The following is a 115,343-nucleotide window of genomic DNA, read 5'->3' as shown; positions in this document are numbered from 1 at the left end:
ATGGCTGATTGCTCTTTATGTTGCGTATGAGTTAAGCTACGACAGGTATCATACAAAGTCGCAACGGATTTACCGGCTTGCTTCGCACGGGCGCTGGGGCGATCAGAAATTCGATATCACCGGTACGTCGGGGTTTTCGGCAGAGGCGTTTAAGCGTGATTTTCCCGAAGTGGAAAATGCCCTGCGCATAGATGCTGAAGGTGGTGGCGTAGTTAGTTATAATGACAAAAGAATAAAAGACGATGCTATCTTTTTTTCAGATCCGTCTTTCTTTACCGTATTCTCTTATAATTTCCTGTCGGGCAATGCGCATGCATTGGAAAAACTCAACAGCATCGTACTTACCAAAACACTTGCTGCGAAACTGTTTACCAATCCTGCTGAAGCGCTGAATAAAACGGTGTACATCGACAAAACTGCGGCCATTGTATCCGGCGTTATTGAGGATGTTCCCGCAAACTCGCATTTTACTTTTAATGCCGTACGTTCTTTTCGTGAAGATTATAAAGGCGATTGGGGACGACTTGATGTATTCACCTATGTTCTGCTGAAAAAGAATGCCGATATAAACCGCCTGCGGGCAAAGATGCCGGCTTTTGTTATAAAATACCTTACCATAAATGCCGAAAACATACATTTTACTTTAGAACTACAGCCATTAACATCTATCCATTTACATTCCCATCTTGGCTACGAATTGGGCGAAAACGGGAATATGAAATATGTGTATGTATTATGTGTTGTAGCATTGCTTGTATTCCTTATTGCTTTGATCAATTATATCAATATTACTACAGCACGCGCCTCGGTTCGTTTGCGTGAAGTAGCCGTTCGAAAAATAATCGGTTCAGGCCGCAACATGCTTATCGGCCTTTTTCTTACTGAATCATTCATCACCATACTGGCTGCTGCGTGCATCAGCATCGTACTGGTTGCTATTGGTATGCCTTTGTTCAATCAGGTAACCGGCAGGCAATTCTCTGTTTGGCAATTTGGCATCGTGAATACCCTTATGAGCATGCTGGCTTTCATAATCGTTGCGGGATTTATTGGCGGGGGGTATCCTGCTCTTTTCTTATCGAAACGTAAAACCATACCGGCTTTAAAAAATCAGTTAGGTGATGTAAAAACACAAACGCTTTTCAGAAAATCGCTGGTGCTGTTTCAGTTTGCGGTAACGGTTGTTATGATAACGGCTTCGCTGGTTATTTATCTTCAGTTGAATTATATGCTGAACACCGATCTTGGTTTTAATAAAAAACAAATGCTTACGTTTCACTTGGATTCAAGACCGTTGAGGCAAAATGTGCCTGCACTGCGTGCAGCTTTATTGCAAAGCCCCATGGTGAAGGCGGTTGGCTCGGCCGGCAACCCGATCGGTAATAATGATATTGGTATGATGGATTACAGCGTGGAAATAAATGGCGTGCTGGATGAGCATACCAACCTTTCGCATAGCTTAATCATCGATGCCGATTTTATTCCTGCCATGCAGATAAAATTGCTCGAAGGGCGCAATTTCTCGAAAGACATTCCATCAGACCTTAATGATGTAATGGTCAATGAAGCTTTTATTAAACGTCATGGTTGGGCTTCTGGAATGGGCAGGCGTATATCAAGGGGAGCCGATTCAACCGGTAAAATACATTTCGCAAATGTTATTGGGGTGGTAAAAGATTTTCATATTTTCTCATTGCAGCATAAGATCGAACCATTGATCATGCAGCTTCCCAGGCAGGCTGAAGACCGCGATAATATATATGTGCGATTAGATGAGAAGAACAGTTCCCGGGCGATCGCTTTTGTTGCGCAAACATTCAGAAGGTTTGATGCCGCTTCGCCGTTTATTTATCATTTTCTTGATCAGAATTTTGCAGCCCAATACGCGGCAGAACAAAAACAGGGGCAGGTACTGCTTGTATTTACTATACTTACCATTCTCATTGCCTGTTTGGGTTTGTTCGGACTGATCACTTTCACCGTGGCACAACGGGTAAAAGAAATTGGTATTCGAAAAGTGCTGGGCGCCAGTGTTGGCAGCATGGTTTCACTGTTAACAGAAAGCCTGCTGAAGGTAGTGTTCATTTCCATGCTGGCGGCTGTTCCGCTTTCGTGGCTGGTGATGAATAAATGGCTGCAGGATTTTGCCTACCGCATACAACTGGAGTGGTGGATATTTGTGCTGGCAGGAATCGCTTCACTGATCATTGCCGTAATTACGTTAAGCTTTCAGGCCATAAAAGCAGCGATTGCCAATCCCGTAAAAAGTTTGAGAACTGAGTAAGTATAGTATTATTATCTTACCAATATAAAATTTCCTTTTTTGGTAATTACCTTGCCCGTGTAGTCAACTGCCTGCACCATATATACGAAGTTGTCGGTCGACTGCTGTGTGCTGCCCAGCACGCCATTCCAGCCTTTACCGGGTTCATTGGTGCTGAATACCAGCTGTCCCCAGCGGTTGTATATTTTGAAAAAGTTCAGCTGTTTTATGCCGGCCATAACGGGGCGTATTACATCATTATTGCCATCGCCATTGGGGCTGAACGCGTTGGGCATAAAAATATCGGCGCCTGTTTTAAAGATCTTTACCGTAATCAAATCTGTACCGGTGCAGCCGGGCGGTGTTTTGGCTGTTACTGTATACGTAATCGAAGCAGGTGCATTCATGTCATAAATTCCCACGGGGTTGGGTATACTGGTACTGTTTAAACCGGTTACCGGTGACCAGCTCCAGCTATTGACAGTAGAATCATTTACCGTGGCATTGAATTGCATGGGCTGATTCACTACAACCGCCGTATCATTTCCGGCAGATACAATAATCGGCTTCGATACTTCTATATGAAATGTATCGATAAGCGCATTGGGGCATCCTGCATTATACACCGTAAACACTACGTTCGAAGTAACCAAAGGCGTTGCGGTTGCGCTGGTGGTATAAGGTAAACCGGTAACAACGCCATTGCCCGCAGGTGTTACAGGCACATTGTTGCTCCAGGTATAGCTGGTTCCGGTAGTTATAGTGGCATTCAGCAGGGCCGATTTGCCATAGCAGATGAATGTTGAATCAGGGTCTATGGATGCAGCAGGAAATGGTACGTTGATGTATCGGAGGGTGGCTATGCTGCTGGTATCGGCAGGACAAACTCCGCTTTTCACAATCGTTCGGTAATACATGGTGGTAGTTACGAGGCCTGCGTTGTAGCTGTCGGTTTGATTGGCAGGCGCAGCATTATTCCAGCTCACATTGTTGTTCGATAGCTGCCAGTTTATCACCGATCCTGTATAGTTGCTTAGTATAAGCGTTGGCGTAATGGTTTGCCCGGCGCAAACGTTTACTTCAGATGGGTCAATGACACCACCAACCGATTTGGGATCAACCGTAATAATGGCTGCGGCGCTTGTGTCGATGTTGCAGGCTGCTCCGTTTTGTACCAGCGCCCTGTATTGGGTAGTGGTACTCAGATTTTGCGCCGTATAGCTATCAGTAGTAACACTTATGTCGCGCCAGTTAATGCCGTCTGTTGATGACAGCCATTTTAAAATATTGCCCGTTTCACCCGAAATGGTTAACGGGCTGCTGTTGATGCCCGCGCAAATAGTGGTATCGCTGTTTACCCGGCCGGCCACTGTGGGTGGGGTAGTGGTTACTGCAATGGTATCTTTCAGGTCGGCGCAGCCATTCACTTCGTGGTTAATTACATCTCCGCCGGTGCTTCCCACAATTACGTCTATTATATTTGTATTGGCGCCCGATACGATCGTCCAGCCTGCAGGCACCGTCCAGTTATAGGTAGCGCCGGCGAGGGCCGGTACCGAATATTCAATTGTTGAGTTGGTACAGGCAACCGTTTTTCCACTGATCTCTAATCCGGCGCAGGTATTTCGCAAGGCCACATAGGCATAGGCAAAATGCGCTCCCGGGTGGCAATTGTCTGACTCAAACGTAAGAGTAACCTGATGTCCGCGATAGGGCGAAAGGTCAAAGGTAACTTCGGTCCATCCTTTGGTCCATACATCCTGCAGCAGGGTGCCGGCGTTGTTGCCGTTTCCTGAATGCGATAAAAATAGCACCGGACTGTTGGTAAATCCGTTGGCCAGGGCTGTAGCTGTGTCGAGTGTGGCCCCTGTACCGGAACCGCCACCACTTCCCCCTCCGGCATTATTAAAAGTGGGCAGATAATATTGGGGCGAAGCGCAGGTTATAATGCTGTCGGCGGTACTTAGGGTGGCTTTGAACAGGGGTTGTTCATTTGAATTATGCGTTCCGTTTTCCAGTACCATCGCATAGGCATAGGTCATGGTGTAAGGAACTGTTGGAGACCCGTTCGGTACAGTGATCACATAGGTAATGGCCCTCGTAAAACCACCCGGGTTGCGGGTATTGGTGTGCAAATCGTACGAAGTGGCCGTTGAACCTAACATCACCGAATAATTGTATGCATAACCATTTATAGTAGGAATGGTGGAAAAACCGCCAAAAGGATCATTTGAAGAAGTTGTTATTACATCGATGCCGGTGGTGTTGATAGTGTATTCCGGAATATTGGTAACGCCTGAGTTGGGCGCCGGATAAGTTTGCGTGCCCCCGGCTATTAACCCGGTAACGGCAGACCAGTTCGACAGATCCCTTGCATTAAAATTGATATTCGTAGGGCAGGTCTGCATTTGTGAATAGCCTGAAGCTGCCGCAAAAAGGGCGGTCGCACAAAGCCAGTATTTTATCCAGGTTTTTATAGGGAGCACAAATAAAATCTTGTTATCTCTTGTACGAATAATAAATACCTATGGTTGGCCTTTGGCCATTCATTTTCAGGAAAATGCCTTCAATTGAATAAGGTCGGGGGCATTCCGGGCCGGTTTTGTATTTTCAAAAGGAAAGGCGATGCGGCGTATGCCGTCGATGTTAAATGTATTACTTAAGGAAAACGTTGTTGCCTTATTATCGATGACCGGGTTGAAATAACCGACGAATGGGGTAATAGAAAACACAAAGCCTCCCGACAGGTCGGAAGGCTTTGTGTTGAGTTGCGCTGCAGATTGTTTGCAGGCGGCAAATATTATTGATACTGTATGTAAATCGGCTGTGGTTTTTCGGCCAGCACTTCGGCAGGCGTTAACATGTGGCTGTTCTTTTTGCGGATATCATTTTTATAAAACAGCTTGAAACCGCTGAACTGAACGGGTTCTTTCCATACATAAGCTTTGTAGCTGTCGTGTTTAAGAGATGGTTCTCCCCATCCGTCCATATCAACCAGCAGCTGTACTTCGGGTCGGGTTTTGATATTTTTATAATTGGTAACCATGTTTTGGGTGAACCGGTGAACCACCAGTATTTTGGGCGGAAGGTTATTGGCTTTAACCAGCTTGCTCAGGTATTCCGATACAAAATTCACATCGGTGGCATCCATGGTGCCGATCACTGAACCCGGTCTTTTACCGGTTTTCATCGAAAACTCGGGGTCGATGCCGAGATGCACATGCGGCATTTTCAGGTATTGTTCAAGCAGGGGAATTTCGGCCTGCACGTTGCTGAAGCCAACCTGAACATCAAGGAACACCAGTGCATTGATGCGGGCTGCCAAACCCAAAATCGAATCGATTTGTTTGAAGGGCATGCGCAAGCGGTATTTACCGTCTTTGCCGGGGCTGCCCTGGGCGGTTACAGCAATATAATGAAGGGCGGGTTGCACGGGGGTTGACTTATCGGCATCCTCCCACTTTTTCACTTCGTCTTTCAGCCTTCGCAGCATTTCGTCAGGCGGATATTCACCCAGTACGCCCATATTTTTTGAATACAGGTTTCCGTAATAAGCTACTATCCGTTTAAAAGGAAGAACGGCGCCTGCCAGCGGGTAGGGCGCTTTTACCGGCCAGCGGCCGCTTGAATCGCCATTGGCCAGTTGTACCAATTTTTTGTTATAAGCTGCTGTGTCGAGCGGGGTAACGGCGGCTGCTGTCTGTGCCGGAGCCGCTTTTTCGGCTGCAGCGGAGTCCTTTACTGCAACTGTTGGTTTGTTTTTGGATGTATTGGCCTCTCCATTTGAGCAGGCATTCAGCGTGAGCGCTACACCGGCAGCCATTGCGAGGCGGGCCGGAAGTGTTGACCAGATATTCAATGTTGTTTTTTCTGTAATCATTTTATGAGTTTTTATCATAGGTTGAAACGGTGCGCGAAAATAAGTTAAAACCAGCGTTCAAAATCGGGTGGTAAAATTTTTCGGAATACTTTACCAGCTTATTATGGCTCATTACATATAAACCTTTAACGCATTTTATGGCTTCGGCAGTATTTCATATCTTCCGCGAATACTTTTTCAGCCAAAAATAAATCTCTTATGAAATATTCAATCGAAGATGGTTTTCCCTTCTATATTGAATTAACAGGCAATAATGATTACCGGCAGTTGATTTTGTCGAAAGAAAACCTGCAGTTGCTTAAATCGTTTACTGAAGAGAAGGCCGGTTACCGGTATGCGCCCGGCAAATGGAGCATCAAACAAATCATTGGTCATATGACCGATCATGAAAGAATAATGACCTATCGCGCCCTGCGGTTCAGCAGGAATGATAAAACGCCTTTGCCCGGGTACGACCAGAATTTGTTTGTTGATAACAGCCGCTTCGATGAGCAAAATGTAAGTGCACTTATCAATGATTTTGAAAATGTGCGCAATGCTACTATAAGTTTTATGAATTCATTATCACCTGAGCAGTTGTTACTTACAGGCAAAGCCTGGAAATATGAATTAACGGTAGAAGAGTTTTTGAAGGCAACCATCGGGCACGAACTGCATCATATAGATGTGATCAAACAGAAATACCTGCCATAATAAAATATGCAACCGGTTACGCCATTGTTTAATTCGATACCAGTGTGGTTACGCTTTGTGCCGGAAGATTAATGCCAAAGCTACTGCCGGAGATCGTAAAACTATCGGCAGCCAGATTGGCTGCGCTGGTAGTCCGGTACCGGCTGAAGCCTGCAACGGTTACGCCACTTATACTGAACGGCTGATAGGTGACGTCTGTATTTTGGTTAACAGCCACCACTACTATTTTCGAACCGCTTTTATAGGCGGTTACATATACACCTGAAGTGGGATTAGCCGTGCAGGATATCTTATTATATCCGGGCCGTACATACCGGGCCCATTGCGACATAACATAACCGCGTTTGGTGATATTGCTGCTTTCATCTATTAAACCATAACTTCTTCTGATATACCACCATACATACATGTTGTAGCCGGCATTCATACAATCGTGAATTTCTTTGGCAACACCCATGGCGCTGCTCCAGTCGTTGGCGTCGGTTGAATTGGTAAAGTGTTCGGTCATCCAAACTTCTTTGCCCGGCGAATAAACATAAGGTGTTTTGCCGTAAATGTGACCACAAACATAACCTGTTTTTGACTTTGCAGTTGCATTGCTCAGGTAGGTATCCATATAAGTTTGGTCCATGTTGAATGTTTCGGGAGCCATGATGGGAGCGCCGCAATTACTGCCCTGTGCAGCCACAAAGGCAGCTACTTCCGATGCTGTTAAACTCATTGACTCGTAGGTGACCGCAATGTTTGGTTCGTTGGTAGGACTGATAGCCGACACTCCGCCAACTGTTGAGCAGAAATTGCTCAGGTGAGCGGCATAAGCGGCATATGAACCGGTGTTCAGTTTTCCTCCTATAAGGCTGTTGTTGTCTTTCATCGAGGCCGGGGCCGTCCAGGCCGAGGCAATTACCGATGCCCCATACGATTTAGCAGCATCAATAGTAGCTTTTTCTGCTGCAAAATCCGAGCTGTTGGGCGAAACGCGAACCCGCAGTACGCTTATTCCAATACCACTGCTGGCCGAAAAAGCTTTGGTTCGCTGGTCGCTGGTTAAATCGGCGATCCAGCCCCGGATGCTGGCTCCGCCAAATCCCCGGATGTATTGCTGAACCGTACCAGCATCGATGACGGCTGTAGCTTCTTCCCTGGCCTGGCGGGTGGTGTCAGCAGCTTTTTCCTGTTGTTTTTTGCAACCTGATAGCAAAAAGAGGCCTGCTCCCAAACCAATTAAAATTTTTTTCATAGCATAGTTCTTTAATCGTTAGTTAATAAGATTTTATGGCATTGTAACCGATTGCATTAATAAATTTATATTTTTCTGGTTAATAAGCCATAATAATCCATAAAATAAGGCTGAAATTAAATTGTAACCGATTTCAATAGTACTTGATAAAAAAAATGGAAATTCGCATAAAATAATAGCAGTTTTCGTTTAATAAAAGACCCCTCCGTGCTTGCAGGTATGATAAATTCGATCTATATTGTAATTATATTTAATAATAAATACCTACTGCTATGATAACCCGATTGCTCTCGTTACTCTTAATTACCGCAGCCCTGCCCGCATTTGCGCAGCAGCGCACGAACAACAGCACTACAACAACCACTAACGCAAATACCAGCGCTACAACCGTTGCTTATGCGCCTCCTGCACCTGCAGTTTTTTTGCAGCTGAAAACACGTGTCGATTCTATCGTAGAGAATACCGATACGTTGAAATTCATCGATAAATCGGCTTTTAACGGCAAGGCGAGAATAGGAAGGTACCGGGTTGAATGTTATTACAATAAGCCCACTAAGGAAATGCTCAGAATGAACTTTCTGTTCATTACCGACTCGCTGAACTTCAGCAAGGATTATTATTTCCATGCAAATTCAGTGATTAAGATCAATGATAATAATACAGCTACTTATTATCAGGTGGGTGATCATATGTTTACTGAACAGGGTCAGGGCGCTCCTCCTGCAATAGCACGAATTTTAACGAGCGTTATTTCTGATACCTTTCAGAGCATCTATGGCGCTTTGTTTCCATAATGGTATAGCTGGAAAAATTTTAAATTAAAAAGGTAAGGGCTGAGAAAAGTTACATTTTCTCAGCCCTTTGTCTTTATTTCTGATTTTGGGATTTAGAGATTTCCTGATTTCTTCTGCTTTATAATTGCCATTAAATCTCAAAGTACCGAAATCTCAAAATCGCAAAATCCCTAATTGGTGATAACTTCTTTGCGCGGGCAGTTAAAGCTGCCGGCCATCAAAACCGGCTTTTTCCTTTCTTAACCAGCTTTACAAATTTTTCAAAAGACTCGTCTATAGAAATGAAAAATGTTAAATGAAAAATGTTAAATGAAAAAGTAGGAAAACTGCTTCAAGGGTTCACTTTCTAATTCTTTATTTCTTATTTCTAATTTTTCATTTAAAACCGGCTTTTTCCTTTCTTAACCAACTTTACAAATTTTTCAAAAGACTCGTCGCCCCTGATGTCGAGGCGTTGAATCAGCAGGGGATTTTTCAGCGGTACATTATTTAACCGGTTACCTATTCTAAAGGCAAGGGCGATTTTATTGTCGGCCAAAGTATTGAACAATTTGCGCAGCTTTACCGGATTGCGTTTGGGAAAAGCGCCGTACGGATAGGCCAGGCAGGGCTGAAAGGGAATATTCATGGTTATCAGCATTGCCTTGCTTTTAACAATGTCTTTGTCGACTTCTTCGGCTGTAAGTGTTTTGTAGCTTTTATGGTCATACGAATGCAGGCCAAATTCAACCAGTTGTTTGTCCATGGCATTGATATCGCTTAGCTGCAGATATTGTTCGTCCGAACCATTTTCGGGCTGCTGTTCCTGTTGTAAAAATGTGGGTACTAAAAAAATATTGGCTTTAATGCCATACTTTTTCAGCAAAGGGTACATAACCGTATAGTTATCGCGGTACCCGTCGTCGAAAGTTATTACAACCGGTTTGGGCGGTAACGGTTTTCCCGAACGAACATACTTAAGCAACTCGCTCAGCAAAACAGGGGAGTACCCTTCTTTGAGAAGATAAGTAAACTGCGCTTCGAGCTGGTTTACAGGAATGGTGAGGTAATCTTTGTGTTCGTTGTCGCTTACTTTGTGATACATTAACACACGTAACGGAGGCCGGGTACGAAATGAAAAATATTTGAGAACGATCCATACCACAATACCCGTTACGATAAAAATATATACGTAATATAATCCGGATTGCATAGGATTGAATGCTGCTATAGCTGCACTTTTTGATGCAGTTCTTTTATTTTTAAATATTTGGCAAAATGATAATAGGCCGATAGCACCGACCAGTACAAACCTTTGGTGCCGTTCAGGAAGTTTCTTTCCAGAATATAGTATTTGAAAAAATTATACGGTATGGCAAATAACAGGGCTGCCATCGATTTTTTCTTTCCTTTTTTAAAAGCCATTTCGGCCGAATAGCTTGAATAGCGGTTCAACTTTTCGAGATATTGGTTGATGCTTGAGTAGCTGTAATGCTGTACCAGGTGGCGCATTTTTTTGATGGGGCCGTTTAACTGAATGCCTTCATGCACTTTATCACTGGTAAAACCGCCTTTTTGCCTGTTGAATAAACGCAAAAAGTAACGGCCGCTTTCCCGGCCATAGGTAAACTCCTTGTTCAGGAAAACCATGTTCATCGGAAATGAAAAGCCGGCATAAGGCGTTTCTTTTTCGGTTGCTGCCATGATTTCCTGCATCAGTTCAACGGATAATACTTCATCTGCATCGAGGCATAGGATCCAGTCGTTCTTTGCCATCGATACAGCATACTGCTTTTGCGAACCGTATCCATCAAAACGTCTTGAAAAGATTTTACAATTGAATTGCTCACAAATCGCAATCGTATTGTCGGTACTGAAACTATCTACAATGATAATTTCATCGCACCAGTTCAATCTTGATAAGGTTTTTTGAATAATACGTTCTTCATTAAGCGTAATAATAACAGCGCTTACTTTCAGGCGGCCGGTGTTAGCAATCTTCTTAACAGGCATAGGGATGATCCTGTTAAACGCAGGGGCTTCTGCTAAAATCATAAGTTAGTATCTATTATGGTAAAGGTTAACCAGGAATAATGACTGAATATTGGATTCAATAAATAGCACGATGCTTATATAAAACAGTGAAAGAAAAAACACCCCTACGTTTCCCCCGGGGAAAATTTTTCTAGAAAAGATGTGATAAGGGAATGAGGAAACAAAGCTGCAAGGCGCAGAAAAGGCACAAGAAACAAGGAACAAGGTACAAGAAAAGAAGGCACAAAAAAACAGGGCACAAGAAAGCTTTAGGGAGGAATCCTGCTTCTCAGAGACTTGTGCCTTGAGCCTTGTACCTTGAAACTTGAGCCTTGTACCTTGAAACTTGAACTTTGTGCCTTGAAACTTGTTATCTTAATTCATCGAAATAATAGATCTTCTCGCGTTTGGCCGAACCGCCAAAGATGCCTAAGCCCTTTTGGATGTTACCCGATGGAGAAATAAGCTGGTTGGTAGGAACAGAACCGAAATCGGTTTTATATTTTTCATATAATTTCAGATAGCTATATAATTCCTTGCTGACCGATTTCAATTGTAAACGCACCCGCCCTTTTTGCTTTGTATCAACAAAAAATTGCTTATCGATATACACCCGGGTGGTGTATTCTTTTCCATTAAATGACTGATCGGTAAAAAAGATGCGGCGGAAGGGGTTGGTTAAATTATCGATGCGGGCATTTTCTGAATTAACATCTTCTGTATACAGGTTCAGCCTCACAAATTTGTTTAAGCCTACAGTATCTGAATAAATCTTTACGCCGCCGGGATTATTTTGTATCTGGCCATACAATTCTTTTCCCGCCTGGGTGTCATAATTGTACCGTTTTCCCTGGTAAAAAAAATAATGGGCCACCTTTACCAGTTCTTTCAGCGCTTCGATAATATACAATTCCTCCTTGTCGGCCGAATCCTTCCAGGTAATATTAGCCGCCAGTACATCTTTATCGTTGAACAGCGCCGATGCCGTGTCGACCGAAATTAACCGGGGTAAGGCCGGAATAAACGTGGTGGCTTTTACAATACCAAGGGTAGGATGGTTGATCTCGATAGTATAGGAGGTGTTGGCTTTAAAACGTTTATGGTTGGTAAATACCGATGTTGGGTTATTGGCGTATTGGGGCGAATAGTTCGGTTGCAATACCCAGCTTAAATTATTGGCTTCGGTGAGCGTAACGGTGGCGTCGTTTACCTTTTCGAACCGTATTAAACTGCCGTTGTCGATTTTTATGGTTTTGCCAATCGGAATTTTCATCGTATCATAAGCCGTGATCTCGGCCAGCACTACCAGCTTGTCATCTTCAAACTGGTCGCTTGTAAAGTTCTTTTTGCACGATGCAACACACACCACCAGCACAAATATCCATACGTATTTGTACCGGCCGTGCAAAAAATAGTATGGCCGAATGCGGGATCTCATTTATTTAAAAACTCACTGAATACGAAATATAGGGTGTAATTTGAAAAAACTGGTATTTGGTTGTAACAACCAGCGACCGTTTTCCTAATGTGCCTTCAAGATCGTATACATATTGACTTGGTGAACCATAAATATTATAAACGCCTGCGGTGAAGCGCGAATTCAGTTTTTGGGTCAGTTGCTGACTGTAGCTGGCCGACACATCGAGCCGGTGATAGGGCAGTGTGCGGTACCGGTTTACAGTGCTCGAATTATAAATCAGCCGGTACTCTTTGGGCGCCAGCGGATCGCTGATTTGCTGGGCATCGTCAAAATCAGGATATATCTGGTTGGGCAGGCTGTATACATCGCCCGTAGCAAACATCCACATTGAGGAAAAAGTCCAGTGTTTGTTATACCGGTAAGTGGCGGCTGCATTGATCTCGTGCCGGCGGTCGTATTTGAAAGGAAACTTTTCGCCGTTGTTAATTTCATTAAACCGGCGCCAGTTCCATGATAAAGTATAACTGAAGTGTAAATACCATTTATCAGTAACTTTTTCGGCTTTTGTTTCAAGTCCGTAACACCAGCCTTTTCCCAGTTGTACGTTGTCGCTCCAGTCGGCCGTATTTAAAAAAAGATTTTTGCCTTCGGCATAGTTGGTCACATTTTTTAACTGCTTATAGTATACATCGGCTTTAATGAGCAGCTTTTTGCTGTCGCGCCAGGTATAACCGAAGTTGATCATGTCGCTTTCTTCGGGGTTCAGGTCTTCCGTGCTGGGCACCCATGCATCGCTGTTGATACCCATGTAGGGATTGGTTACCAGGTGCAGGTATTGCGTCATGTGGTTATACGATATTTCTAACTGGTTGTGCTGATCGGGTTTGTATATCGCCAGTAATCGGGGCTGCCACGATGTATAGTGAAAATCGTTGTGCCGGTAAAGTGATACATGAATGCCGGGTCTGAAAAAGAATTGTTTGTCGGGCCTTATTTCATTTTCATAAAAAAACGCTACTTCATTAAACGACAGAGGTGGAAAGGCGCTGAAATCGCCGGGTTTGTCGATAAAGTCTGATGATATGTTTGAATCGAAAGGATGTATGCGTGTATATGAGGCTTTGCCGCCAACATTAATCTTAACATTGTTGGAAGCCGATATTTCAAGTGCGGTACGCATGTTGTATTGGCGTATGGAAGAATAGGTATTGTATACCCTGTTCTGCACCATTCGGCCCGAACTGTCGTACAGGTTATACCTGAAACCGGCAATGTTATCGTAATTGCTGATGTTGAATGATGAGTTTACGAAAGCACGCGGACTAAGCAACCGGTTCCATGCAAGCGATATGGCTTTGTTGCCCCACTGCTGCTGGTTGTTGCTGTAATTTTGATGCAGCTGCAACTGGTCGTGACCGGCATAGGCGTTGAGCATCAGTTTATCTTTTTTACCGATCCATTGCGTGAATTTCAGGTGCAGATCGAAAAAGTTTACACCAATACCCGAATGCAGCATGCGCAGTATGGGATTGATCCAGCTTTGGCGAAAAGAAACCATTATCGAAGAACGGTCTTTTTTCACCGGTCCTTCAAGAGTAAATGAGCCTGCCAGCAAACCGGCATTCGCTTCGCCTTTCCATTGTTGCATGTTACCGTCTTTCGTCATTACATCAATAACCGACGACAGTCCACCTCCGTACCTCGACGGGAAATTACTTTTGTACAGGTGCATCGATTTTACCGATGTTTTATTAACAATGGAAAGTGTGCCCAGCAAATGGGTGGGATTGAAGATGGGGTTTCCATCCAGCAAAAAAATATTCTGGTCGGGGCTTCCTCCGCGCACCAACATACCATTGGTTATTTCGGGTATATTTTTAACGCCCGGGTCCATATAAAATGAACGCAGCATATCCGATTCGCCCAGGATGATATCATACGAGTTGGCTTCTTTGGAAGCTTTATTTTCGTCGCTTTCGTTGATTTTGGGTGCTGAAACAACTGTTACTTCTTCAATGTCGCTTTTGGGCGTCAGAAAAACATCTGCGCGGGTGCTTCCTTTTACATCAATTTCAACTCTTTGGTTGTTGTAACCGGCGTAGGATATTAAAAGAATATTCCTGCCTTCGGGAAGTAATAAAGTATAATAACCGTAATTGTTCGAATAGCTGCCGCGTTGGCGAAGGGGTTGCCAAACGGTGGCATCTGCCAGCGGTTCACCACTTACCACTTCTTTGATCATGCCATACACCGAGTAATACGATACAAAAAAATCATCAGGAAGCGGGGAGTCGGAGGGGGTAAAAATGAGCTTATTGTTTCTTTCAAGGATGTTTATTTTCTGGTCCTGTAAAACCTGCTGCAATACGGCCCCGATGGTAGCAGGCGACCCGGTCAAATGAACAATTTTGCCGGTATCGATGTAGTTGGCGCTGTATTCAATAATAACGGAACCATGCAGATTTATATCGCTGAGGAAATCGCGAATGGACCCTTTTTCGAATGATGGAGTATAGGAATACGAAAACAAATTAACCCTTTGTGCCCGGGTTAATTGCATACTAAACATAAGCAGAACCAATATACAGATGCATTTTTTCATGCTATAACACATGCTATAGCCCGTGATTCACTTTAGGGAACTATATAACTCCAAAATTTACAAAGAACTATCTTATTTTCGACAAAATATAATTTTATCTGCTGCTTTTTTAGTGTTTAAGCCGGTGATAAGTTTGATTTCTTCAAGGGCCTGCTCTAAAGGCTGATTTTCAAACCGAACTGTTATGGTTAAATCGCGGGTGGCTGCTTCGTCGGCCGGATCAACGATTACAGGAATATCGTAATAATTTGATATATCATGAAGCACTTTCTGAAGAGACGTGTTTTTGAAATTCAGCAAACCTGTTTGCCAGGCCAAAAAGTTTGAATCGGTAACCTCGTTTTGATAAAAATGGTCGTTCTGAAGCAAAACGCGTTGACCGGGTGTAAGTATTACTGCGTTGTTATCGCGGTTTTTATCTTTTACGTTCACAGTGCCGGTTACCACCACTATTTCATCCTCAGCCTCTTTTGAATTAACGAGAAAGGAAGTGCCCAGCACTTTTACCTCAGCATTTCGTGTTGCAATTAAAAAGGGCTGGTTCTCATTGTGTTGTACCTGAAAAAACGCCTCCCCGGTCAATTGAACCAAACGCTGTTTTTTATTGAAAGTGGTAGGAAAATGAAGGGTGCTACCTTTGCGTAATAAAACAACAGAATGATCGGGGAGGGTGATTGACTGGTTATTATTGGTTGCTAATATACTTTGCCATTGTGAGCGTGAGTACCACCAATATGCGGCAATCGCCATTGCTGTTACAAGTACAACGGCTATGGCGATGCGTTTAGCGGTGAACATAAAAGAAATAACCGAACCGTAATGCATTTTTCTGACAGGCGAGATCTTTTCATCGAGCTTTAGCCAGGCAGCTTGGGCATTAAATTCCGGTTCAGCCAGTAAGGGGCCGCTTTTTTGCCAAATAACAGCCATTTCATCATATTCCTGTTGATGTACGGGGTTGGCATTCAGCCAAAGCTGAAGTTGTTCCTTTTCTTCGGCAGTTGCCATGCCCTGCAGCTGTTTGGCAATAAGGTTTATTATATTATCATTTTCACTCATACAGGTTGTCCTGTTATAAAAACATAAAATTGTTACATACCCCTATAGTCACCGGAAAAAAAACTGATTCCGGTTTCCCGGTACGCGGCTGACCCCCTGTTACCAGGTTCCCGTTTCCCGGTGCCCGGCTGCCCCCTGTTACCGGTTACCAGGTTCAGGTTTCCGGTTTCCCGCAACAGGCAACTGGTAACTGGTATCTGGTATCCGGTAACTGGCAACTGGTACCAGTTAATTCTGGGTTCATTTACAGCTCAACCATACGAAAACGAGGCTGGCTATTGTATACAGCCCCTGCCTTTCCCTCACATAGGCCCTTAGAATTTTAAGCGCCTTACCCATTTGATTTTCAACAGTTTTTATGGAAATTCCCAGTGAATCGCTGATTTGTTTGTAGGTTAGCCCGCTCACCCGGCTCAATTCAAATACTTCGCGGCATTTGGGTGGTAAATTGGCGAGGGCATTTTTTAATAATGTATCAAAATCGGTTTCTTTCGCATTTGCCAGTGGCCGGTCGTATGGTATTTCAGTTATTTCGGTACTATTTACATCGCCCAGTACGGTCTTTTGCCTTTTTTCCAGAAAACTCAAACAGTTATTGCGGATGGCGGTATAAAGGTACCAGGTGAGCTCCTCGGAACCAATGAGGTTTTGCTTTTTTTCCCAAACACGAAGAAAGGTTTCCTGAACAATGTCTTCACAGCTGTGCGGCTCCTTTACAAGTGTTAAGGCGTACCGGCAAAGCGGTTCGTAATATTTTAAAAAAATCTCCTGGTATAACCGGTATAATTGTTCGGTCTCAGCCATAACCGTTTTCGGGAATCAGATAAAGTATACTAATTCGATAAATGTACTAAAAAACAGCAAGTTAGCAAGCAGGAAGTCTGAAGTCGGATGTCGGAGGTCTGAAGTCTGAAGCAAGAAGTTTGAAGTAAGAAGTAGGAACTAAGAGGGTTGATTAAAAAACACGGGTTCTTCTGACTTCTGACTTCTGACATCTGACCTCTGACCTCTGACTTCTTTTTTGAATTGCAGTAAAGGTGTTTTTCATAAATGGTGTTACTATATGTTGGTTGGGTGTTGCTAAAAAAAAATCACTTATTGTTTACCGTTAAATTATATTTTCGTTCCACTATCTTAGCAGACTGAACGAAAACAGGTTATAATAATATCCTGTAAAAAAGAATAGGGGTGCCTGTTGGGGCAGCATATGAAATATTTATAATGTTGACGTTGATGCATTTTTTTGCAAACTTTTTTTGGACATTAGTTTTAATATTCGATATTCGCCCGTTATACCGCGAGCGGGTATTATGGCTGCCTGATGAACAGCTGACTTTGGATGTATAATTGCGAATATAGGTGATGGTTAAGGTAATACACGGTTGAACATAACCAAGCTATAACAAAAGCCTAATAAATACAAAACCCCCTGCTGCCGGGGACGGGGTAACAAGCATTTTGAGGAATGAAACATCATTTTCAGGATAAATCTCTTTTACAGGAATTTAAGAGAGGGAATTCACATGCGTTCAGAGCTGTGTACGATATGTTTTTTCCCAGTTTGTGTTTTTTTGCAAAACGATTGGTCGATAACGATGCAGAAGGAGAAGACATTGCCGCCGACAGTTTTATAAAATTGTTAAACCGGCATGAATCGTTTGAAACGCTGCCGAATATAAAAGCGTTTTTATACGTGACTACCCGTAATGCCTGTTTAAATTACCTGCGCTTTTCGCAACGCCAGACTGCTTCAAAAAATGATCTGGCCTGGATTCAGGATACAACCGATGATCATGTGCTTAGTCATATGGTGCATGCCGAAGTGTTGCGCGAGGTTGAATATGAAATTGAACAGTTACCGCAACGGTGTAAAGAAATATTTAAACTTATCTACTACGAACGGCGTTCTGCCGATGAAATAGCCCAACTGCTCGGTATTTCAATCAATACCGTTTGGGTACAACGGGCCAAAGCCATTCAGTTAATTCGCACCAACTTATTAAAAAAAGGAATGCTTTCGGTGCTGTTATGCTTTCTGGTGATGACCGATAATACCCTCAAAATGTAGCTAAGCGCTAAAAGAGAAAAGAAAAAAAGAGAGCAGGTCAGATATGAGAAAATATCTGCTTGCATCCGTACCACCTTCCTGCGAAATCACCGGGAATTTTTCCCGATTGCGTAAAGGAAAAGCAACCCAAAATTGTTTCTATAGTTATATCAGGCAATTGCTACATGGAAACTGAATTACAATTATTGAACACTACTGAAGCGGATGAGTTAACAGCATTGCTGTTGAAACAATTAAGGCAGGAAATTACAGAAAGCGAAACCCGGCAATTGAATGATCTGGTAGCAAAGCACCCTTCGTACAAACGTGTGTATGAGCACATTAATAGTGAAGAGCGTCTGCTTGCCGATCTGTTGCTGATGAAACAGGTAGATAAGCAGGGCTGGTGGCAAAAAATAAGTGAGCAAACGGTGGCCAGGGTAAAGCCACGTCCTTTTTTTCGCCGGTGGAGTTTTTATGTGGCGGCTGCCGTTATGCTCATTATCGCAGCACTCACTTACCTGATCGTGATCGCAGACCAGTTACAGAAAGGGGCAAACGAAAAACACCTGCCGGCAAAAATCAATATTCCGCCCGGTGGAAACAAGGCAACCCTTACGCTTGCCAACGGTTCTGTTATTAATCTCGACTATGCATCAACCGGTACGGTTGCCGAAGAAAATAATACCCGGATTGTTAAATTAAAAAACGGCGAATTGAAATACGAATCGTCAACCGGTATTGAACAATCCGGCAATCAATCGCTGAATAACTGGAATATATTAAGCACGCCTGTTGGCGGACAATATCGCCTCGTATTACCCGATGGCAGCAAAGTATGGTTAAACGCCGCCTCATCGATAAAATACCCAACACATTTTTCCGGTAACGTAAGAAGGGTAGCCATAACCGGTGAAGCTTATTTTGAGGTAAGTCCTGTAAAGGGAGCGCATGTTCCCTTTGTGGTGTCGATCAATTCGCCTTCGGGTGGCCGTGCGGTTGAAGTAGAGGTGCTGGGAACTGAGTTCAACATCAACGCGTATCACGATGAAGATGCCATCAAAACCACATTGCTGAAAGGTAAAATAAAAGTGTTTGTATTTGATGATGCTTCTGCAGGTTCTTTTTTGCCCGATGCCGAAGCCAGCCGTACAAAACAATTAACCGCGGGGCAACAGGCGCAAATACCTGTAGTAACAAAAGAGTTGACCAGCGATTCGATAAAAGTAGTTGATGGCGTTGATACTGAAATAGCCATTGCGTGGAAAAATGGTTTACACTCATTTAAAAATGCAGATATAAAAACGATCATGCGAATGCTTGGCCGCTGGTATAATATCGAAATTGGCTATGAGGGAAAAATTCCTGATTATAAGTTTACCGGCTCCATCCCGAGAACTGAAAATTTTTCTGCTGTTTTAAATATGCTTGAATATGCCGGCATTCATTTCAGAATTGAGGAAAAGAAGATTGTAGTGATGCCGTGATGAAAGCAGGCAATAGGCAATAGGCAAAAAGCAATAGGCAATACGCCAGGTGCAGGAACTTGTTTTTTGCTTCGTTTTCGATTTCCGCCTCCTGTGAATTTCCATAGTTATTTATTTCCTTTATCCGTACCCTTTGCCTCTTTTGACGCCCATGATCTGTATGATTTTTTTAAAAAACTGTCGCTCATTTTTTAGCTGCCGCCAAAAAATAGTTTATTTTAAGAAATCATTCGATCTTATCTTATATGACCACCCTGCACCCCAACCTGCTTTGTCAATCGCTCGATGCCCGAAATGAACAACCCGTTGTTTGGCGTAAGCAACTGAATTTGCAACATGCCATCAGCTTACGACCGGTTTCAACTCACTCCAATTGCGATATCGACGCCATTCACGGCTGGCTTACCGACGGGTATCCCGCAAAATTGCCGGTTGATCAGCTGCGCGTTTTTTTCATACTGTTAGGCGAAAGCACCTATGCACAGGCATTTATGATTTTGCTGAACGATACCATTCCGATTGGGCAAATCGAAGTGTACCGCATGCTCGAAGAAGAGCAGAATAAACCGTTGTACCCCACAGAAGGCGATTTCAGAATATACGTACCGGTTATGCCAATAGTAGCATCGCATCCTGCAGTAACCGTACAAATCATGCAGGCCTGCATCGCTTATTTTTTGTCATTTGCCGAAGTAAAAAGATTATTCTGGGTTGTCCCCAAAAAAGATATAGAACGGAATGGCATTGCCGAAGAAGCCGGCTTTCAATGGATGCCTTCTTTTCAGGATATTATTATCGATGGCGATCAGCAGGCGAACATCTTCCAAATTACATCAGATCCGTTATGAGGTTATGTCAATTGCAGACCCATCATCGGGGCCTGTTTTTCTTCTTACAAAGTTCCATACGGCCAGTTCTGCATCACAAAAAAGGATGAAAATTATACTGCCAGTTTAGCACCCTGCGCATGCACATGGCTTGATAATTAAATATTAAAATATTCTCTTAAAAATATGATTTCCAACTAATGTGTGGGTAAAGGGTTACCCATTTTGGGGTTGTGCGATCAGTCTGGGGAATATATAATGGAATTTTATCAAGTATCTATAAGCTAAAACTAACTTAACGCCGTATGAATTGCCTGTCAAAAATCGGAACGTTGTTTGAAAGACTGTATAGAATCATTATACAGTCCGAGGTTAATAATGCAGGTCGATGTAAGTTGTTTTGTCAGTCGGCATCCCTAACCGAAAACGACCTGTTTTTCAAAAACGTATTTAACGATTAAAACTCCTGATTATGGCGCGCTCAAAACCCGGTAAAACTTCTTCTGCCCGTCAAAGTGCTTCACAGCCCATTAAGTCTGCAAATGGCAAACAGGCGCCTCCGAAAAAGAAACAACCAATATTGAATGGCGATGATGGGGAGGCTTCGCATCTACGCCATTTATCGGGAATTTTGGATACCCGCGAGTTGTTGCATGTATTGACCCAGGTAAAAAACGGAAATTTTAGTGTACGCATGCCTATTGATCAGGTAGGTATCAGCGGAAAAATATGCGATACGCTGAATGAGATCATTTCGTTAAACGAAAAAATGATGATGGAGTTTACCCGTGCCGGTAATACCATCGGTAAACAGGGTAAGCTGAACCAGCGTATTGAATTGCCAAATGCACGCGGCGCCTGGCGTACAGGCGTTGAGTCGCTCAATATACTCATCAGTGACCTGGTGCATCCTACCATCGAAATCGCCGATGTAATTAGTTCGGTGGCCAAAGGTAATTTGTCGAAAGAAATGCCGCTCGAGATCGGCGGCCATGTGCTGCAGGGCGAATTTGCCACCATTGCCAAAGAGGTGAACGACATGGTGAAACAGCTGAACCTGTTTTCGATGGAGGTAACACGTGTGGCCCGTGAAGTAGGGTCCGAAGGTAAGCTCGGCGGCCAGGCAAAAGTAAAAGGCGTAGGCGGCGTATGGAAAGATCTTACCGACTCGGTAAACCAGATGGCCAGCAACCTTACCGGCCAGGTGCGCAACATTGCCGAGGTGACCACAGCGGTGGCAAAAGGCGACTTGTCGAAAAAGATCACGGTAGATGTAAAGGGAGAAATTCTTGAGTTGAAGAATACGATCAATACGATGGTTGACCAATTGAACTCGTTTTCTTCGGAAGTAACGCGTGTGGCGCTTGAAGTAGGTACCGAAGGAAAGCTCGGCGGTCAGGCACAGGTAAAAGGCGTTGCCGGAACCTGGAAAGATTTGACCGACTCGGTAAACCAGATGGCGAGTAACCTTACGGGGCAGGTGCGTAACATTGCCGAGGTAACTACAGCCGTGGCAAAGGGTGACCTTAGCCGTAAGATCACCGTGGATGTAAAAGGAGAAATATCGGAGTTGAAAAATACCATCAATACCATGGTTGACCAGCTCAACTCATTCTCGGCCGAAGTAACGCGCGTGGCGCGTGAAGTGGGGTCAGAAGGAAAGCTGGGCGGCCAGGCAAAAGTAAAAGGGGTTGGGGGTGTGTGGAAAGATCTTACCGACTCGGTAAACCAGATGGCCAGCAACCTTACCGGTCAGGTGCGCAACATCGCCGAAGTAACCACGGCCGTAGCAAAGGGTGACCTTAGCCGTAAGATCACCGTGGATGTAAGAGGCGAAATTCTTGAGTTGAAGAACACCATCAATACCATGGTTGACCAGCTGAACTCATTTTCTTCGGAAGTGACGCGTGTGGCGCTCGAAGTAGGTACCGAAGGAAAACTCGGCGGACAGGCACAGGTAAAAGGCGTTGCCGGAACCTGGAAGGATTTGACCGACTCGGTAAACGGTATGGCCAGTAATCTTACCGGGCAGGTGCGAAACATTGCCGAAGTAACAACGGCCGTGGCAAAGGGTGACCTTAGCCGTAAGATCACCGTGGATGTAAAAGGAGAAATTCTTGAATTGAAAAATACCATCAACACGATGGTTGACCAGCTGAACTCGTTTGGTTCGGAAGTAACGCGTGTGGCGCGTGAAGTAGGATCGGAGGGTAAGCTGGGCGGACAGGCCGACGTACCGGGCGTTGGCGGAACCTGGAAAGACTTAACAGATAGTGTAAATAAAATGGCCAGTAACCTTACCTCGCAGGTGCGCAACATTGCCGAGGTAACCACAGCGGTGGCCAATGGCGACCTTAGCCGCAAGATCGATGTGGATGTAAAAGGCGAGATCCTTGAATTGAAAAACACCATCAATACCATGGTGGATCAGTTGCGCGGCTTTGCATCGGAAGTAACGCGTGTGGCGCGTGAAGTGGGATCGGAAGGTAAACTGGGCGGACAGGCGGAAGTACGCGGTGTTGCCGGAACCTGGAAGGACCTTACCGACTCGGTAAACATGATGGCCAGCAACCTTACCAACCAGGTGCGTAATATTGCCGAGGTAACCACTGCCGTGGCAAAGGGTGACCTTAGCCGTAAGATCACCGTGGATGTGCGCGGAGAAATTCTTGAGCTGAAAAACACCATCAACACCATGGTGGATCAGCTGAATGGCTTTGCCTCGGAAGTAACGCGCGTGGCGCGTGAAGTGGGATCGGAAGGTAAGCTGGGCGGTCAGGCCGATGTACCGGGCGTTGCCGGAACCTGGAAAGACCTGAACGATAGCGTAAATAAAATGGCCAGTAACCTTACCTCACAGGTGCGCAACATTGCCGAGGTAACAACGGCGGTGGCCAATGGCGACTTAAGCCGCAAGATCGATGTGAACGTAAAAGGAGAAATTCTTGAATTGAAAAATACCATCAACACCATGGTTGACCAGTTACGCGGTTTTGCTTCGGAAGTAACGCGTGTGGCGCGTGAAGTAGGTACCGAAGGTAAACTGGGCGGACAGGCGAACGTACCGGGTGTTGCGGGAACCTGGAAAGATTTGACCGACTCGGTAAACCAGATGGCCGGTAACCTTACTGTTCAGGTGCGTAACATTGCCGAAGTGGCCATTGCAGTGGCCAATGGCGACATGTCGAAAAAAATTACGGTTGATGTTCGGGGTGAGATCCTGCAGTTGAAAGAAACGCTGAACACGATGGTTGACCAGCTGCGTGCCTTTGCATCGGAAGTAACGCGCGTGGCCCGTGAAGTAGGTACCGATGGTAAACTCGGCGGACAGGCGTTTGTGCCGGGTGTTGCCGGAACCTGGAAAGACCTTACCGATTCGGTGAACCAGATGACCGGTAACCTTACTGCACAGGTGCGTAACATTGCCGAAGTAACCAAGGCCGTGGCCAGCGGCGACCTGTCGAAAACAGTAGCCATTGACGTTAAAGGCGAGATCCTGGATCTGAAAAATACCATCAACACCATGGTGGACCAGTTACGCGGCTTCGCATCTGAAGTAACGCGTGTGGCGCGTGAAGTAGGTACCGAAGGTAAACTCGGCGGACAGGCCGAAGTAAGAGGGGTGGCCGGAACCTGGAAAGACTTAACCGATAGTGTGAACATGATGGCCAGTAACCTTACCAACCAGGTGCGCGGTATTGCCAAAGTGGTAACTGCCGTGGCAACCGGTAACCTGAAACAAAAACTTACCATTGTATCGCGCGGCGAAGTGTCGCAGCTGATCGATACCATCAACGAAATGATCGATACCCTCGCCACCTTTGCCGATCAGGTAACGACCGTGGCCCGTGAAGTAGGGGTTGAAGGCCGGCTGGGCGGACAGGCCAGTGTGCCGGGCGCGAGCGGTATATGGAAGAACCTTACCGAAAACGTGAACCAGCTGGCGCAGAACCTGACCACACAGGTGCGCTCTATTTCGGAAGTGGCCTCGGCCGTAACCAAAGGCGACCTTACGCGAACCATTCGGGTTGAAGCAAAAGGTGAGGTGGAAGCGTTGAAAGATACCATCAACCAGATGATCACCAACCTGCGCGAAACCACGCTGCGTAACCAGGAACAGGACTGGCTGAAATCGAACCTGGCCAAATTTGGTCAGATGCTGCAGGGCCAGCGCGATCTGAAAACAGTTACACAAAAAATATTATCTGAGCTGGCGCGTGTGGTAAGCGCTCACTTCGGCGCCTTTTATATTCTTAAACAGGATGAGGATACGCAAAATGTAAAACTGAACCTGTTTGCCGCCTACGGATACAAATCAGATAAAAACTTTCAAACCGAATTCAGCATCGGCGAAGGTTTGGTAGGGCAGGTGGCCTTTGAAAAAGAACGTATCATTTTAACCAATGTACCGGCCAACTACATACGAATCAGTTCGGCGCTGGGTAAAGCAAAACCCGCCAATGTGATCATTTTGCCGGTATTGTTCGAAAACAACGTAAAAGCGGTTATTGAACTGGCTTCGCTCGATACGTTCAGTCAAACCCACCTCGACTTCTTAAGTCAGCTTACCGAAAGTATCGGTATTGTGTTGAACACCATCGAGGCCAATACACGTACCGAAGAACTGCTGGCGCAATCGCAGTCGCTGGCCAGTGAGCTGAAGATACAGCAGGAAGAATTGCGCAGAACGAACGACGAATTGCAGGATAAAGCCTTGCTGCTGGTAAAACAAAAAAATGAAGTGGAAGCCAAGAACAAGGAAGTGGAAGAAGCCCGCAAGTCGCTCGAAGAAAAAGCCGAACAGTTAACATTGACCTCAAAGTATAAATCAGAATTTTTGGCCAACATGTCGCACGAGTTGCGTACGCCGCTGAACAGCCTGCTTATTCTTGCGCAACAGTTGTACGAAAATGCCGAAGGCAATTTGTCGGAAAAACAAATACGGTATGCCAAAACCATTCACTCCTGCGGCGACGACCTTATACAGCTGATCAATGATATTCTTGATCTGTCGAAGATCGAATCGGGATTTATTACCGCCAATATTTCGCCGGTGCGCTTTTATGAAATCACCTCCTTTGTTGAAACTACATTTAAACCGATTTCAGAAGCCCGCCATCTGCGCTTTACCATTGAAACAGATACAAGGTTGCCCGAAACCATGGAAACCGATATTCAGCGACTGAACCAGATATTAAAGAACCTGTTGTCGAACTCGTTCAAGTTTACCGAAAAAGGTGAAGTGAAACTCAAGATATATGAAGCCCATAAAAACTGGAAACCCGGTAATGCAAGTCTCGACAATGCCCAACGCGTGGTGGCATTTGCTATCAGTGATACTGGTATTGGTATTCCGCTCGAAAAACAAAGTATCATCTTCGAAGCCTTTCAACAGGCCGAAGGAAGTACCAGCCGTAAATATGGTGGAACCGGTTTGGGATTATCAATCAGTCGTGGTTTGACCGAACTGCTGGGAGGAACCATCGAGCTCGAAAGCCAGCCAACGCAGGGTAGTATCTTCACATTGTTCCTGCCTATAGATAATGTATCGGGTGTTGTAACCCGCGAAGCGCCTGCCAGTCTTTCGGAATTTCAGTATCAGCTGGGTACCGATAGCGGCGAAATTGATACGTTATTGAATGCCATCAGGGTATCGTCGGGCGATGCGAATGAAACAGCAGGCTTGCATATTGTAAACGAAATGATCAACGATACGGGTGATGACCGCAACAATATACAGCCCAACGAAAAATCGATACTGATCGTTGAAGATGATATCAGGTTTGGAAAGATCATCATCGAAAAAGCGCACCAGTACGGATTAAAGGCAATTGTGGCCACCAATTACATTGAAGTGTTTGATTTTATAAACCGGTTCATGCCGATTGCTATAACGCTCGATGTAAAGTTGCCCGATACCAGCGGATGGAAAGTAATGGAGTTGTTGCGCAACGACCTCAGCTACCGGCATATTCCTGTTCATCTGATCTCGGGCGAAGAGAACCGCAGCCTGGCTCTCAAGCGCGGCGCCCGCAGCTTCCGCTTAAAACCACTCGATAATGAATCACTGAGCGACCTGTTCGATGATATTATTTCATTCAGCAAAAAAGATGTGAAACGAATACTCGTGGTAGAAGATAACGAAGTTGATTCATCGCAGATTGTAAAAATGCTGAGCAGCGACAATATGGAAGTAACGCTGGCCGAAACAGGCGAGAAAGCCATGCATGAAATAAACAGTAAAGATTTTGATTGCATTATACTGGATTATACATTACCCGATTTGCAGGGACAGGAACTGGTGAACCAGGTTTCGGAGAAAAAGCCCAGGCTAACGCCGGTGATCGTTTATTCGGCCCGTGATTTCAGTAAAAAAGAATTGCAGCAATTGAATAATGTATCGAGTAAAATTCTTTTAAAAGGGGTAAATTCACTTGAGCATTTGCTTGAGGAAACAGTATTGCACCTGCATATCAATCACAGGGACCTGCCGGCTGAAAAACGAAAACTGATTGAAAATATCAGGAAGAAAGAGGATATTTTAACCGGCAAAAACATACTGGTGGTAGACGATGATGTGCGTAACCTGTTTGCGCTGACCACGGTGTTTGAACGGTATAATATGAATGTGATTACGGCCGAAAGTGGTAAAGATGCCATCAATATTATACGGGAAGACACACCCAGGATAGATATGGTGCTGATGGATATTATGATGCCCGAAATGGATGGGTACGAAACCACGCAAAAGATCAGGCGTGAGCATAAGAACAGTTTGCTACCCATTATTGCTGTAACAGCCAAAGCCATGAAAGGCGACCGGCAAAAATGCATCGAGGCCGGCGCATCGGATTACATTACCAAACCGTTGAAAATCGATCAACTTTTGTCATTAATGCGGGTTTGGTTCTATAAGTAAGTTGTAAGTAATAAGTTATATGTAAATGCGAAACGCAAAACGCGGAACGCTTAACGCTGTCCTTGCGGGGCTATGGCGTTAAGCGTTAGGCCTTAAGCGTTAAGCGTAACGCTAAACCGTAACGAGAATGCGTCCAAAAATTCTTTTGGTAGATGACAGGGAAGATAACCTAATGTCTATGGAAGCCATCCTGGCTCCCGATGACTATCTTTTTGCAAAAGCAAATTCGGGCCGTCAGGCATTGAAGATATTGCTGACTGAAATAGACTTTGCGCTTATTTTGATGGATGTGAAAATGCCTAACCTGAATGGTTTTGAAACCGCCGCCCTGATTTATGAAAGAGAGAAGCTGAAACATATTCCGATCATCTTCATCACCGCCAATAATTATGGTGAAGAAAACATTTATAAAGGCTACAGCATGGGGGCGGTAGATTACATTTATAAACCCGTAAATCCCGATCTGCTGCGTGCCAAAGTAGGGGTGCTGGTTGACCTATACCGCAAAAATCATCGCCTGATAGAACAGGAAAAACGGTTGAAGGTGATCAACAAGAACCTTGAAATGGAAATCAACGACCGCAAAGCTTCGGAAGAGCGGGTGAAAGAGCTGAACCGCCAGTTGCTTGAAAATATTGCCCTGCTCGAATCGGCCAACCGCGATCTTGACCGTTTTGCTTTCATGGCTTCACACGACCTGCAGGAACCACTGCGAAAGATCCGCACGTTCAGCGACCTGTTGTTTGTAAAGTATCAGGAATCGCTCGATTCGGCTGCCGTAAATTATATTACCCGCATACAAAATGCGGCCGTTCGCATGCAAACGCTCATCAGCGACATACTGGCCTTTTCGCGCATCAATAACGAAAAAGATACTTTTATTAACTTCAACCTGAACCTTATAGTGCAGGAAGTGCTTGATGAGCTGGATGCTACCATTCAAATCAAAAAAGCGCGCATTGAAGTGCAGGAGCTGCCTTTTATTGATGTTAATCCCGGTTTGATGCGGCCGCTTTTTGAAAACCTGATCAGTAATGCGCTTAAATACTGTAAAAAAGACGATCCCCCGGTAATCAATATCCGCTCTGAAATTATTTCTGCCACCACTTCGAATAAAGAACCGATAAAATACTGCCGCATTTATGTGCAGGATAATGGCATAGGCTTCGACCAGGTTTATGCCGAACAAATATTTGACATGTTCAGGCGCCTGCATGTGCATAGTGAATTTGAAGGCACCGGCATTGGTCTTACCCTTTGTAAAAAGATCGTTGAAAAACACAACGGTTTTATTTCGGTGCAAAGCAAAGTGAACAAGGGATCAACCTTCATTATTTCATTGCCCGTACATCAACCCACTGTCGAAACGTTGCCCGAGACGGGCAATACTGCTACAATGCCGGAGACTGTGAAAAAATAGGAAGTGTTTCGGGTTTGTAGTTTTATTGTGGGTTTAATACGAATGACGAACGAGGAGGGAAGTACAATACCTTTTTCCAATCGATGGAAAATATTTTTTCAAGGATTGTTTTTAACTCGGTTAAGGTATGTGGCTTAATGGCATATAAGTTCGAACCTTCCCGGTAACAAAACTCAATATTCTGCAGATCGCTCAGCGACGTATACACTATAATGGGTATAGCATCATACTTGCTGTTTGACCTGATCTCTTTCAGGCATTGACGGCCGTCTTTGCAGGGCATCAGCAGGTCAAGGAAAACTATATCAGGATTTTTTTCATCCAGCAATTTTAAGAGAATATCACCATTTTCGGCCCTCGAGAGTATTACTTTGAAGGAAAGCTCTTCTATGGCAAGCGAAAAAATCAGATAATCCTCATCGTCATCCTCGGCTAATAAAACATGTGTTGGATACTGATTAGAAAAGTTCATATATGATTTTTTTTAACCCGATCTCAGCAAAAAGCGGAATTTTTCACAAAATCTTTACAACGCTTTTTTTACTCAATAAATAGCCATACTTTTTAACAAATAACTTACCGAAAATACAATCAAAATCGCAATGATGGAATACTATTTTTAGATTATTCTTATACCAAAAACAGTAAGTATGCAGGCGAAATCCAGGTATATTGTATTGTTTTACGATCATGCAGAGAAGGTGTTGCCAATGAAGCAATTATTACAACATGCATCTGTTCCTGTTGATCTTGATTGTGTGGAAGATTTTCAGCAGCTTTTACATATCCTCGATAGAAGGTTACCCGATATCATTATCGTTTACGCCAATAATAGGCCCGAACGATTTATAAATTATCTTAAAAGCCTTCGGGAAAACTATCGAACAGACGAAATACCGGTGTATGTGTTTACACAATTGCCCGAAAAGCAAACTATTGAGGACATATTGAGGTAGGGGGAATGCTTTTACCTCAATGTGTGGCGCAGCTTCCGGTAACAGGTTTCAGGTTACAGGTTACAAGATTAAATAGGGCAGGTAAATGCAGATAATAAAAAAAGGTAATAGTTGAAGCTATTACCTTAACATTTTATGAACCTGATCATGTTCTGAACCCTGTAACCTGAAACTTGTAACCTGTAACAGATTAAAAGTGCCAGCGTACAAACGCTTCCATGGCGGCATATTTGGTAAGACCTAACTGGGCATACAGGTTGGCTGTATTGGCGTTCCGGTCTTCGGCTCTTTGCCAGAACTCGCGGCTATCGCTTCCCTGGAAGGGAACCATATCTTTTTGCGACTGGTGTATAAATATACCAAAGCGCTTTTTCAATACCTGGTCGGGACTCATTGGTATGGCCATTTCAATTTCGCTCAGGTCCCATTCCTGCCATGCGCCTTTGTATAACCATACCCAGCAATCATTTATCCATTCATCACCGGCCTTTTTGATACGGCGTAATGATTCAAAAACAATATCCAGACAAACCTTATGGGTTCCATGCGGATCGGCCAGGTCGCCTGCGCAATAGATCTGGTGAGGTTTTATTTTACGTAATAACTCAATGGTCATTAGTACATCTTCTTCTCCCATCGGCTTCTTTTCAATGGTGCCGGTTTCATAAAAGGGAAGATTCTGATAGTGAATGTTCTCATCTTTAATACCCACGTAACGGCAGGTGGCCTTTGCTTCACAACGGCGAATCAAACCCTTTACCGATCTGATTTCAGGGGTATCTATCTGATTCGATTTTTTAAACCGCAGGTACTGACGGGCCTGGTCCAGTATGGCTGTCGACTTTTTGCTGTCTACCCCAAACATATCTTCAAAGCCAACGGCAAAATCCATGAAACGTGTTACAAACTCATCGGTAACGGCAATGTTGCCCGAAGTTTGATAGGCAACATGTACATCGTGCCCCTGATCGTGCAAACGTTGAAAAGTGCCACCCATTGAAATAATATCATCGTCGGGGTGCGGAGAAAAGATAACACAACGTTTGGGATAAGGTTTGGTGCGTTCAGGATGATTGGGCAGGTGCAAATCGGGTTTGCCGCCGGGCCATCCTGTGATGCTGTCGCGCAGTTGGTAATACACCTGCAGGTTAATTTCGTAGGCATCGCCTTTTTCAACCAGCAGGTCGCCCAAACCGTTATCACGGTAATCGATATTCGTTAAACTTAACAATGGTTTGTTTACTTTCAGCGCCATATTCACCACCGCTTTGCGGATCATATGGGGTGTCCATTCGCAATCGCCGGTGAGCCAGGGCGATTTAAAGCGGGTAAGTTCGGAAGCCGCTACTTCATCCAGTACAAACAAGCTGTCGTTGTGTTGTTGTAATAATGAAGCCGGTATTTGTTCGGTGATATTATCTTCTGCTGATTTTTGAACAACAGCAGCTTTGGCAGGCCCCCAGGCCATCAACATAATTTTCTTCGCCTTTAAAATGGTGCTGATGCCCATGGTAATGGCAAGACGGGGAACTTCTGAGAAATTGGCAAACTCATGCGAATTGGCAATACGTGTTGAGTTATCTAACGTAACCAGCCGTGTGCGTGAGTATATGCTTGAACCAGGTTCGTTAAAACCGATATGTCCGTTATTACCTATACCCAATACCTGCATATCAATGCCGCCTGCTTCTTCAATAAGGCGCTCGTACTCGAAACAATGTGCTTTGATTTTTTCTTTCGGAATTTCTCCGTTGGGGATATGTATGTTTTTCGGATCGATATCAATATGGTCAAACAAATGAACATGCATAAAGCGATTATAACTTTGTAATGCATCATTTTCGATCGGATAATATTCATCCAGATTAAAAGTGATTACATTTTTAAAGCTCAATCCTTCTTCTTTGTGTAATCGTACCAGCTCGGCGTACATCGACCTTGGAGTTGAACCGGTGGCCAGGCCTAAAACGCAGGATAAGCCGGCCGCTTGTTTGCTGCGGATTAACTCGGCTATTTCACTTGCTACAAATTTGGAACCTTCTTTCTGATCGGAGTAAATACGTACAGGTATCTTCTCGAACGAATCAACCATGGTCATATAAATCTGTTTTAAAGTTGCGCGAAATTAAAGCTATTTCCTATCGTTTCCATAGAAAAAATAATGTCAAACGATTGTGTAACAGAATTGTGTAGCAAATTGAGATTTTGTACTGTAGGAAAAGGAAAAAAAGCAATAAAAAGCAGGGAACAAGGCTCTGGGAGATGGTTGGATAGTTTACTATCAAACCATTTAAATCATAACAAAACAAAAACAATATGACTGCAAAATAATCTTTTTCATAGCAGATACGCCTTTGTGCAACAGATTACGGGCGGTTTGGTAACTAATGTTCATTATTTCGCTTACTTCTTCATAACTAAGGTTCTGGTAAAATTTAAGGTAGATGATCTCTTTCTGCCGGTCGGTTAATAGTGCCAGCGCATCGATCACCTTTTTTACTTTTTCTTCATCATGCTGGCGGTTTATTAAAAAATGTTCGTGGCTTATTTCAAACGCATCTGAATCTTCAACGGGCTTGTTGCTTTTTTGTTGCATCGCCTTTAACAGTTTGTATTTTAAGGCTTTTAGCAAATATGCTTTGACCGATGTAACCGGCGCCGGCGTCTTTTTTTGCCATAGCTGTAAAAACAGCTCCTGTATGCAATCTTCAAGAATAATGGTGTTGGGGCATATCTTATTACCGTATTTATACAGTTGTGTATAATACAGCCTGAACAACGATCCAAGGGCTTCTTCGTTGCCTTCGGTAAACGCCTGCCAGTATGCAAACGCCTGTTCTGATTCGGGTAGCAGCTTATTTGGTTGGAATTCATTCATTTGATGAAATACGTTCATGTGACCGGTATGTAAAAATCATAAAAATCAGCCGGTATCAAAAAAAAATTACAAAAAAAGAGGTACAAAACCCGATTATTGAATACATGTAGGCGGAAACCGGCTTAAATATGGAAAAACATTTTGTATACGTAGAGGACATAATAGCTGATGAGCATTTTCAGTGTTGGTATTTTAATGCCGGCAATGAAAAGCTGCAGCAGTGGGAACAGTGGCTGCTGGCCCATCCTGAACAGATGGAGCTGGTAAATGAAGCAAAGCTGTATATGGATGATCTTTCCATTGTTGAAAAAGAATTGGCGCCGCATATTGCTGAACTGGCCGAACAGCGATTGCTTGCCAGTGTAAGGGCCGAAAAAGAAAAGGAACATCATGTTGTAAAAATGAGGCTGCGCAAAATAATGTGGGCGGCGGCAGCAGTTCTGGTACTGGCTGTGTCGGGTATAACGATGTGGCGTATGTTAAATTCGCCCGCCTCGATGCACACTGCGTACGGGCAAATTACACAACGCAACCTGCCCGACGGATCGACCGTGATGCTGAATGCCAACAGTGAAATTTCTTACTCAAAAAACTGGTCGAAAGATACCCCCCGTGAAGTTTGGTTAAAAGGTGAAGCCTTTTTTCATGTTTCCAAAAAGCCCGATCATAAGCGGTTTGTGGTGCACACCACTGAATTTGATGTAATAGTAACCGGTACCCAGTTCAATATTGTAAATCGCGACAACAAAGCAAATGTATTGCTTACCGAAGGCAGTGTTACCATTCATACACGCCATGGCGATACGATTTACATGAAACCCGGCGATTTTGTAGAGTTTAACAATCAGCAGCCCCAAAAGAAAACCGCACAGGAAGAAGATGTGCTGGCCTGGCGCGATAAAAAACTGCAGTTCGAAGATACCCCTTTACGCGAAGTGCTGCAACAGATCAAAGATCACTATGGAGTAACCATTCAGCTTGATGACGAGGAGATTGGTAATACCGTAATCACCGCAATTTTGCCTAACGACAACCTTGATATATTGCTTCAGGCGCTGGAAGCAACTACCGATTTTCGTGTGAAGCGCAGCGATAGTACCATTGTTATTAGTTATTAAATCAAAGCACTTTAAACCAAACCTGTAACATTTCGTCGACGGCGGTTTTTCGGCCGGCAGGAAAGTTATGTCATGTTGTATTGGTTTTTTGAGGGCGAACTATGCCTTCAGGTGATTTGGTGTGTCTTTATATACAATTCATGTCTTTTATGAGAGTTTAAGAAACCGACCTAAACATAACCAAAACTGAAATACCTCAAAGCTGTTATTATGATCAAAAAAGTCAACATTGGATCAAAACTGCTATGTTGTTTGGCGGGTATGCAATTGATTTGCTTTACCCTTGTAAAGGCACAGGATTCCTATGCCTTCAATACCCCTGTTAAACAGCATAAGCCCGGTACGCCAACGCAAAAAAGCGACAAAGCCCCTACACTGTACAAAGTGTTAAAGGAGCTTAATAAAAGTCGTGATGTGTATTTTCTTTTTTCCGATCCTTCTATCAAAAACACCCTCGTAAATCCAATTCAGAACACTAAAGCCGATGTTGAAACCATTTTAAAACAGGTGCTTGGCAACTCAGGCTTGCGGTTTAAAAAATTAAAGGATAATACGTTTGTTATTCTTGCCGAATCAAAAACACCGGCTGATAACGGAAGTACAATTCCCGATACAAAAACCGAAACGGGCAATTTCAATGTGTCGTATAATTTTGGTGAAATTATAGCCGGTAAAGTAACCGATAGCAGCGGCAGCCCTATAGCCGGTGTTACTGTAATTATCAAAGGCACAAAAAAAGGAACAGCTACCAATTCATCAGGCACTTTTTCAATTGAAGCAAATAAAGGCGATGTGTTGGTATTTTCTTCGGTAGGATTTGTAACCCGCGAAGTAAAAGTCATCGACAATCAGGCTATCAGCATAACGATGTCGCTTGTAAGCGGACAAATGAATGAAGTTGTAGTGACCGCCCTCGGTATTAAAAAAGAAAAACGGGCCGTTGGTTATTCAACAACCGAAGTAGACGGGTCGAAATTTACACAGGCACGCGAAACCAATATCGGTAATGCATTAACTGGCCAGGTGGCCGGTGTAAACGTAGCCGGAACCGCTACAGGCCCCTCGGGCAGCAGCCGCATCGTGATCAGGGGTAATGCTTCGCTCGCCGGTAATAACCAGCCCTTATATGTTATAGATGGTATTCCCTTCGATAACAGCAACCAGGGTAGCGCAGGTCAATGGGGCGGACAGGATTTTGGAGATGGCTTATCTACCATTAACCCCGATGATATTGAAAGCATACAGGTATTGAAAGGCGTGGCTGCATCGGCCCTGTATGGTTACCGTGGTGGTAACGGCGCCATATTAATTACTACAAAATCGGGCACACGTAATAAAGGCATTGGCCTTGAACTCAATAATAACTTCACTTTGAACAAGGTGATAGATGAAAGAGATTATCAGTACGAATACGGCCAGGGCCTTCAGGGTGTAAAACCAACTACAGCTGCTGCAGCGCAGGCGGCTCCGTATTATAGCTGGGGCGCAAAGCTCGATGGTTCACAGGCCGTTAATTTTCTGGGTAATACCTATGCTTATCTTCCTGCCAAAGACAATTTCAAAAGCTTTTTCAAAACCGGTTTAACCAATCAAAGCTCTGTAGCGCTTACCGGTGGAAACGATAAAGGTCATTTCAGACTTGGCTTATCGAATTTGTACATGGGCACCGTAATACCCAATTCGAACATGAAGCAGCAGGGGATAAATTTTAACAGCACGTATGCCGTAACACCAAAGCTGCAATTCACCCTTTCGGCCAATTATGTTTTTGAACAGGTAAAGAACCGCGTATCTTTTTCAGATGCACCGGGCAACGTAATAGCCACTGCGATGAACCTCGCCAATTCATTTGACATCCGGTGGTTGAAGCCTCAGGTAAATGCAGATAAATCTGAATTGCTGCCGGGTACCGATATCTATTTCAACAATCCATATTTTGTAGCATATCGTTTTGAAAACGCTACCCGTCGTAATCGCTTAACCAGCGGCCTCACATTAAAATACAGTTTAACCGACTGGCTCTCGATGCAGGGGCAGGTAACACGCGACGGATACATTTTTGATGTAACAAATGTTGTTCCTACCGGAACAGGTTATAATACCGGCGGATCGCTTACCCAGTATACAGTAGACTATCATGAACTGAACGGGAACTTTATGCTGGAGGCCAATAAAAAAATCGGTGATCTGAGCTTTCGCGCCAATGTGGGTGGCAATAGCCAGGATAATGTATGGAAACAATCGGGTATACTAAATGCAGGACCTTTTATTGTTCCCTATGTTTATAGCCCCAGCAATATTGCACAAAGACCTTTTGTATACAATTATGCGCATTACAGGGTGAACTCAATTTACGGCAATGCCGATCTGGCCTATAAAGATTTTCTCTTTCTTACGCTTACTGCGCGTAACGACTGGTTTTCTACCCTCAATATTAATTCTGATAATGTATTGTATCCTTCTGTAAGCACCAGTTTTGTTTTTTCTGATGTAATGAGGTTGCCTTCCTGGATCAGCTTTGGGAAGTTAAGAGCTTCTTATGCCCAATCTTCAAATGGTACTGCACCTTACAGGAATAAACTTTCCTATATGCTGCAAACATATACCATTGGCGGCCTGCCGCTGGGACAGGTTACCCAATCAGACATTCCGAACAATTCATTAAAACCCGTTAACATTAAAGAGCAGGAAATTGGTTTGAATATCCAGTTCCTGAACAACCGGCTCGGTCTTGATGTGGCTGTGTACAATAAAAAAACAACCGATGATATCCTTGCTGCTACCATCAGTCCTACAACAGGCTACTCAGGTGATGTAGTAAACATCGGACAATTGCGCAACCGTGGTATTGAAATGTTATTAACAGCCACACCGTATAAAACGGGTCATTTTACCTGGAATACTTCTTTCAACGTTGCACTGAATGATAATAAAGTGCTGGCATTAGGCGAAGGCACCAAAGAAATTGTTGTAGGCGGCGCTATTCCACGCTGGGGCGATGGAGTTAGTATTAAAAATATAGTTGGATTGCCTTTTGCCCAGATATCGGGTTATGCATACAAACGCAATTCGGGCGGACAGGTCATTTACGGCGCCGATGGTTTTCCCCTGCGCAGCGATGATGTTGTGCCTCTGGGAAGCGGTGTTTATAAAACAACCGGCGGTTTTAATAACGACCTGCGATACAAAAACTTTGCCCTGTCGTTTTTGGTTGATTTTAAATTTGGCGCCAAAATGTATTCAGGCACTAACCTGCTGCTGTATGAGAATGGATTGCACAAAAATACACTGCAGGGCAGGGAAGGAGGATATGTTGGCAAAGGGGTAACTGAGGATAATCATCCCAATACGGTAAGCGTACCGTCACAGATCTATTTTCAGGGCATTGCAGCAGGCGCCAATCACGTAACGGAAGAATTTGTATACGATGCCAGCTTTATAAAGCTTCGTTCCATATCATTTAATTATACACTGCCTGCATCGGTATTAAAAAACAGTTTTGTTAAAGGCTTAAGTGTATCGCTGGTAGCCCGCAATGTGGCAATACTGTTAAAACATGTTCCGAATATTGACCCTGAATCGAACCTGAACACCACCAATGGCCAGGGACTTGAATTATCGGGTTACCCGGCTCAAAGGAATCTCGGTTTAAACCTCAATGTCAAATTCTGATTTGTTATTCAATTAAATACTACTGACAATGAAATATATATCATATATAGCTATCTGTTGTTCGGTTATGATGGCGGGCTGCGACAAAAATTTCGAAAGCATCAATACCGATCCAACTAAACTTTCAGCAACCCAGGTGAATTACAATTACCTGTTTTCATCGGCCCAGCTGGTAACCTCAGGCAATAGCGATGGTAATGCGTATGAAGATTGGCGTAATAATCTTATATACGGGGCGTGCATGATGCAGCACCTGTCGTCTACGGCCGGTTATTGGTCGGGCGATAAGTATACCTATAATGCAGGGTTTAATTCGGCCTACTGGGATGCCAATTATCCCAACAGCATTAAAAACATTGTAGAGGTAACAACAAATACTGCAAAAGATGCCACGCAGGCAAACCTGTATAATATAGCCAGGATATTTAAGGTGTTTATGTTTCAGCGAATCACCGATCAGTATGGCGATTGTCCGTATACTGAAGCCGGACAGGGATATATTTCAGGCATTAAGCAGCCCAAATATGATAAACAGGAAGATATATATGCCGATATGCTGAATGAATTAAAAGATGCGGCCGGAAAGCTGAATGCTTCAGCTGCGAATACGGTAGGTGCGGCCGATTTGATGTATGGCGGTGATGTTGCCAAATGGAAAAAATTTGCCTATAGCGAAATGGTGCGGCTGGCAATGCGTATGACCAAAGTTGCTCCCGATAAAGCAAAATCATGGGTGCAAATAGCTGTAGCCGGTGGTGTGATGGCCGATAATACCGATAATGCGCTTGTTCAACATGAAGCGCTTGACTGGTACCCGGTAACCAACGGCAATGGATGGGTATTGGATGTGGTTGACGCCAATGCTACCCGTATCAGCAAAACTTTTATTGATTACCTGAAAAATACCAGCGATCCCCGGCTGCAGCATATTGCAACAGTGGCTACCGATCCTTCAGATGCAACGAATAAAGGAGATAACGATCCTTCAATTCAGTTGGGTCAACCGAATGGATATGATTTAGGTGGCGGCGCTACCGATATTTCCACAGCTCCCAACTGGCCCGGCGATCAAAACCAATATTCAATCGTTAATCGCACCACCTTTTCCCGTAAAGACGCACCTTCTTTTTTGCTTACTTATTCCGAAACCGCGTTATTGCTGGCTGAAGCTGCCGAGCGTGGCTATATTACAGGAACAACTGCTGCCACTTATTACAACAATGGTGTAAAGGCAGCCATATTGCAACTGAATCAAACCGGGGCAAGTCCTGCCCTTGCTGCTACAGATGCAACTACTTATCTGACAGCTCATCCGTATAGTTCTGCAACCGGTTTACAACAGATCAATACGCAATACTGGATTGCTACTTTTATGGATGAATACGAAGCATGGGCCAACTGGCGCAGAAGCGGTTATCCGGTATTAACACCGGTGAATTATTTCGGCAATGTAACCAATGCCACTATTCCACGCCGCTTTACCTATCCGTTAAATGAAGCTGCTGTAAATGCAGCTAATCTGAAAACTGCTGTTGCTGATTTGAACAATGGCGATAAGATGACGTCGCGTGTATGGTGGGATAAATAGGTGAATAGGCGATGGGCAATTGTAAATAATATTTCGAGTCCTCAGAGCTATAAGAAAGCTGTTCCGAAAGGGGCAGCTTTTTAAGTAAGTAATAAGTTTTAAGTAATAAGTAGGCAGTAGGCAGTGGGCAATAGGCAGTAGATAGTGGCAAAAGACGATTAAGGGGATCTTAAAACAAAAAGTCCGGAAGCAGCTTTTAACTTCTTCCGGACTTTTCTTACTTATTACTTATAACTTATTCTGTATTACTCAAACATCTTATTATAATTCGCTCCCCACAGATCGTAGCGCTTAACCTGTGTTTGCAGGCGGGTTTCGAAGCTGGTCCAGTCGCGTTTGGCTTTCGGGCTCCATAAAGCTTCGCTCAGGGCGCTTATACGCGGGAAGATCATGTATTCAACTTTTTGGGTATTGCCCATGTATTCGCTCCATACGTTGCCCTGCGCGCCTAAAACATGATTGGCCTCTGTTTCACCTAATTCTTTGGGAACAGGTTCGTAGCTGTAGGTTTGTTTTACCGATGTATAACCGCCGATGGTAACAGAATCTTCTTTTTGGGATTGTGAATGATCGAAGTAAACATAATTGCCCGGCGTCATAATCACATCGTGATTTTGTTTGGCAGCATCAATGCCACCCTGTTCACCGCGCCAGCTCATAACAACGGCATTGGGGGCCAGTCCGCCTTCGAGAATTTCATCCCAGCCTATTAATATTTTACCTTTCCCGTTGATATATTTTTCCATGCGCTGTACAAAATAGCTTTGCAGCTCATGTTCATCTTTCAGGTGGTTATCGGCCATTCTTTTCTGACATTTGGGACATTTTTTCCAGCTTTCTTTCGGGCATTCATCACCGCCGATATGAACATATTTCGAAGGGAATAAAGGAATCACTTCATCCAGTACATTTTGCAGGAAGGTGAAAACCGAATCGTTCCCTGCGCAGAATACATCATTGAACACGCCCCATGTTTCCTGTACTTTATAAGGGCCTCCGGTGCAGCCGAGATACGGATAGGCGGTGAGTGCGGCAGACGAGTGCCCGGGCATTTCAATTTCAGGAATAATAGTGATATAGCGTTTGGCTGCGTAAGCCACAATTTCCTTTACTTCTTTTTGTGTGTAGAAGCCGCCATAATGAATGCTGTCGTTACCGGTACCGGGATAGCGGCCTATGATGGTACCGTTGCGCCAGGCGCCTTTTGTGGTAAGGCTGGGATATTTCTTTATTTCAATACGCCAGCCCTGGTCTTCTGTTAAATGCCAGTGAAAGTAATTCATTTTGTGCAGGGCGATGTAATCGATATACCGTTTTACAAAGCTTGCAGGAAAGAAATGGCGTCCTACATCGAGGTGCAAACCTCTGTATTGAAAGCGGGGAAAATCTTTGATGGTAACATAGGGAATGGATAATGACTTTGATTTTTCAACAGGCAATAATTGCAGCAAAGTTTGTACGCCGTAAAAATCACCTGTTTCATTGTCGCCGGCAATATACACGCCTTTTGCGTTTACTTCCATATTGTAAGCGCCGGGTATCGGATAATCCATCCGTTCATAGTTCAAATGAATGCCCCTTTCGGCACTTGCTTTTTTCTTAATGGGCAATTTGAATCCGTACAATTGTTGCAGGTATTCATTCAGAAAATTCGCTGAATTGTCGAGCCCCGAACCTTCGAGAATGATCGGCGTTTTGGCTGTAATAACAAACGTGCCTGCTGTTGCCGGCATTTGTAATTCGGCCGGTTGGGGAATGATGTTTACCTGCGAAAAACTGCATGTAGCTGAGAAAATAGAGGCAATAAACCAAACTTTTTTCATAATGTGTTGAATGTTAAAACCATTCGGTACTAAATAGTGTCCTTTCCGGTTTTTTTGTAATGAAGGTAAGTTGATTAGTTGAAAAGTTGATAAGTTAAATAGTTGAAAAGTTAACTGGTTATGGCCTTGTAAACCTGTTAACTTTTCAACTTGTCAACTCGTTAACTGCTAAACTTATTTCAGCACCGGCAACACGATATTACTGCTATTCGCAGCATCGTGATAGATACGAATAGTCGCCTTCTGAAAATCACTGTCATCACAGTGATAGATATCTGTAAATTTCTGCGGGTTGCGGTCTACCAGCGGAAACCAGGTGCTTTGTATCTGCACCATAATGCGATGTCCCTTTTGAAAAGTATGCGCTACATCGGGCAGTTCAAATTTTACCCGTTCGGTTTTATTGGGTTTAAATGCTTCAGGTGCTGAAAAACTGTTTCGGAAACGGCCTCTCATCACTTCGCCGCGCACCAGCATCTGGTAACCGCTCATGGGGTGGGGGCCGCCGGCATCGCGCGACTGATTGTTCTCTATACCCGGATAGCTAAAATCATCGGGAAATACATCAATTACTTTCACAATAAAATCAGCGTCTGTTGTAGTAATGCTGGTCAATAAATCGGCTACTACCGTACCGGTCACTGTAACATCGTTATTCAACACATCGGTTTGAAACGTTAACACATCGGCGCGACGGCCGGCAAAGCGCTGATCATCGGTCATATAATCGCGCGTGCGGGTAAAGTGCACATCTTCGGCATAAGGCACCGGATGGGCCGGATCGCTTACATATTCACTGAAATTGTTTTTGGCCGAAGGCTTTTCCCAGGCCAGTTTGCCATTGGGCTGCAGGTACAACAACTCATCCTTTTTTTCGGCAGGTGGCCATTGGGCAAATTGTTTCCATTCATTGGCGCCGCTGATGAATACGTTGGCTTCGGCCAGTTTCGATATATCGCCTTTTCCTTTCAGGTAATAATTAAAGAATGGAATTTCGATATTGTTCTGGTACCAGGTGCTGGTGTTGGAACCAAAGCGTACGTTACCCATACGTGTTCCGTCTGCAGATGCCCACTGGCCATGATACCAGGGACCCATCACCAGCCGATTGGTATTTTTTGCTTTTTGTTCAATGGCTTCGTAAGTTCTCCAGGCGCCAAAGCAATCTTCGGCATCGAATAAGCCGCCTACTACAAGCGTTGCAGTGGTAGCAGGAACATTATTTACAAAGTTGCGAACGCTACGCGCTTTCCACCATTCGTCGTAATTGGGATGAGCGTACAGATCGTTCCAGAATTGCATGCTGTCGTGTGTAAGGGCCATAAAGTTTTTTAACGAACCGATGCGCAGATAATAATCATAATTATCCTTGCTGGTCATTTTAACCATAGGTCTGTACCTGTCTTTATTGGGAACAGGACGTGGCGTACCAAAACCGCCGGCATAAAAAGCCCAGGCATCCATCAGAAAAAAAGCGCCGTTGTGATGAAAGTCGTCGCCTGCGAACCAGTCGGTAACCGGCGCCTGTGGACTTACAGCCTTTAATGCCGGATGCCCGCTAAGCGCGGCCATGGTTGAATAGAAGCCGGGGTACGAGATGCCCATTACGCCTACATTGCCATTATTGTTTTGAATATTTTTTATCAGCCAGTCGATGGTGTCGTAGGTGTCGCTGGCTTCATCGATATCCTGATTTGTTTTTTTGTTGGCAATAAAAGGGCGTACGTCTACAAATGTTCCTTCACTCATCACGCGACCGCGTACATCCTGATATACAACAATATAACCTTCGCGAGCATAATAGCGGAAATACCGCTGCCAGAAGCCGGGATTAAAACTGTTTTCTCCATACGGGTAACATGAATACGGTGTACGTACTAATAAAACAGGATGCTTTTCTGTAACATCTTTAGGTATGTACGCTGCGGTGAAAAGCTTTACACCATCACGCATGGGTATTAATGATTCCTTCTTATAATAGTTATCCCTGAACCAGGCTGAATCCTGCTCGTATTGCGCATTTGCAAAACTGATTAGCAAAAGCGTAAAAGGTAAAAGAAAAATTTTTTTCATTTGATCCCCTTAATTTTAGGTGTTTTTTAAAAGTAAGTTATTGGTGAATAAGTTGATAAAATTGGTTGATTAATAAGTTGAAAAGTTGATGAGTGGTTGGCTTTTAGTTGAAATGTTAACATGTTAAAAAGTTAACAAGTAATACCCTAACCTCATTGCTCTTATTAACTTGTCAACTTGTTAACTGATTAACTTTACTCAATAAATAAATCTGAAATCAAAAGATATGTCATCGCGTAGGAAATTTCTGCAGGCATCACTGTTCAGTTCACTGGGACTACTAACCGGAAAAAAATTATTGGCCGAATCAGGTAGTTATGATGCACCTGTTAAGGGAGATCCTCTTGTTATTTCAACATGGGATTTTGGTGCAGCAGCCAATACCGAAGCATGGACGATACTTGGCAAAGGTGGCAGGGCATTGGATGCTGTTGAGGCAGGTGTAAAAATACCGGAAGCCGACCCCAATAATCAGTCGGTTGGCTATGGCGGATTACCCGATCGCGACGGACGTGTTACGCTCGATGCCTGTATTATGGACGAGCATTACAATTGTGGATCGGTGATGTGTTTGGAATATATTAAACATCCGATAGCTGTTGCGCGGCTGGTGATGGAAAAAACACCGCATGTGGTATTGGTGGGTGATGGGGCTTTGCAGTTTGCATTGGCCAACGGATTTCAAAAAGAAAATCTGTTAACTCCTGAAAGTGAAAAGGCCTGGAAGGAATGGTTAAAAACATCGAAATACGAACCGGTAATTAATATCGAGAATAAATTATATAAACCGCAGGCAGGCGGCGCCATGCCCGGCGGACCATCGAATCACGATACCATTGGTATGATTGCCATGGATGCCACCGGCAATTTCAGCGGCGCCTGTACTACCAGCGGCATGGCTTTTAAAATGCATGGCCGTGTAGGGGATTCGCCCATTATCGGCGCCGGTTTATATGTTGATAATGAAGTAGGCGCTGCCACCTCAACCGGTGTGGGTGAAGAAGTGATACGTATTGTTGGTTCGCACCTTGTGGTTGAATTAATGCGGCAGGGGCTGGCTCCCGAAGCGGCCTGTAAAAAAGCCGTAGAACGCATCATCAGTCGCAATCCTGCCAAAGCCAAAACACTGCAGGTTGGATTTATTGCAGTGAATAAAAAAGGACAGTATGGCGGGTACGCCTTACAGAAAGGATTTTCATTTGCAGTAAAATCGGCGAAAGAAGAGAAGCTGGTGCCGGCGAAAAGCATCTGGTGAATGGTGAATGGTCAATGGTGAATGGGCAAGCCGCGACTATTGCCAACTGTCAATTGCCAACTTGCATTTCGGCAACTCAAAAACAAAAACAACATGTCTGTAGTCTTAGAGGTTTGTGCCTTCAATATTCAATCTTCCATTATAGCGCAAAAGGCGGGGGCTGCACGGGTTGAGTTATGCGATAATCCGGTTGAGGGAGGAACAACGCCTTCGTATGGAACTATCAGGGAAACCCGTGAAAAGATATCTATTGCTTTGTATCCGATTATACGTCCGCGTGGAGGCAATTTTTTATACGACGACGAAGAGTTTGCTATCATAAAACAGGATATTCTTTTATGCAAACAGCTTGGGTGTGATGGTATTTCAACCGGGTTGCAAAAGCAAGATGGAGAAATAGATACCGACAAATTAAAACGCATCGTTGAATGGGCTTATCCCATGGGCGTTACCTGTCACCGTGTTTTTGATGCTACGCCCGATGCGTTTCAGGCCCTGGAAGAAATCATAGCGAGTGGATGTGAACGTATACTTACCAGCGGACAAAAAAGCGCTGCGCCTGAAGGAGCGGCCTTACTGGCAAAACTGGTACAGCAGGCCGACGGCCGTATTATCATCATGCCCGGCGCCGGTGTTCGGTCTTCGAATATTGGTAATCTGATAAAAGAAACGGGCGCTGTGGAATTTCATACTTCAGCAAGAATTATCGCCCCCGATCAATTGACATTTCACAACCCTGCCATTTCCGATGCGGGGCATTTATATCTTGCAAATGAAGAGGAGTTGAGGAAGATATTGGGTGTTATGGGTGGGTTTTAGTGTACAAGGGAACTTGTAGTGAATGTATGGAATCTTTTTGCTTCTGCTACGGAACTTTTTTACTCCAACCAGGGAACTAACAGGTAACGTAGGGGATGTTTTTGCTTCTGCGAGGGAACTTCCTGGTCAAACATGGGAAGTTTTTTGGTTCAACCAGGGAACTAACAGCTCATGTATGGGAAGTAGTTGCTAAAACAAGGGAACTTTTTGCTTCAACATGGTAACTAATACCGTTTGCAAGGCTGCAAAGGGGGGGGTTCGCTTGAGGACATACAAAGTTCCCTTGCAGGCGGTATCTTTTCCCTACAAACGAAAAAAGTTCGCTTGCAGAGCCAATTAGTTCGCTTGCGGACATAAAAAGTTTCCTTGCAGACGGTATCATTTCCCTGCAAATGAAAAAAGTTCACTTGGGGACATAAGATGATTTTTTGCAGACGAGACGTGGTGATTTGGGGGTAGGGCTAAAGTGGTGAAAACTTATCGTCTTTAGTCGTTTGTGTGCGTTGTACATGTATAAAGGAAGAAATCATATCCAAAGAATGGTAGGGGCACTTCTAATGTTTCAGAGGTTTGGGCTATGGTAATTTTTATCACGGAATGCTGCTAAAAGGGTATTTATAAAAAACCTAAGGCTGGGATTTAAAGCCGATCGACAACTCGGCTTCCCGGCTATCATACCCCTTGTTTGATCCGGGAAATATGCTGCCCCAGGCATTAATATTAATGTTTTGTGTAAGCGCTATTCCGCACTTGCCGGCCAAACCTGCCGAGCCAAACTGCACGCCCATCTGCCCTTCACCGGCATGACTATAGGTTGGAGTGTTCATCGTTGGAGATACATAGCTATACCTGGGTGCCTTACACGAAGCGATTAAATAACACGAACAAACGAAACAGAAGGTTTTCTTCATATGTAGGCTTTTTACATATGAAAGATATAGAATAAGTCCGAAAGTCAGTAAAGTCTGCAAGTCCGAAAGAAAGACCCCATTATCAGCAACTTTCTTTCGGACTTCCCGACTTATTTAACTTTCGTGCCCAGCCATGCATTACGAAACTCAAGCATGTCGTTGGTTGTGGTCATGCCTTCCTGTTCATAGGTAGTAAGCATAAAGGCGGGGTTTTCGCCTAATGTAACGGTGGCAGTTTTTACATCAGTACGATGTTTATACTGAATGTTCACTACATCACCGGTTTTGTGACGGCTGAGTATTTCAGCAATATCGGCTGGTCTGGCCACCAGTTTACCGTCCAGTTGCAGCATTGCATCCTGGTAATCCAAACCGGCATTGTATAGAGGAGTACCAATAACTGTATTGGAGTTGATGGTTGTATTACCTTCTTCAAATTGCACGGGCCCTAACCAGGCTTTACCAGGCTGTTGTATTTTAAGTTGCAGACCGGCCCTTTCGAGCAATGGTTTGTAATTAAACGATTCGTGACCGGTGATATAGCGGGTAAAAAAATCTGCTGCAAATGTTTTATCGCCGGTGACCTGCGCCAGCACTTCTTCGAGCCCCGGAATGGTATATGCGATCTCTGTTTTTCCAAACCGTTTCCATAATGCAGTCATGTAATCATCAAGCGTCAGCCTGAAACGGGTGCGCAGCGTAAGGTCAAGCGCCAGTGCTATAGCGCCACCATAGGGATAATAGGAGCTGAACATGTTGGGATAATTGGTTCGGTCTACCGATACCCCGGCATCAACAAAAACAGCGTGGCGGCTCATTTCTGCAGGTGAGAATCGTTTGGCGCCGGCCGAATTTTCTTTCGTATTGATCAGATTGGTTAATGAAATCAGTAATTGTTCCTTTGGTTTTAAACCGGCCCTTGTTAATAACAATTCGCCATAGTATTGTGTAAATCCTTCGGCACACCACAGTTCGTTGCTCATGTTGCTTTTTTCGAAGTTGAATGGCTCCAGTGTTTTGGGGCGAATGCGTTCTACATTCCAGCAATGGAAAAATTCGTGCGAAAAAACACCCAGTAACTGATTGTTGCCGTTAAATTCAACAGGTATGCTAATCATGGTTGAATTGCGATGCTCCATGCCATCGCCATCAACATAAGGATTGATGCTGGCAATAAAAGTATAAGTGCCGTAATCATATGCGGGCACTTCGCCATATACGGCCTGTGCTTCTTCGGTAATGCGTTTCACTTTGGCGGCAAATGCAGCTGCTGTTGAATCGCTGGTAGTTGCTTCCAGCGCAAGGCGAAATGTATAGTTGTTGCCATTGGCGTTTTTGATGCTCCATTCTTTCCAAACAAGATTACCGATTTTGGTAGGGCAATCCATAAAGTACTGCAAACCCGGTGCTGTAAATTGATAAGGGTTACCAGTGGGTTTTAACTGCGTGGCTATCGTAAATTTTTTATCGGCAGTTATATTAAATGTAACATCGATGGGCGCTTTATCAAAACCTTTGATCCACATAAAAGTGGCCGGCATATTCAGGTGAATGCTGCTTTCGTCGATACCCGAATAAGTACCGTCGGCATAATCGGCATATAAGGTATAATCGATACGAACATACCCGTTTTGTTTAGGCACTTCGTATACATCGCCATCGATGCGGTTAACCGTTACAGGATTACCTGCCTGATCAAATGCTTTTACATCATACACATTTTTACCAAATTCATGGGTGGCATAGCGGCCGGGAGAAGAGCGGCTCATACGAAACGTGGCTTTGCCCGGCGGAATGGCCGAAGCCGTTAATGTAATAAGGGCTTCGTGGTGAATAATGTTGGGAAATGAAACTACGTAACTGATCTTTTGGGCATAGGTATCTGTTAACCACAGTACGGTCATGAACAGGAGAAGTCGTTTTATCATAATTATGTTTATTACCGGATACAAGATACAAGTTTAAGGTATAAAGTTTAAGCTATAAAGTATAAGGTGTCGTTGAGTTTTAGAAAAGCTGATTTTTGGGAACACCCTAATATTCTAATCCGGTATAAGGATACTTATAGTTTTAAAACCGCGGCAACTACCTTAAACCTTGAACCTTAAACTTTATACCTTAAATTTGATAACAAAACAGTTCCTATGGGCGAGCGTGAACAACACTTTATGCAAATGGCCGTTGACCTGGCAAGGCAGGGCATGAACAATGGAGTAGGGGGGCCTTTTGGTTGTGTGATCGTTAAAGGCGATACCGTTGTAGGCAAAGGATGTAATAGTGTGGCCACTCAAAACGACCCCACGGCCCATGCCGAAGTAGTGGCTATTCGCGATGCCTGTAAAAATCTGCAGAGTTTTCAGTTAACCGACTGTGAAATATATACCTCCTGCGAGCCCTGTCCCATGTGTATGGGCGCTATTTACTGGGCCCGTCCTAAGAAGGTTTATTTTGGTGCTACCCGGCACGATGCCGCCGCCGCCGGTTTCGATGATTCGCTGATATACCGGGAACTGACCTGTGACATGCACGAAAGGATTATTGAAATGGTGAATTTAGGCCGTGAAAAAGTAGTGAAGGTGTTTGAGGAATGGATTGAGAAGCCCGATAAAATCGCGTATTAAATATTGAATAATGAATGTTGAATTATGAATTTCGAAGTTCAACATTGGTCATTCGATATTCAATATTACTTACTGTCCTATTCTGCTAATAACCATATATGCCACTATTATTATTACAAGAATAAACACAATGGCGGTGTATACCCAGAAAGAATTGCCGATCTTTCTTTTTTCGCGGCGATCTTTTTTTTGCCTGATGTAATGGTGTAATTCTTTATTCAGCTGATCAACATATCCATCGAGTTTTTTATTGCCCGACAGTTGTTGCAAACCTTCCATCGCCTCATTTTCAAATTCATTGTCGACCATCCATTTTTCGACCTCATGCTTTTCCTGTTCCGACAGTTTACCGCTCAGGTAATCCATCAGCTTCTGGTTATCAATGTCTTTATTGCTGTTTGATAATATGTTCAGTAAGTCATTGTTCATGTTGCATGCTGAATAAGGTCAATGGTGAATGCCCGCCCGGATGACCCGGTCGGACGGGGTCAATAGTGAATTAGTTAATATCGTTAAAGATTTAGTTTTCGCTCTAATAGTATCTTCAGATTTCGTTTGCCGTTTTGAATATAGCTTTTTACCTGCATAAGGCTAAATCCGGTGCGTTCGGCAATTTCGTTATACGACCGCTTTTCAAGATAAAACAAAGTTACGCACTGTTTTTGTTCTTTGTTCAGTTCGTTGAGGCAATCATTCATCATTTCCAGTTGGCGGTTTTTTTCAACATGTAACTGAATATTATTGTCATCTTCGGGGGTAATGGCCATTTCATCCCTGATTTCGGCCGGTGTACGGGCCTGTTTATCGCGCAGTTTCATCAGGCAATGGTTTTTGGCCACCATGTATAACCACGATTTAAAATATTCAACCCGGTATTTGTGCAGTTCGGTAATGGCTTTCAAAAACACCTGTTGTACGCAATCTTTGGCCTCTTCCTCGTTTTTCAGGTATTTCATGCAAACTCCCAGCAGTAACAGGGTATAACGTTGCAGTAAAACACCCAGCCAGTAGTTATCGCGGCTGGTGTAAAAGGAATTGAGCAATTGCTGATCGCTGATATGTGAATTAGGGTCTGTTTTCACTATGCGAAAATTAGCTATTTTCTTTTCATAAGATGCATAATTGTCAAATTTTCACAAAACTATCAATGTAATTTTTACAGGTGTTTTGTTTATCGCGCATGCCCTAAACGTAAAATTGTTATTGGTATTTTGTGCCGAAATTTTTTTGGCTTCTTTTGTTTTAAAAATGCAAGCCGTGCCGTGGTTTCTCCGGCGACGAAAATGAACCGTTGCAGGGCAATCGGCAATTGCGGGTTGCTGCCATTGTCAATTGCCTGTTGCTCATTGCCAATTGTATTTTGTATTCTGGCTTTTCCTCCCTTCATTTGCTGTGAAAATTATAACCGATATTATGGAATATGCAGTTTGCAGGGTGCCGGTTGCTCCATTACGGGCCGAACCGACGCATAAAAGTGAAATGGTGAGCCAGTTATTGCTGGCAGAGGCCGCGCAGGTACTTGAAGAAACAAAAGAATTTATAAAACTGCAATGTATTTATGACGGTTATGAAGGCTGGTGTCTTCGCAGTCAGCTGGTGTTAACCCCTGAATGGACAAACAGTGATAAAGCGCAGCTGTTTACAACCGACTGGGTGAGCCCGGTTACCATTAATGAAGTAATGGCCCATGTGCCAATGGGTACGCCGCTGATCAATGAGGCAAATGCAAAGCGGTTGTCAGATGTATTACGGATCGATTACCGGCTGATCAAACCCTGGAATGCTGCCAATGCCACTTCGGCGCCGGAATCTATTAAAGACAAAGCCACCCGTTTTTTAAATACGCCGTATCTGTGGGGTGGCCGGTCGGTTTTTGGCGTTGATTGCAGCGGATTTACCCAAATGGTTTTTCGCTTTTTTAATATTCCCTTATTGCGCGATGCATTTTTGCAGGCCACACAGGGCGAAGCGGTTGGGTTTTTACAGGAAGCCCGTTGCGGCGACCTGGCTTTTTTCGATAACGCTGAAGGCCGTATTAACCATGTTGGCATATTGTTGAACGATCATGAAATTATTCATTCTTCGGGTCAGGTTCGTATTGATAAAATTGATAATGCCGGTATTTTGAATACCGATACGGGTTTACGAACAAATCAGTTACGGATAATTAAAAGATATTTTGAATAAAGGCACAAGAAACAAGGCACAAGACTCAGGGTATAAGGTATAAGGGGACAAGGTTCAAGATACAGGAAAAGAAAGCAGTAAGGCACAAGGCTAATGGGTAAAAGGCTGATCTATTAATTTCGATTGGACATGCAACGGTATGATGACGGTACTGGTCAATCGTAAAAGTTAGTTCATGAAAAATACCCTTTTTCTTTTTCTGATCGTTGCAACGATTTCAGGTTGTTCAAAATCAAAAGATGGTGCCCCCGAAAACAATTCGATTATTGGTGCATGGAAGCTTGAAATGACACGGGGCGACCCCGGTGATGGAAGCGGTAAATGGTTAACTTATACCGGCTCCCCTGTAACCCTTCAATTTTATCCGGATGGTACGTTTACAGATAGCCGCAATAACAACTTCGACCGGTATCAGATAGATGGCGATATGATAACGCTTTCGAACGGTACCAATTCCAACATCTATAAATTATCTGTTCAGGAACTAAATGCTGACAAGCTGGCTTATTATTTTGCCAGCGGCTTCTGGTGCGGCGGACCCAATGGCGAACAATTTGTAAGAATAAAATCTATAGCTATAGATTGATAGGTAGCGATTATTGAGATAAGAGCTCCTTACAGCAGTAAAATAAATAGTTTCTGCAGTAAGGAGTTCTTTATGTTGGTTACCACCATACCCTGGGTTTTTCACCGGCAGGTAATGGAGCGCTTACTGAATCGACGGGCAAATAAAATGTTATCTCCTTTTCTTTTATAGGTTTTATTATAGCGATCATGTCGTTGTAAAGCGGGCATTGGTTGTTCAGGATAGCGTTGTACAGAACGTTTTTTAAAGAACTGGTATCACCCGGATAACAGGGCATGAAAGGCTTTCTATTGAAGATTTTTTTAAGTATTTCAGCACTTTTTTCATTCTTATAACTTGCTATGGCGTTCAAATAACATTCAGCATTATTCCTTTTAATAAAATCATCACTGCACATAGATTTGTAAAATCGCCTTGAATAATTGTAAAGAAGATTGCTGTAAAAGTTGTCGGGATAATTTGTCATTAAACTAAAACATTCGCAGGTAAACTCATATGAGTTTGCTTTCAAAACCTCATGTAAGAAAGGTGTATCAGTTGCTTTACGGTAGCCTGCCAGCTTAAGCAGGGCGAGTCCCCTGATGTCCATATTGATATCCCGCTCAGCCATTTTTTTTACTATTTCATAATCTGCTTCGGTCAGGTTTGTTTTGTCAAGTGCCCTGTAAGCCGATTTCAGGTAAATATGGTGCTGCAATATTTTACGAATGGTTTTTTGTTTAGCCGCTTCATTGTCCCATGCGTAACGGATAATTAAATAATCGCTAACATATATTGATTCGAAACTGGTGCATTGAAAATACCAGCTTACGCGGCCGGTATCGTCGAGGTGATTCATGAGCAGATTGTAGTGATCGATACTTTTACGGTTGGTTGCAATAGATAAAGCTACCGAGCGCAAAAGCGGATGTTCGCTCCGGGTTAGTTTTAACAGGTCTTTATCTGTTATATGCGCTTCTATTGAATCTTTCGAAGCATATGTTTTATCGCCAATAAATCCTTCGTTTACAATTTCAAAAAGCCAGGGGCGCAGGTTAGTGGGAAAGTTTGCAAGCGCATAGGGATATTTTTCTTCCTGTTTGCAGGAGGCAATAGCAAGCAGTACCGGTATAATAAGCAGCCATTTCATATAGGTAATGAAAATCAACGGTACTAATGGGATGCAGGGACAAAGGAATTTACCACGAAAAACACTTTTATTTTTTTGCAGTGGCTGGTAATAACCCTATGTCGGGAGGAAAAAGAAAAAATGGAAAAGAAGTGGATATTTATTTATCCAGCAGCAACATTTTTCCCGCTACCAGCAGTAACACCACAGCGAATATTTTTTTTACGGTTTCCTGCGAAATTGAAAGGGAGAATTTGCTTCCCAGCCAGCCGCCCAGTACAAATGAAGCGCACATGATGGCTACAACTTTTATATCGATATAACCCTGTTTATAATAATTGGCTACAGCCAGTATGCCAACCGGCAATAGTAACAGGCCAAGCGAGGTGCCCTGTGCCTGTAATTGCGAAAACCCCAATATGTATACGAGCGCAGGTACTATAATTATTCCTCCGCCTATGCCTACCATGCCGCTTAATGCACCGGCAGCAAGCCCTACCAGGATCAACAGTAAAACGGTTTGTATATTCATTGCTGTTTTTTTAAAAAAGACCGAAAGTCCGAAAGATGGAAAGACGGAAAGTCGGAAAGAAGTACTCCGATTGTGTATTTTTCTTTCGAACTCCCGGACTTTCCGACTTTCAGTCTTTACTGACTACTTTCTAAAATTTTCTTTATAAAGCTTCAATGCGTCTTCAATGATGATCAGTGCAGTAGATTTGTCGCCAAACTCGTTCACCTGAACAGATTTGTTTTCGAGTTTTTTATACTCTTCAAAAAAGTGACGAAGCTCATCAAAGAAGTGCTTTGGTATTTCTTCAATGTTATTATAGTGATTTACGCTGGGATCATTGGCGGCTACGGCAATGATCTTATCATCGGCATCGCCGCTGTCGATCATTTGCATAACGCCGATCACTTTTGCCTGCATCAGGCACATTGCCTGTACCGGCTGCGAAGTGATAACCAGTATATCCAGCGGGTCTTTATCATCGCCATAAGTTTGTGGAATAAAACCATAGTTACAGGGATAATAGAAAGAAGAATAAATAATGCGGTCGAGTTTTAATAAACCACTTTCTTTATCAATTTCGTATTTGGCCCTTGACCCCTGCGGAATTTCAATTACTGCATTTACAATCCGTGGAGATTGATCACCTGGAGGCACCCCATGCCAGGGATGGGAAACGGTTATCATATTGTGTTTTTAGTTTAAACAAAAGTAAGTGGTAAGTTCTAAGTTTTAAGTATTAAGTTCAGGTTACCGGTTACCAGTTCCCGGTAACCGGTAAATGGCATCCGGTTACTTTTTATTCACGATTTCAGCAAGAAAATACCAAGCCACGTAGCCAATATGCTGAGAATAACACTCGCCGCAGTGTACCATAAAAAGTACATCAGATCGCCGGTTCTGAGCAACGTAACGTTTTCAAGGGTAAAGGTCGAAAAGGTGGTAAAGCCGCCGCAGAACCCTGTAGTGAGCAAAATGCGCCATTCAGGGGTGAGCAGATGACCTTTTTCGGCAAGCGCATAAAACAACCCGATCAAAAAACAACCGGTTACATTTACTGTAAGCGTTCCGAATGGAAAAGGGTGGGGATGCCATGTATAAATATATTTCTGGCACAAAAAGCGGGCTATGCTGCCCACGCCGCCTCCCAAACCTACCAGTAAAATGTTTTTCCAGAACATTCCTACATTTTGATAACCGATTTAAAATCTACCAGCCAGTTTCCGTTACGGCGAACAATTCGTAACGTGGTGGTATCGGCCGGATTTGAAGTATGATAGTATTTATATAGAATGGTAGAATCGTTTTCGCCCGTAATGGCAACGGGTCTGATGGTGGCATTTTTGTAACTGCTTTTTTCTTTGCTGCTCAGATTCTTGTAGTCGGCCTGTAGTTTCTGAAACAGTAACATGTTGGTTGAATCTTTTAATAAATAAAAAGCGGCTTTATCATAATCTCCATCCAGTGAGGCTCTTATAAACTGGCGGCCCGCATCCTGCGCATCCTCGGCTTTTTTATAGCTGCCGTCGCCTCCCTCGCCCGAATTACACGAAAAGCTGAACGCTAAAAGCACAAAAAAGCTAAACGCTAAAGAAAAGCTAAACGCTGAACGCTTAAAGCTGAACGCTCCATTCGCGTTAAGCGTTTTGCATTTTGCGTTTTGCATTCTGCATTTTGCGTTTTGCGTTCTGCGTTCTGCGTTCTGCGTAATGATTAATTTCTTCATAATCAACAAAAATAAAGCAAACGAAGATATGATGTGCGGGGCAACAATACAAGTTAACCATAACGCATTGGGGGCCTTGCATGAAAAAAGCCCCATATACCAGCTGATATACGGGGCTAATCGGTTTTTCAACCTTTTTATCCGACAGTTATTTTCTTTCTTCTGATTTATTGCGTTCTTTCCAGGGTTGTTGTACCGGCTCATTTTCCTTCTCCTTTTCCCTGTCGCGATCATACGCCTTGATAATGGCTTTTACGAGGCGGTGACGCACTACGTCTTCTTCATCGAGTTCGATATGTGCAATACCATCGATGTTCCGCAGTATGCGTGAGGCTTTTTCCAAACCGCTGCGTTGATTTTTCGGCAGGTCAATCTGCGTTATATCACCGGTAATGATGGCCTTGGCATTTGAGCCGATACGGGTGAGGAACATCTTTATCTGCAAATCGGTAGCGTTTTGTGCCTCATCGAGAATGATAAACGCATTATCGAGCGTACGGCCGCGCATATAAGCCAGCGGTGCAATTTCAATAACGCGGGTGCTCATGTAATAGCCGAGCTTATCGGCAGGTATCATGTCATCCAGCGCATCATACAACGGACGCAGATAGGGATCGATCTTTTCTTTCAGATCGCCGGGTAAAAAACCAAGGCTTTCGCCTGCTTCTACCGCAGGACGGGTAAGAATGATCTTTTTTACCATTTTGTTCTTTAACGCCCGCACAGCCAATGCCACGGCTGTATAGGTTTTACCGGTACCGGCAGGACCAATGGCAAATACGATGTCGTTTTTTTCAGCCACCTGTACCAGCCGTTTTTGGTTGACGGTTCTGGCGCGTACGGTTTTGCCGTTGGGACCAAATACAAGTATGTCGTTTGGATTGCGATCGATAAAATGATCAACCGTTTCGGCATCATCGCCCCCTAAGATCTGTTCAAAGTAATTTTCGCTCATATGGCCGTTGCGCTCAAGGTATTGAACGATCAGTTCAATTTTTTCCCTGGCACTTTCGACCTGTTCAGGAGAGCCGCTCAGTTTGACCTGGGTGCCCCGCGAGAGAATTTTTAACAGGGGGAATTTCTTTTTCAAAATATCCAGTTTTCCATTGTTTACACCGAAAAACTCAATAGGGTTTACGGTTTCCAGGTTAATGATTGTTTCTGTCAATGCGCATCAATTTAGGTTTCACAAATACAGGATACGTTTCCTGATCATCTGATTTCATCTATTCCAAATATAATTATTTGAAACTGCATTTTAGTAAAGTTACTTATTCACAACATGTGGAAAATAGAAAAAGTTGTGGTGTTTTCGTTAATTCTCTTTTCAGAATTGTTTGATTGTTCGATGATTTTGTTCAAAAATCCGGTTCTCCGAAAAATAGTCAGGGGCTTTGCAGATCAACAGGCAACAATCAAACAATCCGGCAATTCAGCAATGAAACATAATTGTATATTTGTTGCTCACTGATATTCTATGACTTACTCATTTTTTTCGCAAAACAGCTTACTAACATCATCGCCCGTACGTAGTTTATTATTAATCATCAGTTGCTGCTTTCTGCTGTGTTCCTGCTCGCGCAAGATCACTGAAACCGGTAAGGCTTCGTTTTATGCCGACAAGTTCGAAGGCCGCAAAACCGCCAGCGGAGAGGTTTTCAAACAGGGGCATTTAACGGCGGCCCATCGCACCCTGCCATTCGGCACAAAAGTAAAAGTGGTGAACCTGGCCAATGGCCGTTCGGTTAAAGTAACTATTAACGACCGCGGTCCGTTCGTGACCGGGCGACTGATCGATGTGTCGAAAAAAGCCGCCCGCAAACTCGGTATAGTCGATTCGGGCGTTGCTTCGGTTGAAATCAGGTATAAGAAGCGGAAGTAATACTGTTGCCGGTTACCGGATGCCGGTTGCAGGTTACAAGTTTCAGGTTGCAGGTGAACTGGCAGCATACTCTGGTTAACCTGTAAACTTTTTAACCTGTTAACTTGTAAACTTATCAACTCGTCAACTCATCAACTCATTTCTGCCGATTATATCCCTTCTCATTAAAAGGCTGTAATTGAGTTATGTACAAGTTTAGTGGTTTTTGAGCCATTGTGTCCAGTCTGCGGCTACTTTGTTCCAGTTGAATACTTTGTAATTAACCGAACCGTCTGGCTGCACGGGAAAATAATTATGCTCCGTTCCTATATAGGTTTTAAACGTAAAGTTGTTTTTATGTTGCCGTATCATTTCTATTCGCAGGTAATCGCAATAGGGGCTGGTCCAGTCTTTGGTTCCATAGCAAACCAATACAGGAATTTTTAGTTTTGATAACCACGCATAAGGCGGTTCAGAAAATGAATACGTTGTTTTGTTGGGGTCTCCATTCGATGCATCGATATTCATTGGGTCATCTGCAATCCGTTTCCAGTCGGTAATTACCTGTTCGCCATACCGGGTTGAATCGGTATCTGTTTCCTGATCGCGGTTTTGTTTTACAATAGAAGTAATTCGCCCCAGCGGGTTGCCGCCCGAATAAATGAGGTGCGTTACCCGGCTGCATTTATAAGCCAGTTTGGCTACAATAGTGCTGCCCTCCGAATGTCCGGCCAGCACCAGCTGTTGTTTACTGATAAAGTGTTTATGTTGCAGAAATTTTATCACAGCTATATTTCTGTTTACGTAGTAGTCGAGATAATTTCTGGCATAATAAGCGGTCGGTGTTTTTCCGGTGCTGTCGATATATGCCAATTCCTTTCCCAGCTTTTTTTCTTCACCCATTACCGGAATAAAGGGTTTGCTAACGATGGCTAAATGAAATGTATTGATCAAACTATCGGGATTAAACGGAAATACGCCATATATTCCTTTATCGTTCCAAACGATCAGCGGGTGGGGTACGCTTCCCTGGCAAAACAGTAATAAGGGTTTGGGTTTTTCTTCTTCGCCTTTTTTTGATTTGACCAGCATTTGTACGGTATCACCATTAAACAGCATTTGAAAAAACCTGAAACCAAAATCTTCAGGTTTTTTGTTTTGTGCAAACAGGCTGGCAGATGCTATTAGTAAAATAAAGATAAGTAAAGGCTTCATGCCGGGTAGTAAGGGTAAGTTATAAAATAGTAATTGGTGAGCAGTAAGCAGCGCATATGAAGTAGGAAGTATGAAGTAAGAAGTATGAAGAACCCGATGCCCGATTGCTGATTTTGCGATTTTGGGATTTCGGGATTTCAATTATAGCTGGCCTGTTTTCTAAATCTCAAAATCTCTAAATCCATAAATCAGAAATTGTTTCTTCCTACTTCTGACTTCGGTTTTTGTTTTCTTCAATCAGCTTCAGTGTATGCTCCAGACTGGTATTGCCGGCCCAGCTCATATGACCCGGTATAATAAAGGCAGGTTTGCCAAATTGCTTCATCATGTTTTTGATGCTTTCGGGCCATTGCGCTACGTTGGCGTCTGACAAATTACCAAGGTCTTTGGCTTCGGTGCTTTTTACGGCGCATCCGCCATAGAGTATTTTTTCTTTATTGAACCAGATAACAATATTGTCTTTGCTATGTGCTTCGCCCGGATAATATGCCTGAAAAGAGTGATTGCCTATGGTGAACGTAGTATCTTTTGAAAAAGTGAATTCAGCCTGCTTTTCGTTTTTCTCTGCACATAGCCTGCGGGTATAATCCGACGACCAGGTTTTGATGCCTTTTTGTTTGTAGTATTCAAGTCCGGCTGTGCGATCGGCATGGAAATGGGTGCTGATGCAAAACACGGCTTTTTTGTGGTGGCGCACTTCAATGCTGTCGAGCAGCGGCTGAAACTGCGCAGTGTCCCAGGGCGTATCGATCAATACAACGCCTTTACCGGTTACTACATACATACTGTTCGATGGAAAGGGTGTTCCATTAAAATCGTGATAAGTAGTATACACGTAAAAGTCGCCTGTAAGATGCGTGATGGCGAGTTTGGTATTGCTTTGTTGTGCAGTAGCAGTAAGCGTACAAATGGTAAGTACAGTGATGAACAGGAGAACGGGCGTTTTCATAAAATTTTTAATGGTTGGTGATATCTCCTGCTAAAGATAAGGATCATGAGGGTATACCGGATATGTGTAACATAAAAAAAGCGTCCCGGCAATTCGGGACGCTTTTTTTAATATGATAGTAAGCAGTTGGTAGGCCAACACCTCCTATAATCATTTCAGGCTTAAAACGTTCAGGTAATGATCTGAAGGTTATTTGCTTCTTTTTATTTCAACTATTTTTACCGGTAAGCCGTTTTTGTCGTAGCTGTATTCTGTGTAATGCTCCAGAATATTCGGTTCGCTCACATCTTTTGAACTAATTCTTACAAGCTGAAAATTCTCATTGTAAAAATATTCATTCAACGGTGTACCGGTCATATAAGGCAGGGTAGCGGTTTTAGGTCTTGAGTTGCTATAATAGTTCCACATGGGAAATATAAATGGCACTTTTTTCTGTTGACGGGTATCCACTTCCCAGTTGTCTTTATCGAACTCTAATACTCTGCCGGGCGAATTGATCTTTTGCAGATTAGCGCCGGCATATGTAAATGTCCATACATCTTTTTCCTGACCATTGCCGTAAGGAATAACTTCAACAGAGCTGATCTGGCCCGAACCGTTGAAATTATACACCAGGTCAAATTCTTTTTGGGCCTGTACGCCTGAAGGGCTTACACGGCTAAAGAATTTTTCGATCTTAACAGTGCTTGTTTTGTGTTTGGTGATAAAAGCGCTGTTGGGCACAAACGGTAAGCCGGGGTGTGATGACAGGTAAAAGTTAATACCGGCGTAATAATTTGTTGTGCTGAAATCGAAAAAGTCATCGGGTCCGGCTGCAATCGCTTTTGGGTTAATGGGTGAAGAACCAGACTCTTTGCTATACACTTTTTTACCTGAAGCACCTGCATCGGTGATGGTTTTGCCATCAGACGATACCGTTAACACCAGTTTCGAAGCATCGGGTTCAAAGTGTACGAGCTCACTGCCGCCATTGCCTACAGTGAATGGTAAAAACTTTGCTTTACTCGGGAAATAAACAAACACTGCGGGGTTGGTTTGACCGCTTGCACAAACTAAGAGGCTGTCCTGTTGGTCTTGTGTTTTCCAAACTCCTTCAACCTGATTTTGAGCAAAGGCGCAAAAAGTGCTGATTAAAAGAAGTGTGGTTAGGGAACACTTACTTATCATAGAACGGTTTTTAAATTAATTGAAAAAAATAATTGAAACTACCATATTGTTTTTTGTTCGCTTTAGCCTTATTCCAGATGAACTTGAATGCTTCACGGTTGCATTTATTCCTCTTTTTATATTATTGCATTAAAGTATATAATTATTTATTCTTTTGTTTACCGACGACGATTGTAGCAGTGGAAGCTGATGAGCTTTGTAATGAGCCGAATTTTCAGGAAAGAATTTAAATACATGGAGATTAGCGCCAACAGGATAAACAAACAGGTTGACTGTTGTTGATTTGGTTTTCCATATGGATGCAAAACTGTTTTGCATTTGTGCCTTTAACCAATGTATTGTCCTTAACCAATTAAAAGCATGTAGATTTTTAATCATCATAGGGTATTAGTACTATTAGAATCCGAACCGGCAAATTAGTAAATTAACTAATTTAAAACTGGTAAAAACGATTTTTATTGTAAAAAGATTCTACTATAATTAGTAGATAACATGCCGGGGTTGCCGGAATGTTACTTATTTCGGCGTAAAGATATAACGCAGAATTTAGATCGGCAGTATACAAGTTTTGAAATATGTTTATGGATTTCAGGAAGAACGACCTGCGCGCAGCATCTGTCCGTAATCCCATCCTTTGCCCAGTGCAATCAGGGCCCTTGTAAGGCGGGCGGTTCTGGTGGGTTCGGTTTTGGCGCTATCGATCCATTTGCTGAAATACTGTTGTTGTCCTTTGGTAAGTTTTTTAAAACCAGCCATCGCTTCAGTATCGTCTTCCAAACATTCCAATAATTCTTTATTGATGGGCAGCTCGGTTTTGTCTTCCTGCAGTTGCACTTTTACCATGGCTCCTTTTCGTTTGCCTATACTTTTACGCATGGTGGCATTTACGGGCAGCATAAAACGGCCATCGCCAAATGGCATTATGGCCACTGCACTGATGGCAAAGGCATCGAGCTTTCCCTTTACCCGGTAAATTTTTTTGAAGCCTGGTTTTATTTTTTGGGCAATATCTGCAGGAATTTCAATATACGTCCAGCCGGTTGCGCTGCCCTGCTTTTCGAACTTTTGTATGATGGCTGTGAAGGAGACCATAGCAGCAATATAGCAAAAAAGCTAAATTGTAAAAGGCGAGTGGTTAGTAATAAGTGGCGAGTAGGTAATAGGCAATAGGCAATTGGCAATAAGCAATAAGCAATAAATACAATTAGCAACGGGCAACAAACAGTAGTTGCAGGTTACAGGTTACAAGTTACAAGGCCCAATGGGGTAGATCCCTGTAACCTGTAACCTGTAACCTGAAACTATACGGGCAACCGGTAACTACAGCTTTACTATTTTCAGCGACTGTAATCTTTGGTCTTTTTCAATTTGTATGGTATAGATTCCGCGTAATAATTTTTGTCCTGCACGAACTTTATTTTGCCCGCTTCCTTTTTCAACAATGCGGCCCAACTGATCATAAATGGTATACCTGAAATCGCCGGTTGCGTTTATTGTAAACATATCGGTCGATGGGTTGGGTATAACAGCAATCGTATTCGCTTCGTTAATGCCTGTTGTTGTTACGAAGCGTGCGGTAGTAGTGGTGCAAGTGGCTGCTGTTACATTTCCCTGTATAGCTATATTATCAATATTGGCTAAGCCGGTACTGCCGGTTGCTTCGAGCCTTATATCAGATGCTCCGGCCGGTAAGGCAACCGTAGCCGATGCGGTGGTCCAGGTTGTCCAGTTGGCGGTGGCCGGAAAACTGACAGATGAAAGAACCGTACTGCCGTTCACCAATACCCTGCCGGGACGGTCGGCGCCTCCGCCGTTTGAAAAGCGCCAGGTTATGGCGTAGTTGCCCGCCGCAGCAGCAGATACGCGCCACGCAACACCACTGTTTGCCGCATTGTTGGTATTGGCGAATCCGGTTCCGGTAAAGCCTGCATTGTTATTATCAACCGTTCCGTCAACACTGCAAAAGCCGGTGGTGTTTTCTTCAATGGTAACAGATGAAGGGCTGGCGCCCCCAACGAGATAGATATTAGGAACCGGCGGGGCCGCCATATCGCCTCCCAAATAAAAACCGGGATGCGGCGGTTGATTGTATGCTGAATTTTGCCAGGCAATGGCCAGCCGGTATTGCGGATCGTGCATTAAAGTATATATCCTGTTGGTAGCGGTGATGGTGGTGGTGTATATGCGCAGCGCTGTATTGTCTGAAGTTCTGAAGATGACTTCTTCGCGCCAGTCGCCCAGCAGGTCGGCCGATAAACAGGGTGTTGCCTTGGTGCTGTTGTTCGATGCGCAACCCGATGCGCTTAATAAAGTACTTGCCGAACTGCTGCTGTAGTCCCATTTGCTGATGGTGATGCCATCGAGCAGTTCGCGTTGCAGGTCGGCATCCCACCAAACGGCAAAGTTCATCGAAGGCTTGGTAGTGCTAATGGTGGTACCGGTGCAGGAATACAGGTTGCCGCGGGCCGCCCACATTTCGTATCCTTTATAACGTGGATCGATGTCTGCTGCGAGGGCGCGACCTACGTCGGCGGATGCTTCAGCTACGGTAAAAATGCGGGCGCCTGTGGCTGCATCAACGAGGGCAGCGCCTACCTGTCCGTTGCTGGCCGGCGTTTCATAGCATTGCCATATTTCGAGGCCCGGCCTGTCGGGGTTCATGTCGCTCATATGCAGGGCATCGCCATGGCCCATGCCATTGGCCCATAAACCCGAGCCATTGTCATTAATACCGCTTGATCCGTTAAAAATTTCATCGCGGCCATCGCCGTCTACATCGCCTACGGTCATCTGGTGATTTCCCTGTCCGGCATATGCGCTGTTGCCCGAGGTATTGCTGTCGAACGTCCAGCGTTGTGTAAGCGCACTCCCGCCTGCGGCGGGACGCCAGTCCCAGGCAACACGTACGAGGCGGGTGTAATACCCTCTTCCGAAAACCATGCTGGGCCGCTGGCCGTCGCAGTAAGCTACACAGGCAATAAAGCGGTCAACCCGGTTTCCATAGCTATCGCCCCAGCTGCTTACGGTACCCCGGGCAGGCAGGTAGTTGGTGGTGGCCATGGCAGCGCCTGTTTGTCCGTTGAATACGGTAAGATATTCAGGGCCGCTTAATACATAGCCGCTCGAGTTGCGGTAGTCGGCCGATGCACTGCCGATTACGGTGCCTTGTCCGTCGACAGTAGCGTCGGCGGTTTTACAGGCCACTTCGGCTTTGCCATCGCCATCGAAGTCGTACACCAGAAATTGTGTGTAGTGAGCTCCGGCGCGAATATTGCGGCCGAGGTCGATACGCCATAAGCGGGTGCCGTTCAATTCATAGGCATCGAGGTATACATTACCGGTATAACCCGATTGTGAATTGTCTTTTGAATTGGAAGGGTCCCATTTTACAACAATTTCATAAGCGCCATCGCCATCCAGGTCGCCTACGCTACAGTCGTTGGGGCTGTACGTATACGCTTCACCGGCAGGCGTTGTGCCCCCGGCAGGTACCTGCAATGGTATCTGCAGATAATTTTGCGCCCATACGCCGGCCGATTCTGAAGCATCCTGCTCTACGCCATTTATTACAGGCCGAACGGTGTAGGTGCTGGTGGTGGTAGTGTTATCAATATAATTGGTACTGGCGGTAATGGGTGAGGCGTTGAGTTTGGTTGAACCGCGGTATACATTAAATCCTATGCCCGACGGATCGGTGCCAAACAAACGCCAGCCAACATATACCTCACTTGAACTGGTGCGTACTGCCACCACGCCGCGGTTAATGCGTTCCATTTGCCGCTGGGCATTAAGGCGGTTGCTAAGCGTACATAATAAAAGGGAAAAAATAAAAAAACAACAGGTGGGTGTTGTGCGAAAAGTGTAGCGGCAATGGCATAGTATGCCCCTTACCACAGAAAAGGTTAACGGAAATTTCATATGGCTAAGTTTTGGTTATGAAATCAGGTAAATGATTTTCATTCCGGCTTGAACCGGCAATCGTTGTGCATGGCAATCGTAGTTTCAGGCGGGTAAATGCGGATAGTGAAGGAAGTTAGTTGTATCGGCCCGTAAAACTATCCTGATCTGTTCTGAAGGGGAGGGGCTCGGGAGGCTCTTCAAGGACTTGTTCCGCCTGAGCGGGAAAGCGATATGCTGTTGCCTTTTGCAACGTAAAACAGTGGCCACAGGCCACAAAATACAACTGCGGAACTGCAGTTTCCGCAGCCCTGAATTTTGAAAAATAATTGTTTAAAATACCTTAATACATTTTAGATTTGATGAATTATACTTTTGCAAACAAAAACACATGAGAATATTGCGCGATTTGGAAAAGATGGTCCTTTTTCCCGCTTTACTTGTACTTCAATGTCCCTTACTGACCATTGCCCAGGTTGATATCACCCAGCACGTAGTGCCCGGCCGCAGTAACAGCGCCGAACAGCAAAAAAAGCCTTATGTTATTTTGATCTCAGCCGATGGCTTCAGGTACGATCTGGCCGATAAATACCAGGCCAAAAACCTGCAACAGTTTCGCAGCAACGGGGTAGCGGCCAAAGCCATGATACCATCGTATCCTTCGCTTACTTTTCCGAACCATTATACCATTGTTACCGGACTATACCCGGCTCATCACGGACTGGTAGATAATACCTTTTACGATAAAAAAAGAGATGAAACCTATCGTTTAAGCAACCGCAAAGCTGTACAGGACAGCAGTTGGTATGGCGGTACGCCTTTGTGGGTGCTGGCCGAAAAGCAACAAATGGTTACGGCCAGTTTTTACTGGGTAGGTTCTGAAACGGCCATTCAGGGCGTTCGACCCACCTACTATTATAAATACAACGATTCTATTGATATAGATACACGTCTTCAGGCCGTAAAAAACTGGTTAACCCTGCCACAGGATAAGCGTCCGCATTTTATCACTTTTTATATGCCGGAGGTAGATCATGCAGAGCATATGAATGGACCCGATTCAAAAGAGGCTGAGGAAGCGGTTCATTTTGTTGATGAAAGCATTGCGAAAATGGTACGCATGACCGATTCGCTGAAGCTGCCGGTAAATTATATTTTCTTATCAGACCACGGCATGATACAGGTTGATACACTTAATACCCTGCCATTGCCTGCCGCTATCGACACCAACAAATTTAAAATACCTGATGGCGATGTGCTGGTGCATTTGTATGCCTATAATGCTGCCGACATACAACCCACCTATGCTGCTTTGAAACAACATCCATCGCCCGATTATGATGTGTACCTGGCCAGTGAAATTCCTGCACGCTGGCATTACGGCGGTACCAACGACCGGTATAACCGGGTGGGCGATATCATACTGGTACCAAAACCGCCAAAGTCGTTCAATATACGTCGCAAAAGAACCATTCCCGGCAAGCATGGGTTCGATAATGCCATACCCCAGATGCATGCTACCTTTTATGCCTGGGGACCAGTATTTAAGCAGGGTGTTCAAATTGATGCGTTTGAAAACGTGAACGTATATCCGCTGGTAGCGAGGATACTCGGTCTTACTGTAGCGGAAAAAATCGATGGAGATATAAAGGTATTGCAGCCGGTGTTGAAGTGAGGACCGAAGTCAGAAGCCTGAGGTCTGAAGTCTGAGGTCTGAAGTCTGAAGTCGGAAGAACCACTGTATTAGATTACTTCTTACTTTAGAAATCAGTCATCGGATTTCCGACATCTGACTTCCGACTTCTGTTACCCGACTTCCGTTTTTTCCGATCTTTATAATTACTTATGGGTGAACTATGGGCGAATCCATTCTTATAATAGGCGCGGGCGCGGCCGGGTTGATGGCGGCCCGCAAATTATCGGCAGCCGGTCATGCGGTAACGGTGCTGGAGGCCAATGACCGCACCGGCGGAAGAGTTCATACCATACAACCGCCGGCTTTTTTGCGACCGGTTGAAGAAGGGGCTGAGTTTGTACATGGGAAATTGCCACTCACCCTACAATTGTTGAAAGAAGCCAATATCAAATACCAGCCTGTTGAAGGAAAGATGATACGGGTGAAGAACAGGAAATGGTCGACCCAGGATGAATTTATCGTTGGCTGGGATGAATTAATACAGCACATGCAGGCGTTGAAGCATGATACAACGCTCGCCGATTTTCTGCAAAAATATTTTAGTGATGAAAAATATACCGACCTGCGCAAATCGGTACAACGTTTTGCCGAAGGTTTTGACGTGGCCGATATTAATAAAGTAAGTGTTTTGAGTATACGTGATGAGTGGATGCACGAGCAGGATGAACAATATCGCATACCCGGCGGCTATCAGCAACTCATACACTTTCTGCAACAGCAATGTATTCACAACGGATGTACCATTCATACATCCTGCACCATAAAAAAAGTACGGTGGCAAACGAACAGCGTGCAACTGGTAAGTGCCGATGAACAAATTTTTACCGGCAACAAAGTAATTATTACGGTGCCACTGGGTGTGTTGCAGGCTGCACCGGAGCATAGCACGGCCATTGCTTTTGAACCGGCAATTGATAATTATGTTCAGGCCATACATAATATAGGATACGGATCGGTGACGAAAGTATTATTACAGTTTAAAGAGCGGTTCTGGCTGTCGTATGAAAAAAATATCGGATTCTTATTGAGTGAAGAAATCATTCCTACCTGGTGGACCCTTGCGCCTGATCCCTGGCCGTTGCTGACCGGCTGGCTGGGCGGACCGCAAACTTCAACGATAAATAAAACCGGTGATAGTGAAGTACTGCAACTGGCATTACAATCTTTGGGAGCTATATTTTCAATAAAGGTGCAACAATTACAATCGCTGTTAACGGCATCGCATATTGCACAATGGCAAAACAATCCGTTTAGTGCAGGCGCGTATAGTTATAATATGTTGCCAACAAACCAGGCCCGGCAACAGTTGAACACACCCATCAGCGATACAATATTTTTTGCCGGTGAAGGATATTATGAAGGTGAGAATGGCGGAACGGTAGAAGCAGCACTGGCATCAGCTGAGCAGTTGGTTGATCGGTTGATTAGTTGACAAGTTGATCAGTTGAAAAGTTAACCGGTTAACTTATTAACCTGTAAACTTGTTAACTCAGAACTATCGTAAACTTACTATATCGCCTACGTAAAAAATGCAGCTTTCCTTACTTAAAATAAAGCATTGATCATCCTGCATAGTGCTTTGTATATTAAACATCAATAGTGAAAATAAAAATGCAGGCATTCAAACATCAAACAATTACAAGTGGCAGCATTTTTGTTATATACACGAGGACTAATTGTTACCTATGAAGAAGATTGGTGAGGCGACCATTCTGATTGTAGCGGATGTTATTGATTATGTTTTATTTCCCATCCGTGTTTCGAATACATTCTGTAGCACAAATTGTTTAGAACAATCTTCTTTACCGAAGAACTATTGTAATAATAGTGTCTTCCGTAGTCATGCCTGTTTTCACTATTCCCCTTTAAAACTTGTAACTGGTATTTCTTTATATGGGCACCAATGCATATTAAAGAGTATCCTGTCAACTTTTTTGCTTAATCCATACTCCTTACCTCGGGCGTAGCAGCCGGTTATTTTGTCGGCACGCTGGTTTGCTACGCCCATTTTTAAATGTAGGGATAACACTAAATGCGATTAGGCTGTGTTGATGTTACCCTTTAGCTACTAACATGTAATCCCGCCACATGTGGGCGGGATTTTTTGACTTTTTAGTATTTGTGATTGGTCGGTTGGTGGGTTATTGTTTATTTTAAAGAAAGGTTAGTCATCTGCCATTTGGCGGGTGACTTTTTTTTGTGGCGACTATCTGCTGAAAAATCCATCGATGCCAATATATATACAAGAGGCAATAAAGGTGATAATTAAAAAAAGTACCAGGGTAATATAAGCCATGCTTTCGCGATTCCGGTTTATCTCTTCTCTGTTGTATCGGTTGGCAGGTTTCATAAAGCGTATGTTTGTGTTATATACAATTAAAAAAGATGCCACATGTTATCCATTGCTGATGGTCAATGAGTTAGGTGTAAAATGAATAGAAGAGGAAACGCTGAAAGCGGGGAAAATAATGGGCAAATTAACAAATGGGAAAATTAGCAAATTTGAAAATGAGCAAATTAGCAAATATGCCAATTTGAAAATGAGAAATGAAGAATGATGAATGAGAAATGAAAAATGGGAAAGTGGGGGCAAAATGGCGGAATAACTGTCAGATAATGGTCTGACGTTAAGATTTCAGTTTTTTGGTAAAGGCCCTTGTTTCCTGCCTTGCCTCCTGGTTTAAGTAAAGCCTGCGGGCGGGGTAATATATTATATTCACCTGAAATCATTGTTATGCAGGGGAACAGGCGTTTGGCGTATCCAACAAATCGGAGAATGCAGGAAGTCGGGCAATCAATCCTTCTTCAATTGCAATGGAAATAGTATCCGATGATGCCATGACCGCACATAGGCCGACAGCCACCGGGAATGCAAAGGAGTCGCCTTGCCACTTATGCCTCCCGGTTCCGTTGTGGCGGGTGGGCAGTACTGCGCGAAATTCCTTAAAGTATTGGCGTGAAGATAATAATCAACACCCCTGAGAATGCCGGGGTGTTGCACACAATACCCTTAAAACCGGTAAATTCTTCCTACCGGGTTATGGGGATCAGGTAAAATGGCGGCGGTGACTCAGCTATTTCTTAGCTCCTCTTCAATCAGATCATGAAAAGTTATTTCTTTCTCCATAACCCAGTTAGGTAATTGTTGAGGCACTATTTTCCAGGTGTCGCTTTCTTTTTGCATGCGGAACAGGATCCGATTACCCCTGTCGTCGCTAACATCCACCGTAAAAAATCCTTCATTGGCCCCACCCAGTTTTCTGAAGTTGAATTCCTTCAACCGGCCGTTCACTTTCACCAGTTTGGTAAAATGTATATTTTTCTTTACTTCAATTCGCATAGTCCAAAAATCTAACAAGTGAAACACAAAGGTAAAAGCAATTCCCGTGCTATAATTAGAAAAAAATATTAATTAAATAAAAAATACAACTAAAAAGCCGCTCTGCGCCTGAATTCCGTTGACCTGTTAAAAATTTTTTGATTTTGCGCAAGTGTTTTAACGGACTGATCACCTTTCTGAGTGAGTCATCTTTTCTACTAAAAAAAGTCCGGTTTGGGCAGCCTGTTAGTATAGGTTTGTGGTGTTAGCTCAGGGTTCGCAACGATTGGGTTTGCTATGTTCGCAACGCATCTTCAAACCACCGCATTCTATATGCATTCATGGCAGTACACCCCGGTTTTTTCACCAGCCGGTTGTTTACCACAAAACCTACGGGTGCGCCAATCTGGAGAATCAGTTATGTCATCCTGGCAATATCTATATAATCGCGGTATTCCTGCAGTAAGGTTCTCCGGTCAAATTCTATTGCTGCCAGCGTGGTGATTGAAAAAAATAAACAGATCGAGCCGGTTCATGACCATCGTAGGAGTGGGCATGGCCCGGTAAGTAATTAAATCGGCAATAGGCTCATATACCGCTTTATGAGTTGCGTATAAGAATATGTTGCCGGTTACCAGTTGCCGGTTTCAGGGTAACCGGTAACCGGGACCGGACAACTATTTTATCGAAACAATTTCGTTATTATTTGCCGATCATGATTGTATACATCTTCCCTGAAATTAAGCTCCCCGTTTTCATCTACCCAGGCTGTATAATATGTTATAAATACTTCTGCCGGATCTTTGAGCTTTACAAATTTTTGCTCATTGGTGTTCATGGCTTCAGTGATCTTTGTTACATCCCAGTTGGGATCGTTGCGCAACAGGTATTCGGCCATTTTTTGGGCATCGGCCAGGCGAATGCATCCATGGCTGAAAGCCCGTTTTTCTTTGCTGAATAAACTTTTGGCCGGCGTATCGTGCAGGTAAATATCGAAGCGGTTTGGAAAAAGGAATTTTATCTTCCCCAATGAATTTTTATCGCCCGGTAACTGTCTTATATCCGGTATGCCGTCGCCGTCTTTATCGCCCTGATTTTCCATATCGTTTTCCTGCAGGTAATGGGAGTTCTTTTCTACTTCGGGCAATATTTCTTTGGTAACAATGCCCGGTGGAATGTTCCAGTACGGACAAAAAACGATCTGGTTCAGGGTGCCGGTGAATTGCATGGTGCTGTGTCCTTCTTTGCCTACCACTACATCCATATCGAACACTTTAGAGCCGTTTTCGAGCACATGCAACTCAAACTCAGGAATGTTTACCAATATCAGAGTGCCATTGGGCTGCGAAGGCATCCAGCGCATGCGGTTCATATTAATTAATATTTGCTCAATGCGGCTGCGTACCGGTACATTCATTTCTTTGATAAGGTCTTTGCTGATAATGCCCGTTGGGTTGAACCCAAACCGCTGTTGTATATGCGCAATTCCCTGAGCCAGTGTATCATTGAAAACCTTTGAGGTGTCATTGCCAGGCATATCGCCGGTTATTGCAAGATATTTTTTGATCAATGGTATTTGCGAAGCGGATTTTCCTTTTTTCAGAGGCTTCTTTATGTCGGGTATCAGCGGCCAGCCTCCCTTTTGATGAATGTCGTAATATTTTTGCAGCTGATCCTTCAGCGATTTGTACGAAGCGTTGATGTCGTCGAAATACTTATTGTCTTTATGTTTTTTGCCGAGTAACGAATCGGCCAGTTGTATGGGATCTTCTTTTTTAAAAGGAATGAAACGTTCGAGCTCTTTTCTTTTTACATATCCTTTTTCGAAATTCTTTAATGCATATTGAATTAAGCTTTGTGTAAGACGCAATTCGGTTTGACGAAAATTTTTGTCTTTGACGTTCACTGTAAAACTATCTGTCAGCAACCGGTTCATTTGTTTTTCGAGCGTTTTATTGGTGAGCGTGGAGTCGTCGGAGTAAGTGATGTAATGATCGAACAGGTTCCAGAAGCCGAGCGCTTCTTCGGTAAAGCCAAGGCTGTTGAACCAGGCATACTGAAAATTGCGGGTATTATAAAAACTGCGCATGCGGTTGCCGATTGAATCGGGTATGTGGTGGCGTGCAATGAAATCTTCGAGCGAAGTGCTGTCGAAAAACAGATCGGAGTAGGAATTGTTTTTTGTGATGCTGTAATTACGCGATGAAATGTTTTTGGGCAAACGCGGGCTGCCTTTTTCATCGTGTTCTTCATCTGCACTGGTTAAACAGGCAGAAAAAAGGGTTATTATTATTAGGGTGATGTTGATTGTTCTCATGCTTATTGATAATGAAAATTTGTACCACAGGTTTAGGTGTACGCCTTCGGCGAACACAGGGTGCTTTGCCACAGCCTGTCCTCCCGCCACTGCGGGATCGGGAGATTGCACGGATGAACACGGATCCTTCGACTTCCACCTTACGCTAAAGCTTCGATGAACAAGTTGCTCAGGACATGAATGTGGTTCTATTCAGCATTTCGATATTATTTAGTTCAGAATAGAACCGAACGCTGAAGTGTGCGACGCAACAGAAGCTCAATAGCAGCACTTTGCCGGGTTCATAAAAAGCCTATGCAATTGGGGAATTACTTCTACACGTTTATAACATTGTTTCATAAAGAAACCGGTAAGAGTTCGGGATGTAGCCGGGATGTATTCGGGATTTGTTCGGGAAATACCCGAAGCCTTCCTGAGCGCTTCCCGAAGACATCCCGAAGCCATCTTTGTTTGTTGCGGTGTCTATTGCCCGGTTATAGTATAAATTGTCTTATCAGTTACCTTTAACCAACAAATCGCATCACATGAGAAAATTCCTGATCACGGCACTTTCGTTCGGTTGCCTGTTACAGGCACAGTCGCAGCAAACGCAAAAACCGCCATTACATGGCAAAAACTGGATGGCCATCACCGGTAAACCGCTGGCCGCTACGGCCGGCGCCTCCATATTTCAGAAAGGAGGAAATGCGGTGGATGCGGCTTGCGCCATGATTGCCGCCACCTGCACCATGTGGGATGTGCTGAGCTGGGGCGGCGAAACACAGGCCCTTATATATAATCCGCATACAGGAAAAGTGATCGGCATTAATGCATTGGGTGTAGCGCCTACCGGCGCCACCTCGGACTTTTTTAAAAGCAAAGGCATGCATTATCCGCCCGAGTATGGTCCGCTTGCAGCCGTAACACCCGGTACGCCGGGCGGCATTTGCACCATGCTGGCCGAATACGGCACCCTGAGTTTGAAAGAAGTATTAACGCCGGCCATGCAAATGGCTGCCGGATACCCTATTGAAGCGCAAACCGCCAACAGCATTGAAAAAGGAAAAGCACAGCTGAAACAATGGCCCTATTCAAAAGCAGTGCTTTTACCACATGCCGGGCAGCCGTGGGAAGCGCCCGAAGCAGGGGAGATATTTAAACAAAACGATCTGCTCGAAACCCTGCGTAAAATGGTGGAGGCAGAGCAGCAGGCGCTCAAAAAGGGAAAGAGCCGCAAAGAAGCGATCTATGCAGCTTATGACCGTTTTTACAAAGGTGATATTGCGAAAGAATTTGTGCGCGGTTGTAAGGAACAGGGCGGATTGATAACCGAAGACGACCTGGCGCACTGGAAGGTACAGATCGAAGAACCGCTGAGCATAAACTATAAAGGCATTGAAGTATACAAGCTGCAACAATGGACGCAGGGGCCGGCCATGCTGCAAACGCTGAACATACTCGAAAATTTCGACCTCAAAAGCATGGGCTATAACTCGGCCCGCTATATTCATACGGTTACCCAGGCCATGCAACTGGCATTTGCCGACCGCGATTTTTATTACGGCGATCCCGCGTTTGCGCCGCAGGAACCCATAAAAGGTTTGTTATCGAAAGAATATGCAAAGGAGCGGGCGCGGCTGATCGATCCGGCAAAGAATCTTACCCCGGCCACTCCCGGTGATCCCTATCCTTTTGAAGGGAAAACAAATCCCTTTACCCAATATTTACGCAAATGGAGCAGCGACCAGCCCCTCGCATACAGCCCGCCCGATGAAAAATACCTTGAACAATTGTGGCGGGGTACCACATCGGTCGAAGCGGCCGACTCGGCCGGATGGGTGGTTTCTGTTACCCCCAGCGGCGGATGGCTGCCTGCCTGCATAGCCGGACGAACAGGTGTGGGCATGAGCCAGCGCATGCAAAGCTTTGTGCTGGATTCGGTTTTTAATCCTTTTAATGTGGTAGAACCCGGCAAACGGCCACGGGTAACGCTTACCCCTACGCTGGCTTTGAAAGACGGCAAGCCGTTTTTGTCGTTTGCCGTACAGGGTGGCGATACGCAGGACCAGAACCTGTTGCAGTTCTTTTTGAATGTTACCGAATTTGGCATGACGGTTCAGGAAGCCGTGGAAGCGCCGAATGTTAATACCTATCAGTTGTATTTATCGCTGGGCGGTGAAGACCGCAAACCAAAACCGGGAGCTATTTTGGTGAACAGCAATACGCCCGACTGGATACGCCGGGAACTGATAAAAATGGGGTATAAGCTCAGTTTTGAAGACAGAACTTCGGGACCGGTGAACGCCATTTATTTCGACCGGAAACATGGCAGCATCTGGGGCGGGTCGAGTAATCATGGGGAGGATTATGGGATAGGATGGTGAGTTGGCAAAGCGATGCCACGATTTCAAACCGTGGTACCGCTGCCTGAGGAATTTTAACTACATATCAATGTGTTATATGTAAAATTCACTGGTAAAAACGATGGCATAGTTTTGTTGTATGTAAAAATAAATATGGATTCCTGAGGTGAACCTACAGAGAGAAGGGTAGAATAAAATGGACGCAAATTAATTGAATTAAATAAGCGCATGGAAGAATAGAGATGTGGTAGCAATGCCGGGTACCGGAGGGTATCCGGCATTTAGTTTTTTGGCCCGAAGGCCGAAAAAATGAAGTCTGAAGTCTGAGGTCGGAAAACCGAAATCTGAAATCTGAAGTCTGAAGTCTGAAGTCTGAAGTCTGAAGTCTGAAGAACCCCATATTTGATCACTTCTTACTTTAGAAATCAGTCGTCGGACATCCGACATCTGACATCTGACTTCCGACTTCCGACATCTGACCTCAAAATTTCTTCTCCGTTTCAACCATTTTCCGCTGTACCATTACTATTTGAACGGTGTTTTTTTCAACCGTGTCTAACTTCAGTTCGGTGGCGATTTTGTTCAGCAAATCTTCTTCTTCGGAACTGAGGTTGCCATCGGTTATACACAGCTCAACACACCACGAGAACAGGGCCAGTACGTTTACCGGTTTAATAAGACCAATCAGGTACTGCAGATAGGCGTTTTCATCAGAAATATCGTTCCTGTACGACTTGTATTTGCTCATTTCATCTTTGAAATTGAGTTTTTTCTGCAGATCGAACGAAACCAGCTTGGCCGATATATTATTCAGCTCCGATTCATCAAAAACGCCATCTTTCATGCAGCAGTGATACAACAGATGGGTGAGACCTTCTTCCTGAGCTTTAAGCAAACCGGTGTATAACATAAAATATTTGTTTGTGATTGAATATTCAACATTAATGCCATACCAGTTACCAGTTGCCGGGTACCGGAAAAACCGGGAACAGGTAACCGGTATCCGGCAACCTGTTATCCTTTTCTAAATTTACTATATTTACCTTAAGTCAAAAAAATTACGGAACGGCGCCGGTTTATACTTTTTACGGTAATAAACACTTACTTTAGCCGTATACATCTTTTTTCGAAGCATTTCTACCATTGAACCTTATCTGCTAAGGTGTAATAATTGCGTACTACTTTCTTTTTTACAAACGCTTTATCCGATACCGATTCGTTCAATTTTTAATAATACCCATGACCGTATCACCGCTTAACCTTGAATTCATCGAAGGTTTTCAACGTGGCAGTTATGAATCTGTCACAAAATTGTATCACTTATATTATTCCACGCTGGTTGAATTTGCCGAACAATTAACGCTTGATAAAGGTGTTGCCCACCATATTGTAACAGATGCGTTGATTAAACTGGTACGAATGCGTGAGAAATTCGACAACGCTCCTGATATCAATGCCTTTCTGTATATAACGGTTCGGAACACCTGTTTTACCTTTATAAAGTCTGAGAAGCCCGAATTGCCGGCCGGCGATACCAGCTGGTATTTGAACGAACAGCAAACTGCCAATAAGTTTAATGAAGAAGGTATGCGTAAAGAGGCGCTTGCCAAAATAAGAGATGAGGTTAACCAGTTGCCTGAAGCACACCGCAACATTTTTACGCTTATATTTTATAACGGGCTTTCTGTTCCGGCCGTAGCCGAACAATTAGACCTTACCCCTGTAACAGTTTCGAAAGAACGAAATACCGCCATTAATTTATTAAGGGAGAAGTTAAATGCAGCCGGGTTGTTCGCTGTTCCATTGTTTGTTTATTTTCTGGCAGTGGATGTGGCAAGTAATAAGTTGTAAGTAATAAGTTGTAAGTCGTTAGCAGGAAGTAATAAGAAATAGTACTAAGTTGAAGTTTAGTAAGCTGTATTACTTATAACTTAGAACTTAAAACTTACAACTTTCTAAGGCAATGGCCGCAGGGCCTGAAGCCATGCCCGATGGCCTCCTGTTCGCTGGTAAAGAATACCCTGTTTTCTTTTTTCATTCGTTTTCCCGATTTACATGCAAGTGTGCCATAGATTTTTAATCGCCGGTTACCGGCGAACGTAATTTGCTTTTCTTTAATCAGCCGATGCAGCTGCCTCCGGCCACTGAAGTTGTTGGGTATGTTGGTATGTAATATCATAATAATTATGGTTTGATGGTTCGATGGTTTAATGGTTATGGCCTCTAAAAGAATGTCAGGTACTGAATTACACTACAACCCAACAATCAAACAATTTAACAATCAAACCATAGACAGCTATCTCGCATCATGAAATATAATCCCCAGGGTATGCCGCTGCCCGCTGTGCAATTCACTGACGCCGTGTTTTACATTTACACGATAATAGCCTTTTGAACCTTTTTGCGGACGGAACCTCGTGGTAAATATCAATACATCGCCCTGGCCGGGTTGCAGTACAACGGCTTTTGATTGCGCCCGCGGCACCTGTTGGGTGAGTACAAATTCTCCGCCTGTGAAATCATGCTGCGGATCATTTAAAAATACAACCGCCTGAAACGGAAAGTAGATATCGCCATACAGGTCCTGGTGAAGGGTGTTGTACCCGCCGGTACCATATTTTAATAACAGGGGAGTGGCCAGTGTTTGCTTATGAGTTTTGCAAAAGTTTATAAAGGCATCGTGTGTTGGCGGATATTGCATGCCGAGCTGCAACGCGTTACTCCAGCTATTGGCAACGGGCGCAATGTGATTATATAATTCCTGCCGAAGCTGCTGCACCGGATCGGGCAGCGGATAGGTAAAATATTTGTATTCACCTATGCCAAACCGGTAGCGTTCCATTTGAATTGTTTTTCGAAAATGCGCCGGTTGATCGTACAGGCCGATCATTTCATTACAAACCTGCTTTGACCAAACCTGTGGTATTATCGCATACCCACGATTGTTGAGAGAATCTATTGTTGTATCGCTAAAATGTACCATAAAATTTAATTTATGCGGCTTCTTCGAAGCCACATTCTTTTTTCCGCAGAGACTGGGGAGGAACAAAGAACAAGCTCTTTTGCTGCGCAGATCGCGGAGGCACAGAGAACAACTTCTTTTTACCGGGAGGGTCGCGGAGGCGCAGAGAAAAACTCTTTTGCCGGGGAGGTCGCGGAGCCGGAGCGAGGAGGCGCAAGCCTTACAGCCTTCGCTAAATCAATGGCTGTCGACGTGAAGGCAGGTACTTTGCTTCCTGCAACTTGTACCCTGTAACTTGTACCTTGAGTCTTGTCTATTGCCCATTGCCTATTGCTTATTGCCTGCTGCTCCTTCCCACCCGATCATCGCCATCTTCCTCGGAGTGCCCCAGCGGTAATCGCCGATATTGCCCACACTTTTTATTACACGGTGGCAGGGAATGATAAATCCCACAGGATTAGCGCCGATGGCAGTGCCTACAGCCCGTTGTGCGGTGGGCTGTTGAATGGTTTGCGCAATTTTTGTGTAACTGGTTAAATGCCCTTCGGGAATACGTAGCAAGGCTTCCCACACTTTTAACTGAAAAGGAGTGCCGCGCAGGTGTAGTTTTATTTTTTCGGCGCGGCTTTCGCTTTGATCGAAAAACTGTTGCACCCGGTTATGATATTCATTTTCACCTTCAATCAACCGGGCATTGGGCCACAATTCTTTTAATTCGTTTACCACGGCGCCGGCAGATTGTTCAAAAAACAACAGGTTGCAAATTCCTGCAGATGTTGAAGCTACGAGGTAGTTGCCAAAGCGGCTTTCGTGAAAACTATATTGAATCGATAAGTTTTTACCACCGCTTTTATATTCACCCGGCGTCATGCCTTCGATGGTAACAAACAGGTCGTGCAGCCGGCCGGTGCCCGACAAACCGGTTTCCCAGGCGGCATCATACACCGTAGTTTGCTCCTGTTTTAAAATTTCCTTGGCATGTTCAACGCTGATGTATTGCAGGAATTTTTTAGGACTTACCCCGGCCCAGTCACTGAATATCCGTTGAAAGTGATATGGGCTGAGATGAACACTGGCGGCAATTTCGTCGAGCCCCGGCTGGTCCTGCATATGGTCTTTTATGTATTGCAATGCCTGTGCAATTCTATAATAATCATGCATAATTGTATCATTTCTAATGCAAATGTATGAAGGGTGGGGGTGATGGAAAACCCGATTATTGCTGTAACCTAAAATCGGAAGTCAGATTACAGAAGTCAGAAGGCTGATGTCTGAATTCACAGAAGAGGAGGGTTGAATTATTCCACCGGATGGATAGAGTGAATGGAAAGGCAAAAAGGCATCAGGGCTTTGAGGCGTATAAATGTAAAGTATTAGTTAACCAGTTTTTTTGCGCCCTTAGCGCCTTTGCGCGAAATATACGGGTTCGCAGAAAACTTTGAAATTCAATGAGTATAAAATGAAAATAAAAGCTGTTCTAACTTTTTAGCACAAACGTTTTGGTGGTTTTAAAACTTTTTCTGTACATTAGAAATCCAATTCCTCTGTTATTAACCCCCGTACAAATAGAAAACCCTGAACAAACCATTGCTGATGCGGCAACTGTGGGAGCTAAAAAAATGCCCGATGCCAACTGAGGCATTAATACCCTTTTTGATTTTGCATTGCCATAATTATTTACTATTTTAAATAGTATGCACAACCGATCATGTAAACCAAAAAGGTTTGAATAATTAAAAACCTTGTTTATTTTGGCGGCTGAATCAGTACTTGTTTAAGGTAGTAGGGGCGCTTGTATTTAATAAAACGGTATGCATAATTCGAAGCAACTCATTTCCGCACCCGATGTCGTATTTGTTGCGTACCTGCTTTTTTAAGCAGATATTTCATGTTAGTGTATCTGGTTGAAAAACTGGTGTTCAAAATTTATATATTAATGGTATAAATATCATGCGAATGGGTGCCGAAAAAGACCATATCCTACTACAATTACTAAGAACCTCTGACCCACAAGGGTTTAAAGTACTGTTTCAGAAGTATTACAAAATTTTATGCATACAGGCATACCTGTTATTACAGGATGAAGGCGAAGCCGAAGACCTGGTGCAGGATGTGTTTGTAAAGTTCTGGCAGGAACGGAAGTTCGAAATTGTGCAGCAATCACTGGGGGCGTACTTAACAACCATGGTGAAGCATGCTGCCTTAAATTTATTAAAACAAAAAAGCCGGCTAAACCGGAAGGAACAAACTTACCAGGAGCGAATCGATATTATAGAAAATACCAACGTCATGGAAATTCAGGAAATGGCTCAAATGGTACAAAGTGTTATTGCTCAGTTGCCTGAGCAATGCAAACGTATTTTTGAGCTGGTTTGCGTTGAAGGAAAAAAATACCAGGAGGCCGCTGTTATTACCGGTGTTAGCGTTAACACCGTTAAAACACAGTTGCGCCGGGCATTTGGTAAACTACGCGAAAGCTTACGCGACTACTATTATTTTGCAGGTTTGTCACCCGTTTTATATATTTTATTGTCTTAATATATTTTATACCCCCTGATGTATCATATAGCAAACTTGCCATGAACAATTATATCGATATGAATGATGTTGAGCAACTAATAATTGATAAACTGACGGGCCACATCGGTGAGGAGGAAGAATTCAGGCTTGAAGAGCTTATCGCTCGTCACCAGGAGGTTGAACAACTATGGCAGCAGATGCAACAGGTATATGCTATGCGTAAAACAGTGAGTTTTGATCAATCGTTTAATGCCGATGCAGCATGGCTGGCATTACAACAAAAAGTAAACATACCGGATGCCGCTTTGGAACCGGTAACAGATACAGTAGCTATTCATCCCCATACAACAAATACCCGTTGGTTGCGCTATGGCATGGCAGCCGTTGTTACAGGCATTATTATAGTGGCCTCATATTTTATTGTTGGTTTGCACCGGTCGCAGGTAGCGGCTTCCAAATCGGTTCAAATAAAACTGGCTAACGGTGATATTGTTCAGGCATCGGCAAAAGATTCAACCGCTGTTTGGATGCAGCAGGCACGCGCAACAAATGTCGATCCCGGTGCATACAATACAGTAAGCGTGCCGGCCGGAAAAACGTATGATTTTCAACTGGCCGATGGAACGAAGGTATCGTTAAACTCGGTTACTGAATTTAAATTTCCTTTATTGTTTACAGGCCCGGGCCGCAATGTTGAGTTAGCCGGGGAAGCGTATTTTAAAGTAGCTCATCAGGCCAACCAGCCGTTTACTGTAAAAGTAAATGGTTTAACGGTTAAGGCCCTGGGTACTGAGTTTAATATAAAATCATACAATAACGAATTAACCTGCATTGCGCTGGTAAAAGGATCGGTTGCTATAGAAAATGCAAGGGGACAACAGATCACACTTTTACCGGGCGAAGCAGTAGTGGTTGAAAAAGGCACCAGCGCCCTGCACAAAGAAAAGTTCGATGAAATTATGGTGCTGGGCTGGATGCAGGGATTGTATTTCTTCAGAAATGAAAAGCTGCAGCAAATTGGTGTAGTGGCCGAACGCTGGTTCGATGTGCCTGTAAAATTAAAAGAACCTTCATTGGCGGGTTTGCGCTTCTCAGGCGCGCTTGATCGCAATAAACCCGTTGATAACTTCTTCAATGCACTTGCTTCAAGTGGCGACATCCGGTATGAATGGAAGGATGGGGAAGTGACCATCAGCAAAAATTAAATCACCTTTATAAACAAAAGTTTTAAGCGTGCCACGGCTCAAAACCGTGGCACGCTTGCGTTATATTAATGTTGATCCATTAATGTTTATTTACGTTTAATCGTATATGTTATCTGTTCGTTGAATGCGTTTTTGTGCGACCGTATTTTTACAAGCGTTTTGGAATAGCCGTCTGTTGATTTACACATCACTAATACATAACGTTTAAATTATTTGCAGCAAACAACTGCACGAGTTACACTATAAGCATCTTTCTTAAATCCTGCATGTCGAATACAAAAAATAAAAATTAATTAATAGTTGTCACCCTATTTGAAAAATTGCTTGTCTAATATGTATAACTGTTATACAAAAACTAATTGCATTATGAGTTTATCCTCCGGACGTTGTTCCAGCAATATCCGGGTAATGAAATTGTTTTGGATACCCATCATCATAGTGGTTATTCTTTCTACATTACCCTTTACCGTATTGGCCGACCCTGCCCAGGAATTTAAAATAACGCTTCAGGCTAAACGTACAGCGCTGAGCGACGTATTTAGTGAAATACGACGGCAAACAGGCTTTGTGGTGTTTTACAGCAACGACCTGTTTAATGATAAGGAAAAAATAAGCGTTAATTTTTTTGAAGCAGGTTTGGATGAAGTAATGAAGAACCTGTTACGCGGCCGCCCGCTTGGATATAAGATCACCGAGAACTTCATTATCATCATAAAATCGGTCGATAAAAAGAAAGAAAGCAAAGCGGGAATCCTTAGCCCCGGCCCGCGGGCAGCCCTGGATACGGTACCGGCCGCAAAGTTAAAAGGCAAGGTAACCGGTAAAGAAGAAGGGGCTCCGTTAGGACAGGTTTCTGTTGAAAATTTAGGCGATCATAAAGGTGTGTTTACGAATGGCAAAGGGGAGTTTTTAATAAATGCGCAACCGGGTGACAGCATCCGGTTTTCATACGTAGGCAAAGCCTCCCGTGTAGTGATGTATAAAGGACAGGCTTTTTTAACGGTAGAGCTGTTCAACGAAGAAGAAAGGTTATTATCAGAAGTAATTGTAACAGGCTTTCAGAACATCGATAAGAGTAAATTTTCCGGCGCGGCCACCAGGCTAAAGGCCGATGAAATAAAAATGCAGGGCGTGGTAGATGTGAGCCGCATGCTTGAAGGACGCGCTGCCGGCGTTTCGATTCAGAATGTATCGGGCACTTTTGGTACCGCACCTAAAATAAGGGTGCGCGGCGCTACTTCTATTAACGGTGATAATAAACCGCTTTGGGTAGTCGACGGCGTAGTGCTCGAAGATATCGTGAATATCAGCAACGATCAGCTGTCGAGCGGCGACCCCACCACACTGCTGGGATCGGCTGTAGCCGGTTTAAACGCCAACGACATCGAAAGCTTCGATATATTAAAAGATGCCAGTGCAACAGCTTTATATGGCGCAAGGGCCATGAACGGCGTGGTAGTGATCACTACCAAAAAGGGAAAGGCCGGCAGATTAACTGTTAACTACACCGGTAATTTCAGCACACAGCTCAAACCTGTATATAGCGATTTCAACATCATGAACTCGGCCGAGCAGATGTCGATACTGGCCGAGCTCGAACGCAAAGGCCTGCTCAGTCCGAATGTACTCGACAGGGCCGATAATGGCGTTTACGGAAAAATGTACGAGCTGATCAATACCTGGAATGGCAGCAGCTTTGCGCTGGAGAATACCCCTGAAGCGCGCAAAGCATTTTTAAAACGCTATGCAAAAGCGAATACCGACTGGTTTGATGTGTTGTTCAGAAATAATTTTTTGCAGGAGCATTCTATTGCCATTTCATCTGGTACCGAAAAATCACAATCTTATTTTTCAACCAGCTATTTTGGCGATAACGGATGGACCATCGCCGACAAGGTGAACCGCTATACCATCAATTACCGAAACAACTACAAATTCAACGACCGGTTGTCGGCCGGATTTTCTACCGTAGGATCTGTACGGCAGCAAAGAGCGCCCGGTGCCCTGGCCCGTAACAGCAACCCGGTTGAAGGTAAGTACGATCGCGATTTCGATATCAATCCCTTTAGCTATGCATTGAACACCAGCCGCACGCTCACCGCTTATGATGAAAATGGCGGACTGGAATATTTCAGAAGAAACTTTGCTCCGTTTAATATCATCAGCGAACTTAAAAATAACTATATCGATCTGAGCCTGGTCGATGTAAGGGTGCAGGCCGATGTTTCGTATAAGATCATGAAAGACCTGAAGTATGAATTTGTAGGTGCTTTCAGATATGTGAAGTCATCGCGCGAGCACATGATCACCGAGCACGCCAATATGGCCGAAGCATATCGCGCAGCGAACACTTCAACCATTCGCCGGAATAATAAATTCCTGTATCGCGATCCCGATGATCCTGAAGCGCAGCCTGTTGTTGTGCTGCCTTATGGCGGCTTTTATAATCGTACGGAAGATATGTTGCAGAACTATGATTTTCGCAACAGTTTAAACTATTCAAAACTGATCGGCGCAAAGCATACGATTAATTTACTGGCCGGCCAGCAGATTAAATATGCCGACCGCCAACGTTTTTCAAACACAGGTTATGGTTATCAGTACGATAATGGTGGAACCCCTTTTGTTGATTACCGTGTTTTAAAGCAAACCATTGAAAATAATTTTCCCTATTATGGTATGAGCCGCGATTACGACCGTTTTGTGGCGCTGTATGCCTCGGGCAACTATACCTACGATCAGAAATACAATTTTACCGGTACCGTTCGGTACGATGGAAGCAACAGGCTGGGACAATCGAAAAAGGCCCGCTGGCTGCCAACCTGGAGCGTGGCCGGTTCGTGGAATATGGAACAGGAGAAATTTATGCAGAACCTGCCCTTTACCGATTACCTTACTTTACGTGCCAGCTATGGTTTAACGGCGAGTATGGGCCCTGCAACCAATTCGAGCATTGTACTGAAGAATATCAATACCCGCCGCCCCTATTTAACCGAAGTTGAATCGGTGATACAACTGGCCAACCTCGAAAATGCCGATCTTACCTGGGAGAAATTATATACCACCAACCTTGGCATCGATGCAGGCTTTTTCAAACGCCGCCTTACGATGAGCGTTGATGTGTACCAGCGAAGAAGCTTTGATTTGATCAGCAAAATCAAAACATCGGGTATTGGCGGTGAAACGCCCAAAGCGGCCAACTATGCCGATATGAAATCGAAAGGTATTGAAGTGCTGGTGGGCGGCGAAATAATAAAACAAAAGAACTGGGGCTGGCGCATGAACTGCACGTTTGGTTACAATACCAACAAAATCACCAATGCCAAAAATAATCCCATCATATTTGACCTTGTTGTAGCCGAAGGAGGAAACCGCGAAGGATATCCCGTACGCAGTTTGTTTTCGCTCGATTATAAAGGGCTCGACCATAAAACCGGTAAACCCACTTTCATAAATCAGGAAGGTAAAACAAGTTCCGACGTTTACCTGCAGGATGATAATATAAGTCATCTCGTATACGAAGGACCGGTAGATCCTACCATCTCGGGTGGTTTTTCAAATACTTTTCATTATAAAGAATTTTCATTGAACATATTCCTGACCTGCCAGGCAGGCAATAAAATTCGCCTGTATCCGGCATTCAACAATACTTACACAGACCTGACAGCTATGCCTAAAGAATTTGCCGACAGGTGGGTGATGCCCGGTGATGAAAAGTATACCAATGTGCCTTCGATACTCGATGCATTTGCCCAAGCACAACTCGCAGGTACATATCCCTATAATAATTATAATTATTCAACCCAGCGGGTAGCCAAAGGTGATTTTATAAGATTGAAAACGGTTTCGCTTACTTATCAGATGCCGGCCGCCTGGTACAAAAAAGCAGGCGTGAACAATATATTTCTTACAGCTTCAGCCATCAATCCGTGGCTGATATATGCCGATGAAAAACTGAACGGGCAGGACCCTGAGTTCTTTAACTCGGGCGGTGTGGCGCAACCTATTCAGAAGCAGATTACGCTGTCGGTGAAAGTGGGAATTTAAAAACAGTTACCAGTTACCGGTTTCTGGTTACCGGTAACTGGCAACCGGTAACAGGTAACAAATTGATAAAAACATGCAACGAATAACATCACATACATATTTTTTACTACTGCTTGTTTCACTCGCAGGCTGTAAAAAATTTCTGGAGCAGGCGCCCGATAACCGGGCTGTGCTGAACTCACCCGAAAAAGTATCGCAGTTATTGGGAACTGCCTATCCGCAGGCCAACTATATGGCCTTTTGCGAATCGATTTCAGATAACGTGGCCGATAAGGGCATCGGGGGAATGGAAAAAACAAATATCGATCCTTTCTTTTTTAAGGATGTGACCGATAACCAGGAAGACTCGCCTGAATTTTACTGGAATGCCTGTTATACAGCCATAGCCGCTGCCAACCAGGCCCTTGAAGTGTGTGCAAAGGCCAGTGACCCGGAAAATTATAATGCGCAAAAAGGCGAAGCATTGGTTTGTCGCGCATACGCACATTTTATGCTGGTGACATTTTTCTCAAAAATGTACGACGCCGCTACAGCCGGCAATGATGCCGGTATTCCGTATGTAACAACGCCCGAGAAAGTAGTGTTTCAGCATTATGAACGTAAAACAGTGAAGTATGTATATGAAATGATTGAGAAAGACCTTACCGAAGGGCTTACCCTCATCGATGACAAGCATTACACTGTGCCACGGTATCATTTCACCAAAGCGGCCGCTCATGCATTTGCTTCGCGTTTTTACCTGTTTAAAAAAGAATATGCCAAAGTAGTTGAGCATGCATCGAAGATATTCCCCAACAATAATGTTACATCTGTGCTTCGCCCATGGAATACCGAATACCGCATATTAACCTACAACGAATTGTGGGCGCGTTATGCAAAAGCAACCGAACCTGCCAATTTGTTGTTGGCCGAAACGCAGTCGGTATGGGCCAGAAATTATTACGGCGTGCGGTATGGGCTCGATGCCGGCAAGGCGAATGAAGTTATACTAAAAGCAAATGTAACCGGTGGCACCCTGGCATTCAGGAACCAGTTGTATACATTGGGAACCAACAATTACTTTTTACCAAAGATCAATGAATACTTTGTTCGGGAATCTATAAATGCCGAAATCGGCTGGCCATATGTGATGGTTCCGCTGTTCACTACCGAAGAAGTATTATTTAACCGTGCCGAAGCCAATGTGCTGCTGAATAATATCAACGATGCCATTGCCGACCTGAATGCATATGCAAGCACCCGTATAGTGAGTTATAACCCGTCGACCCATGGCATTACCAGCAGCAGGATCAAATCGTTTTACCGTACGAACGACGTACAGCAGGGCACGTTGCTGGCGGTTATGGATTTAAAGCGTGCCGAGTTTGTACAGGAAGGTATGCGGTGGTTCGACCTGCTGCGTTATAAAACGCCTGTTGAGCATCCGACTGCCGAAGGCACTACACTGATACTGGATGCCAATAGTCTGATGCGGGTGTTTCAGATACCGGATGCGGCAAAGCTGGCGGGGATAGAGCAGAATCCGAGATAAGGCACAAGGTACCAGTTACCGGTTCCCGGGTACCTGGTAACCGGGAACAGTAACAACAAACAACAAACCACAAACAGTTTCATTAGTATGAACAACATAAAATTATATCTCTGCTTATTACTTGTGATAATGTTGGCTGCCTGTAAAAAAAACAAGGACGTCGGTAATGTTGATGATATTCCGGGCCTTGGCGGCGATAGCTGGGTGAAAGGCCCCATAGATACCTGGGTGTACGATAATTTAACCAAACCCTTTAATATATCGGTTAAGTATAAGTGGGACCAGTTTGAACTGGAACTGAATAAAAACCTGGTGCCACCTAATGAAGAAAAGATCGTTCCTGTAATGGAGGCAGTAAAAAAAGTTTGGATCGATACCTATATAGCCGAGGCTGGGGCCGACTTTATAAAAACCTACTGCCCTAAGTTTTTTGTGCTGTGCGGCAGTGCCAGCTGGAATACAGATGGCACCATTACACTCGGTACAGCCGAAGGCGGACGTAAAATTGTTTTGTATGTGCTGAATGATTTCCGTACGAAATCAATGCCCGACTACAAACCTTCTGACTCAGCTACCATCAAACAAATGTTTCATACCATTGAGCATGAGTTTGGTCATATACTGCATCAGAATGTAATGTATGCCGAAGATTTTAAACGCATCACGCCGGGTTTGTATACAGCTAACTGGAACAACGTTTCGGACAATGCAGCCCGCCGCGATGGTTTTGTTACAGCCTATGCCATGTCGGCCGCCGATGAAGATTTTGTAGAAATGATAGCGATGATGCTTACCGAAGGAAAGGCCGGCTTCGACAGAATCGTTGCGGCTGTTCCGCCCGGTACCAGCATCAACGGCACCACACAGGCCGACGCTGTAACCAAATTGCGAAAAAAAGAAGCCATGGTAGTTGGCTACTTCAAAGATGTGTGGGCGATTGATTTTTATAGTTTGCAAACACGCGTGCGTACGGCGGTTGATGAGCTGATTAAATAGCGAGTGGAATGTGTCGCGCAAAGGCGCAAAGCCGCAAGGCTTTTTCTTAGCGCCCTTACAGATCGCGAAGCGATCACCTTTGCGCCCCTGCGCCTTTGCGAGAAATAATAATTCTTTAACCAAACGACATGATTCATTATTCAAGTTTATGAAAAAGATCACAATATATTTTCTATTGATATTAACCGTCTTTTCTTCGTGCCGGAAAGATAAATCACCGGCATTCGATAAACCGGCCGACGAGCGTATAAACGATACGCTCAGTAAGTACCAGTCGGTATTAACCGGCTCACCAAATGGCTGGACGGGCACCCTCGTTACCAAACTGGGGCTTACGTTCAGTTTTTATTTCCGGTTTGGCGATAATAACAGGGTAGTAATGTATAGTGATTTTGATACTACTACCGCCAGCACTGCCAAAGAAAGCAGCTTCCGGTTAAAGGCATTGCAGCAACCGTCGTTAATTTTTGACACCTATTCCTATATTCATCTGCCTGCAGATCCCGATGCCAGTGTAAACGGCGGCTATTACGGAGCCGGGCTGATTTCTGACTTTGAATTTTCAATTGACGCATTAAGTTCAGACAGTGTTTTGTTAACAGGCCGTTTCAATGGCAGCTCGGCCATTTTACGAAAAGCATCACAGCAGGACCGCGCCGCCTGGGAAAACAGGGATATATATAACACGGCAAAAGGATTGAAAGATCTGGATAAAATACTGAATTATTTTAAACGGCTTACTTATAACGGCGTCGAGTATGAAGTACAGCTCAATAAGGTATACAAGGCCGTTACTGTATCGTGGAAGGATGGGGCAACACCCGTATCGGTTGTTACACCCTATTATATAACACCTGACGGTGTTCGGTTTGGTGCAGCCATAACCAATGGCAGCCAGATAATAACCGGGTTTACAATTACCGGCTGGGACCAAACCACTTCAACATTAAAAGTAAAAGTAAATAATACCGATGCTTCTATCGCCGGGGCCATCAGGCCTATCAATCCTGATATTGCTGCCGGCCGGCGCTGGTGGCAGTGGGGTAACAATACGCAGTTGTATTATTATTCTGAAAACGGTTTTCATGTTAATGGCGTAGATGATGCATTTAAGGTGAATACCCTGCATACAGATACTTCGGTATTTTCTGCATTGCTTTACTGGCCCGGTATTAAGCCGCAGACCGGAAGCGCGTTCGATGCATTTATGCCTTATTACTATAATCCAACGTCGAATTCGGCTGACTGGATATATGGCACCGGGCAGCAATCGCAGTTTCTGTCAGACGGGCGGGTGCGGTTCATTTTGCTGGGCAATCTGATAGGTGGCGATTGGCCCACATCGGGACCGGCTCTCCAAACACGAACGCAGTTGTTTATTACCGATGGGTACTGGTTTGTGCAAACAAGCGAAACTACCTATGATATGGTGAGTGCAACAGATGCCAAAGCATGGATCACATGGAAACATGATTAACAAACAATATTGTATGTCCTATTTAAAACCTTCGTTACGGATCTTTTTGATCCGTCCCTAAGAAAACAAAGGAAAAAGGCACAGAGTAAAAGGCTCAGGATACAAGGCACAAGGGAACAAGAAATCAGACAACCGGAAACCGGGAACAGGCAACCGGAAACAAAACGAACCCCTTTTAACAATCAAAATATAATGAGCGGCTGCCCATAGGGCGCCGACTGAGTGCATCGCATGACACACTCAGCACCAGGCACCGTTTTGTGCAAAACGGTACCCGGCCATGCTTTGTTTTGACTGTTCGATATAAAGAAAACGATCTTATAAAATGCAAAATACTGCTTACATGAGAAACGGCTACCCATACTCGTTTATTAAAAAGATCGGCACCTTATTGCTGATACTTGTTACGGCCTTTCAGGTAAATGCTCAGATTGACATTACTATTGGAACAGGCACCTCCGGAAATGGCAGTGGAACTTATCCATGTCCGATACAGGACTGGTATGAAGGTAGCCGTGCGCAGTTTTTGTATCAGGCGTCTGAATTAACCGCAGCAGGTATGGCGCCGGGATCCATACAGTCTATTAAGTTTAATGTGGTAAATCTGAACGGAGCCGGTATTTCCGAAAAGCTGGTGATGAAAATAGGCGGCACCACCGCTGCTACTTTATCAACTACCGGCTGGGATGTGTTTTCGGGTTCAACGGTAGAAACCGATCCGTTAGACTACCAGCCTGTAACAGGCTCAAATGTATTTACATTCCAGACGCCCTTTTTCTGGAATGGCACCGATAATATCCTTATTGAAATATGTAACGGCGATCCCGCTAATGCAACCGGCTTATTTTATACCCATAATGCCGAAATTACCTGGACGACCAATTTATCATTTAACGGATCTCACACATTTGTTTCCGACGACCTCGGTAGTCTTTGTAACAGTACTGCAGGTTTCTCCACCGGTACACAAACTACCCGGCCCGACATCGCATTTTCATGGACACCTGCTACCGGATGTGCCGGAAAACCGGAAGCAGGTACTACAATCAGTTCATCGGCCAATGTATGCTTCGGTCAGAATTTTACGCTCAGCTTAGCGGGTCAAACGATTGCTTCGGGACTTACCTATAAATGGCAGTCTTCACCAAACAATACAACATGGACCGATATTACAGGGGCAACTACCTCAACCCTTGTAACCAGTCAAAGTGCTACTTCGTGGTACAGGGCCATACTTACCTGTACAAACGGAGGGTTAATGGATACCGCTACTGCGGTACAGGTTGCTTCTCCGCCGCTTGTTTCGGGTCCTTTTACAATCAACAGCTCAATGCCGGCCAGCGCCAATAATTTCAAATCGTTCAACGATGCCGTGAACTATATAAGGTGCGGTATAAACGGGCCGGTTGTATTTACCGTATCGGCAGGGCCTTATGCCGAACAGGTTACCATTCCTGCTATACCTGGCACCTCAACTGTTAATACGGTTACTTTTAACTGTAATGGTACAACGCTAAGCTATAATACTTCCGATGCGGCCAATCGAACGGCCATTATATTAAACGGAGCATCGCATATTATTATCGATAGTTTAAATATTGATGTGTCGTCGGGTACCTACGGATGGGGTATATTATTGACGAACAAAGCCGACAGCAACATCATTCGAAAATGTACCATCAATACAAGCACTACATCTACTGCCAGCAACTACGCCGGTATTTTAATAAACGGATCAGCTACTTTAACCAACACTTCGGGTAATAATGGCAGTGGAAATCTCATTTCGGGCAATACCATCAACGGGGGGTATTATGGAATAGATATATATGGCAATACATCAGGAACAAATACAAACAATGCCAATAACATCATTGAAAACAACATCATTCGCGATGTTTACTATACATTCATTTATTCGTATGCGGTCAATGGATTAATAGTACGTGGTAACGATATTTCGCGACCGTCGCGATCAACGTTTACATCAACCAACGGTATATATGTGGGTGGTGCAGATGTTCTGGTTGATAAAAACCGGATTCACAACCTGTTTGATGCGGCTACCGGCAATACTTCGTATGTGTATTGTATTTCATCAGGCAGTTCAGGTACTTCTGCCGCACAGCCCAATAAAATTCAAAACAACCTCATCTATAATATTAATAACGGCGGCGGTACTATTTACGGCATTTGGTCGGGCGGGTACAGCAACTGGAACTTTTACCACAATTCAATTGTGCTCGATGATGCAACGGCAACTGCCGGACCGGTATATGGCTGTTATGCATACGGTGCCGATGTAAATATAAAAAACAACCTTATTTATATAACCCGCGGAGGATCGGGAACAAAATATTGTTTAAACTATCCATCGTCCGGTGTTACTTCATCGGTCAACAATGATCTGTATATAAACAGCGCTTCCGGTACTACCTATATCGGTTACTTTAACGGAACCGGCTGGCCAACACTGGCCGGCTGGCAGGGCGCTACCAGCTACGACCTGAGCAGTGTTTCGCTCGACCCGCAATTTGTAAATGCGGCAAACGGCAATTACACGCCTGCGAATGTGTTCCTCGATAATCTGGCCGTTCCGGTTGGTATAACAACCGATTTAAACGGCGCAACCCGAAGCAGCACAACGCCCGATATCGGCGCCATTGAATTTGCTTCACCGGTTTGTACCACACCTCCCGTGCCGGGAACAGTAGTGAGTTCAGCCAATCCCATTTGCGCCGGAAGAACGTTTACCTTATCGCTTACGGGCGGTACAGCCGGATCGGGTCAAACATACCAATGGCAATCATCGACCGATAATGTAAACTGGACGAACATACCAGGAGCAGTAAGCGCTATATTCAGTACTTCGCAAACAGGCACCACCTGGTACCGCGTTAGCGTAACCTGCGGTACAACGGTATACTCGGCTTCACTGCAGGTAATTACTACTTCAGTGGTATACGCTACCCTTCCGTTTACCGAAAGTTTTGAAGATACCTGGATAAACGGATGCGATACCCGTGATATTCCCAATAATTACTGGCGAAGCAACCCCGGTACCGGTAATAATTCGTGGCGCAGAAATGATGATGGCGCAGCAGCTGTATGGAACAACCCTGCCAGTGGTGCTTACACGCCTGCTGCTTCAAACGGTAACTATTCTGCCCGGTTCCATAGCTATAATGCAACCGGCGGATCAACGGGCATCCTCGATTTCTATGTTAATTGTAATACTGCTATTGCTTTAAAACGGCTACGATTTGATTTTATCAATACATCGGGCAATGACAGCATGGCGGTATGGCTGTCGACCGACGGAGGCGCCACCTTTACAAGGCTCAATGGTTTTACGGTGAACAGTTCGTGGGACAGAAAGGTGATCAATTTTACATCAACGTCTGCCACCACCGTGATCCGGTTCCGTTCAACTTCTGATTTGGGTAGTACAGATATTGGCATCGATAACCTCGCAGTTTACAACCTCGAAGACTGTTCGGGTATTCCTGCCGGTGGTACAACCGTTTCAACCGGAAACAATGTTTGCCCCGGTACATCCTTTACATTAAGTGTGAACGGCCTGCCTTTGCAAAACGGCCTCACTTACCAGTGGCAATCTTCAACCGACAATATAACATATAATAATGTTACCGGTGCTACAGGCGAATCGCTGACCACCACGCAAACGGTAAACAAATGGTACAGGATAGTGACTACCTGCACCAACAGCGCCCAGTCGGCCAATTCAACGCCGGTGCTGGTTTCGATGAAAGCGCCGGTGTATGCGCCCTTGCCTTATGCCGAAAGCTTTGAAAATACCTGGGTTAATGGTTGCGATACCCGTGATATTCCCAATAGTTTCTGGAACAATGATCCGGTAACCGGTGATGAATCGTGGCGCAGAAATGATGATGGCGTTGCGGCCAACTGGACTTCTGCCTTTGGCAACTATACGCCCACTGCTTCTGCGGGTTCATATTCTGCCCGCTTCCACAGCTATGATGCAAGTTCAGGGGCCCAGGGTAAATTCGATCTGTATGTGAATGCAGGTATCGGCTCACCCAATAAACGGTTAACTTTTAGCGCCATCAATCAAAGCGGCAACGATAGCCTGTCGGTTTATGTGTCGCGCGATGGCGGTGTTACTTATACCAGGCTCGATAGCGTAGGTATAAGATCAACCTGGAGCCCGAAAACCATTTTCTTCAATTCGGGTTCGGCTACCACCGTAATTCGCTTTCAGGCAACAGCCGACTTTGGAAACTCTGATATTGGCATTGATGATATTCTGGTGGCCGACTGGCCCGATTGTTCCGGTACACCCAACAACGGTACTGCGGTTTCATCGGTAAGCACCGTTTGCGTTGAACCATTTACACTAAGTGTAACAGGTGTGAGCACCGGTAACGGCATTACCTATCAGTGGCAACAATCGGTCGACAGCGTTACCTGGACAGATATAACCGGCGCTACCGGTCTTTCATATACTTCAACCCAGGTGGGTACACACTTTTACAGGCTGGTGACCAAATGTACAATAACCGGTACGTCGGCTAATTCAGCAGGGGTAAAGGTTATTTCACCGGTGCCTGTTCATGGTGTATTTACAATTGATAATACATTGCCAACAGGCGGCAAAAACTTCGCTACATTCAACGATGCCTATCAGTTCATTAAATGTGGTATCGACAGTGCGGTATTGTTCAATGTACAAACCGGTACCGGTTTATACAACGAGCAGCTGATTATGTCGGCTATACCTGGCGCTTCAGCGCTGAATACAGTTACTTTCAAAGGAAACGGGGTTGCTACCATAGGTTTTGCATCAACCAATGCCAACGAAAGGGCGGTTATTAAGCTGAAAGGCACAAGAAATATCATATTCGACAGTTTGGTTATTAAAGCCAATACAGGAACTTACGGCTACGGTGTACAGTTAATGAACAATACCGATTCGAACGAGGTGAAAAACTGTACCATCAATTTGTCAGCAACTTCTTCAACAACAAACTTTGCCGGTATTGTAGTCAATGGGGCCGATGCCGGGGCTGTAACAACCGGTATTGTTTTAAGTGATTATAATATTTTCTCGGGCAATACTATCAATGGCGGTTATTATGGAATTACGCTGGTAGCCACTTTCGACAATGGCGCCAACGGTAACAATAAGATTCTCAATAATACCATCAATGACTTTTACCAGTATGGTATTTATGTAAGCGGCAGTTATGCAACAACCATCGAAAAGAATTTCATCAGCCGGCCTACGCGTACCAGCGTGACCGACTTCTATGGTATTTATTTCACAACAGAAAAAAATGCGGGATGTACTATTTCGAAGAACCGCATCACCAATCCGTTCGGTGCAGCGCTTTCGAGCACCGCTGCCTTCTATGGCATTAACTTTAACAGTTCGAGCGGTTCAACCGGCGGCATCTATAATGAAAATGTGGTTAGCAATAACCTTATTTATAAAATAAATGGTAATGGCGTTCAGTATGGTATTACCAACACGGGCTCGAGCTATGCATGGTACTTCCATAATACCATTTCGCTCGACAGCATCGGTTCAACATCTACCGCGGCAACAAGAGGTTTTTCGCAATCGACCACGGCAGGTGGCCTGTTCTTCTACAATAATAATATTTCAATAACCAGGGGTGGTGCAGGAACCAAGTATTGTATTTACCTCGGTTCAAACCTGCCTGCAGGCGCCGATAACAACAACTATTATATCAATGCCGCAGCGGGTACCAATTCGATAGGTTATTATACAGCTGCCCGTGCGCAGCTGGCCAACTGGAGAACTGCAACCGGTTTGGATGCAAACTCATTATCGATGACTCCCGCTTTTGTTGACCCTGACCATGGCGACTATACGCCGGGCAACGCTGGCATCGATAACAAAGGAGTAGGTTTAGGTATTACAGATGATATTAAAGATCAGACACGCAGTGCAACAGCACCCGATATAGGCGCCTATGAGTTTACGCCGTTGCCATGCGCTGTTCCGCCAGTAACCGGCACAGTGAAAATTACACCGGATTCTATTTGTCAGTATAATCCTGTTTACCTGCATTTGAATATCGGTGCATTCGGATCGGGACAAACCTTCCAGTGGCAAACGGCAAAAACGTTGGCTGGTCCGTTCACTAATCTGGGAATGCCCATGTTAACACCTGATACTACTGTTATGGCCGATACCACCAGTTACTTCAGGGTTGCTGTTTCGTGCGGTACCAATGTTGTATACTCCGATACGGTACGACTGGCGGTGAGCCCTGCATTACCTTCGGGTACATATACCATTAATAAAACCATTTCCGGCAGTTATATACCCGGAAAGCCGGGCGGTAACTTTGTATCATTTGCCGATGCCAAAGCAGCTATGGGTTGCGGAATAGGAGGGGCCGTTGTATTTGATGTAGAGCCGGGTACAGGACCTTATACCGAACAACTGATTCTCGACAGCATTGCAGGTACTTCGGCCATCAACACCATTACGTTTAATGGGCATGGTAATACCCTTACATTCAATGGTAATACCAGCGCACAAAGGGCGGTAATAAAATTAAACGGGGCCGATCATATTATTTTCGATAGCCTCGTCATTGCAACAGGCACCGGTACTTATGGATATGGTGTGCAGCTGATCAATAATGCCGATTCGAACACCTTCCGTAAATGTACCATCAACACCTCTTTAACCGCCACCACCACCAGCTTTGCCGGTATAGTGATCAATGCTTCAGATGCAAGTGCGGTTTCAACCGGTAATACCTTGTGCGATGGCAACCTGTTCAATAGTAATACCATTAACGGCGGTTACTACGGTATTACGCTGGTAGGTAACACAACTGTTGCTGCTTTTCTGAATAATAACAGCATTACCAATAACACCATAAATGATTTTTATAACTACGGATTATATGTAACAGGAACTGTAGGTACGGTCATCGCGGGCAATACATTTACTCGTCCTGTTCGTACCAACACGGCCACCAATGTGTATGGTATTTATTTGACCACAGCACCAAGTAATAACTTACATATAAGCAAAAACAGGTTTGCCGGATTCTTTACCGGTGTTCCGGGTTCTACATCATCTTTCTACGGCATTTACCACAGTTCGGTAACTGCCGCTATTGAAGACACCATAAGCAATAACCTGTTCTATAACCTCGATGGAAACGGACCTGTGTATGCCTTGTACAATACCGGTTCGGGTAATATCTGGTATTACCATAATACCATTTCAATCGACAATACAGCCAGTACGGCTACCGGTGTAAGTGTTGCTTTTTATCACACGTCTTCGGCAACCGGTTTAAAATTCATCAACAATATTATCAGCATAACAAGGGGTGGCACCGGTAACAAGCACGGCATTTACCTGAACTCAACAACCAGTGAACTGTTGTCGGACCACAACGATATATACGTTAACGCCACCAATGCTTATGTTGGATATTATTCGGCAAACCGCAGCACACTGGCCGACTGGACGGCGGCTACGGCCAAAGATGGCGCTTCGTACAGTTTGAACCCATTGTTTGTCGACGTGAATGCCGGTAACGGTATGCCGCAACTGATTGCGATAGACAATAAAGGCATACCGGTGAATATTGCTACCGATATTATGAATACGGCCCGTTCGGCCACAACACCCGATATAGGCGCTTATGAGTTTGCTCCGCAGCCATGTGCCAACCCGCCTGTAGCAGGTGTTGCTTCGGTAACCCCATCATCGGGCGTGTGTCTTGAAACACCTGTTGAGTTAAACATAACAGGCAATTCACCATTGGGCGCCATCAAATTCGTTTGGCAGTCGGCCGACAATGCGTCGTCGACGAACTGGACGAATATCAGCGACACCCAGTACTTCCCGAAATATAATACTAAGGTTACTTTGAAAACCTGGTTCAGGGCTGCGGTAATCTGTAATGGAAATACCGTGTATACAGCACCGGTACAGGTAACATTGAATAACGTATTGATAAGCGGAGTATATACCATCGACCCGGCACAGGGCCCCTCTGCAACCAATTTCGTGTCGTTCCGGAGTGCCGTTGATGCACTGTTGTGTGGTATTACCGGATGGGTGAGATTCGATGTGGCGCCGGGAACTTATAACGAACAGATCAGGATACCGTATATCCCCAATACATCAACGGTAAATACGGTCACCTTCCAAAGCGCCAACGGAAACGCAGGCGCTGTGAACCTGACCTACGATGGTACAGCCACCGCTAATTATACACTGAAATTAGATAGTACAAAATATTTCATCTTTAAGAACCTGACTTTTACAGGTACCAATTCAGCGAATGGAAGAGTGATTGAACTGGCCAATACCGCATCGTACGACAGCATTGTGAACTGTATTATTTCGGCTCCTGCAGTAACCACGGCATCTACCAATGTAGTGGGTATTTATGCCAACCAGTTAAAAGGCAGCAATCATGTTATCAGGGGTAATACCATTACCAACGGTTCAAGCGGTATTTATATAGCCGGAACCGCCACCGGTGTAAACCTTACGCCCGATCATGTGATCGACAGCAATACCATCAGCGGCGCCTGGCAGTTTGGAATATATACTTCCTTCATCAAACGCCTTGAGCTGAATAAGAATACGATTACCGTAAACGGACCTGTTAACTCTACCGCGTATGGAGTATACGCCATAGACTGCGACTCATCGTACCACATTACCGGTAATAATATAACCCTGAGCAATACAGGCACTGTGGTGTATGGTATGTCGATTATTAATTGCGATACTGCGATGGATGAACGGGGTACGCTGGCTGCCAATGTTATAACAGCAGTGACCGGCAACACCGGCTCGATGTACGGTTTATACCTTTCCAATTCACCGGGTATACTGGTACAGAACAACGTAGTGGCGATCAATACAACCGGCGCCGGTTCGTATGGTTTGTATCATAACAACTTCAGCAATGCTGATTATTTCAACAACACCATCAACAGCACGGCCACTTCTGCAACGAATAATTATGCCCTGTACCTGCAAAATACTACGGCTTCAGGCATACAGCTGCGCAATAACATATTCTCACATAAGGGCGGTGGTAAAGCGATGTATGTAAATAATTCTTCTTCGGCTTATACCAGTGATTATAATATGCTGTACACAACAGGAAGCACCCTGGTGCAAAGGGCTAATCCGGCGGGTTCGTACGCTACGCTGGCCGACTGGAGGGCCGCTGCTTACTGGGATAAGTATTCAATAGTATATACGCCGGCTTTTGTGAGCGATGCCGATTTGCATCCTGATCTGGCTAATCCCGATGTGTGGGCTATGCACGGCCGTGGTATACAGATTACGACAAACGATCACGACATAAACAACAATCCGCGACCTGTTACCCTTACACAGGGTGTGCCCGACCTCGGAGCGTATGAGTTCTATCCAACTGCATTGCCAACCGTATTAACGGCAATACCGGCTGCACCTTCCGCCAATGCCACACAAACCTTTATGTATGGAACCGACACGGTAATGAAGATCATGTGGGGACCCACGCCGCCGCCATCGGTTGAAGCAAGACGTTTCTCGGGCGTAGTGCCCACAGGGCTGCAACCGCGACCCGACTCTATGTTCTTCTACACGAAAGTTGACATTCCGGGCGGAGGCAATTACGATTACAATATGGAACTGTTTTACCTCGATCCATGGCAGGGCTCAGTTCCCGACCAGTCTATGCTGGGCCTTGGAAAAACTACGGTCTCCAATGCATGGATAGTAGGCTTTAGCAGCCGTGTAGATGTAAATAAGAAAAAGATCACACAAAACAGCGTGAACTATATCGATCGCTTTACCGGCCTGGTGAATCCGTATGCGCCGCCGGTACTACCCGAAAAAGACAGCTCGAATCGTGGTAAGAGATTCTGGGTAGGATATCAGAAAAGCTGGGATTTCACCTATGGTAATGCGCAGCAAATGGTATTGTACATGAGCACCACCGATCAGCCGGCCAATGTGCAGGTAAAAATAGCAGGAACCAATTGGGTGCGTAATTATGTTATACCGCCGTTTACCACACAGGCTTCGGAATATATGCCTAAAGCAGGTACCGAAGATGCACGATTGCTGAATGAAGGGTTGTATAGCAGGGGAATTAGTATCACCAGCGACGTGCCTATTACTGCTTATGCGCACATATTCGCAAGCACCAACTCCGGCTCAACGATGCTGTTCCCGGTTGGGGTATGGGGTTATGAATATTACTCCATGAACAACAAACAATATTATGGATCAACTGATTGTTTCTCTACTATAATGGTTGTGGCCGATAAGGATAACACTGTGGTTGAAATCACGCCTTCTGTTCCCACACTGAGTGGCAGGCCGGCCAATGTTCCCTTTAGGGTAACCTTAAATGCCGGTGACGTGTACCAGGTGCTGGGTGGCATGATATCAACATATACAGGCTATGATTTAACGGGTTCCATTATCAAATCGGTTCCCAATGCAAGCGGTAAATGTTACCCCATAGGTGTGTACTCAGGAAGTTCGCGTACAGGTTTGGGTTGCGGCGCTTCGTTGGGTTCTTCGGGCGATTTGTTCCTGCAACAAACCTGGCCATACTCGGCATGGGGTAAGAAATATTTAACAGCGCCAACCACGCCGCTGGAAAATATCACAAACAGAATGACCAACATTTACCGGGTAATGGTGAAAGATTCTTCAACGGCGGTGCTATTGAACGGCGACACATTGAAAAATATCATTAATAACAGGTACTACCAGTTCGAAAGCAATACCGCCAATGTTATTACTGCCAACAAACCCGTAATGATGGTTGAGTATATGTCTTCATCCGGTAACTGCCCCGGTACCGGTACATATGGTGATCCTGACAGTTATATTTTGAGTCCGGCAGAACAGGCCATCGACGGTTTCTCAGGATTTTACCGGAACAATTTATCGGCTATCAACATAAACTACTTAACACTTATTCTGCCCGACAGCGGTATGAATTCGCTGAAGATCGACGGAGTGCCCTGGAACCAGATACCGGCTGCCGATAAATACAGTTATCCGCATGCACAACCCGGTTATACAGTAGCCATTAAAAAATGGCTGGCGGGTGCAGGACAAAGCTCTGTTGAAAGCGATAGCGCTTACCTGGGTCTTGTGTTTGGATTGGGACTTGCAGAAAGTTATGGGTACAATGTAGGTACCATGGTGAAAACACTACAGGGATTAGGTACTATTAAGAATACCCTGAATAATGGAACCAGTGCCGAATACACCTGTCAGGGAACACCATTCAGATTTACCGGCTACCTGCCGTTCGTGCCTACTTCATTAACGTGGAAGTTCAGCAGTGTTCCGGGTCTGTCGCCGGGTACTGATGTAACCGTTGTGAATCCGGTGCCATCAGACAGCATCATGATAAATGGAGTTAAGAATTATGTGTTCCCGGTAAATCAGGATTATACGTTTGCCGCACCTGGAGTTTACACCGTTGAGATCGTATACGATCATCCTGATATTGAAAGCTGCGATCATACCGGCCGCGACCTGATATATATACAGGTAGTGCCGGCGCCGAAAGCCGACTTTACCGTGAACTTCTCAGGTTGCGTAAAAGACATAGCACAATTGACCGGTGAAGCTACCGCACAAAACGGCATAGCCGTAAATCAGTGGAACTGGAATTTACACGACGGTACAAAACCAACCGGACAGCATATAAGCTATACCTACAATACACCGGGCACCTACACCGAGAAGCTGCAATCAATAACGGCCGACGGTTGTATAGGCGATACGTCAAAACAAATTGTGGTGAACCCACAGCCGATTGTGAAAGTGAATAATATATCGGTTTGTATCGGTCACGATACCACGCTGGCTGTCGAAAACCCGGTTGCCGGTTCTACCTACAACTGGTATGCATCAGCCACAGGCGGTACGTCGCTCGGTACAGGACCAACCTTACTGATACAAAATGTAACTGCCAATGCCGATTACTATGTGCAGGAAACATCTGCCGCCGGTTGTAGTTCAGAAATGACTAAGATGAGTGTTAGCATACTAACAGCAACACAAAAGCCGGTAGTAGCTGTTGATTCGGTAACCGCCAGTTCGGTGAAGTTCAAATGGAATGCAGTGCCCGGCGCTACCGGTTATGAAGTTTCAATGGATGGAGGCAGCACCTGGAGCACACCATCATCTGGCTCAACAGGACTTACCCATACCGTTGCCAATATACCACCATTGCAAACAGTAACCATTATTGTAAAAGCCCTCGGTGGTTGTGCCAACAGCTTATCGGTGCCGGTATCGCAACAGGTATTGCCCGATGGCATATTCATACCGAACAGCTTTACACCAAACGGCGACGGATTGAATGATGTGCTGAAAGTGTATAGTTATAAGATAAGGCAAATGCAAATGGTGGTATTTAACCAATGGGGCGAAAAGCTGTTCGAAACAAGAGATCAGAGCAGGGGATGGGATGGAACGTACAGAGGCAAACAGCAACCATCCGGTGTATACATGTACGTATGCAGAATGGTATTAACAGATGGAACAACTATAGATAAACGGGGAGCAGTGAATTTGATCAGATAACATGGTTGTGCCAGGGGGATCCTGAGCGAAGTCGAAGGATGGTGGAGTAAAAGGATGAGCGGAGTCGAATCCTGAACCAAGTCGAAGGACGCTCCTGGCGCACTCCGATGTGCGTATGTAAATTTTGATTATCCTGACCGGGGCTTTATCAGTCTAAGCTTATGATACAGTGGAGAGGCGGCAATAACTGGCAGATCATAAACGCAGCAGCTTTTCTGCCGGCATTGAAGCCCTCCACTGACCCCGGACGGGAGTTGATCGTACTCTTTAACACTTTATCCTGAGCGATGTGCCCGACGAAGGCGGAAGCCGAAGGGCTCATTGCTCTTAGCTAAAAATGATGACATATGCAGGTGAACAACATACATTCAACAGGTAAGCGCATACCCCGTCAGGTTGGTGGTACAATAGTTTTTGTTTTTACTTTCCTGTTGTGCGGCATATTGTCGTTTGCACAGAACATAAGCAACCGGGGTAAAGAATTTTGGGTGGGATACGGGCATCACCAGTTTATGGAAACCGGAACCAATGCCCAAAACATGGTGTTGTACCTGAGTGCCGAAGATCAGCCGGCGGTTGTAACGGTAACCATCGACAGCAGTTCGCCGTTTCAGGCAACCTGGTGGCGGAAAACCTATACTATTCCTGCCTATACAGTCATTGCTTCGGATATTATTCCAAAAGGTACCAATAATGTAGCGGCCGCTGCAGGCGATCCGCTCAGTGATCCCAACTTCGATGCGCGGTTGTATACCGATCCGCCACCGGCCGGAACAGGAGGCGCAGGTGTTTTCAGAAAAAAAGGCATACATATCGAAAGCAATGTGCCCATTGTAGCTTACGCACATATTTATGGAAGTACTTCATCAGGTGCTACCATGCTGTTGCCGGTAACTGCCTGGGGATATTCGTATGTGTCGCTTAATAGCAAGCAGGATTATGCGAATAATTGCTACAACTGGATGTATGTAATAGCGAGTAAAGACAATACCAAAATACAAATTACACCTTCGGTATTAACAAGAGCACAGGATAAAACAGGTTTGAGCCCGAATAACAGCATCACGGTAAACCTGATGAAAGGGCAGATATACCAGGTGATCGGCGCCAACGATGGCGCCGATGGCAGTGGTAACGGCGGCGCCGCTTCTACCGGTAAACAATTAACAGGCACCACTGTACGATCAATAGCCAATGCAAGCGGCGATTGTAGCCCTATTGCCGTTTTTGCAGGTAGCAGTCGTACTTATAATCCCGCTTCGTGCGGAACCGGAGGAGGCGATAATGATAACCAGCAACTGTTTCCGCAGCATGCCTGGGGCAAACGATATATTACCGCTCCTTTCTCAGGATCATCTGATCCCTTGTCGTTTGGGATAAGCACCTATAAAGTAGCGGTTCGGGACCCAGCTACAGTTGTAAAACGTAACGGACAAACCTTAGGGGGATTAACCAACGGAAACTTTTATGTATTTGAAAGCAATACTGCAGATGTAATAGAAGCCGACAAGCCCATAGAAATGATGCAGTTTATGACAGGCGGCGGTTGCCTGGGATCGGGCGGTTTGGGCGATCCTGAAATGGTAGTGCTTAGTCCGGTTGAACAGGCCATCAAACGGGTAGGTTTTTTCAGGAATAATAAAGAATCTATTACCGTAAACTATGTTACATTAATTGTTCCCACAGCAGGAGTGGGGAGCCTGCAAATTGGTGGCCCCGGTGGTACTGTAACACAATATCCGCATCCCAATGCACCGGGTTATACAGTTGTTATGAAAAGATGGAATTCGCCGTTGCCACCGGCCGCTCCATTGGGACAATGTATTGTAACCTGCGATTCGGCTTTTACCGGCATTACCTATGGCGAAGGAAGTGTTGAAAGTTATGCTTATAATGTGGGCACTTATTTAAATAACCTGAATGCAGTAGGTAGTGTACATAACCTGCCCGATACCACGAACGGCGGAAAGAACCGGAATGCGTTTACCTGTGTAGGCACACCGGTTAAATTATCTGCGCTCATCCGGTATCAGCCATTAAAACTGGTATGGAACCTCAGTGCACTGGGTAATGTTATTACACCCAATGCCGATACAACCATAGACCCCGCCTCGGCGATCTATGATGGTACCGTAACTTTAAACGGAATACTCTATTATAAATACGCATTACCCAATAACTATTATTTCAGCGCTCCGGGAACCTATGAAATTCCCATCAAATCAACCAGCTTATCGCTTGATAACTGTAATAATACCGAAGAACTGAAGATTACAGTAGAAGTTAAACCAAAACCAACAGCTGATTTTACCTTCTCGCATCCCACCGGTTGTATAAAAGATACCGTGTTTTTCACCGGTCCCGCTTCAACCGGAACTTACAGCATCGGGCAGTGGAACTGGACCTTTGCCAATGGCGGTAAAGACAGTGTGCAAAACCCCGTGAAATTATTAACCACCACAGGCCAGCAGCCGGTGAAGTTAACCGTGGTTACGGCCGACGGTTGTTTGGCCGATACCTCGAAACAAATAATTATTTATGCACCGCCTGCAGTTACTATGAATGCCACGCCAACAGCGGTGTGCGAAGGAGGCAGCATTACTTTCAATGAAACAGCTGCCTATACAGGGCCGGTTGCGGTTAACAAATGGTACTGGGATTTTGGCAATGGCACAACAACCACGCCCGCTAATGGAAATCCGCAAACAGTAACTTATTCAAAGTACGGCACCTATACCGTTAAACACGTGGCTAAAGTAAGCAACCTGTGTGTGAGCGATACGGCGAATGTTCCCGTTACGGTGTATGCCAAACCAATACCCGGCTTCAGTTATCCGGCCGGCTGTTTACCGGCAAATGGCCTGGTACAGTTTACCGACACTACAAAAGTGCCGGATGCGCAGGCCATAACTTCCTGGAGCTGGAACTTCGGCGATCCCAATGCCACAACTGCTAACCCGAACACATCAACGCAACAGAGCCCTACACATACTTATAATTTCGGCAACTATAATATTACCTTCAGCGTTACCACAGCCAATGGATGTACAAAAGATACTACGGTGGCGGCTACCTTTAGTTTGCGGCCGCAATTAAACTATCCGGCTTTACCGGCAGTTTGTGAAAATATTACCGCTCCTGTAACGGTTGCTACTGCTACAGTAACCAACGCGGTGCCGGGTACCGGTATTTATCGCGGGCCGGGTACTTCTGCAGCCGGTGTGTTTAATCCATCGGTAGCCGGTGCAGGAACGCATACGATCACCTATGTATTCACTACTTCCGGTGGTTGTAAAGATTCCGTTACCAGCACTATTACCGTATATCCAAAACCCGTATCCGCATTTACGGTAAATGCAGGAATATGTTTAAACCAGTCGGCCAATTTTACCGATCAGTCAACCATTTCATCAGGAACTATAACATCATGGAAATGGAACTTCGGCGACGGTATCTGGGTTACCAACAACAATAATAATTCGTTCACGAAGTCGTGGACTGCCGCCAATACCTATACAGTAAAACTGGTTACGATAAGTGATCATGGATGTATAAGCGATACTACCGCAAAAGTCGTAACGGTGTATCCTGTGCCTTCGGCCGACTTTACGTTTACGCACCCAACAGGTTGTATAAAAGATACGGTACGCTTTACAGGCCCCGCTTCAACCAGCACCTATACTATTTCGAAATGGGACTGGACTTTTGCCGGCGGTGTTATCGACAGCGTTCAAAATCCTTCGAGGTTATTAACAACCACCGGTGCACAAACTGTTACGTTAACAGTGACTACTACCAATGGCTGCACGGCTACTGTAACCAAACCAATTACCATTTATGCGCCGCCGGTAACTACTTTAACGGCGACCCCGGCAACGGTTTGCCAGGGTGAAAACATAACCTTCAGCGAAACTTCGTCGTACGCAGGTCCGGTGGCTATTAACACCTGGTACTGGGATTATGGCAATGGCACTACGGCAACAGCCGCCAACGGCAATCCGAAAACATATGCTTATCCCAATTATGGCATGTATACCGCAAAGCATGTGGTGAAAGTGAGCAGTGCCTGTATAAGCGATACGGCGCAAATGGTTGTGAGGGTATATGCAAAACCAATTCTTGGAGTAAGTTATCCCGTTGGCTGTTTGCCTTTAAACGGAGTAGTACAGTTTACTGATACATCTAAAACACCCGATGGGCAAACCATAGCTGCCTGGAACTGGAACTTTGGCGATCCCAATGCAACGGCCACCAACCCCAACACTTCCACGCAACAAAACCCATCGCATATATATACATCGTTTGGAAATTATAATATTCATTTTACCGCCTATACAATAAATGGTTGTTCAAGAGATACAACCATAGCCGCTACGTTTGCGGTGCGGCCACGACTGAGTTATCCTGCATTGAATGCTGTTTGTATAAATTCAGGTAATGTATCGGTGGCAACAGCTACTGTTACCAATGGGGTACCCGGTACCGGTGTATACAGCGGACCTGGCACTACCGCAGCAGGTATGTTTAATCCCGCTGTAGCAGGTGTTGGAACACATCTCATTACTTACACCTTTACATCAACAGGTGGTTGTACTGAGTCAATTAAAAGTTCCATTACTGTTAATCCCAAACCAGTGGCCGCATTTACAGCAAACAATGATATCTGTTTAAACCAGTCGGCTACGTTTACCGATCAGTCGACTATTTCTTCAGGCACCATAACAGCATGGAAATGGAATTTCGGCGACGGCAACTGGGTTATCAAAACAACCAATACTTCCTTTACAAAATCATGGGTTGCTTATAACACGTATTCTGTAAAACTGGTTGCAGTGAGTGATCAGGGGTGCACCAGTGATACGGTAACCCGGCTTGTAACAGTACATCCGCTGCCGGTAACTGATTTTAGTTTACCTGTAGCGGTATGTATGCCGGGCGGTTTGGCCGAATTTAAAAATAACACAACCGTAGCCGACAATGCGGCGCTGACCTACACCTGGAACTTCGGCGATGGCAGTGCGGTATCGCATGCAACAGATGCCAGCCATGTGTATGCTTCAACTGGCTCCTATAATATACAACTGGTAGCAACTTCATCATGGGGTTGTACCAGCCAGGCAACAAAACCATTATCATCTTTCTTCGATAAACCGGTGGCTGCCTTTACCGTAGCACCCGATACACTTTGTCAGGGGGCTGAGAGTGAGTTTACCGATGAAAGTACAGCCGGCAATAATAATGTAAGTGGCTGGACCTGGGGTTTCGGTGATGGCAGCACATCAACACAGCAAAATCCCGTCAAACGATACAGTTCGCCCGGTGAATATACTGTGCAACTGCGTGTAACCAACAGTGTTGGTTGCGCATCGGAAATTGCTTCAAAGCAGGTGGTTGTATACCTGCAGCCGGTAATTGATGCAGGACCCTCGTTTGTTGTGCCGGAGGGCAGTGTGATTCAGTTCAACCCAACTGCCAACGATTCAACCGTATTGAATTTTAGCTGGTCGCCCGCGCCGGGTTTGAACAACGCCACTAAACTGCGGCCGGTATTGCAGGCCTTGTACGACGAAACCTATACGTTAACAGCTACCGGCGAAGGGCTGTGTACCGCTTCGGATAAATTAACCGTGAAGATCCTGAAGCCGGTTACCATACCCAATGCCTTTTCGCCCAACGGCGATGGTATTCACGATACATGGGTAATTACCAATCTGAGCGACTATCCCGGTTGTACGGTAGAAGTGTTCAACCGGTACGGACAGCGGGTATTCTATTCTTCCGGTTATGGTAAACCGTGGGATGGAACCACAAACGGCAAGCCGCTGCCAATGGCGACCTATTATTATGTTATTCATTTAAAGAATGGTTTTGCGCCGAAGTCGGGATCGATCACAATTGTGAAGTAAGGCATAAGGAACAAGGCACAAGATTCAAGGAACAAGGTACAAGTAAAAAAAGATTGTAATAAATGAGCTTAGGTACGAAGCAGGGTTTTTTAGGAAGGGAGAAGTTGAAAGACACTTCTCCCCTTATGAAATGAAAAGAAAAATTTAAATAATAACAAACTCCGTGCACAATGCTTACTCCCCTTTAGGGGGCTGGGGGGTGGACGGGGGTACAAAACTAAACGTGATGAGAACGAGTATAATTCTGTTGATAGCGGCCTGCGTGGCCGGTAATGTAGTACGGGCGCAAACCGATCCGCACTTTTCCCAATACTATGTATATCCTTCCTGGCTGAACCCGGCATTAACGGGCGCTTTTGATGGCGATTACCGCATATCGGGTATATATCGTTCGCAGTGGGGAAACATCAGCAGTCCGTTCTCTACACCGGGTTTGTCGGCCGATTTCACTACCAGTAAAAATTCAAACTTCGGCGCCAGCATATTAAATCAAACGGCGGGCGATGGTGGATATAATTACCTCACTGCTTACGGAAGCTACGCATACACGGGCGTACGGTTTGGGCCGCAGGAATATCATCGCATAGTGATGGGTATGCAATTAGGCATTATACAACGCAAGTTCAATCCATCGAAGTTATCATTCGGCGATCAGTGGAATCCGATCACTGGGTATAACCCCGGCACTCCAACGGCTGAAGTATTCAGAAAAACATCGGCTACTTCTTTTGATGCCGCCGCCGGTATTTTATACTACGATGCACAGCCGGGTAAAAAGATGAACCTGTTTGGCGGGTTTTCGGTGTCGCACCTTACCCGTCCCGACGACCAGTTCAGTGCAACCGGTAATGGAAGAATTCCCATGCGATTTACGGCCCATGCAGGGGTGAGAATAACATTGAATGAAATGTTAAGCCTTACACCAAACCTTTTGTACCTGAAACAGGGAACGGCGCAGGAAAAAATGGCGGGTGCATATGTGCGTATGATCGCAGCGCCGGGTACCGATTTTATGCTGGGGGCCAATTACCGCTTTAAAGATGCTTTATCGCCCTATGTAGGGTTTGCACATAAAAATATGGTGTTGGGAGTGAGTTATGATGTAAATACCTCCGATCTGGGAAAGATGGCGCATGGTTCGAACAGTTTTGAAATTTCATTATCCTTTATCGGAAAAAAATCGGTTAAAACACCTGAAGTAGATTTTGTCTGTCCGCGTTTATAGTCATAGGTACACCAATGTCCTGAAAACAGCGGTTGGTTTCTACCAACCGCTCTATTAAAAAAACAATACCCTGATATATACACACAACGATTGCTGCCTATGAAATTATAACTCCGCCCTCCGGGGCGGAGCATAAAAAAACAACATGCATTATGAGAAAAATAATTGTTACCGGAATGTTGGGATGTAGTTTGGCAACTGCCAACGCCCAGTTTACATATGATTATTTGCGGGCCGCAGATAATTATTACAAGAAAGCTGATTATTATTCGGCTGCCCAGTATTACGAAAAATACCTCGGCACTGCCGGCAATAAACCAAAAACCGCTGAGTATAATCCTTATACGGTTCCTTCATCGGCGGTTAAAAAAAATACAACTCCGGTAAGCAGCCGGCAGCAGGCATTGTACAGAGTAGCCGAAAGTTACCGCCTGTTACACGATCATGCCCGGGCTGCAGATTATTACCGGCAGGCAATAACCGAAAGTGCGACAGAGTTTCCGCTGGCGCGTTATTATTATGCCATTGAGCTAAGAGCACTGGGTAATTATGAAACGGCTGAAAAGGAATTTAATCATTTTCTCGACGAACATAGAACCGAAGATCAGTACAGCGAAGCTGCTAAAAAAGAACTGATGAGTTTGCGGTTTATTCAAACCCAGCTGGTGAAAAAAGACCTGAAGCTGTACAATGTGCAAAAAGCCGCTGAGCCGGTGAATGTGGAAGGCGCCAATTATGCACCTGTATGGCTGAACGAAAACACCTTGCTGTTTACTTCAACCCGAATTGACAGCACTTCAAAAGTTCAATCGCATATAAACCGGGTGTTTTCAACAGAGGTGGTAAATGGTCAGCCCGGTGATATCAGGCTGCTTTCGCTGCCACAGGCCAATGCCATACACCAGGGTGCTGTGAGCCTTACACCCGATGGCAATACCTTGTTTGTTACCCGCTGGACAATAACAGGCGGTAAAAAAGTATCTGCCATATACAGCAGCAAAAAATCGGGTAATGGATGGAGCGAACCTGTATTGCTCGATAGTACGATCAATAGCACCGGCTTCAGTACACAACAACCTTTTGTAATGCCCGATGGCAAATACCTGCTGTATGCCAGTGATAAATCGGGTGGGTATGGAGGTTTTGATCTTTGGTATGCCGAACTGGATGCAAACGGCAAACCTATACCGCGCGAGCGCGGTACAGGTAACCTCGGCAACGTGATCAACTCGGTAAACGATGAACAGGCGCCTTACTATCATGCGGCTTCGGGTACACTGGTTTTTTCGGCCAACGGGCGAGTAGGCATGGGTGGCTATGATTTCTTTTACAGCAAAGGCACTATCGATAATTGGAATGCGCCTGTAAACTTTGGTTACCCGGTTAACTCGGTAAAAGACGATGTTTATTTTGTAAGCAGGGGAACAGCAAAGAATATGCTCGAAGATGTATGGCTCAGCTCAGACCGTTCTGCCAAATGCTGTCTTGAATTATTTTATCTGAAAAAGGTACAACCTAAAAAGCAGGTAACCGGCCGCGTTGTTGCCTGTGGTGAGCAATCTCCGCTCGGCGGCGTTACCGTGAAAATATTCGATACTGTTCAAAATAAAGTGCTATACACGCAAACGACGTATCCCGACGGCAGCTATTCATTTACATTGGATGAATACCAGCCTTTAAAGGCAGTTGCATCGATAAATGGTTATTCCGACGGTTCATTGCCTTTTTATTCACCGGTCGATGCGGAGGCGGAAGAACTCATCAATCCTAATATTTGCCTGGTAAAAGATGTGCCGCCGCCGGTTGAAGAACCTGTGGTGCTGCAGAATGTGTATTACGATTTTGATAAGGCAACCCTTAAACCCGAATCGCATGCGGCATTGGATCAACTGGTTGAAATGCTGAACGCACATCCTGATATGATCATTGAGCTGGGCGCTCATACCGATAACCTCGGCAGTGATAAATACAACCAGCGTTTGTCAGAGGCGAGAGCAAAGAGTTGCGTAGCCTACCTCATCAGCAAGGGTATTGATAAAAACCGTTTGCAGGCAAAAGGCTATGGTTCATCACAACCCATTGCGCCGAACAAAAACGACGATGGTACCGATAATCCCGAAGGAAGACAGCAGAATCGTAGAACGGAGTTTAAAGTAATAGGCAAGGGTCAATAGGCAGTAGGCAATGGGCAATAGGCAATGGGAAGGTGCCGTCAGGCACTAAATGTTGGTAGAAAGGTTTTACGTGTTGATATCGTCCTGTAGGGACGAAACATAGTGGTATGTGAGCTTTTAAAAAACAACGTATGAGAAAAGCAATTTGTTTAATGACGGCCGTATTGATAGGTGTGCAGGTTTCGGCGCAGCAGAAACCGCATTACACACAGTATATTCTCAATCAATATATCTTAAACCCTGCCTTAACGGGTATTGAAAATTATACCGATATAAAAGCCAGTCACCGGCATCAGTGGGCGGGCGTGCAGGATGCACCGGTAACAACTTATGTAACCATTCATACGCCGATCAATAAAACCGATTACCGCACCACGGCCACTTCATTCGATGTGCCGGGCGAAAACCCGCGCGGTAAAAGATATTGGGAAGAATATACGGCCGCTGAACCGCATCATGGCATTGGCATGCAGGTGATCAACGACCGTACCGGCCCGCTGAATTATTTTTCGGCTTACGGCACCTATGCCTATCATATAGGTATCAGTGCAAGGACCAGTCTGGCTGCAGGTTTTGGCGCCGGGTTTACCAATATCAGCCTAAATACCAACAAGCTGAATTTTGGAACGGTGCAGGTTGATCCGGCTGTATATAACAATAGTGTGATCAATACCGTGAAGCCAGATTTCATGGCAGGTGTGTACCTGTATTCGGCAGATTATTTTTTAGGTATATCGGCACAGCAGATCATTCCGCAAAAAGTGAGCTTTTCTGATAATACCGTAAAAACTTCCAGCGGAAAAATAATTCCGCATGTATTTGCCACGGCAGGATACCGCTTTCTGCTGGGGGAGGACTTCAATCTGATTCCATCGGTAATGGTAAAGTATGTACAACCCACGGCAACGCAGGTAGATGTGAATGCCAAGCTGCAATACCTCGATAAGGTATGGATCGGCGCCAGCTACCGGTACAACGACGGTTTTGCCGGTATGGTGGGATTAAACGTTGGCAGCAAATTCAATGTGGGGTATTCCTACGATTATACAACATCCGGTTTGAATGTAGTGAGCAAAGGTTCGCACGAAATCATGATCGGCTTTTTACTCGGCAATAAATACGATGATGGATGTCCGAAGAATGTGTGGTAGAAATAGGCAATGGGCAATAGGCAATAGGCAATGGACAATAGGCAATGGGCAATAGGTAATAGAGCCCGAAGGGCTTGTATGAGAATAGCTCCGGGTGAAACCCGGAGGGAAAGGTATCGTTATGGGTACAGCCCCGAAGGGGCTGAATGTAGGTCGAAAAATCATCCCTCTATGTAAAATAATTATAGAATGTCATTTTTAAAAGTAATAAGACACAGTGCAGCTGTAACAATGATTCTTATAATGGCTGTAACCCTCAAAGCGCAACAGCCATCTGTAAAAGGACGGTGCGCTACCATGCAATTGCTCGAAAGCAGTTTTGCCAAAGATCCTTTGTTAAAGGCCCGGTTCAGCAACAGCAAATCGCAATTGCAGATGGCAGTTGCACAGCGGCTAATACAGCCTTCGGCACGTATTGCTGCTACAACGGTGTATATTCCGATAGTATTTCATATTGTGCTTACCGACCCAACCACAATTACCGATGCGCAGATACAGGCACAGCTGGATACACTGAATAAAGATTTTGCCGGCCTCAATGCCGACTCGGTAAACATTCCGGCAGCGTTTAAGCCTTTATTCGGTAAATCGATCATTCAGTTTAAGCTGGCGCAGCGTACGCCCAATGACCAGCCCACCAATGGCATTGTGCGCAAAGTTACTACCCTCAATTCTTTCAGTATATCGAACGACGGTGTTAAATACAACAGTTCCGGTGGCGATAATGCGTGGGACCCATCCCGTTACATGAATGTGTGGGTTTGTAAAATTTCAGGTGGTATTCTGGGCTATGCAACGTTTCCCGGCAGTAGTGCTCAGTCGGCTCAGGGCGTGGTGATCCTGAATAGCAGTTTGCCCGGAGGCGGAGCGCCTTACGACAAGGGCAGGACCCTTACGCATGAAACCGGTCATTATTTCTTTTTGTATCATATTTGGGGCGATGATAATGGCGCCTGCACCGGATCAGATGACGTAGACGATACACCCGATCAGGGTGATGCCACTTTTGGCTGCCCCGGTGGCGCCGTAATAACAGATAACTGTACAGATACTGCACCGGGTATTTTACATGAAGATTTTATGGACTACACCGATGATGCGTGTATGTTTATGTTTACCATGATGCAGGCAGAGCGTATGGAAACGTCGCTCAGTTTAAACCGCAGTTCCCTGCTTACTTCAAACGGTGCTGAGCCGGTTCCTTTAAAGACCCTCGATGTTGCGTTGAACAACAGCCCCGATATGCCCACGCGCGTGTGTGATGCATCGGTTTCACCGGTTGTGCTGATTCGCAACAAAGGTGCTGCGACAGTTACATCGGCGAATATTATAACCAGTATCGATGGAACAACTGTTGCTACAACCCACTGGAATGGTACTGTGCAAAGCCTGGCAAATGTACAGGCTTATGCAAACCCTGTAACGCTCACGGCAGGCATACATTCGGTTACTGTTACAGTGGCCGATCCCAATGGCGGTGCCGATATGGATAATTCAAACAATACCCTCACTTATTCAATAGCCTATTATCCGCCGGTAACTATTCCGCTGACAGAAGATTTTGAAGGCACCACCTTTCCTCCTCCCGGATGGGATATTGTAAACCCCGATAACGCCGCTACCTGGCAGCATATCACCAGTGTGTCGAAGAGTGGTAACAGTGCGGTGATGATACCCAATTATACCTATGAGGTAGAAAATGAAAAAGATTATCTGCGATTACCCCAGACTGATATTACCAATGCCGATTCGGCTTTCCTGTCGTTTCAGGTAGCAACGGCAGAACGAAACAATTCGGGCGTATTCAATATTAAGTTCGATACGTTGCAGGTATTGATAAGCACCGATTGCGGAAAATCCTACAACAGTTTATATAAAAGAGCAGGTTCATCATTAAACACCGGTGTAACCACAACCAGCCAGGCTTTTGTGCCTGCTGCCGGTGAATGGCGAAAAGATTCGGTTGATCTTACCCCTTACATTAATAAAGGGCCTGTTATGCTGGCCTTTTTAAACACTACCGAAAATGGTAACAATGTGTATATCGACGATGTACGGATATACAAAAAAGCAGCAGTGAATACCAAGCTACGCGAAAAAAGCTGGCTGGTTACGCCCAATCCGGTTAAAGATAAAGTGACTGTACAGTTTTATCCATTGCCTGATAATCTAAAAGGCATTTCGATATACAACAGCGCCGGACAGAAAGTGGCAGAACAATTGATCCATGCGCCTGCGGCATCTTACGGCAGCTATCAGTTCGATCTGGGGCGATATGCAAGCGGCGTATATATAGTGCAGATAGTATTCAGCGACCGGACGGAGTATCAGAAAATTGTTAAGTGAGCATCAATAAACAGTGCCACGGTTACCCTGGCGATGAAAACAAACCGTGGCGCCGTTACGGCCAAACCAAAACTTTATCCTGTAATGAAACACATATTACGAATGATGGTGCTGCTGGCAGCATGCAGGTGCAGCGTGGTACATGCGCAAACCTTTACACCCGTTAACGTAACCGGATTCAATAACGATATTGTTGCCGAATCAGGCACCAGCTCGTTCGCAACAACAACCTGTGTGCTTGATCTCAGTAATTATGTATTGTATTCCGCTGCATTTGCTGCCGCCAACAGCATGTTGGGAGGTATGGTAAACAATGGCTATGTAAATGCCGGTACGGGTATATATCAGCTGGCTTCCTATACGGCCAGCAATGGCCTGTATCTTTCTGCTTCGGGCAACGCGCCAAATACAAGCGCATCCGGCGTTCTTACATTATCATCGCCTGCCTCTTTTTCAAAAATAAGTTTGCTTGTTTTTAGTACCGAAGGAAGCAGTACGCTGGGCATTGTGTTGAAGTTTACCGATGGAACAACAGTGAATGCCGGCAATTATACAGTGGCCGACTGGTTCATCGGCAACAATATTGTGTATTCAGGATTTGGCAGAGTAACCCGTAAAACAACGGGCCCTTATACGCCCGATGGGTTATCGGGCAATCCGCGTTTTTTCCCATTGGATGTATCAATAGCCTGCGCCAATCAAACAAAATTATTGCAATCTGTAACCGTTAACTACGTTTCGGGCAGCGGGTCTAATTCAAGAGGGGTAGTGCTGGCCGTATCAGGCATGGCCTATACACCACTGGTGGTCAATTCGTTTATAACAGCAGCCGGCTGTGGCAGCTCTAATGGCAGCATCAAGCTCAGTACAACAGGCGGTACACCACCGCTTAGTTATTTATGGAATACAACGCCTGCGCAAACTTATTCAACCGCTTTGAACCTTGCAGCAGGTAACTATACATGTACTATAACCGATGCTAATGGATGTACAACCACCTGGCAGGGAACGGTTGATAAAAAATCGGGTGTAACGCTTTCGGCAACGGCCAGTTCACCGGAGATATGCGCCGGAAGTCAGGTAACATTGACCGCTGCGGTAGCGGGTGGTACCGCTACAGGTTATACCTGGAACCCCGGTAATGAAACAGGGCAGGCAGTCACCGTGTCGCCGTCTTACACAACTACTTATTCTGTAACTGCACAGGATGCTTTCGGATGCGAAGTGGCAACCACCGTTCCTGTTACTGTAAAACCCTTGCCGGTAGCCGGTTTTAAAGTTGTTCCTGATACCGTTTGCTGGCCGGGCGAGCAACAGGTGCAGTTTACAGGAAGTACAGGTGCATCAGCATTGTACAACTGGAACAACTTTGCCGGGGCTGCCATAAAAAGCGGAACAGGCGCCGGACCATATGTTATTCAGTTTGCCAGGCCCGGTGATTATACATTACAACTACAGATAACCGAAAACGGATGCACGTCTGCCGTAGCGTTGCACGAGGTGAATGTTGCGGGTCCGCTGCAGGCGCCGATGGTCAAAATAGTTAATGCGACAACTAATAGTATCACCTTCCTGTGGCTTCCCGTTGCAGGAGCAGCCGCATACGAAGTGAAAATAAACGGCGCCCCGTATGCCAGCGGTAATCAAACCATGTATACGATAACTGGTTTAAAGCCTCTGCAAACGATACTCATCGAAGTTACTGCCCTTGGAGCTTTAAGCTGTCAGATGAGTGCGGTTGCGTCGGCATCGGGCAAAACATTAAGCGACGAAATATTCATTCCTAATTCATTTTCACCAAACGCCGATGGTATGAACGATAGCTTCAAACCATATGGCAATGCAATAGCATCAATGGAAATAAAAATATTTAACCAGTGGGGTGAGCTGATTGCCGAAAGCCGCGATATAACTGCCGGTTGGGATGGTACACA

At 44.7% G+C, this 115,343-nt stretch carries 71 protein-coding genes (2 of these 71 cut by a window edge); 35 read left to right on the top strand and 36 right to left on the bottom strand.

The window, feature by feature from the left end:
- Window positions 1-2,284 carry the 3' portion of an ABC transporter permease gene (locus tag AC59IL_RS31180; protein ID WP_496556167.1) on the top strand. It extends 62 nt beyond the left edge of the window, so the window shows 2,284 of its 2,346 coding nt (coding positions 63-2,346); its start codon lies beyond the left edge, outside the window; its stop codon occupies window positions 2,282-2,284.
- 11 nt (window positions 2,285-2,295) lie between these two features.
- Here AC59IL_RS31180 and AC59IL_RS31175 read toward each other — a convergent pair whose 3' ends face one another.
- Entirely contained in the window at window positions 2,296-4,749 is a 2,454-nt protein-coding gene (locus AC59IL_RS31175) for a DUF8696 domain-containing protein (protein WP_496556166.1), read from the bottom strand.
- Between the two features lie 314 nt (window positions 4,750-5,063).
- Window positions 5,064-6,143 (bottom strand): hypothetical protein, encoded by a 1,080-nt coding sequence (locus tag AC59IL_RS31170; protein ID WP_496556165.1) that lies wholly within the window; start codon window positions 6,141-6,143, stop codon window positions 5,064-5,066.
- A gap of 198 nt (window positions 6,144-6,341) precedes the next feature.
- Between AC59IL_RS31170 and AC59IL_RS31165 the strand changes: the two genes are divergently transcribed.
- Entirely contained in the window at window positions 6,342-6,836 is a 495-nt protein-coding gene (locus AC59IL_RS31165; RefSeq protein ID WP_496556164.1) for a DinB family protein, read from the top strand.
- A gap of 28 nt (window positions 6,837-6,864) precedes the next feature.
- Here the strand turns inward: AC59IL_RS31165 and AC59IL_RS31160 are convergent, their stop codons facing one another.
- Window positions 6,865-8,076, bottom strand: a complete 1,212-nt coding sequence (locus AC59IL_RS31160; RefSeq protein WP_496556163.1) for a glycoside hydrolase — start codon at window positions 8,074-8,076, stop codon at window positions 6,865-6,867.
- A gap of 272 nt (window positions 8,077-8,348) precedes the next feature.
- Between AC59IL_RS31160 and AC59IL_RS31155 the strand changes: the two genes are divergently transcribed.
- Complete coding sequence (locus AC59IL_RS31155) at window positions 8,349-8,870, top strand: hypothetical protein (protein WP_496556162.1); 522 nt, start codon at window positions 8,349-8,351, stop codon at window positions 8,868-8,870.
- A gap of 379 nt (window positions 8,871-9,249) precedes the next feature.
- On the opposite strand, the gene AC59IL_RS31150 is transcribed toward AC59IL_RS31155, so the two are convergent.
- From AC59IL_RS31150 to AC59IL_RS31125, 6 genes are all read right to left on the bottom strand, one after another.
- Window positions 9,250-10,062, bottom strand: a complete 813-nt coding sequence (locus AC59IL_RS31150) for a polysaccharide deacetylase family protein (protein WP_496556161.1) — start codon at window positions 10,060-10,062, stop codon at window positions 9,250-9,252.
- 14 nt (window positions 10,063-10,076) lie between these two features.
- Window positions 10,077-10,904, bottom strand: a complete 828-nt coding sequence (locus AC59IL_RS31145; RefSeq protein WP_496556160.1) for a glycosyltransferase family 2 protein — start codon at window positions 10,902-10,904, stop codon at window positions 10,077-10,079.
- 349 nt (window positions 10,905-11,253) lie between these two features.
- Window positions 11,254-12,321, bottom strand: a complete 1,068-nt coding sequence (locus AC59IL_RS31140) for a DUF4249 domain-containing protein (protein WP_496556159.1) — start codon at window positions 12,319-12,321, stop codon at window positions 11,254-11,256.
- Between the two features lie 4 nt (window positions 12,322-12,325).
- Window positions 12,326-14,863 carry a TonB-dependent receptor gene (locus AC59IL_RS31135; RefSeq protein WP_496556158.1) on the bottom strand — a complete coding sequence of 846 codons (2,538 nt, stop codon included), beginning with the start codon at window positions 14,861-14,863 and terminating at the stop codon, window positions 12,326-12,328.
- A gap of 114 nt (window positions 14,864-14,977) precedes the next feature.
- Complete coding sequence (locus tag AC59IL_RS31130) at window positions 14,978-15,964, bottom strand: FecR family protein (RefSeq protein WP_496556157.1); 987 nt, start codon at window positions 15,962-15,964, stop codon at window positions 14,978-14,980.
- Between the two features lie 240 nt (window positions 15,965-16,204).
- Entirely contained in the window at window positions 16,205-16,768 is a 564-nt protein-coding gene (locus AC59IL_RS31125) for an RNA polymerase sigma-70 factor (protein ID WP_496556156.1), read from the bottom strand.
- A gap of 661 nt (window positions 16,769-17,429) precedes the next feature.
- On the opposite strand from AC59IL_RS31125, the gene AC59IL_RS31120 reads away from it, so the two are divergent.
- From AC59IL_RS31120 to AC59IL_RS31100, 5 genes are all read left to right on the top strand, one after another.
- A complete protein-coding gene (locus tag AC59IL_RS31120; protein ID WP_496556155.1) occupies window positions 17,430-18,032 on the top strand; it encodes an RNA polymerase sigma factor in 603 nt (200 codons plus the stop codon).
- Between the two features lie 164 nt (window positions 18,033-18,196).
- The gene (locus AC59IL_RS31115; RefSeq protein ID WP_496556154.1) at window positions 18,197-19,498 is read left to right on the top strand and encodes a FecR family protein; all 1,302 of its coding nucleotides are present in this window, start codon (window positions 18,197-18,199) and stop codon (window positions 19,496-19,498) included.
- A gap of 245 nt (window positions 19,499-19,743) precedes the next feature.
- Window positions 19,744-20,346, top strand: a complete 603-nt coding sequence (locus AC59IL_RS31110) for a hypothetical protein (protein ID WP_496556153.1) — start codon at window positions 19,744-19,746, stop codon at window positions 20,344-20,346.
- A 451-nt stretch (window positions 20,347-20,797) separates the two neighbouring features.
- On the top strand, window positions 20,798-27,244 hold the full coding sequence (locus AC59IL_RS31105; protein WP_496556152.1) for a HAMP domain-containing protein: 6,447 nt from the start codon (window positions 20,798-20,800) through the stop codon (window positions 27,242-27,244).
- 127 nt (window positions 27,245-27,371) lie between these two features.
- Complete coding sequence (locus AC59IL_RS31100) at window positions 27,372-28,664, top strand: hybrid sensor histidine kinase/response regulator (RefSeq protein WP_496556151.1); 1,293 nt, start codon at window positions 27,372-27,374, stop codon at window positions 28,662-28,664.
- 22 nt (window positions 28,665-28,686) lie between these two features.
- Here the strand turns inward: AC59IL_RS31100 and AC59IL_RS31095 are convergent, their stop codons facing one another.
- Window positions 28,687-29,136 (bottom strand): response regulator, encoded by a 450-nt coding sequence (locus AC59IL_RS31095; protein WP_496556150.1) that lies wholly within the window; start codon window positions 29,134-29,136, stop codon window positions 28,687-28,689.
- 178 nt (window positions 29,137-29,314) lie between these two features.
- Here AC59IL_RS31095 and AC59IL_RS31090 point away from each other — a divergent pair, with 178 nt between their 5' ends.
- Entirely contained in the window at window positions 29,315-29,620 is a 306-nt protein-coding gene (locus AC59IL_RS31090; protein ID WP_496556149.1) for a hypothetical protein, read from the top strand.
- A gap of 190 nt (window positions 29,621-29,810) precedes the next feature.
- On the opposite strand, the gene nagB is transcribed toward AC59IL_RS31090, so the two are convergent.
- Together nagB and AC59IL_RS31080 are read right to left on the bottom strand one after the other, a co-directional pair.
- Entirely contained in the window at window positions 29,811-31,718 is a 1,908-nt protein-coding gene (gene nagB / locus AC59IL_RS31085; protein WP_496556148.1) for a glucosamine-6-phosphate deaminase, read from the bottom strand.
- A gap of 192 nt (window positions 31,719-31,910) precedes the next feature.
- Window positions 31,911-32,516: an RNA polymerase sigma factor gene (locus AC59IL_RS31080; protein ID WP_496556147.1), complete on the bottom strand. Its 606-nt coding sequence runs from the start codon at window positions 32,514-32,516 to the stop codon at window positions 31,911-31,913.
- A 110-nt stretch (window positions 32,517-32,626) separates the two neighbouring features.
- Between AC59IL_RS31080 and AC59IL_RS31075 the strand changes: the two genes are divergently transcribed.
- The 3 genes from AC59IL_RS31075 (at window position 32,627) to AC59IL_RS31065 (ending at window position 38,876) form a co-directional block, all read left to right on the top strand.
- The gene (locus tag AC59IL_RS31075) at window positions 32,627-33,616 is read left to right on the top strand and encodes a FecR family protein (protein WP_496556146.1); all 990 of its coding nucleotides are present in this window, start codon (window positions 32,627-32,629) and stop codon (window positions 33,614-33,616) included.
- Window positions 33,617-33,826: 210 nt separating this feature from the next.
- Window positions 33,827-37,288 (top strand): SusC/RagA family TonB-linked outer membrane protein, encoded by a 3,462-nt coding sequence (locus AC59IL_RS31070; protein ID WP_496556145.1) that lies wholly within the window; start codon window positions 33,827-33,829, stop codon window positions 37,286-37,288.
- Between the two features lie 28 nt (window positions 37,289-37,316).
- Complete coding sequence (locus AC59IL_RS31065; RefSeq protein ID WP_496556144.1) at window positions 37,317-38,876, top strand: SusD/RagB family nutrient-binding outer membrane lipoprotein; 1,560 nt, start codon at window positions 37,317-37,319, stop codon at window positions 38,874-38,876.
- Window positions 38,877-39,121: 245 nt separating this feature from the next.
- On the opposite strand, the gene AC59IL_RS31060 is transcribed toward AC59IL_RS31065, so the two are convergent.
- On the bottom strand, window positions 39,122-40,699 hold the full coding sequence (locus AC59IL_RS31060) for a beta-N-acetylhexosaminidase (RefSeq protein ID WP_496556143.1): 1,578 nt from the start codon (window positions 40,697-40,699) through the stop codon (window positions 39,122-39,124).
- A 174-nt stretch (window positions 40,700-40,873) separates the two neighbouring features.
- Entirely contained in the window at window positions 40,874-42,772 is a 1,899-nt protein-coding gene (locus tag AC59IL_RS31055; protein WP_496556142.1) for a CocE/NonD family hydrolase, read from the bottom strand.
- Between the two features lie 226 nt (window positions 42,773-42,998).
- Between AC59IL_RS31055 and AC59IL_RS31050 the strand changes: the two genes are divergently transcribed.
- Together AC59IL_RS31050 and AC59IL_RS31045 are read left to right on the top strand one after the other, a co-directional pair.
- On the top strand, window positions 42,999-44,027 hold the full coding sequence (locus AC59IL_RS31050; protein ID WP_496556141.1) for a glycosylasparaginase: 1,029 nt from the start codon (window positions 42,999-43,001) through the stop codon (window positions 44,025-44,027).
- A 93-nt stretch (window positions 44,028-44,120) separates the two neighbouring features.
- Window positions 44,121-44,846 carry a copper homeostasis protein CutC gene (locus AC59IL_RS31045; protein WP_496556140.1) on the top strand — a complete coding sequence of 242 codons (726 nt, stop codon included), beginning with the start codon at window positions 44,121-44,123 and terminating at the stop codon, window positions 44,844-44,846.
- Between the two features lie 626 nt (window positions 44,847-45,472).
- Here the strand turns inward: AC59IL_RS31045 and AC59IL_RS31040 are convergent.
- On the bottom strand, window positions 45,473-45,757 hold the full coding sequence (locus AC59IL_RS31040; protein ID WP_496556139.1) for a hypothetical protein: 285 nt from the start codon (window positions 45,755-45,757) through the stop codon (window positions 45,473-45,475).
- Window positions 45,758-45,867: 110 nt separating this feature from the next.
- Window positions 45,868-47,685 carry a M61 family metallopeptidase gene (locus AC59IL_RS31035; RefSeq protein WP_496556138.1) on the bottom strand — a complete coding sequence of 606 codons (1,818 nt, stop codon included), beginning with the start codon at window positions 47,683-47,685 and terminating at the stop codon, window positions 45,868-45,870.
- 216 nt (window positions 47,686-47,901) lie between these two features.
- Between AC59IL_RS31035 and AC59IL_RS31030 the strand changes: the two genes are divergently transcribed.
- Complete coding sequence (locus AC59IL_RS31030) at window positions 47,902-48,378, top strand: nucleoside deaminase (RefSeq protein WP_496556137.1); 477 nt, start codon at window positions 47,902-47,904, stop codon at window positions 48,376-48,378.
- Between the two features lie 69 nt (window positions 48,379-48,447).
- Here the strand turns inward: AC59IL_RS31030 and AC59IL_RS31025 are convergent, their stop codons facing one another.
- Together AC59IL_RS31025 and AC59IL_RS31020 are read right to left on the bottom strand one after the other, a co-directional pair.
- Complete coding sequence (locus tag AC59IL_RS31025) at window positions 48,448-48,807, bottom strand: hypothetical protein (protein ID WP_496556136.1); 360 nt, start codon at window positions 48,805-48,807, stop codon at window positions 48,448-48,450.
- Window positions 48,808-48,890: 83 nt separating this feature from the next.
- Window positions 48,891-49,460 (bottom strand): RNA polymerase sigma factor, encoded by a 570-nt coding sequence (locus AC59IL_RS31020; protein ID WP_496556135.1) that lies wholly within the window; start codon window positions 49,458-49,460, stop codon window positions 48,891-48,893.
- A gap of 331 nt (window positions 49,461-49,791) precedes the next feature.
- Here AC59IL_RS31020 and AC59IL_RS31015 point away from each other — a divergent pair, with 331 nt between their 5' ends.
- Both AC59IL_RS31015 and AC59IL_RS31010 read left to right on the top strand, forming a co-directional pair.
- On the top strand, window positions 49,792-50,565 hold the full coding sequence (locus AC59IL_RS31015; RefSeq protein WP_496556134.1) for a C40 family peptidase: 774 nt from the start codon (window positions 49,792-49,794) through the stop codon (window positions 50,563-50,565).
- A gap of 175 nt (window positions 50,566-50,740) precedes the next feature.
- Entirely contained in the window at window positions 50,741-51,151 is a 411-nt protein-coding gene (locus AC59IL_RS31010) for a hypothetical protein (RefSeq protein ID WP_496556133.1), read from the top strand.
- A gap of 79 nt (window positions 51,152-51,230) precedes the next feature.
- Here AC59IL_RS31010 and AC59IL_RS31005 read toward each other — a convergent pair whose 3' ends face one another.
- The 6 genes from AC59IL_RS31005 to AC59IL_RS30980 all read right to left on the bottom strand — a co-directional run bounded on the left by AC59IL_RS31005 (window position 51,231) and on the right by AC59IL_RS30980 (window position 55,664).
- Entirely contained in the window at window positions 51,231-52,280 is a 1,050-nt protein-coding gene (locus tag AC59IL_RS31005; RefSeq protein WP_496556132.1) for a hypothetical protein, read from the bottom strand.
- Window positions 52,281-52,419: 139 nt separating this feature from the next.
- A complete protein-coding gene (locus AC59IL_RS31000) occupies window positions 52,420-52,869 on the bottom strand; it encodes a sulfite exporter TauE/SafE family protein (RefSeq protein ID WP_496556195.1) in 450 nt (149 codons plus the stop codon).
- Window positions 52,870-52,914: 45 nt separating this feature from the next.
- Complete coding sequence (locus AC59IL_RS30995) at window positions 52,915-53,457, bottom strand: inorganic diphosphatase (RefSeq protein WP_496556131.1); 543 nt, start codon at window positions 53,455-53,457, stop codon at window positions 52,915-52,917.
- A 116-nt stretch (window positions 53,458-53,573) separates the two neighbouring features.
- Complete coding sequence (gene crcB / locus AC59IL_RS30990) at window positions 53,574-53,951, bottom strand: fluoride efflux transporter CrcB (protein ID WP_496556130.1); 378 nt, start codon at window positions 53,949-53,951, stop codon at window positions 53,574-53,576.
- A 2-nt stretch (window positions 53,952-53,953) separates the two neighbouring features.
- Window positions 53,954-54,436 carry a hypothetical protein gene (locus AC59IL_RS30985; RefSeq protein WP_496556129.1) on the bottom strand — a complete coding sequence of 161 codons (483 nt, stop codon included), beginning with the start codon at window positions 54,434-54,436 and terminating at the stop codon, window positions 53,954-53,956.
- 208 nt (window positions 54,437-54,644) lie between these two features.
- Window positions 54,645-55,664 carry a PhoH family protein gene (locus tag AC59IL_RS30980; RefSeq protein WP_496556128.1) on the bottom strand — a complete coding sequence of 340 codons (1,020 nt, stop codon included), beginning with the start codon at window positions 55,662-55,664 and terminating at the stop codon, window positions 54,645-54,647.
- Between the two features lie 309 nt (window positions 55,665-55,973).
- Between AC59IL_RS30980 and AC59IL_RS30975 the strand changes: the two genes are divergently transcribed.
- Window positions 55,974-56,378 (top strand): septal ring lytic transglycosylase RlpA family protein, encoded by a 405-nt coding sequence (locus tag AC59IL_RS30975; protein ID WP_496556127.1) that lies wholly within the window; start codon window positions 55,974-55,976, stop codon window positions 56,376-56,378.
- A gap of 195 nt (window positions 56,379-56,573) precedes the next feature.
- Here AC59IL_RS30975 and AC59IL_RS30970 read toward each other — a convergent pair whose 3' ends face one another.
- The 5 genes from AC59IL_RS30970 to AC59IL_RS30950 form a co-directional block, all read right to left on the bottom strand.
- Window positions 56,574-57,572 (bottom strand): hypothetical protein, encoded by a 999-nt coding sequence (locus tag AC59IL_RS30970; RefSeq protein WP_496556126.1) that lies wholly within the window; start codon window positions 57,570-57,572, stop codon window positions 56,574-56,576.
- 205 nt (window positions 57,573-57,777) lie between these two features.
- On the bottom strand, window positions 57,778-58,521 hold the full coding sequence (gene bla / locus AC59IL_RS30965; protein WP_496556125.1) for a BlaB/IND/MUS family subclass B1 metallo-beta-lactamase: 744 nt from the start codon (window positions 58,519-58,521) through the stop codon (window positions 57,778-57,780).
- A 189-nt stretch (window positions 58,522-58,710) separates the two neighbouring features.
- A complete protein-coding gene (locus AC59IL_RS30960) occupies window positions 58,711-59,688 on the bottom strand; it encodes a hypothetical protein (protein WP_496556124.1) in 978 nt (325 codons plus the stop codon).
- A gap of 588 nt (window positions 59,689-60,276) precedes the next feature.
- Window positions 60,277-60,780, bottom strand: coding sequence for a YdeI/OmpD-associated family protein (locus AC59IL_RS30955; protein WP_496556123.1), 504 nt, complete (start codon window positions 60,778-60,780; stop codon window positions 60,277-60,279).
- Window positions 60,781-61,008: 228 nt separating this feature from the next.
- Complete coding sequence (locus tag AC59IL_RS30950; RefSeq protein ID WP_496556122.1) at window positions 61,009-63,606, bottom strand: rhamnogalacturonan lyase family protein; 2,598 nt, start codon at window positions 63,604-63,606, stop codon at window positions 61,009-61,011.
- Window positions 63,607-63,976: 370 nt separating this feature from the next.
- Here AC59IL_RS30950 and AC59IL_RS30945 point away from each other — a divergent pair, with 370 nt between their 5' ends.
- Window positions 63,977-65,260, top strand: a complete 1,284-nt coding sequence (locus tag AC59IL_RS30945) for an alkaline phosphatase family protein (protein WP_496556121.1) — start codon at window positions 63,977-63,979, stop codon at window positions 65,258-65,260.
- 181 nt (window positions 65,261-65,441) lie between these two features.
- The gene (locus AC59IL_RS30940; RefSeq protein ID WP_496556120.1) at window positions 65,442-66,713 is read left to right on the top strand and encodes a flavin monoamine oxidase family protein; all 1,272 of its coding nucleotides are present in this window, start codon (window positions 65,442-65,444) and stop codon (window positions 66,711-66,713) included.
- 774 nt (window positions 66,714-67,487) lie between these two features.
- Here AC59IL_RS30940 and AC59IL_RS30935 read toward each other — a convergent pair.
- The 3 genes from AC59IL_RS30935 to AC59IL_RS30925 all read right to left on the bottom strand — a co-directional run bounded on the left by AC59IL_RS30935 (window position 67,488) and on the right by AC59IL_RS30925 (window position 70,917).
- Window positions 67,488-67,631, bottom strand: a complete 144-nt coding sequence (locus tag AC59IL_RS30935) for a hypothetical protein (RefSeq protein ID WP_496556119.1) — start codon at window positions 67,629-67,631, stop codon at window positions 67,488-67,490.
- 720 nt (window positions 67,632-68,351) lie between these two features.
- Window positions 68,352-68,621 carry a hypothetical protein gene (locus AC59IL_RS30930; RefSeq protein ID WP_496556118.1) on the bottom strand — a complete coding sequence of 90 codons (270 nt, stop codon included), beginning with the start codon at window positions 68,619-68,621 and terminating at the stop codon, window positions 68,352-68,354.
- Between the two features lie 661 nt (window positions 68,622-69,282).
- Window positions 69,283-70,917, bottom strand: a complete 1,635-nt coding sequence (locus AC59IL_RS30925; protein WP_496556117.1) for a L,D-transpeptidase family protein — start codon at window positions 70,915-70,917, stop codon at window positions 69,283-69,285.
- 524 nt (window positions 70,918-71,441) lie between these two features.
- On the opposite strand from AC59IL_RS30925, the gene AC59IL_RS30920 reads away from it, so the two are divergent.
- The gene (locus tag AC59IL_RS30920; protein WP_496556116.1) at window positions 71,442-73,280 is read left to right on the top strand and encodes a gamma-glutamyltransferase family protein; all 1,839 of its coding nucleotides are present in this window, start codon (window positions 71,442-71,444) and stop codon (window positions 73,278-73,280) included.
- Window positions 73,281-73,740: 460 nt separating this feature from the next.
- Here the strand turns inward: AC59IL_RS30920 and AC59IL_RS30915 are convergent, their stop codons facing one another.
- Window positions 73,741-74,169 carry a tellurite resistance TerB family protein gene (locus AC59IL_RS30915; RefSeq protein WP_496556115.1) on the bottom strand — a complete coding sequence of 143 codons (429 nt, stop codon included), beginning with the start codon at window positions 74,167-74,169 and terminating at the stop codon, window positions 73,741-73,743.
- 329 nt (window positions 74,170-74,498) lie between these two features.
- Here AC59IL_RS30915 and AC59IL_RS30910 point away from each other — a divergent pair, with 329 nt between their 5' ends.
- Window positions 74,499-75,110: an RNA polymerase sigma factor gene (locus AC59IL_RS30910; protein ID WP_496556114.1), complete on the top strand. Its 612-nt coding sequence runs from the start codon at window positions 74,499-74,501 to the stop codon at window positions 75,108-75,110.
- 94 nt (window positions 75,111-75,204) lie between these two features.
- On the opposite strand, the gene AC59IL_RS30905 is transcribed toward AC59IL_RS30910, so the two are convergent.
- From AC59IL_RS30905 to AC59IL_RS30895, 3 genes are all read right to left on the bottom strand, one after another.
- A complete protein-coding gene (locus AC59IL_RS30905; protein ID WP_496556113.1) occupies window positions 75,205-75,438 on the bottom strand; it encodes an Ada metal-binding domain-containing protein in 234 nt (77 codons plus the stop codon).
- Window positions 75,439-75,555: 117 nt separating this feature from the next.
- Window positions 75,556-76,242 carry a 2OG-Fe(II) oxygenase gene (locus tag AC59IL_RS30900; RefSeq protein WP_496556112.1) on the bottom strand — a complete coding sequence of 229 codons (687 nt, stop codon included), beginning with the start codon at window positions 76,240-76,242 and terminating at the stop codon, window positions 75,556-75,558.
- A 306-nt stretch (window positions 76,243-76,548) separates the two neighbouring features.
- Window positions 76,549-77,382, bottom strand: coding sequence for a bifunctional transcriptional activator/DNA repair enzyme AdaA (locus AC59IL_RS30895; protein WP_496556111.1), 834 nt, complete (start codon window positions 77,380-77,382; stop codon window positions 76,549-76,551).
- Between the two features lie 795 nt (window positions 77,383-78,177).
- Here AC59IL_RS30895 and AC59IL_RS30890 point away from each other — a divergent pair.
- From AC59IL_RS30890 to AC59IL_RS30830, 13 genes are all read left to right on the top strand, one after another.
- Window positions 78,178-78,759, top strand: a complete 582-nt coding sequence (locus AC59IL_RS30890; protein ID WP_496556110.1) for an RNA polymerase sigma factor — start codon at window positions 78,178-78,180, stop codon at window positions 78,757-78,759.
- Window positions 78,760-78,800: 41 nt separating this feature from the next.
- A complete protein-coding gene (locus AC59IL_RS30885; RefSeq protein WP_496556109.1) occupies window positions 78,801-79,946 on the top strand; it encodes a FecR family protein in 1,146 nt (381 codons plus the stop codon).
- 366 nt (window positions 79,947-80,312) lie between these two features.
- Window positions 80,313-83,993 (top strand): SusC/RagA family TonB-linked outer membrane protein, encoded by a 3,681-nt coding sequence (locus AC59IL_RS30880; protein WP_496556108.1) that lies wholly within the window; start codon window positions 80,313-80,315, stop codon window positions 83,991-83,993.
- A 73-nt stretch (window positions 83,994-84,066) separates the two neighbouring features.
- Window positions 84,067-85,524 carry a RagB/SusD family nutrient uptake outer membrane protein gene (locus AC59IL_RS30875; protein ID WP_496556107.1) on the top strand — a complete coding sequence of 486 codons (1,458 nt, stop codon included), beginning with the start codon at window positions 84,067-84,069 and terminating at the stop codon, window positions 85,522-85,524.
- Window positions 85,525-85,611: 87 nt separating this feature from the next.
- The gene (locus AC59IL_RS30870; RefSeq protein WP_496556106.1) at window positions 85,612-86,520 is read left to right on the top strand and encodes a zinc-binding metallopeptidase; all 909 of its coding nucleotides are present in this window, start codon (window positions 85,612-85,614) and stop codon (window positions 86,518-86,520) included.
- A 148-nt stretch (window positions 86,521-86,668) separates the two neighbouring features.
- A complete protein-coding gene (locus AC59IL_RS30865) occupies window positions 86,669-87,997 on the top strand; it encodes a DUF4302 domain-containing protein (RefSeq protein ID WP_496556105.1) in 1,329 nt (442 codons plus the stop codon).
- Between the two features lie 343 nt (window positions 87,998-88,340).
- Complete coding sequence (locus AC59IL_RS30860) at window positions 88,341-100,607, top strand: DUF8696 domain-containing protein (RefSeq protein ID WP_496556104.1); 12,267 nt, start codon at window positions 88,341-88,343, stop codon at window positions 100,605-100,607.
- A gap of 347 nt (window positions 100,608-100,954) precedes the next feature.
- On the top strand, window positions 100,955-106,513 hold the full coding sequence (locus AC59IL_RS30855) for a PKD domain-containing protein (RefSeq protein WP_496556103.1): 5,559 nt from the start codon (window positions 100,955-100,957) through the stop codon (window positions 106,511-106,513).
- Between the two features lie 226 nt (window positions 106,514-106,739).
- Window positions 106,740-107,738, top strand: coding sequence for a PorP/SprF family type IX secretion system membrane protein (locus AC59IL_RS30850; protein ID WP_496556102.1), 999 nt, complete (start codon window positions 106,740-106,742; stop codon window positions 107,736-107,738).
- A 152-nt stretch (window positions 107,739-107,890) separates the two neighbouring features.
- Window positions 107,891-109,912 carry an OmpA family protein gene (locus AC59IL_RS30845; RefSeq protein WP_496556101.1) on the top strand — a complete coding sequence of 674 codons (2,022 nt, stop codon included), beginning with the start codon at window positions 107,891-107,893 and terminating at the stop codon, window positions 109,910-109,912.
- 131 nt (window positions 109,913-110,043) lie between these two features.
- Window positions 110,044-111,063, top strand: coding sequence for a PorP/SprF family type IX secretion system membrane protein (locus AC59IL_RS30840; RefSeq protein ID WP_496556100.1), 1,020 nt, complete (start codon window positions 110,044-110,046; stop codon window positions 111,061-111,063).
- A gap of 189 nt (window positions 111,064-111,252) precedes the next feature.
- Window positions 111,253-113,409, top strand: coding sequence for a choice-of-anchor J domain-containing protein (locus AC59IL_RS30835; protein WP_496556099.1), 2,157 nt, complete (start codon window positions 111,253-111,255; stop codon window positions 113,407-113,409).
- Between the two features lie 84 nt (window positions 113,410-113,493).
- A protein-coding gene (locus tag AC59IL_RS30830) for a T9SS type B sorting domain-containing protein (RefSeq protein WP_496556098.1) crosses the window boundary here: on the top strand, window positions 113,494-115,343 show its 5' portion. The gene runs 106 nt beyond the window's last position; the window shows 1,850 of its 1,956 coding nt (coding positions 1-1,850); its start codon is at window positions 113,494-113,496; its stop codon lies beyond the right edge, outside the window.

The sequence above is a fragment of the Niastella sp. sgz303648 genome, assembly GCF_059587045.1.
Note: the sequence above shows the minus strand (reverse complement) of the source record. Positions and strands in the feature narration are given on the sequence as shown.

Excerpts from the sequence above, each read along its gene's own strand:
- AC59IL_RS31170 (WP_496556165.1), bottom strand. The coding sequence starts at position 6,143 with ATGATTACAGAAAAAACAACATTGAATATCTGGTCAACACTTCCGGCC.
- AC59IL_RS30975 (WP_496556127.1), top strand. The coding sequence starts at position 55,974 with ATGACTTACTCATTTTTTTCGCAAAACAGCTTACTAACATCATCGCCC.
- AC59IL_RS30970 (WP_496556126.1), bottom strand. The coding sequence starts at position 57,572 with ATGAAGCCTTTACTTATCTTTATTTTACTAATAGCATCTGCCAGCCTG.
- AC59IL_RS31065 (WP_496556144.1), top strand. The coding sequence starts at position 37,317 with ATGAAATATATATCATATATAGCTATCTGTTGTTCGGTTATGATGGCG.
- AC59IL_RS30895 (WP_496556111.1), bottom strand. The coding sequence starts at position 77,382 with ATGCATGATTATTATAGAATTGCACAGGCATTGCAATACATAAAAGAC.
- AC59IL_RS31030 (WP_496556137.1), top strand. The coding sequence starts at position 47,902 with ATGGGCGAGCGTGAACAACACTTTATGCAAATGGCCGTTGACCTGGCA.
- AC59IL_RS30910 (WP_496556114.1), top strand. The coding sequence starts at position 74,499 with ATGACCGTATCACCGCTTAACCTTGAATTCATCGAAGGTTTTCAACGT.
- AC59IL_RS31040 (WP_496556139.1), bottom strand. The coding sequence starts at position 45,757 with ATGAAGAAAACCTTCTGTTTCGTTTGTTCGTGTTATTTAATCGCTTCG.
- AC59IL_RS31005 (WP_496556132.1), bottom strand. The coding sequence starts at position 52,280 with ATGAAATGGCTGCTTATTATACCGGTACTGCTTGCTATTGCCTCCTGC.
- AC59IL_RS31120 (WP_496556155.1), top strand. The coding sequence starts at position 17,430 with ATGAAACATCATTTTCAGGATAAATCTCTTTTACAGGAATTTAAGAGA.
- AC59IL_RS31095 (WP_496556150.1), bottom strand. The coding sequence starts at position 29,136 with ATGAACTTTTCTAATCAGTATCCAACACATGTTTTATTAGCCGAGGAT.
- AC59IL_RS31090 (WP_496556149.1), top strand. The coding sequence starts at position 29,315 with ATGCAGGCGAAATCCAGGTATATTGTATTGTTTTACGATCATGCAGAG.
- AC59IL_RS30960 (WP_496556124.1), bottom strand. The coding sequence starts at position 59,688 with ATGATAAGTAAGTGTTCCCTAACCACACTTCTTTTAATCAGCACTTTT.
- AC59IL_RS31160 (WP_496556163.1), bottom strand. The coding sequence starts at position 8,076 with ATGAAAAAAATTTTAATTGGTTTGGGAGCAGGCCTCTTTTTGCTATCA.
- AC59IL_RS31165 (WP_496556164.1), top strand. The coding sequence starts at position 6,342 with ATGAAATATTCAATCGAAGATGGTTTTCCCTTCTATATTGAATTAACA.
- AC59IL_RS30930 (WP_496556118.1), bottom strand. The coding sequence starts at position 68,621 with ATGCGAATTGAAGTAAAGAAAAATATACATTTTACCAAACTGGTGAAA.
- AC59IL_RS31045 (WP_496556140.1), top strand. The coding sequence starts at position 44,121 with ATGTCTGTAGTCTTAGAGGTTTGTGCCTTCAATATTCAATCTTCCATT.
- AC59IL_RS30925 (WP_496556117.1), bottom strand. The coding sequence starts at position 70,917 with ATGAGAACAATCAACATCACCCTAATAATAATAACCCTTTTTTCTGCC.
- AC59IL_RS30935 (WP_496556119.1), bottom strand. The coding sequence starts at position 67,631 with ATGAAACCTGCCAACCGATACAACAGAGAAGAGATAAACCGGAATCGC.
- AC59IL_RS30905 (WP_496556113.1), bottom strand. The coding sequence starts at position 75,438 with ATGATATTACATACCAACATACCCAACAACTTCAGTGGCCGGAGGCAG.
- AC59IL_RS31115 (WP_496556154.1), top strand. The coding sequence starts at position 18,197 with ATGGAAACTGAATTACAATTATTGAACACTACTGAAGCGGATGAGTTA.
- AC59IL_RS31105 (WP_496556152.1), top strand. The coding sequence starts at position 20,798 with ATGGCGCGCTCAAAACCCGGTAAAACTTCTTCTGCCCGTCAAAGTGCT.
- AC59IL_RS30950 (WP_496556122.1), bottom strand. The coding sequence starts at position 63,606 with ATGAAATTTCCGTTAACCTTTTCTGTGGTAAGGGGCATACTATGCCAT.
- AC59IL_RS31060 (WP_496556143.1), bottom strand. The coding sequence starts at position 40,699 with ATGAAAAAAGTTTGGTTTATTGCCTCTATTTTCTCAGCTACATGCAGT.
- AC59IL_RS30940 (WP_496556120.1), top strand. The coding sequence starts at position 65,442 with ATGGGCGAATCCATTCTTATAATAGGCGCGGGCGCGGCCGGGTTGATG.
- AC59IL_RS30955 (WP_496556123.1), bottom strand. The coding sequence starts at position 60,780 with ATGGTCTCCTTCACAGCCATCATACAAAAGTTCGAAAAGCAGGGCAGC.
- AC59IL_RS31015 (WP_496556134.1), top strand. The coding sequence starts at position 49,792 with ATGGAATATGCAGTTTGCAGGGTGCCGGTTGCTCCATTACGGGCCGAA.
- AC59IL_RS30850 (WP_496556102.1), top strand. The coding sequence starts at position 106,740 with ATGAGAACGAGTATAATTCTGTTGATAGCGGCCTGCGTGGCCGGTAAT.
- AC59IL_RS31050 (WP_496556141.1), top strand. The coding sequence starts at position 42,999 with ATGTCATCGCGTAGGAAATTTCTGCAGGCATCACTGTTCAGTTCACTG.
- AC59IL_RS31025 (WP_496556136.1), bottom strand. The coding sequence starts at position 48,807 with ATGAACAATGACTTACTGAACATATTATCAAACAGCAATAAAGACATT.
- AC59IL_RS31080 (WP_496556147.1), bottom strand. The coding sequence starts at position 32,516 with ATGAACGTATTTCATCAAATGAATGAATTCCAACCAAATAAGCTGCTA.
- AC59IL_RS30870 (WP_496556106.1), top strand. The coding sequence starts at position 85,612 with ATGAACAACATAAAATTATATCTCTGCTTATTACTTGTGATAATGTTG.
- AC59IL_RS30855 (WP_496556103.1), top strand. The coding sequence starts at position 100,955 with ATGCAGGTGAACAACATACATTCAACAGGTAAGCGCATACCCCGTCAG.
- AC59IL_RS31100 (WP_496556151.1), top strand. The coding sequence starts at position 27,372 with ATGCGTCCAAAAATTCTTTTGGTAGATGACAGGGAAGATAACCTAATG.
- AC59IL_RS31155 (WP_496556162.1), top strand. The coding sequence starts at position 8,349 with ATGATAACCCGATTGCTCTCGTTACTCTTAATTACCGCAGCCCTGCCC.
- AC59IL_RS31140 (WP_496556159.1), bottom strand. The coding sequence starts at position 12,321 with ATGAGATCCCGCATTCGGCCATACTATTTTTTGCACGGCCGGTACAAA.
- AC59IL_RS30915 (WP_496556115.1), bottom strand. The coding sequence starts at position 74,169 with ATGTTATACACCGGTTTGCTTAAAGCTCAGGAAGAAGGTCTCACCCAT.
- AC59IL_RS30875 (WP_496556107.1), top strand. The coding sequence starts at position 84,067 with ATGCAACGAATAACATCACATACATATTTTTTACTACTGCTTGTTTCA.
- AC59IL_RS31075 (WP_496556146.1), top strand. The coding sequence starts at position 32,627 with ATGGAAAAACATTTTGTATACGTAGAGGACATAATAGCTGATGAGCAT.
- AC59IL_RS30890 (WP_496556110.1), top strand. The coding sequence starts at position 78,178 with ATGGGTGCCGAAAAAGACCATATCCTACTACAATTACTAAGAACCTCT.
- nagB (WP_496556148.1), bottom strand. The coding sequence starts at position 31,718 with ATGACCATGGTTGATTCGTTCGAGAAGATACCTGTACGTATTTACTCC.
- AC59IL_RS31035 (WP_496556138.1), bottom strand. The coding sequence starts at position 47,685 with ATGATAAAACGACTTCTCCTGTTCATGACCGTACTGTGGTTAACAGAT.
- AC59IL_RS31145 (WP_496556160.1), bottom strand. The coding sequence starts at position 10,904 with ATGATTTTAGCAGAAGCCCCTGCGTTTAACAGGATCATCCCTATGCCT.
- AC59IL_RS31130 (WP_496556157.1), bottom strand. The coding sequence starts at position 15,964 with ATGAGTGAAAATGATAATATAATAAACCTTATTGCCAAACAGCTGCAG.
- AC59IL_RS31125 (WP_496556156.1), bottom strand. The coding sequence starts at position 16,768 with ATGGCTGAGACCGAACAATTATACCGGTTATACCAGGAGATTTTTTTA.
- AC59IL_RS30885 (WP_496556109.1), top strand. The coding sequence starts at position 78,801 with ATGAACAATTATATCGATATGAATGATGTTGAGCAACTAATAATTGAT.
- crcB (WP_496556130.1), bottom strand. The coding sequence starts at position 53,951 with ATGTTCTGGAAAAACATTTTACTGGTAGGTTTGGGAGGCGGCGTGGGC.
- AC59IL_RS30880 (WP_496556108.1), top strand. The coding sequence starts at position 80,313 with ATGAGTTTATCCTCCGGACGTTGTTCCAGCAATATCCGGGTAATGAAA.
- AC59IL_RS30835 (WP_496556099.1), top strand. The coding sequence starts at position 111,253 with ATGTCATTTTTAAAAGTAATAAGACACAGTGCAGCTGTAACAATGATT.
- AC59IL_RS30860 (WP_496556104.1), top strand. The coding sequence starts at position 88,341 with ATGAGAAACGGCTACCCATACTCGTTTATTAAAAAGATCGGCACCTTA.
- AC59IL_RS30900 (WP_496556112.1), bottom strand. The coding sequence starts at position 76,242 with ATGGTACATTTTAGCGATACAACAATAGATTCTCTCAACAATCGTGGG.
- AC59IL_RS31055 (WP_496556142.1), bottom strand. The coding sequence starts at position 42,772 with ATGAAAAAAATTTTTCTTTTACCTTTTACGCTTTTGCTAATCAGTTTT.
- AC59IL_RS30995 (WP_496556131.1), bottom strand. The coding sequence starts at position 53,457 with ATGATAACCGTTTCCCATCCCTGGCATGGGGTGCCTCCAGGTGATCAA.
- AC59IL_RS31135 (WP_496556158.1), bottom strand. The coding sequence starts at position 14,863 with ATGCAATTAACCCGGGCACAAAGGGTTAATTTGTTTTCGTATTCCTAT.
- AC59IL_RS31110 (WP_496556153.1), top strand. The coding sequence starts at position 19,744 with ATGACCACCCTGCACCCCAACCTGCTTTGTCAATCGCTCGATGCCCGA.
- AC59IL_RS30865 (WP_496556105.1), top strand. The coding sequence starts at position 86,669 with ATGAAAAAGATCACAATATATTTTCTATTGATATTAACCGTCTTTTCT.
- AC59IL_RS30845 (WP_496556101.1), top strand. The coding sequence starts at position 107,891 with ATGAGAAAAATAATTGTTACCGGAATGTTGGGATGTAGTTTGGCAACT.
- AC59IL_RS31010 (WP_496556133.1), top strand. The coding sequence starts at position 50,741 with ATGAAAAATACCCTTTTTCTTTTTCTGATCGTTGCAACGATTTCAGGT.
- AC59IL_RS30945 (WP_496556121.1), top strand. The coding sequence starts at position 63,977 with ATGAGAATATTGCGCGATTTGGAAAAGATGGTCCTTTTTCCCGCTTTA.
- AC59IL_RS31070 (WP_496556145.1), top strand. The coding sequence starts at position 33,827 with ATGATCAAAAAAGTCAACATTGGATCAAAACTGCTATGTTGTTTGGCG.
- AC59IL_RS31150 (WP_496556161.1), bottom strand. The coding sequence starts at position 10,062 with ATGCAATCCGGATTATATTACGTATATATTTTTATCGTAACGGGTATT.
- AC59IL_RS30985 (WP_496556129.1), bottom strand. The coding sequence starts at position 54,436 with ATGCAAAACGCAAAATGCAAAACGCTTAACGCGAATGGAGCGTTCAGC.
- AC59IL_RS30840 (WP_496556100.1), top strand. The coding sequence starts at position 110,044 with ATGAGAAAAGCAATTTGTTTAATGACGGCCGTATTGATAGGTGTGCAG.
- AC59IL_RS30920 (WP_496556116.1), top strand. The coding sequence starts at position 71,442 with ATGAGAAAATTCCTGATCACGGCACTTTCGTTCGGTTGCCTGTTACAG.
- bla (WP_496556125.1), bottom strand. The coding sequence starts at position 58,521 with ATGAAAACGCCCGTTCTCCTGTTCATCACTGTACTTACCATTTGTACG.